This is a genomic window from Streptomyces sp. NPDC005202 (assembly GCF_040608235.1).
In the GTDB taxonomy this organism is placed as follows: Bacteria; Actinomycetota; Actinomycetes; order Streptomycetales; family Streptomycetaceae; genus Streptomyces.
This window is the reverse complement of record NZ_JBEXHW010000005.1, coordinates 165,879-262,678: the sequence shown is the minus strand read 5'-3', so window position 1 is coordinate 262,678 and position 96,800 is coordinate 165,879. Positions and strand designations below refer to the sequence as shown.

90 protein-coding genes and 11 pseudogenes are annotated in these 96,800 nt (G+C 72.3%); 40 read left to right on the top strand and 61 right to left on the bottom strand.

Translation table 11 applies throughout. The annotated features are described in order from the left end of the window. Nucleotides 1–99 precede the first annotated feature (99 nt). The gene (locus ABZV31_RS12590) at nt 100–651 is read right to left on the bottom strand and encodes an RNA polymerase sigma factor (RefSeq protein WP_355891846.1); all 552 of its coding nucleotides are present in this window, start codon (nt 649–651) and stop codon (nt 100–102) included. Between the two features lie 45 nt (nt 652–696). Here ABZV31_RS12590 and ABZV31_RS12585 point away from each other — a divergent pair, with 45 nt between their 5' ends. From ABZV31_RS12585 to ABZV31_RS12570, 4 genes are all read left to right on the top strand, one after another. Then, nucleotides 697–2,064, top strand: coding sequence for a serine/threonine-protein kinase (locus ABZV31_RS12585; protein ID WP_355891843.1), 1,368 nt, complete (start codon nt 697–699; stop codon nt 2,062–2,064). A 131-nt stretch (nt 2,065–2,195) separates the two neighbouring features. Further along, nucleotides 2,196–2,888: a DUF4232 domain-containing protein gene (locus ABZV31_RS12580; RefSeq protein WP_355891840.1), complete on the top strand. Its 693-nt coding sequence runs from the start codon at nt 2,196–2,198 to the stop codon at nt 2,886–2,888. 256 nt (nt 2,889–3,144) lie between these two features. Next, nucleotides 3,145–4,347: an arsenic transporter gene (locus ABZV31_RS12575; protein WP_355891837.1), complete on the top strand. Its 1,203-nt coding sequence runs from the start codon at nt 3,145–3,147 to the stop codon at nt 4,345–4,347. A 19-nt stretch (nt 4,348–4,366) separates the two neighbouring features. Then, nucleotides 4,367–4,855, top strand: coding sequence for a universal stress protein (locus tag ABZV31_RS12570; protein ID WP_355891834.1), 489 nt, complete (start codon nt 4,367–4,369; stop codon nt 4,853–4,855). A gap of 6 nt (nt 4,856–4,861) precedes the next feature. Here ABZV31_RS12570 and ABZV31_RS12565 read toward each other — a convergent pair whose 3' ends face one another. Next, nucleotides 4,862–7,051, bottom strand: coding sequence for a ricin-type beta-trefoil lectin domain protein (locus ABZV31_RS12565; protein ID WP_355891831.1), 2,190 nt, complete (start codon nt 7,049–7,051; stop codon nt 4,862–4,864). Nucleotides 7,052–7,397: 346 nt separating this feature from the next. After that, entirely contained in the window at nt 7,398–8,324 is a 927-nt protein-coding gene (locus ABZV31_RS12560) for a helix-turn-helix domain-containing protein (RefSeq protein WP_355891828.1), read from the bottom strand. A 63-nt stretch (nt 8,325–8,387) separates the two neighbouring features. On the opposite strand from ABZV31_RS12560, the gene ABZV31_RS12555 reads away from it, so the two are divergent. Beyond that, nucleotides 8,388–9,221: a phytanoyl-CoA dioxygenase family protein gene (locus ABZV31_RS12555; RefSeq protein WP_355891826.1), complete on the top strand. Its 834-nt coding sequence runs from the start codon at nt 8,388–8,390 to the stop codon at nt 9,219–9,221. Nucleotides 9,222–9,275: 54 nt separating this feature from the next. Here the strand turns inward: ABZV31_RS12555 and ABZV31_RS12550 are convergent, their stop codons facing one another. From ABZV31_RS12550 to ABZV31_RS12540, 3 genes and pseudogenes are all read right to left on the bottom strand, one after another. Then, nucleotides 9,276–10,244, bottom strand: coding sequence for an aldo/keto reductase (locus tag ABZV31_RS12550; protein WP_355891823.1), 969 nt, complete (start codon nt 10,242–10,244; stop codon nt 9,276–9,278). A 149-nt stretch (nt 10,245–10,393) separates the two neighbouring features. After that, complete coding sequence (locus tag ABZV31_RS12545) at nt 10,394–10,927, bottom strand: flavoprotein (RefSeq protein WP_355891820.1); 534 nt, start codon at nt 10,925–10,927, stop codon at nt 10,394–10,396. Nucleotides 10,928–10,956: 29 nt separating this feature from the next. Further along, nucleotides 10,957–11,389, bottom strand: a pseudogene (locus tag ABZV31_RS12540) (nuclear transport factor 2 family protein). A 61-nt stretch (nt 11,390–11,450) separates the two neighbouring features. Here ABZV31_RS12540 and ABZV31_RS12535 point away from each other — a divergent pair. Further along, nucleotides 11,451–11,870 (top strand): annotated as a pseudogene (locus ABZV31_RS12535) (RNA polymerase subunit sigma-70); the annotation flags it as partial. Here ABZV31_RS12535 and ABZV31_RS12530 read toward each other — a convergent pair. Next, nucleotides 11,845–12,045 (bottom strand): ferredoxin, encoded by a 201-nt coding sequence (locus ABZV31_RS12530; protein ID WP_355891817.1) that lies wholly within the window; start codon nt 12,043–12,045, stop codon nt 11,845–11,847. The pseudogene ABZV31_RS12535 and the gene ABZV31_RS12530 overlap by 26 nt on opposite strands. 12 nt (nt 12,046–12,057) lie before the next feature. Continuing rightward, nucleotides 12,058–13,254 (bottom strand): cytochrome P450, encoded by a 1,197-nt coding sequence (locus tag ABZV31_RS12525; protein WP_355891814.1) that lies wholly within the window; start codon nt 13,252–13,254, stop codon nt 12,058–12,060. A gap of 280 nt (nt 13,255–13,534) precedes the next feature. Here ABZV31_RS12525 and ABZV31_RS12520 point away from each other — a divergent pair, with 280 nt between their 5' ends. Then, nucleotides 13,535–14,167 (top strand): LysE family transporter, encoded by a 633-nt coding sequence (locus tag ABZV31_RS12520; RefSeq protein ID WP_355891811.1) that lies wholly within the window; start codon nt 13,535–13,537, stop codon nt 14,165–14,167. On the opposite strand, the gene ABZV31_RS12515 is transcribed toward ABZV31_RS12520, so the two are convergent. Continuing rightward, complete coding sequence (locus ABZV31_RS12515) at nt 14,127–14,642, bottom strand: nuclear transport factor 2 family protein (protein WP_355891808.1); 516 nt, start codon at nt 14,640–14,642, stop codon at nt 14,127–14,129. The genes ABZV31_RS12520 and ABZV31_RS12515 overlap by 41 nt on opposite strands. Nucleotides 14,643–14,875: 233 nt before the next feature. On the opposite strand from ABZV31_RS12515, the pseudogene ABZV31_RS12510 reads away from it, so the two are divergent. Continuing rightward, nucleotides 14,876–15,326 (top strand): annotated as a pseudogene (locus ABZV31_RS12510) (nitroreductase family deazaflavin-dependent oxidoreductase). A gap of 99 nt (nt 15,327–15,425) precedes the next feature. On the opposite strand, the gene ABZV31_RS12505 reads toward ABZV31_RS12510, so the two are convergent. Both ABZV31_RS12505 and ABZV31_RS12500 read right to left on the bottom strand, forming a co-directional pair. Further along, nucleotides 15,426–16,352 (bottom strand): cation diffusion facilitator family transporter, encoded by a 927-nt coding sequence (locus ABZV31_RS12505; RefSeq protein WP_355891878.1) that lies wholly within the window; start codon nt 16,350–16,352, stop codon nt 15,426–15,428. Nucleotides 16,353–16,607: 255 nt separating this feature from the next. Next, on the bottom strand, nt 16,608–17,828 hold the full coding sequence (locus ABZV31_RS12500) for an IS110 family transposase (protein WP_355891805.1): 1,221 nt from the start codon (nt 17,826–17,828) through the stop codon (nt 16,608–16,610). A 236-nt stretch (nt 17,829–18,064) separates the two neighbouring features. On the opposite strand from ABZV31_RS12500, the gene ABZV31_RS12495 reads away from it, so the two are divergent. Both ABZV31_RS12495 and ABZV31_RS12490 read left to right on the top strand, forming a co-directional pair. Beyond that, nucleotides 18,065–19,084, top strand: coding sequence for a glutathione S-transferase C-terminal domain-containing protein (locus ABZV31_RS12495; protein WP_355891802.1), 1,020 nt, complete (start codon nt 18,065–18,067; stop codon nt 19,082–19,084). 44 nt (nt 19,085–19,128) lie between these two features. Next, nucleotides 19,129–19,428: a DUF4235 domain-containing protein gene (locus ABZV31_RS12490; RefSeq protein ID WP_355891799.1), complete on the top strand. Its 300-nt coding sequence runs from the start codon at nt 19,129–19,131 to the stop codon at nt 19,426–19,428. A 52-nt stretch (nt 19,429–19,480) separates the two neighbouring features. Here the strand turns inward: ABZV31_RS12490 and ABZV31_RS12485 are convergent. Both ABZV31_RS12485 and ABZV31_RS12480 read right to left on the bottom strand, forming a co-directional pair. After that, nucleotides 19,481–19,840, bottom strand: a pseudogene (locus ABZV31_RS12485) (VOC family protein); the annotation flags it as partial. A 78-nt stretch (nt 19,841–19,918) separates the two neighbouring features. Then, nucleotides 19,919–20,383 carry a pyridoxamine 5'-phosphate oxidase family protein gene (locus ABZV31_RS12480; protein WP_355891796.1) on the bottom strand — a complete coding sequence of 155 codons (465 nt, stop codon included), beginning with the start codon at nt 20,381–20,383 and terminating at the stop codon, nt 19,919–19,921. Between the two features lie 202 nt (nt 20,384–20,585). On the opposite strand from ABZV31_RS12480, the gene ABZV31_RS12475 reads away from it, so the two are divergent. Both ABZV31_RS12475 and ABZV31_RS12470 read left to right on the top strand, forming a co-directional pair. Beyond that, nucleotides 20,586–20,948: a DUF1304 domain-containing protein gene (locus ABZV31_RS12475; protein WP_355891793.1), complete on the top strand. Its 363-nt coding sequence runs from the start codon at nt 20,586–20,588 to the stop codon at nt 20,946–20,948. After that, nucleotides 20,945–21,505: a TetR/AcrR family transcriptional regulator gene (locus tag ABZV31_RS12470; RefSeq protein WP_355891791.1), complete on the top strand. Its 561-nt coding sequence runs from the start codon at nt 20,945–20,947 to the stop codon at nt 21,503–21,505. The genes ABZV31_RS12475 and ABZV31_RS12470 overlap by 4 nt, the downstream gene beginning before the upstream one ends. A 23-nt stretch (nt 21,506–21,528) precedes the next feature. Here ABZV31_RS12470 and ABZV31_RS12465 read toward each other — a convergent pair whose 3' ends face one another. Further along, nucleotides 21,529–22,476, bottom strand: a complete 948-nt coding sequence (locus ABZV31_RS12465; RefSeq protein WP_355891788.1) for a helix-turn-helix domain-containing protein — start codon at nt 22,474–22,476, stop codon at nt 21,529–21,531. 71 nt (nt 22,477–22,547) lie between these two features. Between ABZV31_RS12465 and ABZV31_RS12460 the strand changes: the two genes are divergently transcribed. Further along, nucleotides 22,548–23,498 (top strand): NADP-dependent oxidoreductase, encoded by a 951-nt coding sequence (locus ABZV31_RS12460; RefSeq protein WP_355891785.1) that lies wholly within the window; start codon nt 22,548–22,550, stop codon nt 23,496–23,498. Between the two features lie 253 nt (nt 23,499–23,751). Continuing rightward, complete coding sequence (locus ABZV31_RS12455; RefSeq protein ID WP_355891783.1) at nt 23,752–24,132, top strand: anti-sigma factor antagonist; 381 nt, start codon at nt 23,752–23,754, stop codon at nt 24,130–24,132. 43 nt (nt 24,133–24,175) lie between these two features. On the opposite strand, the gene tuf is transcribed toward ABZV31_RS12455, so the two are convergent. Genes tuf through ABZV31_RS12440 form a run of 3 tightly spaced genes read right to left on the bottom strand, consistent with a single transcriptional unit; the run spans nt 24,176 to nt 26,759 of the window. Continuing rightward, on the bottom strand, nt 24,176–25,369 hold the full coding sequence (gene tuf, locus ABZV31_RS12450) for an elongation factor Tu (RefSeq protein WP_355891780.1): 1,194 nt from the start codon (nt 25,367–25,369) through the stop codon (nt 24,176–24,178). 54 nt (nt 25,370–25,423) lie between these two features. Next, the gene (locus tag ABZV31_RS12445) at nt 25,424–26,392 is read right to left on the bottom strand and encodes a ribose-phosphate diphosphokinase (RefSeq protein ID WP_355891777.1); all 969 of its coding nucleotides are present in this window, start codon (nt 26,390–26,392) and stop codon (nt 25,424–25,426) included. A 37-nt stretch (nt 26,393–26,429) separates the two neighbouring features. Further along, nucleotides 26,430–26,759, bottom strand: a complete 330-nt coding sequence (locus tag ABZV31_RS12440; protein WP_355891775.1) for a hypothetical protein — start codon at nt 26,757–26,759, stop codon at nt 26,430–26,432. Between the two features lie 324 nt (nt 26,760–27,083). Here ABZV31_RS12440 and ABZV31_RS12435 point away from each other — a divergent pair, with 324 nt between their 5' ends. Together ABZV31_RS12435 and ABZV31_RS12430 are read left to right on the top strand one after the other, a co-directional pair. Beyond that, on the top strand, nt 27,084–27,746 hold the full coding sequence (locus tag ABZV31_RS12435) for a DUF4230 domain-containing protein (RefSeq protein WP_355891772.1): 663 nt from the start codon (nt 27,084–27,086) through the stop codon (nt 27,744–27,746). Nucleotides 27,747–27,960: 214 nt separating this feature from the next. After that, the gene (locus ABZV31_RS12430) at nt 27,961–28,209 is read left to right on the top strand and encodes a hypothetical protein (protein ID WP_355891769.1); all 249 of its coding nucleotides are present in this window, start codon (nt 27,961–27,963) and stop codon (nt 28,207–28,209) included. Here ABZV31_RS12430 and ABZV31_RS12425 read toward each other — a convergent pair. From ABZV31_RS12425 to ABZV31_RS12390, 8 genes and pseudogenes are all read right to left on the bottom strand, one after another. Then, nucleotides 28,142–28,471, bottom strand: a complete 330-nt coding sequence (locus ABZV31_RS12425) for a hypothetical protein (protein WP_355891766.1) — start codon at nt 28,469–28,471, stop codon at nt 28,142–28,144. The two genes, ABZV31_RS12430 and ABZV31_RS12425, sit on opposite strands and share 68 nt — an antisense overlap. A gap of 52 nt (nt 28,472–28,523) precedes the next feature. Continuing rightward, nucleotides 28,524–29,084, bottom strand: coding sequence for a M48 family metalloprotease (locus tag ABZV31_RS12420; RefSeq protein WP_355891763.1), 561 nt, complete (start codon nt 29,082–29,084; stop codon nt 28,524–28,526). A gap of 536 nt (nt 29,085–29,620) precedes the next feature. Then, nucleotides 29,621–31,384 (bottom strand): annotated as a pseudogene (locus ABZV31_RS12415) (complex I subunit 5 family protein). Then, nucleotides 31,384–31,734 (bottom strand): sodium:proton antiporter, encoded by a 351-nt coding sequence (locus ABZV31_RS12410; RefSeq protein WP_355891875.1) that lies wholly within the window; start codon nt 31,732–31,734, stop codon nt 31,384–31,386. The pseudogene ABZV31_RS12415 and the gene ABZV31_RS12410 overlap by 1 nt, the downstream one beginning before the upstream one ends. A gap of 16 nt (nt 31,735–31,750) precedes the next feature. After that, entirely contained in the window at nt 31,751–32,488 is a 738-nt protein-coding gene (locus ABZV31_RS12405; RefSeq protein WP_355891761.1) for an MnhB domain-containing protein, read from the bottom strand. Beyond that, a complete protein-coding gene (locus tag ABZV31_RS12400) occupies nt 32,485–32,745 on the bottom strand; it encodes a hydrogenase subunit MbhD domain-containing protein (RefSeq protein WP_355891758.1) in 261 nt (86 codons plus the stop codon). The genes ABZV31_RS12405 and ABZV31_RS12400 overlap by 4 nt, the downstream gene beginning before the upstream one ends. Continuing rightward, nucleotides 32,738–33,190: an MrpF/PhaF family protein gene (locus tag ABZV31_RS12395; protein WP_355891755.1), complete on the bottom strand. Its 453-nt coding sequence runs from the start codon at nt 33,188–33,190 to the stop codon at nt 32,738–32,740. Before ABZV31_RS12395 ends, ABZV31_RS12400 begins: the two co-directional genes overlap by 8 nt. Further along, nucleotides 33,187–33,369, bottom strand: coding sequence for a hypothetical protein (locus ABZV31_RS12390; protein ID WP_355891753.1), 183 nt, complete (start codon nt 33,367–33,369; stop codon nt 33,187–33,189). The genes ABZV31_RS12395 and ABZV31_RS12390 overlap by 4 nt, the downstream gene beginning before the upstream one ends. Nucleotides 33,370–33,611: 242 nt before the next feature. Between ABZV31_RS12390 and ABZV31_RS12385 the strand changes: the two genes are divergently transcribed. Further along, nucleotides 33,612–34,160: a VanZ family protein gene (locus ABZV31_RS12385; protein ID WP_355891751.1), complete on the top strand. Its 549-nt coding sequence runs from the start codon at nt 33,612–33,614 to the stop codon at nt 34,158–34,160. 150 nt (nt 34,161–34,310) lie between these two features. Further along, a complete protein-coding gene (locus ABZV31_RS12380) occupies nt 34,311–35,549 on the top strand; it encodes a lectin (protein ID WP_355891749.1) in 1,239 nt (412 codons plus the stop codon). A gap of 6 nt (nt 35,550–35,555) precedes the next feature. On the opposite strand, the gene ABZV31_RS12375 is transcribed toward ABZV31_RS12380, so the two are convergent. Both ABZV31_RS12375 and ABZV31_RS12370 read right to left on the bottom strand, forming a co-directional pair. Then, nucleotides 35,556–35,801, bottom strand: a complete 246-nt coding sequence (locus tag ABZV31_RS12375; protein ID WP_355891746.1) for a hypothetical protein — start codon at nt 35,799–35,801, stop codon at nt 35,556–35,558. A gap of 43 nt (nt 35,802–35,844) precedes the next feature. After that, on the bottom strand, nt 35,845–36,174 hold the full coding sequence (locus ABZV31_RS12370) for a hypothetical protein (protein ID WP_355891743.1): 330 nt from the start codon (nt 36,172–36,174) through the stop codon (nt 35,845–35,847). 445 nt (nt 36,175–36,619) lie between these two features. On the opposite strand from ABZV31_RS12370, the gene ABZV31_RS12365 reads away from it, so the two are divergent. From ABZV31_RS12365 to ABZV31_RS12355, 3 genes and pseudogenes are all read left to right on the top strand, one after another. After that, entirely contained in the window at nt 36,620–37,654 is a 1,035-nt protein-coding gene (locus ABZV31_RS12365; protein WP_355891740.1) for a PHP domain-containing protein, read from the top strand. A 6-nt stretch (nt 37,655–37,660) separates the two neighbouring features. After that, nucleotides 37,661–37,993 (top strand): annotated as a pseudogene (locus tag ABZV31_RS12360) (FUSC family protein); the annotation flags it as partial. 281 nt (nt 37,994–38,274) lie between these two features. After that, the gene (locus tag ABZV31_RS12355) at nt 38,275–39,240 is read left to right on the top strand and encodes an SDR family NAD(P)-dependent oxidoreductase (RefSeq protein WP_355891738.1); all 966 of its coding nucleotides are present in this window, start codon (nt 38,275–38,277) and stop codon (nt 39,238–39,240) included. Here the strand turns inward: ABZV31_RS12355 and ABZV31_RS12350 are convergent. From ABZV31_RS12350 to ABZV31_RS12330, 5 genes and pseudogenes are all read right to left on the bottom strand, one after another. Continuing rightward, nucleotides 39,237–39,894, bottom strand: a pseudogene (locus tag ABZV31_RS12350) (M15 family metallopeptidase). The gene ABZV31_RS12355 and the pseudogene ABZV31_RS12350 sit on opposite strands and share 4 nt — an antisense overlap. 51 nt (nt 39,895–39,945) lie before the next feature. After that, nucleotides 39,946–40,701 carry an alpha/beta hydrolase gene (locus tag ABZV31_RS12345; protein WP_355891735.1) on the bottom strand — a complete coding sequence of 252 codons (756 nt, stop codon included), beginning with the start codon at nt 40,699–40,701 and terminating at the stop codon, nt 39,946–39,948. A 194-nt stretch (nt 40,702–40,895) separates the two neighbouring features. Continuing rightward, nucleotides 40,896–41,468 carry a transcriptional regulator gene (locus ABZV31_RS12340; protein ID WP_355891733.1) on the bottom strand — a complete coding sequence of 191 codons (573 nt, stop codon included), beginning with the start codon at nt 41,466–41,468 and terminating at the stop codon, nt 40,896–40,898. Between the two features lie 19 nt (nt 41,469–41,487). Beyond that, the gene (locus tag ABZV31_RS12335; protein WP_355891730.1) at nt 41,488–43,254 is read right to left on the bottom strand and encodes a helix-turn-helix domain-containing protein; all 1,767 of its coding nucleotides are present in this window, start codon (nt 43,252–43,254) and stop codon (nt 41,488–41,490) included. Next, entirely contained in the window at nt 43,251–43,532 is a 282-nt protein-coding gene (locus tag ABZV31_RS12330) for a helix-turn-helix transcriptional regulator (protein WP_355891727.1), read from the bottom strand. Before ABZV31_RS12330 ends, ABZV31_RS12335 begins: the two co-directional genes overlap by 4 nt. Nucleotides 43,533–43,675: 143 nt before the next feature. Here ABZV31_RS12330 and ABZV31_RS12325 point away from each other — a divergent pair, with 143 nt between their 5' ends. Beyond that, entirely contained in the window at nt 43,676–44,704 is a 1,029-nt protein-coding gene (locus ABZV31_RS12325) for an SDR family oxidoreductase (protein WP_355891724.1), read from the top strand. Nucleotides 44,705–44,764: 60 nt separating this feature from the next. Here ABZV31_RS12325 and nrfD read toward each other — a convergent pair whose 3' ends face one another. From nrfD to ABZV31_RS12290, 7 genes and pseudogenes are all read right to left on the bottom strand, one after another. Beyond that, nucleotides 44,765–45,742, bottom strand: coding sequence for an NrfD/PsrC family molybdoenzyme membrane anchor subunit (gene nrfD, locus ABZV31_RS12320; RefSeq protein WP_355891721.1), 978 nt, complete (start codon nt 45,740–45,742; stop codon nt 44,765–44,767). After that, entirely contained in the window at nt 45,739–46,587 is an 849-nt protein-coding gene (locus ABZV31_RS12315) for a 4Fe-4S dicluster domain-containing protein (RefSeq protein WP_355891718.1), read from the bottom strand. The genes nrfD and ABZV31_RS12315 overlap by 4 nt, the downstream gene beginning before the upstream one ends. Beyond that, a pseudogene (locus ABZV31_RS12310) lies at nt 46,584–48,041 on the bottom strand (molybdopterin dinucleotide binding domain-containing protein); the annotation flags it as partial. The gene ABZV31_RS12315 and the pseudogene ABZV31_RS12310, both read right to left, overlap by 4 nt. A 100-nt stretch (nt 48,042–48,141) precedes the next feature. Beyond that, the gene (locus tag ABZV31_RS12305) at nt 48,142–48,408 is read right to left on the bottom strand and encodes a hypothetical protein (RefSeq protein WP_355891717.1); all 267 of its coding nucleotides are present in this window, start codon (nt 48,406–48,408) and stop codon (nt 48,142–48,144) included. A 120-nt stretch (nt 48,409–48,528) separates the two neighbouring features. Beyond that, nucleotides 48,529–49,260 carry a DUF6624 domain-containing protein gene (locus ABZV31_RS12300; RefSeq protein WP_355891714.1) on the bottom strand — a complete coding sequence of 244 codons (732 nt, stop codon included), beginning with the start codon at nt 49,258–49,260 and terminating at the stop codon, nt 48,529–48,531. A gap of 500 nt (nt 49,261–49,760) precedes the next feature. Next, complete coding sequence (locus ABZV31_RS12295) at nt 49,761–50,288, bottom strand: ATP-binding protein (protein ID WP_355891713.1); 528 nt, start codon at nt 50,286–50,288, stop codon at nt 49,761–49,763. After that, nucleotides 50,285–50,644 (bottom strand): hypothetical protein, encoded by a 360-nt coding sequence (locus ABZV31_RS12290; RefSeq protein ID WP_355891711.1) that lies wholly within the window; start codon nt 50,642–50,644, stop codon nt 50,285–50,287. Before ABZV31_RS12290 ends, ABZV31_RS12295 begins: the two co-directional genes overlap by 4 nt. A gap of 304 nt (nt 50,645–50,948) precedes the next feature. Here ABZV31_RS12290 and ABZV31_RS12285 point away from each other — a divergent pair, with 304 nt between their 5' ends. The 3 genes from ABZV31_RS12285 (at nt 50,949) to ABZV31_RS12275 (ending at nt 52,960) form a co-directional block, all read left to right on the top strand. Continuing rightward, entirely contained in the window at nt 50,949–51,770 is an 822-nt protein-coding gene (locus tag ABZV31_RS12285) for a helix-turn-helix transcriptional regulator (RefSeq protein ID WP_355891708.1), read from the top strand. A 3-nt stretch (nt 51,771–51,773) separates the two neighbouring features. Next, the gene (locus ABZV31_RS12280) at nt 51,774–52,019 is read left to right on the top strand and encodes a DUF397 domain-containing protein (RefSeq protein ID WP_355891705.1); all 246 of its coding nucleotides are present in this window, start codon (nt 51,774–51,776) and stop codon (nt 52,017–52,019) included. Nucleotides 52,020–52,150: 131 nt separating this feature from the next. After that, a complete protein-coding gene (locus tag ABZV31_RS12275) occupies nt 52,151–52,960 on the top strand; it encodes an SAM-dependent methyltransferase (protein WP_355891702.1) in 810 nt (269 codons plus the stop codon). 75 nt (nt 52,961–53,035) lie between these two features. Here ABZV31_RS12275 and ABZV31_RS12270 read toward each other — a convergent pair whose 3' ends face one another. From ABZV31_RS12270 to ABZV31_RS12255, 4 genes and pseudogenes are all read right to left on the bottom strand, one after another. Beyond that, entirely contained in the window at nt 53,036–54,247 is a 1,212-nt protein-coding gene (locus tag ABZV31_RS12270) for a cysteine desulfurase-like protein (RefSeq protein WP_355891700.1), read from the bottom strand. A 242-nt stretch (nt 54,248–54,489) separates the two neighbouring features. Then, nucleotides 54,490–55,776: an ROK family transcriptional regulator gene (locus ABZV31_RS12265; RefSeq protein ID WP_355891697.1), complete on the bottom strand. Its 1,287-nt coding sequence runs from the start codon at nt 55,774–55,776 to the stop codon at nt 54,490–54,492. 89 nt (nt 55,777–55,865) lie between these two features. Further along, a pseudogene (locus ABZV31_RS12260) lies at nt 55,866–56,850 on the bottom strand (aminoglycoside phosphotransferase family protein). 30 nt (nt 56,851–56,880) lie between these two features. Beyond that, nucleotides 56,881–60,062 (bottom strand): annotated as a pseudogene (locus ABZV31_RS12255) (cytochrome P450). Nucleotides 60,063–60,929: 867 nt separating this feature from the next. On the opposite strand from ABZV31_RS12255, the gene ABZV31_RS12250 reads away from it, so the two are divergent. Further along, the gene (locus tag ABZV31_RS12250; RefSeq protein ID WP_355891695.1) at nt 60,930–61,565 is read left to right on the top strand and encodes a PAS domain-containing protein; all 636 of its coding nucleotides are present in this window, start codon (nt 60,930–60,932) and stop codon (nt 61,563–61,565) included. Here ABZV31_RS12250 and ABZV31_RS12245 read toward each other — a convergent pair. Beyond that, nucleotides 61,505–62,443, bottom strand: a complete 939-nt coding sequence (locus ABZV31_RS12245; protein ID WP_355891692.1) for a DUF3626 domain-containing protein — start codon at nt 62,441–62,443, stop codon at nt 61,505–61,507. The genes ABZV31_RS12250 and ABZV31_RS12245 overlap by 61 nt on opposite strands. A gap of 79 nt (nt 62,444–62,522) precedes the next feature. On the opposite strand from ABZV31_RS12245, the gene ABZV31_RS12240 reads away from it, so the two are divergent. The 5 genes from ABZV31_RS12240 to ABZV31_RS12220 all read left to right on the top strand — a co-directional run bounded on the left by ABZV31_RS12240 (nt 62,523) and on the right by ABZV31_RS12220 (nt 67,330). Further along, nucleotides 62,523–63,017 (top strand): FBP domain-containing protein, encoded by a 495-nt coding sequence (locus ABZV31_RS12240; RefSeq protein WP_355891690.1) that lies wholly within the window; start codon nt 62,523–62,525, stop codon nt 63,015–63,017. A gap of 72 nt (nt 63,018–63,089) precedes the next feature. Next, complete coding sequence (locus ABZV31_RS12235) at nt 63,090–63,269, top strand: hypothetical protein (RefSeq protein ID WP_355891687.1); 180 nt, start codon at nt 63,090–63,092, stop codon at nt 63,267–63,269. A gap of 328 nt (nt 63,270–63,597) precedes the next feature. Next, nucleotides 63,598–64,851, top strand: a complete 1,254-nt coding sequence (locus tag ABZV31_RS12230; protein ID WP_355891684.1) for an aromatic acid exporter family protein — start codon at nt 63,598–63,600, stop codon at nt 64,849–64,851. Between the two features lie 96 nt (nt 64,852–64,947). Next, on the top strand, nt 64,948–65,997 hold the full coding sequence (locus ABZV31_RS12225; protein WP_355891682.1) for a hypothetical protein: 1,050 nt from the start codon (nt 64,948–64,950) through the stop codon (nt 65,995–65,997). A gap of 112 nt (nt 65,998–66,109) precedes the next feature. Next, nucleotides 66,110–67,330: a lactonase family protein gene (locus ABZV31_RS12220; RefSeq protein ID WP_355891679.1), complete on the top strand. Its 1,221-nt coding sequence runs from the start codon at nt 66,110–66,112 to the stop codon at nt 67,328–67,330. On the opposite strand, the gene ABZV31_RS12215 is transcribed toward ABZV31_RS12220, so the two are convergent. Then, nucleotides 67,298–68,023, bottom strand: coding sequence for a DUF2470 domain-containing protein (locus tag ABZV31_RS12215; RefSeq protein WP_355891677.1), 726 nt, complete (start codon nt 68,021–68,023; stop codon nt 67,298–67,300). The genes ABZV31_RS12220 and ABZV31_RS12215 overlap by 33 nt on opposite strands. Nucleotides 68,024–68,264: 241 nt before the next feature. Next, on the bottom strand, nt 68,265–68,873 hold the full coding sequence (locus ABZV31_RS12210; protein WP_355891675.1) for a TetR/AcrR family transcriptional regulator: 609 nt from the start codon (nt 68,871–68,873) through the stop codon (nt 68,265–68,267). Between the two features lie 123 nt (nt 68,874–68,996). Here ABZV31_RS12210 and ABZV31_RS12205 point away from each other — a divergent pair, with 123 nt between their 5' ends. Continuing rightward, nucleotides 68,997–70,517, top strand: coding sequence for a cytochrome P450 (locus ABZV31_RS12205; RefSeq protein ID WP_355891673.1), 1,521 nt, complete (start codon nt 68,997–68,999; stop codon nt 70,515–70,517). On the opposite strand, the gene ABZV31_RS12200 is transcribed toward ABZV31_RS12205, so the two are convergent. Continuing rightward, a complete protein-coding gene (locus ABZV31_RS12200) occupies nt 70,479–71,309 on the bottom strand; it encodes a pentapeptide repeat-containing protein (protein WP_355891670.1) in 831 nt (276 codons plus the stop codon). The genes ABZV31_RS12205 and ABZV31_RS12200 overlap by 39 nt on opposite strands. A 63-nt stretch (nt 71,310–71,372) precedes the next feature. Here ABZV31_RS12200 and ABZV31_RS12195 point away from each other — a divergent pair, with 63 nt between their 5' ends. Then, nucleotides 71,373–71,477 (top strand): DUF5999 family protein, encoded by a 105-nt coding sequence (locus tag ABZV31_RS12195; RefSeq protein WP_355891873.1) that lies wholly within the window; start codon nt 71,373–71,375, stop codon nt 71,475–71,477. A 1-nt stretch (nt 71,478) separates the two neighbouring features. Here the strand turns inward: ABZV31_RS12195 and sigJ are convergent, their stop codons facing one another. From sigJ to ABZV31_RS12145, 10 genes and pseudogenes are all read right to left on the bottom strand, one after another. After that, nucleotides 71,479–72,372, bottom strand: a complete 894-nt coding sequence (gene sigJ, locus ABZV31_RS12190) for an RNA polymerase sigma factor SigJ (protein ID WP_355891667.1) — start codon at nt 72,370–72,372, stop codon at nt 71,479–71,481. Nucleotides 72,373–72,462: 90 nt separating this feature from the next. After that, on the bottom strand, nt 72,463–73,206 hold the full coding sequence (locus tag ABZV31_RS12185) for a PIG-L deacetylase family protein (protein ID WP_355891665.1): 744 nt from the start codon (nt 73,204–73,206) through the stop codon (nt 72,463–72,465). Between the two features lie 28 nt (nt 73,207–73,234). Beyond that, a complete protein-coding gene (locus ABZV31_RS12180; RefSeq protein WP_355891663.1) occupies nt 73,235–74,536 on the bottom strand; it encodes an alpha/beta fold hydrolase in 1,302 nt (433 codons plus the stop codon). Nucleotides 74,537–74,645: 109 nt separating this feature from the next. Continuing rightward, on the bottom strand, nt 74,646–75,671 hold the full coding sequence (locus ABZV31_RS12175) for a LacI family DNA-binding transcriptional regulator (protein WP_355891660.1): 1,026 nt from the start codon (nt 75,669–75,671) through the stop codon (nt 74,646–74,648). Between the two features lie 123 nt (nt 75,672–75,794). Further along, a pseudogene (locus tag ABZV31_RS12170) lies at nt 75,795–76,363 on the bottom strand (BNR-4 repeat-containing protein); the annotation flags it as partial. Nucleotides 76,364–76,378: 15 nt separating this feature from the next. Then, nucleotides 76,379–76,699, bottom strand: coding sequence for an L-rhamnose mutarotase (locus ABZV31_RS12165; protein WP_355891657.1), 321 nt, complete (start codon nt 76,697–76,699; stop codon nt 76,379–76,381). A gap of 18 nt (nt 76,700–76,717) precedes the next feature. Beyond that, nucleotides 76,718–77,800 carry a rhamnose ABC transporter substrate-binding protein gene (rhaS, locus tag ABZV31_RS12160; protein WP_355891654.1) on the bottom strand — a complete coding sequence of 361 codons (1,083 nt, stop codon included), beginning with the start codon at nt 77,798–77,800 and terminating at the stop codon, nt 76,718–76,720. Between the two features lie 36 nt (nt 77,801–77,836). Then, nucleotides 77,837–78,850, bottom strand: coding sequence for an ABC transporter permease (locus ABZV31_RS12155; RefSeq protein ID WP_355891651.1), 1,014 nt, complete (start codon nt 78,848–78,850; stop codon nt 77,837–77,839). After that, on the bottom strand, nt 78,843–79,916 hold the full coding sequence (locus ABZV31_RS12150; RefSeq protein WP_355891648.1) for an ABC transporter permease: 1,074 nt from the start codon (nt 79,914–79,916) through the stop codon (nt 78,843–78,845). The genes ABZV31_RS12155 and ABZV31_RS12150 overlap by 8 nt, the downstream gene beginning before the upstream one ends. A 55-nt stretch (nt 79,917–79,971) precedes the next feature. Further along, nucleotides 79,972–81,489, bottom strand: coding sequence for a sugar ABC transporter ATP-binding protein (locus tag ABZV31_RS12145; protein ID WP_355891645.1), 1,518 nt, complete (start codon nt 81,487–81,489; stop codon nt 79,972–79,974). A gap of 265 nt (nt 81,490–81,754) precedes the next feature. On the opposite strand from ABZV31_RS12145, the gene rhaI reads away from it, so the two are divergent. The 6 genes from rhaI (at nt 81,755) to ABZV31_RS12115 (ending at nt 89,636) form a co-directional block, all read left to right on the top strand. Next, nucleotides 81,755–82,915 (top strand): L-rhamnose isomerase, encoded by a 1,161-nt coding sequence (rhaI, locus tag ABZV31_RS12140; protein ID WP_355891642.1) that lies wholly within the window; start codon nt 81,755–81,757, stop codon nt 82,913–82,915. A gap of 189 nt (nt 82,916–83,104) precedes the next feature. After that, nucleotides 83,105–85,144 carry a bifunctional aldolase/short-chain dehydrogenase gene (locus ABZV31_RS12135; protein ID WP_355891639.1) on the top strand — a complete coding sequence of 680 codons (2,040 nt, stop codon included), beginning with the start codon at nt 83,105–83,107 and terminating at the stop codon, nt 85,142–85,144. An 8-nt stretch (nt 85,145–85,152) separates the two neighbouring features. Continuing rightward, the gene (locus ABZV31_RS12130; RefSeq protein WP_355891870.1) at nt 85,153–86,589 is read left to right on the top strand and encodes a rhamnulokinase family protein; all 1,437 of its coding nucleotides are present in this window, start codon (nt 85,153–85,155) and stop codon (nt 86,587–86,589) included. 106 nt (nt 86,590–86,695) lie between these two features. After that, on the top strand, nt 86,696–87,451 hold the full coding sequence (locus tag ABZV31_RS12125) for a (Fe-S)-binding protein (protein WP_355891636.1): 756 nt from the start codon (nt 86,696–86,698) through the stop codon (nt 87,449–87,451). Further along, on the top strand, nt 87,448–88,971 hold the full coding sequence (locus tag ABZV31_RS12120; RefSeq protein WP_355891635.1) for a LutB/LldF family L-lactate oxidation iron-sulfur protein: 1,524 nt from the start codon (nt 87,448–87,450) through the stop codon (nt 88,969–88,971). The genes ABZV31_RS12125 and ABZV31_RS12120 overlap by 4 nt, the downstream gene beginning before the upstream one ends. Next, the gene (locus ABZV31_RS12115; RefSeq protein ID WP_355891632.1) at nt 88,968–89,636 is read left to right on the top strand and encodes a lactate utilization protein C; all 669 of its coding nucleotides are present in this window, start codon (nt 88,968–88,970) and stop codon (nt 89,634–89,636) included. The genes ABZV31_RS12120 and ABZV31_RS12115 overlap by 4 nt, the downstream gene beginning before the upstream one ends. 96 nt (nt 89,637–89,732) lie before the next feature. Here ABZV31_RS12115 and ABZV31_RS12110 read toward each other — a convergent pair whose 3' ends face one another. Then, complete coding sequence (locus ABZV31_RS12110; protein WP_355891629.1) at nt 89,733–92,840, bottom strand: family 78 glycoside hydrolase catalytic domain; 3,108 nt, start codon at nt 92,838–92,840, stop codon at nt 89,733–89,735. A gap of 238 nt (nt 92,841–93,078) precedes the next feature. Here ABZV31_RS12110 and ABZV31_RS12105 point away from each other — a divergent pair, with 238 nt between their 5' ends. Continuing rightward, nucleotides 93,079–94,233 (top strand): betaine/proline/choline family ABC transporter ATP-binding protein, encoded by a 1,155-nt coding sequence (locus ABZV31_RS12105; RefSeq protein ID WP_355891626.1) that lies wholly within the window; start codon nt 93,079–93,081, stop codon nt 94,231–94,233. A 35-nt stretch (nt 94,234–94,268) separates the two neighbouring features. On the opposite strand, the gene ABZV31_RS12100 is transcribed toward ABZV31_RS12105, so the two are convergent. Genes ABZV31_RS12100 through ABZV31_RS12090 form a run of 3 tightly spaced genes read right to left on the bottom strand, consistent with a single transcriptional unit; the run spans nt 94,269 to nt 96,591 of the window. Then, the gene (locus ABZV31_RS12100; protein WP_355891867.1) at nt 94,269–95,195 is read right to left on the bottom strand and encodes an ABC transporter substrate-binding protein; all 927 of its coding nucleotides are present in this window, start codon (nt 95,193–95,195) and stop codon (nt 94,269–94,271) included. 47 nt (nt 95,196–95,242) lie between these two features. Next, nucleotides 95,243–95,914, bottom strand: coding sequence for an ABC transporter permease subunit (locus ABZV31_RS12095; protein WP_355891623.1), 672 nt, complete (start codon nt 95,912–95,914; stop codon nt 95,243–95,245). Then, on the bottom strand, nt 95,911–96,591 hold the full coding sequence (locus ABZV31_RS12090) for an ABC transporter permease (RefSeq protein WP_355891620.1): 681 nt from the start codon (nt 96,589–96,591) through the stop codon (nt 95,911–95,913). Before ABZV31_RS12090 ends, ABZV31_RS12095 begins: the two co-directional genes overlap by 4 nt. Nucleotides 96,592–96,800: the final 209 nt, after the last annotated feature.

Here is a 96,800-nt window from a genome sequence, read left to right as displayed (position 1 = left end):
GGCGGCAGAGGACTGAAAGCCACACCCGGACCCCCTGGGTGAGCCAACCCTACGAATGGCTCGCTCATCCCGATCAACAAGGTAGGGAGGACTGAGCCGTCAGGAGGCGTCGGCCAGCCAGGGCCTGACCTGCCGGCGCGCCTCGTGCAGGCGAGACTTGAGGGTGCCCAGCGGAATGCCGAGCCGCTCGGCGACCTCGGCGTAGTCCAGCTGGCAGATGTCCCGGTACACCAGCGGCGCCACCAGGTGGGGATGCTCCCGCTCCAGCCGGTCCAGCGCCTCGAGGAGGTCGACGCGCGATCCCGCGATGACGCTGGTGGTGCGCGGGTCGACGGCTTGCGAGGGCTCGATCGCGGCGGGCTGCTCGGCCGCGCGGCGCTTGAGTTCGCGGTACTTCTGGCGGGAGCAGTTGGCGACGACCGTGTGGAGCCAGGTGCTGAAGCGGCTGCGGCCCTCGAAGGTGGAGATCTTCCGCGCGATCTGCAGCAGCACGTCCTGCGCCGCCTCCTCCGCGTCCTCACGGCACGGCAGGAAGCGCCCACAGCGCCGGACGATCTCGGGCCGGACCTCCTGGAGCAGCTCCTCCAGCGCCGCCCCGTCGCCGGCGGCGGCGCGCCGGGCGAGGTCTTCGGTCAGCGCCGCGTTCAGCACGGGAGGTCTCCCTCGGAGTCGATCTCTGGCAGGCATGATAGTCGTATGGACCCCCTCGAGCGGATCGGCCGGTACCGCCTCGAACGGCGCCTGGGCACCGGTGCCTTCGGCACGGTGTGGCTCGCCCACGACGACGTGCTCGAGGCCTCGGTGGCCGTCAAGGTCCTCGCCGAGAACTGGTCCCACCGCCTCGACGTCCGGGAGCGGTTCCTGTCCGAGGCGCGGCTGCTGCGCAAGGCCGGATCCGATCGGGTGGTGCAGGTCTACGACATCGGTGAACTCCCCGACGGCAGGCCCTACTTCGTCATGGAGTACGCCGACGCCGGCACCCTCGCCGATCTGCTCGCCGCAGGTCCGCTGCCCGTGCCCGAGGCGCTGCGGCTGACCGCGCTGGCCGCCCGTGCCGCCCACGCCCTGCACGAGGCGGGCATCGTGCACCGGGACGTCAAGCCGACCAACGTACTGCTGCGCACCGCGCCGGACGGCACCCGGCGGGTGCTGCTCGCAGACCTCGGGCTCGCCAAGAGCCTGGCGCAGGCGTCGGGGCTCACCCTGGCCGCCGGGTCGGCCGGGTACCGTCCGCCCGAGCAGGCCGAGCCCGGTGCGGGCATCGACGCGCGCGCCGACGTCTACAGCCTGGGCGCGGTCGGCTACCAGCTCGTCACCGGCGCGGTCCCCGCCGCGTCCGGGAAGGTCGTACGGCCGGACCGGCTGCGTCCGGACCTGGATCCCGGCGTCCAGCGGGCCCTGATGCGCGCGCTGGAACCGGACCGCGAGCGGCGCTGGCCCACGGCGCAGGCGTTCGCGGAGAAACTGGAACGGCTGGTCGCGTCGCAGCCGCCCGCCGCCCGCCCCCGTAGGCGCGGCAGGGCCGTCGCCCTGACCGCAGCCGTGGCCGCGGTCGCCGCCGCGGGAGCGGGCATCGCCCTGGTGAACCGGCCGTCCACGACGCCCGACGTCCGGGTCGAGGACGCGACCGGCCGGGTCGTGGTCCAGGTGCCCGGCGGCTGGGGGCGCCAACTGCGCGACTCCGGCTGGAATCCCACGGCACTGGGGCTGCCCGCCGGGCACGAGCCGGGGCTCGCCGTCGCCGACGGCCTGGGGAAGTGGCAGGACCTCGCCGCGGACGTGCGCGGCGTGTTCGTCGGCCTGAGCGAGCACGGCGACGTCACGGCCCGGGTCGGCGCCCTCGCCCACTCGGGCTGCCACTACGACGGCAGCCGCGCCTACGCGAGCACGGACTGGCACGGCCGGACCCGCGCCTGGAGCGACTGCCCCGGCGGGGGCCGGCTCACGGAGACCGCGCTCGTCCCGGCCGACGGCGCACCACAGCCCCAGGTGTACGTGCAGATCCGTCAGCACGACGGCGGTGACGCCACCGATCGCATACTGCGCTCCCTGCGGGTCACCTGACCACGTACGGGAAGAATCGCAGGCGAAGCGCGAACCTTTCGCCCGGCCCGCGCATCGGACACTCATGACGGCGCACGAGGCGCCGGACGCACGCGCCGACCGCGTGCGGTGAACCTCCAGGAGTGTGGAACATGGCGCACACGTCCCAGTCCCTCCACCGGGCGGCCCTGCTCGCGAGCGCGGTCGCCGTGCTGGGCCTGCTGACCGCCTGCGGCAACGACAACGGCACGAGGAGCACTCCGCAGAAGGTGTCGGGCACGGCCGCGCCCGCGACCGGTGACACGACGCCCAGCGCGCCCGGCAAGAGCGCCGCACCCAGCGGCAGCGCCGCGCCGGGCAGGACGGCCACGGGCTCCTCCCCGGGCACGACCGGCACCCGCACCGGCACCAGCACCACCGCCACGAGCACCCGCTGCCACACCTCCGAGCTGAAGGCGTCGGTGGGCCGCAACAACCCGGGCGCCGGGCAGGAGAACTTCCCGGTCGTCCTCACGAACACGTCCGGCCGCACCTGCACCGTGCGCGGCTACCCCGGCGCGGCCTTCGTGGACGCCTCCGGCAGGCAACTCGGCCCCGACCCGAAGCGCTCCTCCGGCGCGCCGACGTCGGTCACGCTGAAGCCGGGCCGGAGCGCCTGGGCGGGTCTGACCTTCTCCAACCCCGAGGTCAGCGGGGCGAGGACGGCCACGCCCGCCGCGCTGATCGTCACGCCGCCGGACGAGCGCGACCACCTCACGGTGAAGTGGACGGCCGGCCAGGTCCCCGTGGGCGGCAACGCCTCCTCGGTGTTCCTCACGGTCCTCAGGCTCGGCACCGGCGCCTGACTCCCCCTCCCTCCCTCAACCGTGAACTCCGCTGCCTCCCCCGGCAGCGGGGCTCGTGACGGGACCGCTGAGCGCTGTCCGCCTGCTCGGCCGGCCGCAGGTCCGAGGCGGCGACAGCACGGCCGGCGGCAAGGGCACCTCGTAGATCTCTGTCGCTTGTTTGCTTTGATGGGCACGCACCACTTGATCGCGTCCGGAGGTCCGAGCCCTCAACGCCCCGCTGGCCGAGACCCTGTCCGTCGTCCTGCTCGTCGCCGTGCTCGCCTGGGCCGTCATCCGCCCCTTCGGATGGCCCGAGGCGGTCATGGCCGTCCCGGCCGCCGGGATCGCGATCGCCACCGGCGCGATCTCCCTGGACCACGCACGGGCCGAGGCGGAGCGGCTGGGGCCGGTGGTCGGGTTCCTGGCCGCGGTGCTGGTGCTCGCCCACTTCTGCGACGTCGAGGGGCTGTTCCAGGCGTGCGGCGCGTGGATGGCCCGCTGGGCGGCGGGCCGCCCGGTGCGGCTGCTGACTGCGGTGTTCGCACTGGCGTCGGCGATCACCGCCGTCCTCAGCCTGGACGCCACGATCGTGCTGCTGACGCCGGTCGTGTTCGCCACCGCCGCACGGACGGGCGTCCGGCCCAAGCCGCACGTCTACGCGTGCACGCATCTGTCCAACACGGCGTCGCTGCTGCTGCCGGTCTCCAATCTCACCAACCTGCTGGCGTTGGCGGCGAGCGGGCTGAGCTTCACCCGGTTCGCCGGGCTGATGGCGTTGCCGTGGCTGGTCGCGATCGGAGCCGAGTACGTGGTCTTCCGCCGCTTCTTCGCCCGCGACCTGGCGGCCGCGGCCCCCTCGTCCCGCACCGCCGAGCCGCCGGAGCTGCCGCTGTTCGCCCTGGTCACCGTGGCCTGCACGCTTGCCGGGTTCGTGGTGGCCTCCACGCTCGGCATCGAACCGGTGTGGGCCGCTCCGGCCGGGGCGCTCGTGCTCGCCGGGCGCGTCCTGGCGCGGCGGCAGGACACCCCGCTGACGGTGGTGCGGGCCGCCGCGCCGGCCTTCCTGGCGTTCGTGCTCGCCCTCGGCATCGTCGTCCGTGCGGTGGTCGACAACGGGCTCGCCGACGCACTCGGACACGTCCTGCCCGGCGGCACGGGGCTGCCGGCGCTGCTCGGCATCGCCGCACTGGCCGCCGTCCTGGCCAACCTGATCAACAACCTGCCGGCGGTGCTGGTCCTGCTCCCGCTGACCGCTCCGGCCGGGCCCGGTGCCGTCCTGGCCGTGCTGCTCGGGGTGAACATCGGCCCGAACCTCACCTACGTCGGGTCGCTGGCGACGCTGCTGTGGCGGCGGATCGTGCACCAGCACGAACACGGCGTGGACCTCAAGGAGTTCACCCGGCTGGGTCTGCTGGCCGTGCCGTCGTCCCTTGTCCCCGCCGTGGTGGCACTGTGGGTGTCGCTGCAGGTTCTGTGAGGCTGAGGGAGGCCGACCGATGCGCGTGATCGCCTGGCTCGACGAGGGCACCTGGCCCGCCTGCGTGGACGCCGTGCGCACCCATGCGCCCCACGCGTCCGACGTGGTGTTGCTGCACGTGAGCGGGCCGGACGTGCCCGGTGTGGCGCACGGCGCGTTCGCCGGGCTGCTCGGCCGCGGGCACCCCGAGCGCGACCCGGGCGACCGGTTGACGGACCTCGGGGGTACGTCGGCGGCCGAGTTGCTGGAGGCGGCCGCCGAGCGACTGGGGCGGCCGTGCCGCCGGATGGAGCGGACCGGGCGCGTCGAACGCGAGGTGGTGGCGGCCGCCGAGGGCGCCGATCTGCTGGTGCTGGCCCGCGACGGCGACCGCGACCGGCTCGGCCCGCGCAGCCTGGGACCGGCCGTGCGGTTCGCCGTCGACCACGCGCCCTGCCCGGTGCTGCTGGTGTGGCCGGAGGCGGCGCCGGACCTGACGATACTGCCTCCGCCGCCGCCTGACCGCTGACGTCGCTCAGCGGTCGCCGTATCCGGGCCCGTAGCCGGGCCCGTAGCCGGGCCCGTAGCCGTACCCGGGTCCGTAGCTGTCTCCGTATCCGTATCCGTATCCGTTGCCCCAGCCGTTCTGCCCGTTCCACGAGCAGGGGTAGCCGTAGGGGGAACAGGCGCCGGTGGGATACGGGTTGGTGGGTGCCGGCTGCCGGGTCGACCGCGGCGCAGTGGCGGACGGTGCCGGCGTGGCCGCCGGCTTCGTCGACCTCGACGGCAGCGGGGTGGACGCGGCCGGCGGGTGCGTCGAGGGGCTGCTGTTCGCGTCCCAGTTGACCATTTCCATCTGGAGGTCGGGCTGGGAGGTGTCGATCACCCAGCGCTGGGTGTCGCTGTTCGCGCGGGTCTTGAGCACGAGGGCGCCCTCGCCGTCGGTGGCGGCGGGAGTCAGGGCCAGGTCCTGGTCGAAGCGCGGAACGAGGGTACCCTGAAGGGTGAAGTCGTAGCGGACGTTCTTGGCGCCCGGACGGGACGCTCCCGTGCACGGGGCCAGCCGGACCGAGTAGCCGAGGTGGGAGTCCAGGCACAGGTCGGGGGCGGCGGCGTTGCGCAGCAGTCCGTCGGTCTCGTACGCCCATTGCTGGCTCGGCGTCGAGGAACAGGTCGTCAGCTCGGTCTCCGCGCCCTTGACGGCCTTCTTGCCGACGACGCCGACGCACAGCCCGGACGCGACGTTGTGCAGCCGTCCCCGCAGGGTGCCCCGCCCTGCCTTACCGGCTCCGGTCCAGGAGGGCCCGGAGGTCGAGGGGCCGGCGGCGGAGCCGGATGCGTCGGTGGCCTGTCCGCCGGTGCCCGGGGCGGTGCCGTCGCCGGAGCCGAGCACGGTCCACAGGACGAGCGGTAGGACGACCAGTCCGCTCACGGTCGCCACGGCGACGGCGACATTGCGGCGGCGGGCGGCACGCCGGGCCGCCTTGTGGGCCGACCGGCGCCGGGCGGTGCGAGGGCCGGGCGCCGGGGACGGCGCGAAGGGTTCGTCTCCGGCGGCCGGGGCGAGCGGGGCGGAGGCGAAGGAGTCACCACCGGTGGGTGTACCGGGCGGGGTGGCTGTGAACGTCTCACCACCAAGGCGCATACTCGGCGAGGGGGTTCTGAACGCCTCACCACCAACCGGCCCATCGGGCAGGACGGATGCGAAGGCCTCACCACCGACCGGCCCATCGGGCAGGGCGGCTGTGAACGCCTCACCACCGACGGGCGCACCTGGCACGGCGGGCGCAAAGGCCTCACCACCGACGGGTGCCGCCGACGCGAAGGCCTCGTCGCCGCTCATGCGGGCGGCGGCCGGGACCGGCTCCGCCTCCGTCGGCGCGGTCTCCTCGACGCCGCCCATGCAGAACTCCCGATAGGCCCGCGCACCCCACCCGAGCACCCCTTCGGCCAGCGCGGTGCCGAGTTCCGCGTTGAACTGGCCCAACTGGTCGGCGGTGTAGCGGCAGTGCGTGCACCCGGCAAGGTGCTGCTTCAGGTCCGGGTCGAGATCGACGCCGCCGCGCCGGCAGGTCACGTCCAGCAGCCGGAGGTAGCGCAGGCACTCCTGTTCGGGGGCGAGTTCGCGGTGGACCTGGAGGCACTCCTCGCGCAGCCGCTCCCGGGCCCGCCCGAGTTCGACGCGCGCGTCCTCCTCGTCCAGGCCCAGCAGACCGGCCGGGGTGGCGAGGGGTTCGGCCTCGACCTCGGCGTGCCACAGCAGGGCGCGGGCCGTCTGGGGCAGCCGCTGGAACGCGCGGGAGAGCAGGCGCCGGCCGGTCGGCGGCAGGAGGCGTGCGGCGATCCGGTCTCCGTCCCCGGTCGCGGACCTGAGATCCGGGTGGAGCATCTCCTGCCGGTGGTCGGTGCCCCATTCGGCCGCGATGCGGCGCACGGTGACCAGCAACTGGGGCCGCCACGCGGCCGTCGGCCCGGACTGCCGCAGCAACTCCCCGAACAGGCGGGTGAACGCCGCGGTGGTGAGCATGCCCGCGGCGCGCGGGCCGTCGGTGCACAGCCGTGCATAGGCGAAGGCCGCTTCCCAGTGCCGGTCCAGCAGTTCGCCGACGGGCCGGAGAGCGGGCGTGGCACCCGTCCATTTCCTGAGTTCGGCGCTCAACTGCTCGTCCGTCGCGTCGAACGGGCGAGGGGGCTTGGGGGAATTCGACAGGCCTGGGTCATTCACGGCTGCATTCCTCCAGACGCACCGCAGAATCAGTCCATACCAAGGGGTAGGCTTCGGCATCTCGATCGTCCGCCTGCGGCAGCTCTTGTGAAGCGTGGGGGCGTACGGGAGCGGCCTCGTGCATGCAGAAGCAAACCCATTGTCTGCACGCCGACAAGGCACACCTTTGCACAGGTCAGCGGGACGGAACAAGAGATTGCCCGGTTCTGTGCAGGGCACCTTCATCACCGGACAATTGACGCTTTGTCAGTAGGAGGCGTCAAAGGGATTGCGGCCGGATCGACACGGCAATTGCTGAGGTGGACTCGAGCAGTCCCGTACCTTTTCAGGCGCAGCCCGTACCTTTTCAGGCCTCGGACCATCTGTCGCCGTGCGCAGCGCGGTAGGCGCCGGGCGGCAACCCGTAACGCTCGCGGAACACCCGGTTGAAGTGGAACGGGCTCACGAATCCCGAGGCCGCCGACACCCGCTCGACGGACAGGTCGGTGCCCTCCAGCAGCCGGGCGGCGTGCCGCAGCCGTGCCTCGCGCAGGGCCCGCATCGGCGACTGGCCGAGCTGCTCGGTGAACAGGTGCGCGAACCGTGACGGGGACAGCGCGACGCTCCCGGCGAGCGAGCGGACGGTGTGCGGGGCGCCCGGATCGGCGGCGATCAGCTCAGCGGCCCGGCGCACACGCGGGTCGGCTCCCGGCGGTGGCACCGTCCCGCGCGCGCCCGCGGTCGCCAGCAGCACGACCTCCTCCAGGGAGCACAGCGCCAGTTCCCGCGCCGCGGTGCCGTGGGCCGCGGCGACGCGGTCGTCCGGGGCCGCCTCGGCGGGCGGTGCGCCGGTCCCCGTCCAGCGGGCGTCGGCGCGCATCCGGCAAAAGGCCGCCTCGATACGGCCGTGCAGGACGGCCGGGACCGGGGAGACGGCGTACAGCCCGTCGTCGACGGCGTGGGGCCGCAGCCAGGCCGGCCAGGTGGGCCGGGCCTGGCAGTGCGCCCACCAGAACCGCCAGTGCCGGGCGCGCGGCGCGACGGCGTAGCCGTGTCGCACCCCCGGCGAGAGGACCACCAGATCGCCCGGCCCCGCCTGCACCTCTGCCACGCCCTGCCGCAGCCGGCCCGTTCCCCCCGTGGTCCAGGTGAAAAGCCAACTGTCCGCACCATGCGGGCGGTTGACGCCGTAGCCCGGCGTCTGGTCGAAGTGGCCGACCACCACCAGGCCGGGCGGCGGGGACGGATCGCCGGAGGCAGCGGTCTCGGGCAATCCCCCAGCACTCACGGACATCCTCCCGGCGGGCGCGTCGCCCTAGCGTGACGAACGGAGGACACCCGACCGAGGAGTGGACGCATGACAGCCACGGACATCGGCGCCTCTGGCGCTCCCATCCTGCCCGGGACCGGGTTGCGGCAGTTCGAGGAGGAGGGTTTCACGGTCGTACGCGGGCTGTTCCGGGGCGACGAGACCGACCGGCTGTGCACCCGGTTCGCGGCACTGCACGCGGCCGGCCCGGTGCCCGGGCACTTCGAGCCGCGCCGGGCCGACGACGGCTGTCCCGGCGATCCGCTGCACGTCCACCCGCGGGTGATGCACCCGCACGAGATCGACGAACTGGCGCTGAACGTCCTGCTGGACCCGCGGCTGCGCGGCGTGCTGGAGGTACTGCTCGGCGAGGAGGTGCTGGCCGCGCAGAGCATGTTCTACTTCAAGCCGCCGGGGGCTCGGGGGCAGGCGCTGCACCAGGACAACTTCTATCTGCGGGTGGAGCCGGGCACGTGCGTGGCGGCGTGGATCGCCTGCGACGTCATCGACCGGGACAACGGCGGTCTGGAGGTCGTTCCGGGGACGCACCGGATGGACCTGTTCTGCCCGGAGGAGGCGGACGCCGCGTTGTCGTTCGCCCGCGAGTACGTCCCGCCGCCGCCCGGCCTGACGGCGGTACCGGTGGACATGGCGCCGGGGGACGTCCTGTTCTTCAACGGCAGCCTGGTGCACGGCTCGGGGCCCAACCGCACCACCGACCGCTTCCGCCGCTCGTTCATCGGACACTATGTCGGCCGGTCGACCGAGCGCATCGGCGGCTACTACCGCACCCTGTCGATGAGCGGCGAGCGCGTCCCGCTGCCGGAGAGCGAGGGCGCGGGGCCGTGCGGCACGGAGTTCGCAGCGCACGGACCCCACTGAAGCGGGCCGGGCGAGGGGGCGCGGCGGTCGTCGCCGGCCGGCCCTCGGGCGGGCTCAGTGGCCGCTGACGGCGTGCGGGGTGTAGGGCTCCTCCAGTTCCGCGATCTCCTTGTCGCTCAGCTCCAGGTCGACGGCGGCCACCGCGTCCTCGAGGTGCTGCGGCCTGGACGCGCCGACGATCGGCGCGACCACCGTGTCCTGGTGCAGCAGCCAGGCGAGGGCGACCCGGGCGCGCGGGACGCCGCGGTCGTTCGCGATGCGGGTGACCGCCTCGACGACGGTGCGGTCGCTCTCCGGGTACAGGCGGCTGCCGAACTCGTCGCGGGCGCTGCGTTCGGTGGTCGTGCCCCAGTCCCGGGTGAGGCGGCCGCGGGCGAGCGGGCTCCAGGGCAGCACGCCGACGCCCTGGTCCTTGCACAGGGGCAGCATCTCCCGCTCCTCCTCGCGGTAGAGGAGGTTGTAGTGGTTCTGCATGGAGACGAAGCGGGTCCAGCCGTGCAGCTGCGCGGTGTACTGGGCCTTGGAGAACTGCCAGGCGTACATCGAACTCGCCCCGATGTAGCGCACCTTGCCCGCCTTCACCAGGTCGTGCAGCGCCTCCATGGTCTCCTCGATCGGCGTGTCGGGGTCCCAGCGGTGGATCTGGTAGAGGTCGACGTAGTCGGTGCCGAGGCGGCGCAGGCTGTGGTCGATCTCGGTCATGATCGCCTTGCGGGACAGCCCGCCGCCGTTGGGCCCGGGCCGCATCCGGCCGCACACCTTCGAGGCGAGCACGATCTCGTCCCGCCGGGCGAAGTCGCGCAGCGCCCGGCCGACGATCTCCTCGCTGGTGCCGTCCGAGTAGACGTTGGCCGTGTCGAAGAAGGTGATCCCCGCCTCCAGGGCCTGCCGGATCAACGGGCGCGACGCCTCCTCGTCGAGGGTCCACTCGTGCACGCCGCGGTCGGGCACGCCGTAGGTCATGCAGCCCAGACAGATCCGCGACACGTCCAGGCCCGTCGAACCGAGCTTCACGTACTGCATCGTTGCTGCTCCTGCCTTCGGGGGTGCTACCAGGGGAGAGCGTATGCCGCCCCTCCCCCAACCTCCGCCTCATCGGCCCCTCTTGACGGCAGGCATCGGACCGCGGCCGCCGGACCGGGTGTACGGCAGACCCTGATACAGGTCGAGCCTCAATGCCGGTCGAGCAGGTCCAGTGCCCGTTCCCAGCCGAACTCCGGCCGGCTGCCGTCCTCCGCGGTCTCGCCGGAGTACGGCTCCCCGAACCGGACGCCCATCCCACTCAGCCGTACCAGGCTGCTCCGGTACGCGGGGTGGGCGGTCAGCGCGTCGGCCACGCACGGCAGAGCGGCGACCGGGACACCGAGGCCGCAGGCCTCGCACAGGGTGGCCAGGGCGAGGGTGTCGGCGATGCCCGCCGCCCACTTGTTGATGGTGTTGAAGGTGGCCGGCGCGACGACCACGGCGTCGGGCGGCGGGAAGGGGCGCGGGTCGCCGGGGCTGCGCCAGGCGGAGCGTATGGGGCGGCCCGTTTGCGCCTCGACCGCGGCGGTGTCAAAGAAGCCGCCCATGGCGACCGGAGTGGCGATGACGCCGACCTCCCAGTCCCGCTCCTGCGCCGCAGTGATCAGCTTGCTGACGTCGACGGCGATGCCGGCGCCGCATACGACGACATAGAGGAAGGGTTTTCCGGCCTGTTCAGTCACCCGGGAACCTTACTGAACACCCGGATGCCTCACCGCAGCGGGAAGGACTGGCCGCGCTCGGCCTCGGGGCGCGGTCCGAAGATGCGGCGCTCCTTCTCCTCGATCGGCACGTCGTTGATGCTCGCCTCGCGCCGGGTCATCAGGCCGTGCTCGTCGAACTCCCACAACTCATTGCCGTACGACCGCCACCACTGGCCCTCGGCGTCGTGGGACTCGCACTGGAACCGCACCGCGATGTTGCGCAGCGCGTACTCCTGCTCGCGCTCCCAACTTGGCGGTGAGGAACTCGACGATCTCGGCGCGGCCGGTGAGGAAGGTGTCCCGGTTGCGCCAGACGGAGTCCTCGGAGTAGGCGAGTGCGACCCTGTGCGGGTCGCGGGTGTTCCAGGCGTCCTCGGCGGCCTGGACCTTCTGCGCGGCGGTCTCAGGGGTGAACGGCGGCAGCGGCGGGCGGTCGGCCAGCTCAGGCGGCGGCGAGCGCCGTGACCGCCGCGCGTGCCGGGGCCGGCGACGCGGCCGCCAGGTGCCCGGCGCCGAGCTGGAGGGGCACCGGCAGGTCGTCGAGGCGTTCCTGGCCGCCGCGCGGGGCGGTGACCTCGGCGCGCTGCTGGGCGTGCTCGCCCCCGACGTCGTGCGCCGGGCCGACCCCGCCGCCCTGCCGGCCGGGGTGCCGGCGAAGCTGCGGGGGGCTCGGGCGGTGGCGGAGGGGACGGTGCTGCTGCGGCACCGTGCCCGGTTCGCCGTGCCGGCCCTCGTCGACGGCCGCGTCGGTGTCGTGGTCGCCCCGCTCGGACGGCTGCTGTTCGTCCTCGACGTCGCCGTCGAGGGCGGGCGGATCGCCTCCTACGACGTGATCGCCGCCCCGGAGCGGCTGCGCCGGGTGCGGCTGGCCGTGCTCGACCTGCCGGGGGCAGGTCTCACCCCGCCGCTTCGGACACCGTGATGGCGCCGACGGGGCAGGCACGGGCGGCTTCCCGGACCATCGGGTCGCCGACGCCGTCCTCGCGGCCGGGCAGCAGGGTGCTGAAGCCGTCGTCGTCCTGGGTGAACACGCCCGGCGCGGCCAGGGCGCACTGACCGGCGCCGATGCACAGGTCCTTGTCGATGTCGATGCGCATGACGCCAGCCTCTTACCAGGTCACGGGGAGTTCCAGCATCCCCTGGATCGTGTCGCCGGGTTTGAAGGGGATCTCGTCCGCCGGTGCGGCGAGGCAAAGCGTGGGCAGCCGCTCGAAGAGGGTGCTCAGCGCGATCTCCAGCTCGGCGCGGGCGAGGTTCTGGCCGAGGCACTGGTGGATGCCGAAGCCGAAGGCGACGTGGTGGCGGGCCGGGCGGTGCCACTCCAGGGTGTCCGGGGCGGGATAGACGTCCTCGTCGCGGTTGATGACCGAGGTGGAGAACACCACGCCGTCGCCGGCCCGGATCGTCGTCCCGGCCACCTCGATGTCCTCGCTGGCCTGCCGCAGCAGCCCGTCGGCGATGGACAGCATCCGCATCAGCTCCTCGACCGCGGCGGGCAGCAGCGAGGGGTCGGCGCGCAGCTCGGCCAGTCGCTCGGGGTACTGGAGCAGCGTGTAGGTGCCGAGCGAGATCATGTTGGCGGTGGTCTCGTGGCCCGCGACCAGCAGGATGAGCGTCAGGGCGATCAGCTCGGCGCGGTCGAGCGTGCCCTCGCGCAACTGCTGCTGGACCAGCTCGTCCAGCAGGCCGTCTCCGGGCTCCTTCTGCTTGCGGTCGATCAACTCGCCCAGGTACGCGTCGAGCCGGTCCCGCGCGTCCTCGGTGTCGGCGGCCGTCGGGCCGCGCAGCAGGCGCCGTGACTGTGCCTCGAAGAACTCGTGGTCGGCGTAGGGAACGCCGAGCAGCGCGCAGATCACCGTGGAGGGCACGGGCAGTGCGAAGGCGCTCACCAGCTCGGCGGGCGGCCCCTGGGCGGTCATCGCGTCCAGCAGGTCGTCGACGATCCGCTGGATCCGCGGCCTGAGTGCGGTGGCGCGCTTGAGGGTGAAGCTGGGGATCATCATCCGCCGCTGGGTGCGGTGCTTGGGGTCGTCGACGCCGAGAAGCGCGGTCGTCCGGTTCCGGACGGCGGCGAAGCGGGGCGTGGGCGCGGGGAAGCCGGGGCGGGTGCGGTCGGTGGACAGGCGGGGGTCGGCCAGCAGGTCCCGGGCGAGGGAGTGCCCGGTGACGAGCCAGACCGGGCGGCCGTCGTAGAGGGTGATGCGGGCGAGCGGCCGGGTGGCGCGCAGCGGGTCGTAGCCGGTGGGCGGGTGGTAGGGGCAGGTGCGGTCTTGAGGGAAGGCGACGGGTTCCGACAGTTCCGTCATGGAAGACCTCGCAGACGAAGGGTGCGTCGTGCCGATCTTCATTAGATGCCCGAGGCATCTAATGGTGCGACGCGAAGTTCGGCCAGATCGGCGACCTGCGGGATCTGGCTGGGAAGCGCTTCTTCCGCATCGTAATCCGATTGCCTCCGTGGGGCCGCACGGCGCAGGATCCGGCCATGCCCACGATCGACGTGTTCCTGCCGCTGATGTCCGCCGCCGTCTTCCCGGCGCGGCTCCAGCAGCAGCCCGGCCGCTCCTGGAGGCCCGGTCCGGTGCGGTCGTGACCGCCGCCCTCGTCGCGGGGCTGCTCGCGGGCTACGGCATCGCCGTGCCCGTCGGCGCTGTCGCGACCTACCTGGTCTCCCTCACCGCCCGAACCTCCCCGCGGACCGGTCTCTGCGCCGCGCTCGGCGTCGCGACCGCCGACGGCCTCTACGCCCTCCTGGCCACCCTCGGGGGCTCCGCCCTGGCCGCCGCGCTGCGGCCGGTGCTGCTGCCACTGCGCTGGGTGTCGGCCCTTGTGCTGGCCACGCTGGCCCTGCGGGGCGCGGTCACCGCCCTGCGGCAGTACCGCGAGCACCGGCTCGCCATCCGGCCCGACCCGGCCCCGCCGAGCCCGGCCCGGGCGTATCTGGGTCTGCTCGGGATCACCCTGCTCAACCCCACCACCGTGATCTACTTCGCGGCACTGGTGCTCGGCACCCGCACCGCAGGCGCCGTACCGCCCCTGGCACAGGGGGTGTTCGTCCTGGCGGCCTTCGCCGCGTCCGCGAGCTGGCAGCTGCTGCTCGCCGGGAGCGGCGCGCTGCTCGCCCGGGCCCTGACGGGCCACCGGGGCCGGCTGGTCACGACCCTGGTGTCGAGCGGGGTGATCATGGCGTTGGCGGTACGGATGGTGGTGTCGCCGTCATGAGGCGGGTTCGGTCACTCGAGCCGTCCGGGCCGCCCTCGCCGGGTGCGAAGGCACGGGCGACGGCGAGGCTGTCCTCGTACACGTGATGGCGTACGACCAGGCCGTCCCGGACGGTGAGGTGCAGCGCGAACCTGGCGCGATTGGGCCGTCCGGTGGGCGCCGCGACCTGCCGGATCTCGCCGAGGACCACGGCGTCCTCGCCGTCGACGAGAATCCGCTCGATCTGTGTGGCCGCCCGCTCCGGGACGTGGTGGGCGGCCAGTTCGCGGAAGTGGGCGGCGGCGTCGGCGCGGGTGCTGCGGTGCCGGATCCACGGGGTGGCGCTCCGGCCGTGTTCCTCCTCGGGCCAGCTCAGCCGCCAGTCGCCGGGTTCGGCGTACAGCTCGGCGATCCGCTCGGGCTTGCCCGCGCCGATGCGGCGCAGCAGTTCCTCGACCACGGCGCGGGTCGTCGTCTCGGTAGTCGTGCGGTTCATGGGGCGGCCCTCCCGGTCGGTCGGCTCGACGTCGTGCGCTGATGACGACTGTGCCGCAGGGGCCCGCGTCGGCGCGATGACGTGCGGGGTAGTGGCCGCGCGATGACGTGCGGGGTAATGGCGGCGCGCATCAGGGCTGGCCGAAGAGGACGCGGTAGGGATGAATCGAGCGGGCACCGACGTTGAACGGCGGTGCGAGATCAGTCAGAGGACGTGACGAGAGGACGGATGCCATGCATCTTGAGGGCGAGTACCAACCCAGCCCGGCCCAGTGGGTGCGCGAGCAGGTGGAGTTGTACGAGAGCTCCGGCGGCACCCAGGGGAACGACGCTGATGGACACGGGCATGCCCGTCGTCGTGCTGACCACGCGGGGCGCGAGGAGTGGCAAGATCCGCAAGACTCCGCTGATGCGCGTGGAGCATGACGGGCGCTACGCCGTGGTGGCCTCGCAGGGCGGCGCGCCCCAGCATCCGTTCTGGTACTTCAACCTCAAGGCCGATCCCCGGGTCGAGCTGCAGGACGGGCCGGTGAAGCAGGACATGACGGCCCGTGAGGTCACCGGCGCGGAGAAGGCCGAGTGGTGGAAGCGTGCCGTCGCCGCCTATCCCCCGTACGCCGACTACCAGAAGAAGACCTCGCGGGAGATCCCGGTCTTCGTCCTGGAGCCGGCCGACGGGCACTGATCCGCGCGCGGTATCCGCTTCCGGTCGTTCTCTGGACGGGCCGGAAAAAAATTCCGGTCCGGGGATGCATGAAACGGCGGCGGCCCGGGCACCCGAGCCTCAGGCCCCGCCGCGTTCCCCCGTCGCGGCGGGGCTTTCTCGTGCCTCCTGGGCCCGGCGGTCGGTCACGTCGAGGAAGATCTGGTCCGCCTCGGGGAGGGTGTGGGCGATGGAGCGTTTGATGCGCACGGCGACCTCCTCGACCCGCTCGCTGTCCAGGCCGGGCACCAGGTCGATGCGGGCGGCCACCAGGACGGAGTCGAGGCCCATCTTCATGGTGAACAGCGCCTCCACGCTGTCGATCTCGGGCTGCGCCTGCAGCAGGCTCCTGATCCTGCTGCTCAGCTCCGGGTCGGCGGCCTCCCCGATCAACTGGTCGCGCGCGTCGCGGCCCAGCCGGTAGGCGACGTAGACGAGCAGCACGCCGATCGCCATGGAGGCGGATGCCTCCCACACGACCTGACCGGTGGCCATGTGCAGCGCCATGCCGACGAGGGCGAGCGTGACACCGACCACCGCGGTGCCGTCCTCGGCGACGACCGTGCGCAGGGCCGGGTCGCGCAGGCTGCCCTTGCCGCCGCCCTGCCGGTGCACCTGGTGCAGCGCCCGCAGCAATGAGACTCCCTCGGCAACGAGGGCGACACCGAGCACGATCAGGCCCGCGACATAGCCGCTGAACTTCTCCTCGGTGCCGCTTCGCAGCGCCTCGATGCCCTGGAAGAAGGAGAAACAGCCGCCCATCACGAAGATCCCGACGGCGGCGAGGAGCGACCAGAAGAACCGCTCCTTGCCGTAGCCGAAGGGATGCTGCCGGTCGGCGGGGCGGCGGCTGCGGCGCAGCGCGGCCAGCAGGAAGACCTCGTTGAGGCTGTCGGCGACGGAGTGGGCCGCCTCCGACAGCAGGGCCGGGGAGTGCGCGACGAGGCCGCCGACTGCCTTGGCGACCGCGATGACCAGGTTGGCCGCGAGCGCCACCAGCACGGTGATGCGTGTCCTGCGGTCCGATGTCCGCTCTTCCGTCCCGTCCGTCCCTTCCGCCGTCCGGCCGGTCCCGTGGTCCGTCCCGTGGTCCGTCCCGTGGTCCGTCGTGTGGTCCGTCGTGTGCTCCGTGGGTGTCCCGCTCACGTTCGCCGAATGCCCCGGCCGGGACGGATCACACCGTGCCGTCGGCGGAATTCGGGGAACGCGTTCACCAGGGCACCCATACAGCAGGGAGGACGCATGAGTTCCCTGAGTCAACCCCTATGCCGCTTCGGCCTTCGTGGCGGGCTTCTTCGCCTTGCGGCCGGCTTGGTGGATGGCCGGGTCGTAGCAGGTTCCGTCGCGCCAGCAGGCCCAGATCACCCGCAGCCAGGCGCGGGCGAGGATGCGTATCGCGTGCGGATGCCGCTTCCTGGCGGCGCGGGCGTCGTTGTAGATCTTCGCGGCCCATTCGCTGGAGTGGCGGCTGTTGTCCGCGAAGCGCGTGATGGCCAGACGGGCTCTGCGGTTGGCCGCGTAGCGGAAGACGACGGTGCGGGACTTGCCCGAGGCGCGGGTGACCGGGACGACGCCGGCCTCGGCGATGAGCTGTTCGGCGGAGGTGGCGCGCTCCAGCATCGGGCCGATCTCGCCGATGATCTGGGCGAGGTTGATGGTGCCGATCCGCGGCATGCTCGCCAGCAGCGGCACGTAGGGGTGTTCCTCGACCGCGGCGGCGATCGCCCCGTCGAGCTGGCTGATCGTGGCGTTCAGTGCACGGACCAGCGCGGTCTGGGCGCGTACCAGGTCGGCGACGGTCTCGTGGCCGAGGCGGGAGGCGGCCTTGGGGGCGGCACGCAGCCGCTCGATCAGCTCATGGGCCGGGCGGCGCCCGCAGTAGGAGTGCCGCTTGCAGAAGGCGCGCATCTTCGCCGGGGTCAGCTTGGCGGCGGCCTGCGGGGTCGGGTAGCGCTCCAGGAAGGCCAGGGCGATCGCGGAGTCCAGGTTCGCGAACACGGCCTTGGCGCCGGGCCAGTGCGCGTCCAGCAGCGCGGCGAGCTGGTTGACCGCCGCGGTGCGGGCCTCGACGTGGTCGTCCCGGGTCCGGGTGAGGGCCTGCAGCTCGAGGGTGGCCTGGTCGGTGGGTGCCAGCACGCGCAGCGTGTGGCCATCGGTGCGCAGGTAGTCGGCGAGCTTGAAGCTGTCGCCGGCGTCGGTCTTGGCCTTGGATGCGCCCCAGCGCGGGCGCATCGCGTGGAAGGCGTTGGGGTGCACCGGCACCACCGGATGCCCGGCGGCCGGCAGCCGGTCGACCACCAGGCCACGGCTGGTCTCGATCGCCACCGGCAGATCGGCCGGATCGCCGTGCCGCTGCAGCCTGGCCAGGGCGTTGGCGAGGCCCTCTTCGGTGTGGGCCAGCTCCCACCGGTCGGCCCGGGCCCCGTCGCCGTCCATGACGGTCACGTCGTGCGTCTCACGTGCCCAGTCCCAGCCAACGAACACGTGCGTTGTACTCCCAGCTCGCAGAAGGAGCACCACTCGGTGGAGGTCGTCTGCCGGAAGCTCATCAATCGGCCCTCGACGGGGCGTGTTCCTGAAGCCGATCAGACGGCCTCGGCCCGGCGGGGCCGGCGTAACTCATGCCGGCTATCGCTTGGCGCGCGCCGCAGGCCGTGCACCCACCGGGACCGAGAGGTCACAACCCTACCCGTGAGGGCTGCAGAAGGGATGGTCCTCTAATGAGCGACGGGCGCGAGGGCAACAGCGCCTACGGCCACAAGGCCTTCAAGCGGTCCAGAAGCCACTTCGCGGACCGGATCACGGCGGACGGCCGGGACGGCCGGCCGGTGGAGGCCGGACGCTACCGTCTGGTGGCCGCCCGTGCCTGTCCCTGGGCGAGCCGGGCGGTGATCTCCCGGCGGCTGCTCGGCCTGGAGGACGCCCTGTCGCTCGCCGTCGTCGACCCGGTCCAGGACGACCGCAGCTGGCGTTTCACGCTCGACCCCGACGGCCGCGATCCCGTCCTCGGCATCCGCTTCCTGAGCGAGGCCTACGACAACCGGGAGAGCGACTACCCGGGCGGCGTGAGCGTGCCCGCGATCGTCGACGTGCCCAGCGGCAAGCTGGTCACCAACGACTACCAGCAGATCACGCTCGACTTCGCCACCGAATGGACCGCCCTGCACCGGCCCGGGGCACCCGACCTGTACCCGCGGGCGCTGCGCGACGAGATCGACGCGGTGATGGCGGACGTCTACGAGGACGTCAACAACGGCGTGTACCGGGCGGGGTTCGCCACGCGTCAGGAGGAGTACGAGGACGCGTGCGCGGGCGTCTTCCGGCGGCTGGACCTGCTCACCGAGCGCCTGGCCCGGCAGCGCTACCTCGTCGGCGACACGATCACCGAGGCGGACATCCGGCTGTTCACCACCCTGGTCCGTTTCGACGCCGTCTACCACGGCCACTTCAAGTGCAATCGCTGGAAGCTGGCAGAGAACCCGGTGCTGTGGGCGTACGCCCGCGACCTGTACCAGACGCCCGGCTTCGGTGACACGGTCGACTTCGACCACATCAAGCGGCACTACTACCAGGTGCACACCGGCATCAACCCGACCCGTATCGTGCCCGTCGGGCCGGACCTGTCCGGCTGGCTGACACCGCATCACCGCGAGGAGCTCGGCGGCCGGCCCTTCGGCGACGGGACACCGCCCGGACCCGTACGCGCCGGCGAGGAGGTCCCTGCGCAGGGCCGACCCTGAACGCTCCCCTCTCCCCCATTCGGCTACGCACAAAGGAGTTCCAGGTGGCCAAGAAGAAGCACAAGCTCCCGCTCGCCTACCAGCCGGTCGGATTCGTGCTGGGCTGGGCCGGCGGGGCGCTGGCCGGAATGGCGTTCCGCGCGACGTGGAAGGCCATCCGGAACGAGGACGACGCCCCCGACGCCCTCGACGAGGACCGCCGCTGGGGCGAGATCCTGCTGGCCGCGGCGGTCCAGGGCGCCATCTTCGCCGTCGTGCGCAGCGCCGTGGACCGCGCGGGCGCCAAGGCCATGGAGCGCTGCACCGGGGTGTGGCCGGCCAAGGCCAGGGGCGGCCGGGACTGACGGAGCCGCAGCCCCGTCTCAGCCCTGCTTCGGCCCCCGTCGACCGGGTGCGGCGGAGCGTGAAGGAGTGCCCGGCCGGGTCGGAACAACTGCGCTCCTCGTACGGGCCGGGCGCGTCCTTCGCCTCCAGCGGGCGCCCGCCCAGCTCGACGACCCGGCGCTCCGCCGCGTCCAGGTCCTCCACCAGGAAGTCCAGGTGCACCTGCAGGGAGTTCTCGGGACGCGGCCAGCTCGGCGGGGTCGCGTTCAGGTCGCGCCGGAACGCCAGCCGGATCCCGTCGACGCCCCTGATATCCACCAGGTTGGCGGTCGCCTCCGTCTCCTCGGCCTGAAGCAGTTCCTTGTAGAACGCGGCGAGCTTCTCGGGCTCGGCGCAGTCGAGCACCACGACGCCCGCGGTCACCAGTGGCATGTCTCCTCCGAAGGGTCCGGCGACGGGGCGTTCGTGCTTCGCCGCCCTCTGCCTTCCGGATATCCCGGGCCCGCGGATTTAGTCGGCCACCAGCCACCGCCCGTCGCGCATCAGCTCCCGCCCCTCCAGCTCGTTCGCCTCGCGCCAGGCCTGGACGCGCTGCGGATGGATGCGGAAGTACAGGTAGGGCGTGGCGAGTTGGCGGGGATCGAAGCCGGTCTTGCCTGCGAAGACCTCGGCGTCCTCCTCGGGCAGGTCGATGGGCGGCACGGCCTCGGCGGTGCCCTCCACGAGCACCACGTCCCGGGTCGGTCCCACGCCGAGGCGTACCTTGCCGGTCGCCTGCAGGTTGCGGCCGGTGGGGCTGGCCGCCGGGGTGGCCAGCAGCAGGGTGGAGCCGTCCCACAGGAACGACAGCGGCACCAGGTAAGGGGCCCCGCCGGCGGCGTCGGCCGTCGCCACCCAGGCGTCGACGTCGTGCTCCAAGCGGTGCAGGGTGTCCAGCTTGCGCTGCTTCCCGGGACGTACGGGGGGTGCGGTCATCGTCGAACAGCCTCCTGACGAGTCGTCGGTCACGGACATGACGGCCGGACGTCCCTCAGTGTGACCGTCAGGTGTCGCGCCGCGCCCGGATCTCCGCCAGGCGTGGCGCGGCCGCGGCGCCTCACTCCGTCAGCAGCGCCATCTTGGACAGGTGTCCAGCTATAGTGGACGCCTGTCCAAGAACTGAGGGGGTCGTCCGAGCATGGAAACGGTCGCGAACGTCCTGGTCGGCCTGGTAGCGGCCCTGCACGGGTACATCCTGGTGATGGAGATGTTCCTGTGGCAGAGGAAGCCGGGCCGGTCGCTCCACGGCTTCGACCGGGAAATGGCGCGGGCGACCGCGCCGATGGCCGCCAACCAGGGGCTCTACAACGGCTTCCTCGCCGCAGGCCTGGTGTGGGGTCTGATCGCCGCGGACCCGACCGGCTTCCGCGCCCAGGTGTTCTTCCTGTCGTGCGTCGTGGTCGCCGGAGTCTTCGGCGCGGTCACCGCCAACCGCCGCATCCTGGTCGCCCAGGCCCTGCCGGGCGCACTGGCCCTGGCCGCCGTCCTGATCGCCCGGTGACCCGGACCACCCCCGAGCCGCGGACCGCGCGCACCCGGGCGCGGCTGCGCCAAGCCCTGCTCGACGCCTGTGCCGAGCGGCCTCTGGCGGAGGTGAGCGTCGCCGCGCTGGTACGCCGGGCAGGGATCGGCCGGGCAACGTTCTACGTGCACTACGCCGACCTGGAGGCGCTGGCCGTCGACGCCTGCGCAGACGTCGTACGCGACGCCGTGGACGCCCTGCACGCCTGGCGCGGCCGGCCCGACCCGGTGCACGCGCCACCCGCCCTGCGGGCCTTCTTCGCCGGACTCGCTCCCCATGCCACCCTGTACCGCACCCTTTTGACCCCGGGCGGCGGCGGCCCCCTCGGCCGGGTCCTGCACCGTGACCTGCGGGCCCGCAGCCTGGCCGAGCGCGAACTCGCGGGCGCGGCCGACGCCCCGCTGGTCGCCTCGGCCGTCGCCGCCACCTTCGCCGGGGTCCTCGCCGACTGGCTGCACGGCCTCATCGACGCGAGGTCCGACGAAGTGGCCGACCAGGTCTGGCAGTTGCTGGTCGCCCTGCACGCGAGCCGGTGAGTGCCCCGCGGCCGCCCGTGAGACTAGCGCACCGCCTGGAACGTGCGCCGGTACGCCTGCGGTGAGACCCCGATCGCCGCGTGCAGATGCTGGCGCAGGGAGGCGCCGGTCGCGAAGCCGACCTGGCCCGCGATCTGGTCGACCGTCAGATCACTGGACTCCAGGAGGTGGCGGGCCCGGACGACGCGCTGCTGAATGAGCCAGCGGCCGGGGCTGAGGCCCACCTCGTCGTTGAAGCGGCGGGCGAAGGTGCGCAGGCTCATCCGGGCGTGGGCGGCGAGGTCGGCCAGTGTGAGCGGCTGTCCGAGACGTTCCAGGGCCCAGGCGCGGGTCGCGGCAGTGCTCGCGGCGCCCTGTTCGGGCACGGGCTGCTCGATGTACTGGGCCTGGCCGCCGTCCCGGAACGGTGGGATTACGCAGCGGCGGGCGACGGTATTGGCCAGTTCGCTGCCGTGGTCCTTGCGGACGAGGTGCAGGCAGACGTCCACGCCCGAGGCGGCGCCGGCCGAGGTCAGCACGCGGTCGTCGTCGACGAAGAGCACGTCCGGGTCGAGGGCGACGCGCGGGAACATGCGCCGGAACAGGTCGGCCAACTGCCAGTGCGTGGTGGCCTTCCGGCCGTCGAGGAGCCCGGCCGCGGCCAGGACGAAGGCGCCGGTGCAGATGGAGACGATCCGCGCCTTTGGGCGGATCAGGGCGAGCGCGGCGGTGACCTCGTCCGGCAGCTCGGCGGTGACGCGGGCCGGCGTGATGGGCGCGATCACCACGGTGTCGGCGGTGGCGAGGGCCTCGGGGCCGTGCTCGACGGTGACGGAGAAGTCCGCGTTGGTGCGCACCGGACGCCCGTCGACGGTGCAGGTCAACACCTCGTACCGGCCATCGGCCGCGCCGAGGATGCGGCTGGGGATGCCCAGTTCGAAGGGATAGACGCCGTCGAGGGCCAGGACCACGACCCGTTCCGCTTGCCGCATGGCACGATCCTATCGAAGGTTGGCAATCATGCCATTTCCCCGGCGGGCGGGCCCGGGCAGGCTGGGACACCATGAGCGATGTGAACACGATGCGTGCGATCAGTCAGGACGTCCTCGGCAGTCCCGAGGTCCTCAAGGAAGTGGAACTGGAGCGGCCCGCGCCGCGGCCCAACGAGGTGCTGGTGCGGGTGCGCGCCGCCGGGGTGAACCCGACCGACTGGAAGCACCGCGCCACCGGGGGCTTCCTGGGCAGGCCGCCGTTCGTACTGGGCTGGGACGTCTCGGGCGTGGTCGAGGCGACGGGGATCGGCGTTGCCCTCTTCAAGCCCGGGGACGAGGTCTTCGGCATGCTGCCCTACCCGTTCGGCCACGGCTCGCACGCCGAGTACGTCACCGCCCCGGCCCGCGCCTTCGCGCTGAAGCCCGCCGGGACCGACCACACCCAGGCGGGCGCGCTGCCGCTGGTGTCCCTGACCGCGTGGCAGGCGCTGGTGGAGCGGGCGGAGCTCAAGGCGGGGCAGCGGGTGCTGATCCACGCGGCGGCCGGCGGCGTCGGCCATGTGGCGGTGCAGATCGCCAAGGCGCGCGGCGCGTACGTCATCGGCACCGCGAGCGCGGGCAAGCACGACTTCCTGCGCGAGATCGGCGTGGACGAGGCCATCGACTACCGCACGACCGACTTCGCGGAGGGCGTGCGGGACGTCGACGTCGTGCTGGACACGATCGGCGGCGACACCTCCGTCCGCTCGCTGCGGGTGCTGCGCCCGGGCGGGCTCGTGGTCTCGATCCTTGCGGTCGGCTCCGACGAGTTCTACGAGGAGGCCGAGCGGCTCGGCGTCCGCGCGATCAGGATGCTCGTCGACGCCGACCACTACGGCATGAAGGCGATCGCGGAGCTCGTCGGGGCGGGCAGGCTGCGCGCCACGATCGCCGGGACCTTCCCGCTGGCCGAGGCCGCCAAGGCGCACGAGCTCGGCGACACCGGCCGCACCACGGGCAAGCTGGTCCTGCTGGTCGACTGACGCCGCCCAGGAGGTGAGCAGGGGCGTTGCGCAGCAGGCGACTACGGGCGTCGCTCACGCACTGTCGTAGCCCTGACGGCAGGTCACCTGCGTGTCCCGCAGGTCACAGGAAGACTCGGCCCGCAATTCGAAGACATATGTCAATCGAACATGCTGCAATTCACTCCATCGGGGGTAACTTGCAGGGCGGGGAAGGGTTTTACGCTGATCCACGACCCCGCCGCATGAGGAGCCGGTTGGAGGCGATGTCGTCGTGCAGCAGGAACCTGCGCCACTCACCCGGCATCTGCGCATCCGCCGGGACCGAGGGCACACGGTGCTGGAGTTTCGCGGGGAGATCGACATCGCCGCGGCCACGGAGATCGTGCCGTATCTGGACCGGGTGACGGGCCGGCCCGGCGCCCGGGTCGTGCTCGACCTGAGCCGGGTCGACTTCTTCGACTGCTCCGGGCTGCGCCTGCTGTACCGGGCCCGGAGCCGGGTGCTCGACCGGGGCGGAGAGCTGCACGTGGTGTGCACGCACCCGCTGACCCTGCGCATCCTCAAGGTCACCGGTCTGGCCCGGCTGCTCCGCCCGCAGCCGACGCTGGACGCGGCCCTGGGCCAGCCCGAGGCCACGTCCGGCACCTTATGACCTTCCTTTCGGCTCTTCCCGCAGCTCGACCTTCCGGCCTCCGTCACTTGAGGATCTTGGTGACCTGGCCGGCGCCGACCGTCCGGCCGCCCTCGCGGATGGCGAACTTCAGCCCCTCCTCCATGGCGACCGGCTGAATCAACTCGACCCGCATCGTCGTGTTGTCGCCCGGCATCACCATCTCGGTGCCCGGCGGCAGGGTCACCACGCCCGTCACGTCCGTCGTGCGGAAGTAGAACTGCGGGCGGTAGTTCTCGAAGAACGGCGTGTGCCGGCCACCCTCGTCCTTGGACAGGATGTACGCCCGCGCCTCGAAGTCCTTGTGCGGGGTGACCGAGCCGGGCTTGATGACGACCTGCCCGCGCTCGACCTCCTCCCGCTTCACGCCCCGCAGCAGCAGACCGACGTTCTCGCCCGCGCGGCCCTCGTCGAGGAGCTTGCGGAACATCTCGATGCCCGTGACCGTGGTCTTCGTCTTCTGCTCGTGGATGCCGATGATCTCGACCTCGCTGTTGACCTTCAGCGTGCCGCGCTCGATCCGGCCGGTGACCACGGTGCCGCGTCCGGTGATGGTGAAGACGTCCTCGATCGGCATCAGGAACGGCCGGTCCACGTCGCGCTGCGGCTCGGGCACGAACTCGTCCACGGCGGCGAGGAGTTCGAGCACGGACCGGGTCCACTGCGGGTCGCCCTCGAGGGCCCTGAGCGCGGAGACCTTGACGACGGGGACGTCGTCGCCGGGGAACTCGTACTCGGTGAGGAGCTCGCGCACCTCCAGCTCGACCAGTTCCAGGATCTCCTCGTCGTCGACCATGTCCGTCTTGTTGAGGGCGACGACGATGTACGGCACCCCCACCTGCCGGGCCAGCAGCACGTGCTCCTTGGTCTGCGGCATCGGCCCGTCCGTGGCCGCGACGACCAGGATCGCGCCGTCCATCTGGGCAGCACCGGTGATCATGTTCTTGATGTAGTCGGCGTGGCCGGGGCAGTCGACGTGGGCGTAGTGCCGGTGCTCGGTCTGGTACTCGACGTGGGCGATGGAGATGGTGATGCCGCGCTGCCGTTCCTCCGGCGCCTTGTCGATCTGGTCGAACGGGGTGAACGGGTTCAGGTCGGGGAACCTGTCGTGGAGCACCTTCGTGATGGCCGCCGTGAGGGTCGTCTTGCCGTGGTCGATGTGACCGATGGTGCCGATGTTCACGTGCGGTTTGGTGCGCTCGAACTTCGCCTTCGCCACTGCGGGCCCTCCTGATCGCCTCGGTGAGGCCGAGCGTTGCTCCTCACGTCATGTCTATTCGCTCGGCGGCGCGTCGAACAGGGCGCTGACGGACTCACCGTTGTGAATGCGGCGTACGGCCTCGGCGAGCGCCGGGGCGATGGACAGGATCCGCAGCTTGGACTTGTACTCCTCGTGGTCCTCCACCGGCACCGGCACCGGCACGGTGTTGGTGCACACGATCTCCAGTACGTCGGGCTGCTGCGACAGCCGTTTGAGGGCGCCGGCCGCGAACAGGCCGTGCGTGCAGGCGATGCGGATCGAGCGCGGCCCCGACTCCCGCAGCCGGTCGAGGAGTTCGAGGACGGTGCTGCCCTTGGCGATCTCGTCGTCCAGCACGATGACGTCCCGCCCGGCCACGTCACCGATGACGGTGCTGATGGTCACCCGGTCGTCGGCGAACCGCTGCTTCGCCCCCGCGGCCACCTGGGCGTCGATCATGCGCGCGAACGCGGCCGCCTCCTTGGCGTTGCCGAGGTCCGGCGAGACCACGGTGGTGCGTGTCAGGTCGTACTGCTGGAAGTGCGCGGCCAGCTCGCGCAGCGCGTGCAGGTGGTCGACGGGCACCGAGAAGAAGCCGTGCACCTGCGGCGCGTGCAGCGTCATGGCGAGGACGCGGCTCGTGCCCGCCGTGATCAGCAGGTCCGCCACCAGCCGTCCGCCGAGGGAGATGCGCGGGGCGTCCTTCTTGTCGGAGCGGGCGTAGGAGTAGTGCGGCATGACGACGGTGATGCGGCCGGCGGAGGCGCCGCGGGCCGCGTCGCACATCAGCAGCAGCTCGACGAGGTGCTCCTGCACCGGTTTGACCAGCGGCTGGATCAGGAAGACGTCCCGCTCCCGGCAGTTCGCCTGAAGCTGCACCTCCAGGCAGTCGTTGGCGAACCGGCTGACCCGGGTGGGGCTGAGCGGCACGCCCAGATGCGCGCAGACCTCCGCCGCCAGCTCGGGGTGGGCGCTACCGCTGAACACGGCGATGTCTCGCACGATCCGCTCCTCGCGTGATCATTCACAGCTGCCGGGCTCATGCTACTGACCTCGGGAAACCCCGTGGCAGCACGCCGCCGGGGACGCGCCATGACGGCGGACTCGTCGGGCCGCCCGCCTCGGAGAAGAGCCTCGGCGGCGTGGTCACGGCCCCATGCGAGCCCGGGAACGTGCCCCGGTCGGTCCCCGGAACCTCCACCCCGCCCCCCGTCAGGCGCACCCCGCAGGCCGCGCCCACCGGTTCGGCCCCCACGTACGCGGAGTCCTCGGTGATCCAGAACAGGCCGACGGGCCGGGGCGGTCCGGGCTCCGGGACCGTCATGCGGCGCATGGGGCACAGGGGGCGGGAGGTGCTGTCTGCGGTCATCCGGGGGCTCCTGCCGCGCCGGCGGGAGGCCGCCTTGCACGCCAGTGCGCCCCACGTGCCTCCGTCAGGGGAGTCGATCGGCCAACGCGGCGGTCTGGCAAGGGGTTTGGCGGGCATGCGCAGAAGGAGGAAGGAGGACCGTCGAATGACTACTTCCATCAGGCGACTGCCCCGTCGCATGCCCGGCTGCCTGCCGCGCCGGCGGGAGGCCGCCTTGCACGCCAGGCGCCCCACGTGCCTCCGTCAGGGGAGTCGATCGGCCAACGCGGCGGTCTGGCAAGGGGTTTGGCGGGCATGCGCAGAAGGAGGAAGGAGGACCGTCGAATGACTACTTCCATCAGGCGACTGCCCCGTCGCATGCCCGGCTGGGCGAAGGTGGTGAGTGCCCTCGTGGTGGTGCTCGTCGTGCTGTTCGCCGGGATCCGGCTGGCCGTGCTGCCGGGCATCAAGGATTTGTTCGGCACCGAGACGCACGACCGTTCGGGCCCCGCGCTGCTGAAGTCCATCCAGGACCTCAGCCGCTACGACGCCGCCTCCGGCAACTTCCAGGTCGTCGTGGACCTGGAGAAGAACGCCAAGTACCTGCCCGCAGCGATCCGCGGCACCCGCACCCTGTACGTCGGGGCGGGCACCGTCGACGCCTACGTCGACCTCGGCAAGGTCGGCGACAAGGACGTGCAGGTCAACGGCGACCGCACGTCGGCCACGCTCCGGCTGCCGCACGCGCAGCTCGGCAAGCCGGCCCTCGACCCCGACCACTCGTACACCGTCTCCAAGCAGCGCGGTCTGCTGAACCGCCTCGGCGACCTGTTCTCCGACAACCCCAACAGCGAGCACGCCGTGCAGCAGCTCGCGGTGAAGCACATCGCCGACGCAGCGAAGGGCAGCGGACTGACCACGCGCGCCGAGTCCAACACCACCGGCATGCTCGAAGGCCTGCTGCGCTCCCTCGGTTTCAAGGAGGTGCACGTTTCGTACAGCTCGTGAGCGGTGACCGCGGCTTGCGCCCAGTCTCCGCGAGCCGGCCTCGGTGACGCCACCACTCATGACACAGTACGCAAATGGATATCAGCATCACAGTTGACTCCGACCAGGGCGAAGCGGACCTTCGGTCGTTGCAGCAGTGGCTGCTTCACGAGTCCGGTCTGCGGCAGGTCCGCTTCACCCGCCCCGCCCCGCGCCCGTTCTCCGGCCCGGCGAGATGGGGGCGGTCGGCGAGATCCTGCCGGCCTCCTTCGGCACGGGAGGTGGCGGGGCGGTCCTGGCGAACTCCGTCTCGGTGTGGCTGCAGAACCGCGTGAGCCAGGTGACGGTACGCATCGAAGGTCCGGGCGGCAGCGTCGAGGTGGAGGCTCAGAACGTCAGGGATCCCGCCGCCCTGATCACCCGGATCCGGGAGGCACGGCCCGACGCGGACCGCGGCGGCCCTCCCCCTGACGGCGCGTCATGAAGCATGCCGCCGACTCGCTCTCCTCCAAGGCCGTGCTGATCGGCAACAGCACGTACTGCTTGCCGAAGATCCCGACCCCGGCCCGAACCAGCGTGCCCGTCGGCTGTGGAATGAGCTCGATCTTCAGCGCGGTGCGCAGGCCGACCGCCTTCTTGAACATGCCGCCCTTGGTGATGCTGACCTCGTGCCCGCCGTCCGGACCCACGACGCTGACGGTCTCGTAGGCCCGCTCCTGGAAGTGGGTGGCGAGATCGGCGGCCACCGGCGCGAGGTCGGGAACCGTGACGCGATGAGCCTCTCGCTGTGGAACGCGCTCATGAGGTCGCCCCCGTGGTGGTCTTGAGGCCCTTTCCGCAGCCCTGGCAGAACAGCCAGTCGGCCCTCACCGGCCCACCGCAGCCGCCGCATGCCTCCGGGTGCGTACCGTCGACGGGGTCGGCACCGGAGCCCCGCGCGAGCGCGAGGACCTGCCGCAGCGTCTCCGACTCCGCCCACCGCTGGATCTCCCGCAGCCGCAGGGCCGAATTCGGATGGGTGGCGCTGCTGTCCGGCTGGCGCAGCAGGAAGCGATCCAGCTTCCCCTCGTTCATGGCCGCGTCGAACTCGTCGGCCTGTGCCGCGAAGGCCTGGTGGCTGATCTGCTCCTTCGGCAGCCACTTGGGTATGCCGTGCAGGTGGAAGAGGGCCCGCTGGAGTTCCTCGGGACCGCCCATGATGGCCACCGCGGCGCGGTCGGCGGTGCGTTCGCTCTTGCGGTACCAGTCCAGCAGCGCCGCCTTCAGCGGTTCCGAGAGCAGGGCGGCCACCATGCCGGCCTTGCCGCTCAGGGCCGCCATGCCGCTGAACACCGCGAGCGCCATCTGCCGGTACAGCACGTGCGTTGTGGATCACGACGCAGGTCCTGGAGTGCCCGAACGTCAGCACGTTGGCCGGGCCGGGCATCAGATACAGCTCGGGCTCCTCGATACCGAAGGCCCCGCAGATCGGCGGGAGCAGCTTGTAGACGTCCGGGACCTGATGAGGGCTCAGCCGGATCGCGTTGGACAGCAGCCAGGCGCGGTCCCGCCGGTCCGCGATCATGCTGCGGTACTTCTTCGCCGCGGCCTGGAGCCCCGGAATCCTCTCCAGTTGCTGCCGGGCCGCCAGATCAAGGGGATGGAGATCAAGGGGATGGAGAATGTGATGGGTTTGAAGGACGCGGACGTCACGGCTCCCCCTCGTGGTGCAGACCTTTGAAAGGCCGACACCCCGCGAGTCCCCCCGCTGTGCCCGGCCTGTCCGCATCGTGGCGTAGCGCGGCACTTGGCCGGACCCGCTTCGTGAACTACGCCTTCCCGGCTCCCGGATCAGCCCGTGTCCGCTGGGCGCGTACGGCAATGGGCTGACTGGAACTCACTGCGCGCGGCTCGGCTCAGGCGCCGAGGACACCCGGCAGGGCCAGCGCGCCGAGCAGCGCCGTACCCACCAGCATCCAGGCCACGTAGTCGCCGACGTGGCCGGACTGCAGGCGCCGGAGCGGCCGTGCCCAGTCGGGTGCGGACAGCAGCTTCGGGCGGGTGACGGCCACGGCGGCGAGCCCGACCGCCAGAAGGGACGACACCAGGCCCAGGAGAACCCCGGTCGGGGTCCATTCCACGGAGGTGACGACTCCCCCGGACCCGGATTCGTTGACGGCGTGCGCCACCAGGTCGACGAAGCCGGGGGTCACGCCGACGGCGAGCGCCGCGGCGAGCAGCACCGCGGGGACCGTTCTCATGGTGTCGGGGACGCGGGTCAGCCGCTGCCGGGTTTCCGGCTGCTCCCCGGAGCCGGTCGTCTCGATCTCCCGGTGCTCCTCGGGTCGGGGGCCGAGCCCGAGGAAGACCCGGGCGGTCACCCGCAGCACGGCTCCCCCGGTGACGGCCGACGCGGCGACGTACAGCACGGTGAGCGGTCCGCCCACCGCCTCCTCCGTGATGGCCTTCCCCAACGCCGTGCCGAAGGGCGGCAGTCCGGCCAGCCCCAGCGCCCCGGCGGCGAACATGACGGCGACGCCGCGCAGCCATCGGGCCCTGCCGTGCAGGACGAGTTCGTCGACGGAGCCGTAGCGGTCCAGCAGGATGCCGGCGCAGGCGAACAGGGCCGCCTTCACGCCGGCGTGCCCGAGGACGTAGAGGGCGATCCCGTCGTCGGCCTCGAGCTTCAGGACTCCGATGCCGACCAGGAACAGTCCCGTGTGGGCGATCGTCGAGTAGGCGAGCAGTCGCTTGATGTGCCGCTGGTACCAGCACATGACCGCGCCGACCGCCGCCGTCAGCGCGCCGAGCACCACCAGGGCCCGCGTCACGTCAGCCGCCGGGATGCCGCCCGGCCCGGAGAAGACCGTGCCGTACACGCGCCAGACGCCGTACACACGCCGAGTTCGACCATGACGCCGGACAACAGCATGCACACGGGCGTGGGCGCGACGGCGTGCGCGTCCGGCAGCCAGAACTGGAAGGGCACCGCGGCGGACTTCACCAGCAGACCGGTGAGGACGAGGACGAAGCCGGCGAGCACGAGCGCGTCGGGCCCGCCGTGCTCGTCCAGCCCGCGCCCGATCTTCGCCATGGCCAGCTCGCCGGTGCGGGCATACAGCATGCCGATGCCCATGAGCAGGGCGTACGCGCCCAGCGAGTTGATCACGCCGAAGTTCAGGGCGCCCTGCACGGCCTTGGCCTCGTCGATGCGGTAGCCGGTCAGTGCGTAGGCGACGACACTCATCAGCTCGAAGAACACGAACGCGTTGAACAAGTCCCCCGCGCTCGCGAAGCCGCACATGCCCCCCCTGGAAGAGCAGCATCAGCGCGGGGAAGGAGCCCGCGTGGCCGCGGGGCGGCTCGTCGAAGTAGTACCAGGAGTACGCCAGCGCGGCCAGCGTCAGCAGCGAGGCGAGCGCGGCCATGCCGAGCCCCGCGCCGTCCCCGACCAGGATGATCCCGACGCTCTCGCCGTCCTTGGGGAACCAGCCGCCGACCCACTCGACCAGCGGCGGCGAGGAGTCGAGCAGCAGGACGATCGCCAGGGCGGCCGTCCCTCCGGAGACCAGGCAGCCGACGGTCTCGGCGACGACGCGGGGCACGCGGCGGCCCCCGGCGACCAGCAGGGCGGCCCCGAGCAGCGGGACGGCGACGAGCAGCGGCAGCAGATGGTGCATCAGCCGCGCAGCTCCCTCAGCTCGTCGGGGTCGACGGTGCCGTGCCGCTTGGCGACCTGCATCACCAGCGCGAGCAGCAGCGCGGTGACCGTGGCGCCGACGACCACGTCGGTGAGGGCGAGGGCCTGCACCACGGGGTCGACCACGGGCCGCGAGCCGGGCTTGATGTCGGAGAAGACGGGCGCGGTGGCGCCGTCGCGGTAGCCGACGGCCAGCAGCAGGACGTAGGTGGCGGACTGGCACACGGCCAGGCAGCCGACGGCGTGGATCAGGTTCCGGCTGGTGGCGAGGCCGTAGCAACCGGTCAGGAAGACCCACACCGCGACCAGGTACGGAAGGATGTGCAGCACGGCGGTCACGGCCTTCTCACTTCCCGCTCTCCTCCTCGATCTCGACGGCCTGGTCCAGGAAGCGGGCGAGCAGTACGACCACCGCGCAGGCGACCTCCATGCCGATGGCCGCGTTCAGCAGGGGCACGGTGCCGCCGGAGGACAGCGTGTTGAACGTGCCGTACGGCAGCAGCGTGTTGGCGAGGAAGGCGGTGCCCGCCAGGACGCCCGCGAGGCCCAGCACCAAGGCGCAGGCGGAGAGCGCGTCGCCGACCTCGTACAGGCCGACCGGCCGGATGCGTCCCAGGGCGCGGTAGTCGGCGCCGAGGTACAGCAGGTGCAGCGCGGTCGCGGCAACGACGCCGCCCTGGAAGCCGCCGCCCGGGCTGAGCTGCCCGTGGGCGACGACGTAGAGGCCGGTGAGCAGGGCGACGGGCAGCACGATCAGGGCGTAACGGCGTACGGGCAGCACGACGTCGGCGGGTTCGGGCGGAGCGCGGTGCTCGTCGCGGGCCTGCCGCAGCAGGACGACACAGCCGAGGACGGCCGCGAAGAGGATGGTCATCTCGCCGAGCGTGTCGAAGGCACGCTGGTCGAAGTTGACGGAGGAGACGGTGTTGGCGATCTGCCGCGAAAGCGACGCGCGCACCGCACGAGCGCCGTAGGGATGCCACGAGCCGCCGAACGCGGGAAGGTGCAGGCAGGCGGCGACGAGCAGGGCAGCGAGCCCCGCGCCGCCCGCGGCCACGAGCCACAGTCGCACGCGCGGGCTCATCGTTTGCCGTCCTTGGTCCGGGGGCGCCTGCGGACCTTGCGGACCGACAGCATGATCAGCAGCGGCGTCAGGGCCGCGCCCACCGCCAGCTGCGACAGCCCGACGTCGGGCGCCTGCAGGACGGTGAACAGCACGGCGAGGGCGACGCCGAGGACGGCCAGGACGAGGGCCTGGCGCACGGGGTCGCGATTGGCGACGGCCGCGGTCGCGGAGGCGGCCACGAGCAGCAGCGCGACGACGATGACCGCGTCAGCCAAGGCGGACCGCCTGGAATCCGCCGGACAGCGCCCGGGAGGCGATGACGTTCCCGCCGATCAGCAGCGCCCCGACGACCAGGAGCTTCACCATGGCCCGGCTCGGTCCGGTGGCCGCGCACAGCACCAGCACCACCACCGCGCCGAGGCCGGCGGCGGCCCAGGTCAGGCCCCAGGCGCGCGGCGGGTCGCCGGCGAGTTCGTCGGCGAGCGGCCGCGCGAAGACCAGGGTGCCGACCGGACCGAGGATCGCGAGGAGCAGGGCGAGATCGACGTAGGAGGGGCGGCTGTAGCCCTGTGAGAGCAGCAGCAGGCCGGGACAGGCCACAGCGGTGGACAGGTTCTGGGCGACGACCCGGCGCCGCAGCGGCCCGCCGGCGACGCCCCACAGGGCCGCCCCCAGTCCCCCGGCCAGCACGACCGTCGCCGCGAGGATCCAGCCGTTCACCGCCAGGTCACCGCCCTTCGTGCGGCCCGTGCGGCGAGCGCCCCGACGCCCGCGGCGCCCGCGCCCACCGCCAGTTCAAGGGTGTCGGCCGCGCTGATGAAGACCAGCCACAGCAGGGTGAGCACGGCCCACCAGGCCAGGACCTCGCCCACGGCGAGGAGCGCCGTCCGCCGGTTCACACGCCACCTCCGCAGGCCCTCGCTGATGTGCGACGGATGTCCCGTTCGCCGCTTCCCGGCATCCAAGCACCGCCCCGGCTGAGGAGGTCGGCGGCGCGCGGGGTCCCAGCCCGGATGCCCCGTCGACGGGAAAAGAAACCGGGTGCGTACGACGCCAGGAACAGGGCATCGGCATCGGCATCGTGGCCCGGTTCGCGGGTAACCGACGTGTTACGCAGGGAAGTTAAGGACTGGAGGACCGTATGGCCCGTGTCGTGCCCCGTCCGCGTACCGCTTTTCGCCTGCGCACGACCAGGGCCGAGCGCGCACCGCAGCCGGCACCCGGCGAACGCCGGCCACTCCCCTGGCCGCTCCGGCTGCTGGCGATGCTGTGCGCCTTCGCCTTCATGGTGGCGTTCGCCGTCGTACTGGCCCGGCTGACCCTGGAGCCGTCGCCGGCCTCGGCATCGCTGGCGCACACCAATCTGCATCCGGGCCGCTCGTTGCGGGCCTATCTGGACGAGCCGGGGCTGCGCGACGCGCTCAGGCAGATCGGCGGGAACCTGCTGCTCGGTGTCCCGTTCGGCGTGCTGGTGCCGGTCGTCGCACCACGGGCGCGCGGACTGCTGCGCGTCCTCCTGCTGACCGCGATCGTGATGCTGCTCGTGGAGTTCGCCCAGGGCGCCCTGATCACCGGGAGGGCCTTCGACATCGACGACGTCATCCTCAACACCACGGGGACGCTGGTCGGTTACCTGCTCCTGGGGCGGCGGCTCGGCCGGGCCGTGCACGCGCGCAAGCGACGCGAGTGACGCGAGTGACGCGAGCGACCGTCAGAACTGGTCCGTACCAAGGTATTGACTGCCCTTTATCTCACTTCTTAAATCAAGAGGCAACGCACTCCAACCCCCCACCTCAGTCGGCGCGTCCCTGTTCCGGGCCGCCGTACGGAAGGGAGAGCCGTGGCCTCTCCACGCCTGCTCCGCAGATGTCTCCTCGCCGCCCTGTCCGCCGTGCTGGCCGGCTCCGCCGCGATCGGCCCCGCGCGGGCGGACACGACGGATGTCTCCGCCGACACCGTGACGTTCTCCGACACCTTCGACGGGCCCGCGGGCGCGGCCGTCGACTCCTCCAAGTGGCAGACGGAGACCGGCGACAACGTCAACAACCACGAGCGGCAGTACTACACATCGGGCAACAAGAACGCCGCCCTGGACGGCCAGGGCCATCTGGTGATCACCGCCCGGCGCGAAAACCCGGCCAACTACCAGTGCTGGTACGGAACCTGCCAGTACACCTCGGCCCGGCTGAACACGGCCGGGAGGTTCGCCGCGCAGTACGGGCACGTCGAGGCCCGGATGAAGATCCCGCGCGGGCAGGGCATGTGGCCCGCGTTCTGGATGCTCGGCAACGACATCGGACAGGTGGGCTGGCCCGACTCGGGCGAGATCGACGTCATGGAGAACGTCGGCTTCGAGCCCTCGACCGTCCACGGCACCATCCACGGCCCCGGCTACTCCGGCTCGGGCGGCATCGGCGCGGCCTACTCGCTGCCGGGCGGCCAGGCCTTCGCGGACGCCTTCCACACCTTCGCCGTCGACTGGGCTCCCGACTCGATCACCTGGTCGGTGGACGGGAACGTCTACCAGCGCCGCACGCCCGCCGACCTGGGCGGGAAGACGTGGGTGTTCAACAAGCCGTTCTTCCTGATCCTGAACCTGGCGGTGGGCGGCTACTGGCCCGGCGACCCGGACGGCTCCACCGTCTTCCCGCAGCAGCTGGTGGTGGACTCGGTGTCGGTGACGACGAGCAACACACCCGCCGGGGGCGCGATCCGGGGGCTGGCCGACAAGTGCATGGACGTGGCCGGCGCGAACTCCGCCAACGGCGCCCCGGTGCAGCTCTACGACTGCAACGGCACCACCGCCCAGCAGTGGACGGTCGCCTCGGACGGCACGCTCCGCGCGCTCGGCAAGTGCCTCGACGTCACCGACAACGGCACCGCGGACGGCTCGACGGTCCAGCTGTGGGACTGCACCGGCGGCCCGAACCAGAAGTGGGCCGTCTCCTCGGCGCACGACATCGTGAACCCGCAGGCGAACAAGTGCCTGGACGTCACCGGGAACAACGCGGCCAACGGCACCCGGCTGCAGATCTGGACCTGCACGGGCGGTGCCAACCAGAAGTGGACGGTCGGCTGAGCGAGCCTAGTGCGGCCTCCAGGTGAACTTGTCGCCGCCGACCCAGCGGACCACGTCAGGGTCGTCGAGGTCGTGGACGACGATGCCGTACGCGGCGGCGGCTTCGAGGACGTCCGTGATGGTCTTCGCCTCGCCGACCACCTGACCGTCGATCTCCACGATGCGGAACGGCGGCGTGCCCGGTCCGCCCGGCTGTACCCGGTGCACCATGATCCGCGGGTGGGAAATATGGGGGCTCCCGACTTCGGTCATGCCACCAAGCGTAAATCGCAACCCGCGTCGACGGCTCCCCGCTTCACCCTTCCAGCAGCTCGAGCACCGCCGCCTCGACGGCCCCTTGCACGGCCGGACACCCGAAGTCCCCGTGTTCCCCCAGCCGGGTGAGCACGGGGCGATCGCGGACCGCCCGGGCGATCTGCGGGCGCCGGGCCGCGGGCGTCGCCCGGGCCTCCTTCGTGGTGACGGCGACCGCCACGGCGGCGAGCACCGTGGCGTGCCAGGTGCGGAAGTCCTTGGCGGTGATGTCGGTCCCGGACAGCCGGCGCAGCGCCTCGTTCAGGTCGTCGCTGTGCAGGTCGTGCCAGGCGCCCCGCTCCCGGAAGACGCAGACAGAGCCGCTCCGCACCGCGCGGGCGCCGCAGCAGGGCGCGGACGACGGCGTGCGCCTGCTCGTCCACCAGCGCCCGTACCCTCTCGATGCCGCCCTTGGCCGGGTAGCTGAACGATCTCGCCGCGCCCGCACGTGACGTGCTCGCGCAGCATCGTCGTCAGGCCGTAGGTCTCGCTCTCCTTGGTGTGCCGATAGCTGCCGACGCGGCGGTCGCAGGCGCTGGTGGGCAGTCTCACGGGGGCCCGCTCAGGGACGCCGCCAGTCGTGGCCGGTCAGGTGCGAACCGGCGCTCACGGACGAGGCATCGCGGTACCCGGGGGCGTACCGGGCAAACGGGCGGGTCCGCGGCCGGGACGGAGTACCCGTCGTGCGGCCGGTGGCATTCCCGGCGTGCGGCCCCGCCGGGGTCTTGCTCGTGCGGCCCCGTTGGGGCTGGGGAACTCTGGTGGTGGAGGTGGCGATGGACCCCGTCGAGGCACTGGACCGGATCGCCTTCCTGCTGGAGCGGTCCCTGGCGCCGACGTACCTGCGCGCCTTCCGCACCGCGGCCCGGGTGCTGGCCGAGCTGCCCGCGGAGGAGGTGGCCGAGCGGGCCACGGCGGGGACGCTGGAGTCGCTCAAGGGCGTCGGCCCGAAGACGGCGCAGGTGGTGCGCGAGGCGCTGGCCGGGAAGGTGCCCGGCTATCTGCAGAAGCTCGAGGGCGAGGCCGAGGGCCCGCTCACGCAGGGCGGCGAACGGCTGCGGGCGCTGCTGCGCGGCGACTGCCACCTGCACTCCGACTGGTCCGACGGCGGCAGCCCCATCGAGGAGATGGGGCGGACGGCGGCGCGCCTCGGGCACGAGTGGGCGGTCCTCACGGACCACTCGCCGCGGCTGACGGTGGCACGCGGCCTCACGGCCGAGCGGCTGCGCGAGCAGCTTCAGGTGGTGGCGGAGCTGAACGGGACGTGGGCTCCCTTCCGGCTGCTGACCGGCATCGAGTGCGACATCCTCGACGACGGCTCGCTCGACCAGGAGCCGGAGCTGCTGGAGCAGCTGGACGTCGTGGTGGTGTCGGTGCACTCCAAGCTGCGGATGGACGCCCGCTCGATGACCCGCCGCATGGTGGCCGCCGTACGCAATCCGCACTCCGACATCCTCGGGCACTGCACCGGACGGCTGCTGACCGGGCGCGGGCGGCCGGAGTCGGAGTTCGACGCGGACGAGGTGTTCGCCGCCTGCGCCGAGTCCGGCACGGCCCTGGAGATCAACAGCCGTCCGGAGCGGCTGGACCCGCCGCGGCGCCTGCTGCGCCGGGCGGTCGAGGCGGGCGTGCTGTTCTCCGTGGACACCGACGCGCACGCGCCCGGCCAGCTGGACTGGCAGATCCACGGGTGCGCGCGGGCCGAGGAGTGCGGGGTGCCCCCCGAGCGCGTGGTGACCACGTGGTCCATGGACGAGCTGCTGGCCTGGACCCGGGAGCGGCGTACACCGTCCGGGGTGGCGGGCGCCTGACGTGGTGTCCGGGCGCTCACCCGGACCCTCACGGTCGCCGCCGACGACGACCGCACGCCCGCGCCGCCCGACCCGCCGGTGCTGCACACCTACGCGCATCTGCTGGACCTGATCGCGGACGCCTGCCACGCGGAGAGCCGCCGCCTGCTCGACGGTCAGGCCACCCAGTTTCCGGACGGCCGGGCCGAGGCGACGCGGCGGGAACTGCACCGGCGGCTGCAGGCCGGCCTGCGCGAGCACGCGAGGCGGGAGGCGGCCCGGACGGCGGTGCTCGGGTCGCTGCTGCTGCAGGCGGAGAACCTGTGGGCGGAGGCCGTTCCGGGCGCCTTACGGGAGTGATGCAGATCACCGCAGAACATGGCAGACAGCGGAACACCAGCCGGTAGTTCCCCGCTAAACCAACCGTGGGTGCGGATGGGACAGTGTCCCCGGGCCTCACCTATTGCCCACATGGACGATCGTTCGGCTGAAGCCCTGTGGAGCCCTTCGCCGAGAGGCGACCGCCATGCGTGCCCACACCTTGACCGCCCCGACCGTGATCCCCCCGTCCGGTCGGGGCTTTTTTCGCGCCACCGGCTTCGCTTGACTTCGAGAGCACTCCAATTCGTAGCGTGCCGGACATGAGCACTACGGCACAGCACAAGATCGGTTCGGGTTTTGGCGCGACGAGCACCGCCGACGACGTCCTCGAGGGCATCGACCTCACCGGCAGGCTCGCCCTCGTCACCGGTGGCTACTCGGGCCTCGGCCTGGAGATCACGCGAGCGCTCACCAAGGCGGGCGCCCGGGTCGTCGTCCCCGCCCGCCGCCCGGCCACCGCCCGGGAGGCGCTGACCGGCGTGGATGGCGTCGAGGTGGACGAGCTCGACCTCGGCGACCTCGAGAGCGTCCGCGCCTTCGCCGAGCGATTCCTGGCGTCCGGCCGCACGGTGGACTTCGTCATCAACAGCGCCGCCGTCATGGCCTGCCCGGAGACGCGGGTCGGGCCCGGCTGGGAGGCCCAGTTCGCGACGAACCACCTCGGGCACTTCGCCCTCGTCAACCGCCTGTGGCCGGCGATCGAGCCGGGCGGCGCCCGCGTCGTCTCGGTCTCCTCCCGCGGCCACCACTTCTCCGGCATCCGCTGGGACGACATCCACTGGCGGCAGGGCTACGACAAGTGGGAGGCCTACGGCCAGGCCAAGACCGCGAACGCCCTGTTCGCCGTCCACCTCGACAGGCTCGCCCGGAACGCCGGCGTCCGGGCCTTCTCCCTCCACCCCGGCGGCATCCTCACCCCTCTCCAACGGCACCTGCCCAAGGAGGAGATGGTCGAGCGCGGCTGGATCGACGAGAGCGGCAACCCCCTGAACCCCGAGGGCTTCAAGACCCCGCAGCAGGGCGCGGCCACCCAGGTCTGGGCGGCCACCTCGCCCCAGCTGGACGGCCTGGGCGGCGTCTACCTGGAGGACTGCGACATCGCCGGGCCCGCTCCCGCGGACGGCGAACGGGTCGGCGTGAAGGACTGGGCGACCGACCCGGACCAGGCGGCCCGCCTGTGGGAGCTGTCGGCCCAGCTGACGGGCGTGAACGCGTTCGCGGCCTAGGACTCGTCCGGTTCCCTGGGGCCGTACAGGGCAGCGGGCGCGTCGGTCGTCAGGGCCCAGTAGCGGTCTCCGTACGACCAGTGCCACCACTCGGTGGGGTAGTTGACCAGCCCGGCCGCGGTCAGCGCCCGGCCCAGCACCTCGCGGTGGGCCCGGGCCTCGTCCGAGATGTTCTCCGCCCCGGTGCAGCAGGCGCCGTCGCTCTCCTCGGGACTGGCGTTGATCGCGGTGCCCAGGTCGAGTTCGCGGCCGTCGGCGTCCGCGAGCGTCAGGTCGACGGCGGCGCCCGCGGTGTGCGGGGCGATCTCGGGCGGGGAGACGTAGCGGCTGGCTGCCGAGCGGATCCGGTCGGCGGGCCACTGCGGGTGCGCGGTATGCAGTTCGTCCGCGTAGCGCTCGAAAGTAGAACCGCTGGAGGGCCGGTGGCCGGTACCCCTCCACGAAGAGCAGGCGCAGGCCGTCGGGCAGCAGGGCCTGCGCTGCGAGGATGCGGTCGAGGACGCCCCGGCGCAGATGGACTTCGGCGCCGTGGGAGTCCTTGTGCTTGCGGTCGTCGACCAGCAGCACGTCTCGTACGTCGAGGAGGGGCTCCCCGCACTCCGCCACGGGAACGGCGGCGACCCGGGCGTCGGACATCAGGATGATCTCGCTCATGCTCGTGATCATCTCGCGGTCGTGCGAACCGGCGGTGCCGGATCCCGGGGTTCAGCCTGCGGCCGTGAAGTCCCGCAGGTCGGCGACGAGTTGCCCGGCGTGCGTGACGAACAGACCATGGCCCGCGTTCTCGTAGATCTTCAGCGTGCCGTCGGGCAGCAGCCGAGCCGCGCGGCGGCCGGTCACGTCCAGGGGTGCCGAGGTGTCGTGGGTGCCGTGCACGACGAGCACCGGCAGGTCGAGCTTGGGCAGCTCGGGGGCGACGTTCACCGTGACGACCATGTCCTGCACGGCGTTCGCCGCGCGGGCCGTGGAGACCAAGCAGCGGTCGACGAGATGGCGCACGTACGCCGGTGACATGTCGTTTCCGGGCCGGTCGAGCGCGAAGAAGGAGTGGGCCGAGTCCGCGAAGAACGCGGTCCTGTCCCGCCGGAGCACCTCGTTGGCGGCCCGCATGCCGGCCGGGTCCATGCCGTCGGGGTTGTCGGCCGAGCGACAAACGCCCGGCGCGATGCCCCCGACGAGGGCGACCCGGGCCACCCGCCCGGCGCCGTGCCGCGTCAGGCAGCGCACGATCTCGGCGCTGCCCACCGAGTGGCCGATCAGGGTGACGTCGCGCAGGTCCAGGTGGTCGAGCAGCCCGTGCAGGTCGTCGGCGAGAGTGTCGAGGTCGTAGCCGCTCCAGACGTCCTCGGACCGCCCGTGCCCCCGCCGGTCGAGGCCGACGCAGCGGTAGCCCTCCTCCGCCAGGGGCAGCATCTGGAATTCCCACATCTCCGAGCCCAGGAACGCGCTGTTGACGAACACGGCGACGGGGCCGGAGGCGGGACCGTAGTCGAGTAGTGCAGTCGTGTGGGGTCGACGGGGCTGGTGAAGTACGGCATCGAGGACCTCCCGGAAACCAGGGTGCGGGGCGAGTGGGTACGCCCTCGATGGTTCCGCGCGGGGCGGGGAGGGTCGATTACCTCCGGCGTCATGCCCGGCTTCGCCGCAGGTGCAGGTCAGGCGGCGAAGCCGATATTGGTGACGTACTCGTATTGGCCCCACTGCGAGCCGAGATCGACGATCTGGTCGGTCCATGCGTCGTCCAGGGCCCGCTCGTCCCCGGCCGCCCAGGCCTCGACGATGGCCTCCCAGTGCCGGATGTTCAGCGTGCGGTACTCGATCACCCGCTGGCGGGGGCGGTCGACCTGGGACTGGTTGAGCGGGTGCAGCTCGACGCGGGTGCCGCGGCCCTCGCGGTTGAGGCGGCCGAGGAGGTAGCGGGCGACGTTGTGGCGGCGGACCGTCCAGTAGGCCGTCTCGATCCTCTCCAGGTTCCGCTTCGACGGGGACCGCCGGCCCTCCAGCCATGCCCTGAGCGTGCGGTCGGTGACGGTGAGGCCCGCCTCCCGGGCGGCGGCGCGGGAGTGCTCGGTCCGCGTGAGGTAGTGCAGGCGGGCCAGCATGCCGCGCCGGGCGGTGACCGGGGTGGCGATGCCCCCGGCCAGCGCGTCCAGCTGCCGGGCCACGGCCGCGCTGCCCTTGATGCCGCGGGCTCCGTACTTGCCGAACTCGATGGTGCGCTGCGGCACTTCGGGCTGCCTCCCTCACTCAGTCGTCGTGCTCGCCCGTGGCGGCGGGATCGATGTCCTCGCCGACGGTGTAAGTGTCCTTGATCTTCACCTCGGAAACCCCGCGGCCCTCCGGGAAGACACGCCGCCAGTCCCCGATCACGTGCAGCTCGTCGGTGCCCATCGCGCGCACGAGCGTGAGGCCCTCGTCGTAGGCCTTGTACGCCTTCATCCAGAGGTTGGCGAAGGCCTGGGAGCGGATCAGGTGCATCCAGTCGGGGCGGTACAGCTCCCGGTTGTAGTTCGACTCCCCCATCGTGGAGACGAACTTGGAGTACATCGCCTTCACGTACTCCAGGGTCACCTCGTCGTCCTCGGCGATCGCCCGGTCACGGGCGTCCTTGAGCGCGACGCGGAACTTCTCCAGCAGGCTTTCGGTCGCGCCCGAAGTGAACGACTCGTGGATCTCCGGCGGGTCGCACAGCCCGTACTTCGGCCCGGACAGGCGCAGCAGCAGCCGCAGGGTCGGCTCCGTGACCCACAGCGGGCCGGGCTCGTCCCGGTTGCCGATCGGGTTGGGCAGGTAGGCGTCGTGCTCCCAGGCGGGCGGCGTGATCAGGTGGACGCCGGCGCGGCGTCGGTCGTGGGCGAAGCCGGTGGAGTGCTCCAGCTGGCCGATCGGGAGGTGGGTCTTGAGCGCGGACAGATAGGCGCCGTTGATGTCTAGCGCGGTCACCTCGTGCCGGCCGGGCGGCAGTTCGCGGCGGGCCCACTTGGGGCGGGCCTCCCAGATCTGGTCCGAGCCGCGCGCGCTCTGCTTGCGCAGGATGTCCGGGATCCAGGGGTGCGCGACGATGTCGTACCGGCCGCCCTTGCGCGTCTCGTCCAGCAGCGCCATCGCGTCCGGGATCGCACGCTTGACCAGCGCCGCGGTGGCCGCCTCGACGTCGCCCTCGTACGTGGCGAGCGCGGCGGCGACCGCCTGGCCGATCAGGTCGGGGGTGTCGGACGCGGCTTGCATGCGGCGGCCGACGGGGACGATCCGGGTCGGCCGGCCGGGGCGGATCGGCGCGCCGGGCTTTGCCGTGTGCGGGGGCTGTCGGGGGCCCGCCGGTCGCTCGGGCTGTCCGCGTTCCGCCGTCCTGTCGGGCCGCTCGGGTTCCGCCGCGTACGCGTGACGTCCGCGCTCCACGGTGTGCGGAGGCTGCCCGGGGTCCGCCATGGGCGCGGACCGTCCGGTGCCCGCCCGGCGCGCAGGCGCCGGTGTGCCACACTCGGCCGGGTCCAAGTGCTGGGCGAATCCGGCGACTTGGTGGTGCGCGGGGGCGCCGCACAGCACGCAGGGCCGAGGCGTCGGGAGTGCCTCGACCTCGTCGGAACCGTCGGCCTGCGCCGAGGGGGCGGTGACCGCCACGTCCTCGGCGCGGTCCAGAACCGGGACCGGCCCCTCGTCCGCCGCGTCACTCGGAGCCGGTGTCGCCCCCTCGTCCGCCGCGTCACTCGGAGCCGGTGTCGCCCCCTCGGCCACGCCGGCCGCGGCACCGGCGACCGTCTCCTCGACCCGGGCCTCCAGCTTGGTCCGCGCCCCCTCGAGGAAGTACGCGTACTTCTCGCGCACCTCCCCGCTCGGATCGCGGCCGGACTCCCAGCCGCCGACCGTGGAGGGGCTGACGCCGAGGGCGCGGGCCACCTGGGCGCGGGAGAGGTTCAGGCCCTCGCGCAGGCCGCGGCGCACGTCGGGCGGTGGGAGCGCGACCTCCTGGCGGGCTCCGGCCAACAGCGCGTCGATCGCTTCGAAGTCCTTCATCGGGTCACCGTCCCGCCCCCGCCGCGCCGGCGTCGCCACGCGGGCAGGGATTCGTACGCGCGGGTCGGCCCGGCCAGCAGGTCGAGCACGTCGATGCCGAAGTGCGCGGCCAGCGCGTCGCAGTCGGCCAGGCTCCACGCGGCGCTGCCGGACTGACGGCGGCTCACCTGGGCCTGGCTCACGCCGAGGGCCAGGGCGAGGTCCGCCTGCGACTCGCCGGTCGCGTGCATCAGGGCGGCGACCGACGACCGCACCCGTTCTCCCAAGGACAGTCCCACGCGTCCACCATACCGGGTCCATGCGTCACCCGTATGAGACTTGCCGAATACGCATGCCCCCAGGTATGTGGAGCGGCCGCGTGCATCGGCGGAGACCGGGTACTCGGTGTGCGCAGTGTCAGCGCCGCCGAGAGGAGCCGAAGGTGAGTAACGCGTCGGGCAGCAGGATCGTCGTCACGGGAGCCACCGGCAACGTCGGTACGAGTGTCGTGCGCCTTCTCTCGGAGGATCCGGAGATCGGGTCGGTACGGGGGCTGGCCCGCCGGATTCCCCAGTGGTCGCCGCCGAAGACGGAGTGGTCGGCGGTCGACATCGCGTCCGAACAGGCCGGTCTGGCCGAGGAGTTCGAGGGCGCCGACGCCGTGGTCCATCTCGCGTGGGCGTTCCAGCCGACGCACGATCCGGCGGTGACCTGGCGCACCAACGTGCTGGGCAGCATCCGCGTCTTCGAGGCGGTGGCCGCCGCGCGGGTGCCGGTGCTCGTCCACGCGTCGTCGGTCGGCGCGTACTCGCCGGGACCGAAGGACCACGCGGTGGACGAGTCGTGGCCGACCCACGGGTGGCCGGACGCCGCGTACTGCCGGGAGAAGGCCTATCTGGAGCGGGCCCTGGACACCTTCGAGCGCGATCACCCGGACGTGAGGGTGGTCCGGATGCGTCCTGCCTTCCTCTTCAAGCGGGAGTCGGCGAGCGAGCAGCGCCGTATTTTCGGCGGCCGCTTCCTGCCGGGTCCGCTGGCCCGGCCCGAGCTGCTGCCGTTCCTGCCGGACGTCCCGGGCCTGCGGGTGCAGGCCCTGCACACGGACGACGCCGCCAGGGCCTACGAGCTGGCGCTGCGCCACGAGGTACGGGGTGCCTTCAACCTGGCCGCCGAGCCGCCGATCGACGCCCAGGTGCTGAGCGAGCTGCTCGGCGCCCGCCCCGTACGCCTGCCCCGCACCGCGGCCCGCTCGGCGATCGCCGCCGCCTGGGGCCTGCACCTGCTTCCCGCCTCCCCGCACCTGTTCGACGCGGTCCTCCGCCTCCCTCTGATGGACTGCACCCGCGCCCGCACCGAACTGGGCTGGCAACCGGACCGCACGGCGACGGAGGTACTGCAGGAGTTCCTGCAGGGCCTGCAGGGCGGCGCGGGCGAGGACACCGAGCCCATGAAGGGTCGCAAGGTCGGCTGAAGGGGCGCTGAAGGGGCGCTGAAGGGGCGCAAGGAACAGAACAACCTCACCGGCTCCGGCTCAAACCGTCCGCCGCTCACCGTCCGGACGCTCCCGCTGCGGCACCACCGTGTACGCCGGGTCCTCGGCCGAGGCGATTCCCGCCGCGAAGACCCCGAAGCGGGTGCACGCCGAGCCGGCGAGGAGGGCGAGACCGGAGGCGACTGCCGCGGCTCGGCGGTCGCCGAGCAGGACCGCGCCCAGGGCGCCGCCGACGGTCAGGGCCCGGGCCGCCTTCAGCAGAGCGCCCGCCCGGCCCTCGCGCCAGGTCTCGGCGACCATGCCGAGGGGGTCTTCCGCCACCTGGCCGGCCGCCATGTCGGCGAGAGCGGCGAGGGCGGCGGCGTAGCGGGCCGGGGTGTTCTCCCGGGACGGCCCCAGGGCGAGCGCCATGCCGGACGCTGCGGCCGTGGCGGAGACCGCGAACAGGTAGGGCAGTTCGCGGTGGGCTCCGTGCCAGGCCGGTACGGCGGTGTCGGCCGCGAGGACCCCGGTGTACGTCGCGACGGCCGGGCCCAGCAGCGCGGCAACCCCGGTCGCAGCCGCCCCGGCCCGCGGCAACCGCCCGGTCACCGCGCTCGCGGCGGCGACTCCCGCCGCGGGCCCGTACGCCGACAGCAGCCACGAGCCCACGCTCATCGGCGAGATCGGCTTGAACACGCGGAGCATGTTGGCGAAGCGGCCCGGGCGGCCCAGGTCGTGGATCAGCGCGGCCGCCGACAGTGAGACGGCCGTGAGGGAGGAGATCTTCAGGACCGTCGCCGTGGTGGTGCGACCAGTCAGGTGCGCCCCGGCCGCCAGCACCGATCCGGCGCCCGCCAGTCCGCCGAGGAAGAAGTACCCGGCGATGTCGGGCGCCGCCCAGGACGGCGCCTTGATGACGGGCCGGACGTAGTACGACCGGAACTCGGCCTTCGGGACCATCGCCCGCTCACCGCGGCCGCCCTTGCGCCCGCGCCGCTCGGCCGTCGGGTTCTCGGGCCTCTCGGTCCCGGTCATCGCCGCCCCCTTCCCGCGAGCGCAAAGGACAGTGCGGCGCCGCCCAGCAGCGACACGGCCGCCGCTGCCGCGTGCTTCCACATCGCCGGCAGGTCGCGGGTGGTGACGACGGGGTCCGGCGGCAGCCCGTACACCTCGGGCTCGTCGAGCAGCAGGAAGAACGCGCCGTCGCCGCCCACACCGTCGTCCGGGTCGTGCCCGTACAGCCGCGCGTCGGTGACGCCAGCCTCGTGCAGTTGCTCCACGCGCAGCGCGGCCCGCTCGCGCAGCTCGTTCAGCGGGCCGAACTGGATGGAGTCCGTCGGGCAGGCCTTGGCGCAGGCCGGTTCCTGGTCGGCGCCGAGCCGGTCGTAGCACAGGGTGCACTTGAACGCCCGCCCGTCGTTCGGGCGTTGCTCGATGACGCCGTAGGGGCAGGCCGGCACGCAGTAGCCGCAGCCGTTGCAGACGTCCTCCTGGACGACGACCGTGCCGAACTCGGTGCGGAACAGCGCCCCGGTGGGGCACACGTCCAGGCAGGCGGCGTGGGTGCAGTGCTTGCACACGTCGGAGGACATCAGCCAGCGCATCTCGCCGCCGTCCACCGTCGTCTCCTGCGCCGTCGCGCCGCCCTCGATCAGCGGGAGTTGGGTACGGCCGTCCGGCCGGGGCTGTTCGATGAAGGCCACGTGCCGCCAGGTGGACGCGCCGAGCGCCTCGGTGTTGTCGTAGGACATGCCGGTCAGGGACAGCCCGTCCTCCGGGATGGCGTTCCACTCCTTGCACGCCACCTCGCACGCCTTGCAGCCGATGCAGACGGAGGTGTCGGTGAAGAAGCCGACCCGCTGCTGAGTCTCCTCGCTCATTTCCTGGCCTCCGTCCCGGTCGTCCCGGTGATTCCGGCGCGCCTGCGGTAGGCGGCGACCAGCTTCGGCAGGTCCGGCCCGCGCGGCCGACGGCCCGGGCGGATGTCGGCGGTCAGCGCCTTGTCCTCCTGGATGTGGGCGTTGGGGCCGAGGGTGATGGCCATCAGTTCGTTGGCCGCGTCGCCGGGGGACACTCCGTTGGGTCCCCAGTGGAAGGGCAGGCCGATCTGGTGGAGTGTGCGGCCCTGCACCTTGAGGGGGGCGGATCCGGTCGGTCACCAGCACGCGGGCCTCGACCGCGTTGCGCGCGGTGACGATGGTGGCCCAGCCGCCGTGCTGCAGGCCGCGCTCGGCGGCCAGGGCGGGCGAGACCTCGCAGAAGAACTCCGGCTGCAGCTCGGACAGGTACTCCGACCAGCGGCTCATGCCGCCCGCGGTGAAGTGCTCGGTCAGCCGGTGCGTGGTGACGACGTACGGGAGACGTCGGCGCCCGGCTCGTCGCCGCTGGGGCGGTAGCGGTTGCCCTCGCGGGGCAGCAGCTGCCGGACGGGGTTGCGCGGGGTCGAGGGGTAGGTCAAGGGGTACAGGACGTTGGGGAACGGCGAGTCCTGGGGCTGGTAGTGGGTGGGCATCGGCCCGTCCTCCAGGCCGGCCGGCGTGTACAGCCAGCCCTTGCCGTCGGCCTGCATGATGAACGGGTCGTCGCCGCGCAGCGCGTCGTGGCCCTCGGCGTCCTCGTCGGGTACGTGGTCGGGGGCCCGGTCGGGTACGAAGTCGGGCACGTCGTGGCCCGTCCACTTGCCGCCCTCCGCGTCCCACCAGACGTACTTCTTGCGCTCGCTCCAGGGCGTGCCGTCGGGGGCGGCGGCGGCGCGGCTGTAGAGGATGCGCCGGTTGGCGGGCCAGGCCCAGGCCCACTCGGCGGCGACCCAGTCCTGCTCCCAGTGCGGTTTCTTGCGGGCGGCCTGGTTGACGCCGTCCGCGTACACCCCGCAGTAGATCCAGCAGCCGCAGCGCGTCGTGCCGTCGTCCTTCAGCTCCGTGTAGGCGCTCAGCGGGCCGCCGTCGGGGCCGTGGCCGCTGATCTCGGCGAGCACGGCGTCGGCGACGGGCTCCTGAAGCGGTCCGGTGACCGGGTAGTCCCAGGCGAGGTCGAGGATCGGGCGGTCCATGGGATCGGTCGAACCGGCCAGCTTCTCCTTGATGCGGCGGCCCAGGTGGTACATGAACCACAGGTCGCTGCGCGCGTCGCCCTCGGGTTCGACGGCCGCGTAGTGCCACTGCACCCAGCAGTTGGTGTTGGTGAACGAGCCGGACTTCTCGGTGTGCGAGGCGGCCGGGAAGAAGAACACCTCGGTGCCGATGTCCTCCGTCCGCAGCTCTCCGCTCTCGATCTCCGGCCCGTCCTTCCACCAGGTCGCCGACTCGATGAGGGAGAAGTCGCGGACGACCAGGCGGCACTGCCCCGGCCGATGCGGTCGCTGCCGGTGAGCTGACGATAGACGGGCCAGGCGCGGACGCGGTCGGCCATACCCATGGCGGCTCCCTGAGGGGTCAGGCGGAGGGCTCGTCCGGTACGGGGTGCTCGGGGTTCACGGAACCCGAGTGCGGGGCAACACCCCGCCGTCCGGTGCCCGCCTCGTCGGTGTCCGGGACGTCGGTGGCCGGCTCGGCGGACTCCGCTTCCTCGTCGGTCTCGCCCCGCTCGCGGACGGGAGCGGCCTCCCAGGGGTCATCACCGGCGTGGGCCTGCTGGTCCGGCATGTCCCGGGGGACAGGCGCGCCGTTCTCGCCGGGTGCTTCCTGGCGGTGGTCGGACACGACGTACTCCCTTCGCGTCGTCGGGTGAGACGCGAGTACCTCCGCGGTCACCTGCGAAACCTGCCGTGTCGCGAAGGCGGCCTGGTGCGGCGCCGGATGCCTCGGCCGACGCCGGGCGCCTCAGGCGTGGAGGCGCAGCGCCCGCATCTGTTCCTCGAGCGGGCCCAGGCCGACGTCCCGGCGGCGCTCGTCGAGGTTCTGCGGCCGGCGCACCGGATACGGGCGCAGCGTCACGGGATTGACCCGCGTCCCGTAGAACTGCGGCTCGCCCAGCTCCACGGCGCAGTGGTCGGCGATGTAGGCGAGATGCACCGCGGGGCAGCGGCCGTCCGCCGTGGCCTGGGCGATCAGATCGCGGCAGCGCAGCCGGAAGCCGAGGTCCGGGGCGTGCAGCAGGATCATCAGCGCCGCCGTCGACGCGGCCGCGCCGACCACGTCGGCGGCCGGCCAGCCGTGCCGGCGGACGATCGCCGCGAGGGCCTCGGCGTTGTCCCGGTGGCACTCGACGACACGGCGCCGACGCTCCGGCGTGGGACCGGCCCCCGTCTGTCGCATCAGCTCCCGGTCCTCATCGGCCCTGCGCACCAACTCGGCCGCCAACGCGGAGGCAAGCGCCGGGGACAGCGGCATCTCGGCGTGCCCAGTCGGTGCCGCGTCCACCGGGTGCCCAGCTGGTGCCGCGTCCACCGGGTGCCCAGTCGCTGCCGCGTCCACCGGGTGCCCGGTCGGTGCCGCGTCCACCGGGTGCCCGGTCGCTGCCGCATCCGCCGCGTGCCCGGTCGCTGCCGCGTCCACCGGGTGCCCGGTCGCTGCCGCGTCCACCGCGTGCCCACTCGCTGCCGCGTCCACCACACGCCCGGTCGCTGCTGCATCCGCCGCGTGCCCACTCGCTGCCGCGTCCACCGCACGCCCGGTCGCTGCTGCATCCGCCGCGTGCCCACTCGCTGCCACGTCCACCACGTGCCCACTCGCTGCCACATCCACCGCGTGGGCGTCCGGTGGGGAACCCGCCGCCGGAACCGCATCCGCCCCATGCCCCGCCGATGCCCCATCCACCGGGTGCACCGCCGGCGCAGAACCCCCCGCCGGGGGCGCGTCCCCCCGGCGCCCCGCCGACGCCGCATCAGCCCTGCGCGCCGCCGGAATCGGGACCGCCGCGCGCTCCCCCGGTGCTGCACCCGCCGTGTGCCTCGTCGATGTTGCGGCCGTGCCCGGCTCTGCCGCCGCTCCTGCGCTCGCGTCCAGGCGCGGCCGGCCGGCGCCTTTGGCCGGGGTGTCCCCGTCCTGGCGCGGCATCGCAGAGCCCGCAGCCGCGTTGTCCGCGCCCTTGCCGAGGCGCTCCGCCCCGCCCCTCACGGCGCCGCCCCCCGTCCTTGCAGCGTGAACCACACTCTCTTGCCCGGGCTGCCGGGCTCGGGCGGTGCCATGCCCCAGTCGTCGGCCAGCGCGGCCACGATGGCCAGTCCGCGCCCGGACTCGGCCACCGCGTCCGCCGCACGCGGCCGCGGCAGCTCGGGCGAGCGGTCGGCGACCGTCACACACAGGGTGCGCCCGCTCCACTCGATGGTGACGGTGATCGTGTCGCGCGGGTCGGTGCTCGCGTGTTTGACCGCGTTGGCGAACAGCTCGTCCGTCGCCAGGACGGCAGTGTCCAGCTGATCGGCCGACAGGGCCAGCTCGGCGAGGTGCTCGGCGACCAGGCGCCGCACGGCCGCCGCACGGGAGGGGTCGGCGGGCACGGTGGAGCGGAGGCGGAGAGACTCGTTCACGGCGACCTCGGCGGGCCCGGCCAGGCCGGCCGGCACTCCGCCGGCCATTCCGTCCCCGGCATCTGCCTGTGAGGGCAACGGCCCGCGGCGCTGGGCCCTGGATGCCGTCATCGGTCCTCCTTGGAGTGCAGCGCGTCCGAGGGGCGGCTCGTTGGCTGCCCCACGGGGCGCTGTCGGCCGGTGGGGAGGCCGAGGTCCGCCGGTAACACGGCGCGGCCGAGCCGCTCGGACAGCACGGCGGCGATCAACTCCGTTGTGGCGCCGCATGGTTGCCGGGGCCCCTGGAGCCGACGGGTGACGGAGACCAGGTCGTGGTTGGTGTCCACACCCTGTCGGCGGCCCAGTTCGTTGCCCCGGCGGGGGAGGGAGACGTAGTAGGAGCAGCCCGCGTCCTTCAGGGCGGCTGCCGGCGCCTTGTTGCCCCCGGTGGTGCCCTCGTCCGGGCGCCTTGACTGTCCGTCGGTCACGGTGGCCATCCAGGTCTCGCCTCGCGGTCGGGTGCGGCCCGGGGCTGCACCTGTTGGAACATCAGTTCCCGTACTGCCCAGCACAGTTGGCCGTCGTCGCTGGCCTCACGTGCGGCAGCTCCCTCGATCACTATGGTCTGCGACACACTCAGCTCGCAACCTGCGTTCTGATAATTTCAGAACGAGTCGCATCACCCTGTCTGTGTCGTCCTCCGCGTGGCACACTGCACACTGTGACGGCCGTTCCGGGAGGTTGGGCGTGAGCGAGAACCGCTCTGGCGGCAGTGCACCCACCGTCCTGCGGATGGTTCTCGGTAAACGGCTGCGGCAGCTGCGGGAGCAGGCCGGAGTGTCCTTCGAGGACGCGGCACGGGCCATCGAGGTGACCCCTTTGACGGTCCGCCGGATCGAGAAGGCCGAGGTCGGGCTGCGCATCCCGTACGTCAAGGAGCTGCTGCGCACCTACGGGGTCCCGGCGGCGGAGATCGAGGACTTCCTCACCCTGGCCAGGGAGGCCAACCAGCCCGGGTGGTGGTACAAGTACCGCGACGTGCTGCCCGAGTGGTTCAGCGCCTACGTGAGCCTGGAGAGCGAAGCCAGCGTCATCCGCCTCTACGAACCCCACTACGTTCCCGGCCTGTTGCAGACGCACGACTACGCCACCGCGCTCATGCGCGTCGGTTTCCCCAACGAGTCGAAGGAGGAGATAGCCCGTCGCGTGGCCCTGCGCCTCAAGCGCCAGGACCTGATCGTCAAGCCGGACGCCCCGGCCGTCTGGGCCATCCTGGACGAGACGGTGCTGCGCCGCCCCGTCGGCGGCGTCGAGGTGATGCGGGCCCAGATGGACCGGCTCATCGAGGTCCTGGACATGCCGAAGGTCCGGATCCAGGTCATGCGCTTCTTTGTGGGAGCCCACCCGGGCGCCTACGGCCCCTTCCACCACTTCCGCTTCGGGTTCTCCGAACTGCCCGACGTCGTCTACACCGAGAACCTCGCCGGCTCGGTCTACTACGACCGGCCCGAGGACGTCGTCACCTATCTCGAAATACTGGACCGGATGTCCGTGCAGGCGGAACCGGTCGCACGAACCAGGGACATCCTGGCTGAACTGCGTAAGGAGTTGTGACCTATGGGATCCAGGGGCCCCGTCTACAACGGCATGCCCGCCGTCGACCTGGGAACCGAGGGCTGGGAGAAGCCCTGGAGCGGCCCCAACGGCGGCTCCTGCGTGGAGGCCAAGCGCCTGCCCGACGGCAGCGTCGCCTTCCGCCAGTCCACGGACCCCGAAGGGCCCGCGCTGGTCTACACCCGAGCCGAGATGATCACTTTCCTCGAGGGCGCCAAGGCCGGCATGGCGGACTTCCTGGTCGCCTGAGCCGGGACAGCGCCGCCCCGCCCGAGCACCCGCCACACGCGGCCTCCTGCTCAGCGCCAACTCGGGCCGCACGAGTGGACGTTGACGATAAGTTAGAGACAGACCGCGTGACGCACGGCAGGAGATCTCCCATGACAGACGGCCAGCCCACCCCCGACCAGGACGCGTTGTCCAAGATCGACACCACGGTGCCGCATTCGGCCCGCATCTGGAACTACTGGATGGGCGGGAAGGACAACTACGAGATCGACCGGATCGCGGGCGACGCCTACCGCGAGGTCGCGCCCAACATCGAGACGATGGCTCGCGCCTCCCGCCAGTACCTGATCCGCGCCGTGACCCTGGTGGCCGGCGACCTCGGCATCCGCCAGTTCCTCGACATCGGCACCGGACTGCCGACCTACGACAACACCCACCAGGTCGCCCAGCGCATCGCCCCCGAGTCGCGCATCGTCTACGTCGACAACGACCCGCTGGTGCTCCGCCACGCCCAGGCCCTGCTCACCAGCACCCCGGAGGGCGTCACCGAGTACATCGACGCGGACCTGCACGAGCCCGAGACGATCATCGAGAGGGCGAAGAAGATCCTGGACTTCGACCGGCCGGTCGCCCTGATGCTCATGGGCATCCTCGGCCACGTCCAGGACTACGAGGAGGCCAAGTCGATCGTCCGCCGCCTCCAGGCCGCCCTGCCCTCCGGCAGCTACTTCGTCCACTACGACAGCACCGACACCGACCAGGCACTCAAGGAGGCCCAGCAGGGCTACGACGACACCGGCGCCGTGCCGTACGTGCTGCGCAGCCCGGAGCAGCTCGCCGCCTACTACGAGGGCCTGGAACTGCTCGAGCCCGGCATCGTGTCCTGCCCGCTGTGGCGTCCCGAGCCCGGCACCACGCCCGAGCCCACGGACATCCACGGCGGCGTGGCCCGCAAGCCCTGACGTCCCGGTGCCGGGGCAGGCGTCCCCTGCCCCGGCCCACTGCCACGGCCCACTGCCCCGGCCCACCGCTCCGGCCTACGGCGCCGTCCGCAGGAAGTCCGCCAGCCCCTCGAGGAGCCGGTCGACGTCCTCCTCCGTGGTGTACGGGGCCAGGCCGACACGCAGGCCTCCGGCGTCCCCCAGTCCGAGGCGGCGGGAGGCCTCCACGGCGTAGAAGGAGCCGGACGGCGCGGCGATCGCGCGCTCGGCCAGGTGGCGGTAGGCGTCGACGGTGCTGCGGCCGTCGATGGTCAGCAGCAGCGTGGGAGTGCGCCGGGCCGCCCGCGAGTACACGGTGATCTCCGGGAAGCCGGCCAGCCCCGCCTCGATGCGACGCCGCAGGGCGTCCTCGTAGTGCTCGAGCGCGGTCAGCGAGGCGAGCAGCCGCTCCCGCCGGGTGCCGCGCGCGTCCGGGTCCAGCCGGGCGAGGAAGTCCACGGCGGCGCGGGTGCCGGCCAGCAGTTCGTAAGGCAGGGTGCCCAGTTCGAAGCGCTCGGGGACCGCGTCGGGCGAGGGCAGCAGCTTGTCCGGATGCAGGGTCTCCAGGAGGTCGGGGCGGCTCGCCAGGACGCCGAGGTGCGGCCCGAGGAACTTGTACGGGGAGCAGACGAAGAAGTCCGCGCCGAGTCGTGCGAGGTCGACCGGGACGTGTGCGGTGTAGTGCACGCCGTCGACGTAGAGGAGGGCGCCCCGGTCGTGGGCCAGGGCGGCGATCGCGGGCACGTCCGGGAGAGTGCCGATCAGGTTGGAGGCGGCGGTGACCGCGACCAGCCGGGTGCGGTCGGACAGCTGGGCGCGGATGTCCTCCGGGGTCAGTTCGCCGGTGGCCGGGTCGAAGTCGGCCCAGCGCACGACGGCTCCGACGGCCTGCGCGGCCTGGACCCAGGGCCGGATGTTGGCGTCGTGGTCCAGTCGCGTCACGACGACCTCGTCGCCCGGCGACCAGGTCTTGGCAAGGGTGCGGGAGAAGTCGTACGTCAGCTGGGTGGCGCTGCGGCCGAAGACGATGCCCGACGGCTCGGCGCCGAGCAGGTCCGCCATGGCCTGCCGGGCGGCGACGACGCAGGCTTCGGCATTGCGCTCGCCCGCCGTGCCGGACCCCCGGTTGGACAGCGGGCCGGCCAGGGCCTCGGCGATGGCGTCGATGACGGACTGCGGTGTCTGGCTGCCGCCGGGCCCGTCGAAGTGGGCCCAGCCCGCCTTCAGGGCGGGGAACTGCGCGCGGACGCCGGCGATGTCGTGGCTCACGGAAGGCTCCTTCGAACGGCCCGGTACGGGGTGGCGTCACCCATGATCCCGCGCCGCGGGACACCGGGGCCCGGCCTTCGAACCAGCCGACGCCCGGCGACCCAGGGAACATCCTGACGCCCGGCGCTCCCGGGAAACCCTGCCACCCGGCGCCCCCGGGAAACCCCAACACCCGGCGACCCCACGAAACCCCGGCACCCCGACCCCCGCGAAGCCCCGACACCCCACACCCCCGCGAAGCCCTACGGCTTCCGCTCCTCCAACGCCGCCTGCCAGGCGGGGAGGTGGGCCTCCGGTGCGGGCTCCGCGCGACGGCCGCCGCGGGCGAAGAAGTCGGCGAGCGGCAGGATCGCGGCGCCGACGGTGACCGCGTCCGGGCCGAGCCGGCCCAGGTCGATGGTCACCTTCTCCGCGGGGTGGCGCAGCGCGTACGCCGTCGCGTGACGGCGTACGGCGGGCAGGAACCGCGAGCCGAGCTGGAGGCCGGCCCAGCCGCCGATGAGGATCCGCTCGGGCTGGAAGAGGTTGATCAGGTCGGACAGGCCGGCGCCCAGGTACTCGGCGGTCTCCTCCAGGACGGCGAGTGCCACGGGGTCGGCCGCGGTGCCCTTCGGTGGATAGGCGGCGGCCAGCATCGCGGTCAGCGCGGTTTCCTCGTCGGTGTCCTGCGGCGGGCGCCCGCCCTCCTCGCGCCAGCGGGCCAGCAGCGACTCGGCGCCCGCGTACGCCTCCAGGCAGCCGAGCGCGCCGCACCGGCAGCGGCGTCCCCGCACCCGTACCGTCAGATGCCCCCACTCGACGGCCCGGCCGCGCTCCACCTCGGGTGTGACCAGGCAGGCGCCGACACCGGAGCCGAAGAGCACCACGACCGCGTTGCCGGCGCCGCGCCCGGCGCCGAACCACATCTCTGCCTGCCCCAGCGTCTTGGCGCCGTTGTCGATGAAGTACGGCACGTCGTCGGGGAGTTGGGAACCGGCGCGCAGCAGGGCCTCCAGGGGCACCGCGTCCCAGCCGATGGTCTGCCCGTGCACCACGGCGCCGCGGTCCGGGGTGCGCTCGACGATGCCGGGGACGCCGATCCCGACGCCGAGGAGCCGCTCCGGCGCCAGGCCGGCGGTGGCGAGGACCTCGGCGATCGCGTCCCGGATGTGCCCGGTGACGACCTCGACGTCGTAGCGCTGCGGCTCCAGGGGCTGCTGGGTGCGCGCCAGTTCGGTGAGGGTGAGGTCGAACAGCTCGACCCGCACCCGGGTCTCGCCGACGTCCACGCCGATCATGTGGCCGCTGCTCGGGGTGACGCGCAGCAGGGTGCGGGGTCGGCCGCCGTCGGAGTCGACGCTGCCGGCCTCCTCCACCAGGCCGTCGGCGATCAGGTCGGCGACGACGTTGCTGACCGAGCCGGAGCTCAGGCCGGTCGCCGGGCCGAGTTCGAAGCGGCTGAGGGGGCCGTCGAAGTAGAGCCGTTGCAGCACGGCCGTGCGGTTGCCCCGCCTGAGATCGCGCACCGTGCGCCCGTTCCGCCCCGCCATGTGGCTCCCTTCGAACCCTGCCCGACCTGCAACATACCGCCGGGAGCGGTGTCGGCGCGACTTCTTCGAGGCTTAGTACACGCAATAAATTAAGATGTGACCACCAGGTCGGCGATCTCATCCAGCGCGGCGACCAGCTCCGGGGCGACCCGCTCCTGCACCCCGTGGTCGTGCTCCTCCCCCCACCGCCCGCGGGACCGTCCCGGTGAGCATGATCAAGTAGAGGTAGCTGCGGTAGAGGGCGAGGCGGAGCCGGGCCGCCCGGTGGAACTCCGCCCGGCCGCCGGCCGCCCGGTAGCCCGCGAGGAACGCCCGGTCCTTCCTGATGTCCCCGAGCAGCGCCAGGGAGACGAAGTCGGCCAGGGGGTCGCCCCAGAACATGCGCTCGCCGTCGATGAGCCCGCCGATGCGGACCCGGCCCGTCGAGCGGTCGACCAGGATGTTGCCCGGCCACAGGTCGAAGTGGACCAGACAGGGGACGGCGACCTCGTCCAGGGCGTCGTACGCGGCCCGCGCCGTGCGGGCCACCTCGTCGGCGGGGCGGGGCAGCCGGGCGCGGTAGCGGCGGGCGTCGTCCAGGACGGCGGCGTACATGGCGGTGAACGCGGTCCGCCAGTCGGGGGCGAGCGGGCCGAGGGCGCCGGAGGGGTAACCGAAACCGGGGCCGGTCACACGGTGGAGCCGGGCCACCTGGCGGCCCGGCTCCGTGCGCAGCCCGGTCGCTTCGGTGCCCGTGACCGAAGTGTCCCAGGGGTCGCCCGGGCAGGCCGTCATCAGCAGGTGGCGTACGGTCATGTCGCCGCCGACGGCCACGACGCGCGGCGCCGGTACGCCGGCCTGCGCGGCCCCGCGGTGGAACTCCGCCTCGGAGACGAGGAGTTCACCCTCGTAGCGCAGGCCCGGGAGGGTCGGCGCGGGCGGGATCTTCAGCACGTTGCGGCTGCCGTCGGTGAGGCGGAGTTCCTCGACGGCGTTGTACGTGCCGCCGCCGAGCGGGCGGAGGTGGGCGAGGCGGTCGGGTGCGATGCCCGCGGCCCGTAGGACGTGCCGGGCCCGTTCCCAGGAGTCCGTCACCGTGCGCCCACCCCTCCCCTTGGGGGGCCGTCAGCCCGCCGCGTACACGTCCTCGACGTACCGCCCGGCCGCGATCAGCCCGTTGAGCCACTGCTCGGCCGCCGCGTCATCGACGCCGGGCGTGTACTCCCGGTACAGGGTACGGAACGCCTCGCGCACGCCGGGCGCCATGCGCGAGCCGTCGCCGCAGACGTACACCCGGGCACCGGCGTTCAGCAGCTCCCAGACCTCGCCGGCCTCGGCGGCGATGCGGTGCTGGACGAAGGTGACCCCACCCTCGGGGGCGGCGCTGAAGGCGGGGCGCAGCGCGACGGCTCCGGCGGCCTCGGCGGCGCGGAGCTCATCGGCGTGCAGGAAGTCGGCGTCGGGTGCGTCGCAGCCGAAGTAGCAGAGGGCCGGGGCGAGTTCGGCGCCCGCCGCGAGGGCCGCCGTGCGGTCGGCCACGGCGCCGCGGAACGGGGCGAGGCCCGTGCCCGCCGCGACCATGACGACCGGCGCCGAGCCGTCGATCCGGAAGGCCTCCCGGCAGGGCTGGACGCGAGCGTAGACCGTGTCGCCGGGCGCGACCGAGGCCAGGTATCCGGATCCGGTGCCCCGGTGGACGCCCTTCCCGGAGCGTGCGGGCGCTTCCAGCAGGGACACCATGAGGTCGGCGTGGCGCGGGTCGACGACCGGCGAGGAGGAGATCGAGTAGTGGCGGGGGCGCAGCGGGGTGAGCAGATCGAGCAGTTGCGGCCAGTCCAGGGCGCCGCGCAGCGCCGGGTGGTCCTCGACGACCTCGACGAGAGTGCGCGGGTCGTCGGTCAGGGCGACGAGGGCCGTCCGCTCGGGCGGGCACGGGTTGGCGGCGGCGAGGGCGGCCAGCTGGGCGGTCGTCGGGCGCTCCTGCAACTCGACATGGTGCGTGAGCAGTTGGCGCACCGTCAGCGGCCGGTCCACGGCGAGGCCGTCGCTGCGCGGGCGGGTGGCCCGGATGTCCAGCACGCTGTCGAGGTCGACGCCGAACGCGGCGGCGGCGCGTTCGACGAGGGCGGGGGCGTTGGCGGGCAGGACGGTGAGGTGGTCGGCGGTGCGGTAGGTGACGCCGTCCGGCAGCGCGACGCGGACGAAACGCTTTCTGCGGGGGTGTCCGGGCGCGGTGAGGTCGTGGGCCTCGGTGACCGTCATGGGGACGAGACCGTGCCGCTCGGCGAGGGCGTCCAGCGGGCCTCCGGTCAGGGTGCGGACTGCGTACGCCGTCGTGGGCTCGGCCGGGGCGCCGGTGGCGCCCGTGGTGCCGGGGTCGCCGTGGTGCTCCAGCAGGGCGGCGCGCAGCCGGCTCGTGAAGTCGCGTACCGCGCCGGTCAAGTCGCCCGAGGCGTCGGCGGCCACGCGGTCCGTCAGACGGGTGGCGCCCAGCTCGGCGAGCCGCTCGTCGATGCGGGTCGGGACGTGCTGGTAGGTGGCCGCCCAGTTGCGGTCGCCGACGCCGAGCACGGCGTAGGTGACGTCGGAGACGTCCGGGGCGCCCTCAAGCCAGGCGGCGAAGGCGGTGGCGTCGTCGGTGGGGCGGCCGTTGTAGGAGGCGGCGGTGATGACCACGGGCCGGTCGGTGGGCAGGCCGTTGGCGTACGCGTCGAGCGGGGCGACCTGCGTGTCGCAGCCGATCGCGGCGGCCTCGTCGGCGAGTCCGGCGGCGAACTCGCGGCAGGTGCCGTAGTTGCTGCCGTGCAGGAAGAGCACGCCGGTGCCGGGCCGGACGCGGGCGGGCAGGGTGCGCGTGCGGCCTTCCGCGGTGCCTGGGTCTCGACGGCTCCCGGCAGGGGCGTGTGCACGCGGTCGGCCGCGGTGCGCGGGGTCGGCGTGAGGGTGAAGCCCTCGGGTTTCAGGGTGAGGGTCTCCTTCACCGTGAGCCGGTAGTCGGCGTGGTCGTGCAACCGGTAACGGTGGACCAGCATGGCCAGCAGCATGGTGGCCTCGTGCAGGGCGAACTGGCGGCCTATGCAGGCGCGTTCGCCGGTGCCGAACGGCTTGAACGCGTGCACGGGGCGCGCCGCCTCCGCCTCGGGCGTGAAGCGGGACGGGTCGAACAGCTCGGGGTTGTCGCCCCAGACGGGCTGCCGGTGCAGCATCGGAGCGAGCACGGTCACCGCCTGTCCGGCGCGCAGCGGGATGCGCCCGCCGAGCAGCGTGTCCTCAAGGGCGTGCCGGCTGAACGCGGCGGCCGTCGGCCACAGCCGCAGCGCCTCGTTGAGGACCTGGCGGGTGTAGGTGAGCCGGCCGACCTCGTCGTACGTCGGCTCCGGGTCGGCGGTGTCGCCCCACAGGGCGTCCACCTCGCGGCGCACGAGTTGCAGCGCGGTCGGGTGCTTGGCGAGGTAGTACAGCGCGAAGGACATCGCGCCGGAGGTCGTCTCGTGGCCGGCGATCAGGAAGGTGATGACCTGGTTGCGGATGTTGGCCGTGTCCAGCGTGGTGCCGTCGCCGGGGTGCTCGGCGGTCAGCATGAGGCCGAGCAGGTCCTCGGCCGTGCTCTGGTCGGTGCCGGTGCGGGAGGCGATGACGTCGTCGACGACCCCGGCGAGGTAGGCGGCGTCCGCGCGGAAGGCCGCGTCGGCCGCCGAGTAGTCCTTGCCGGGCGTGCGGGCGAGCCTGGTCATGCTCCATTCCAGGCAGCGGACCATCGACTCGACGCAGGGGTGGGGTTCGTCCCGCTCGAAGGACCCGAAGTCGTAGCCGAACCCTGCCAGGCCGATCGTGTCCAGGGTCATGCGGGTCATGTCGTCGGGCACGTTCACCGGCCGCCCGGCGCGGGCGGCGCGGTCCCACGCCGCGATGAGCCGGCGGGCCACTTTCAGCATCACCGGGTGGTAGGTGCGCATCGAGCCGAGCGCGAAGGCGGGCATCAGGATGTCGTGCGCCTTGGCCCAGTTGGGCTCGTCGTTGTACGCGGTGAACAGCCCGTCGGCGGCGAACTCCCGCACGTTCTCCAGGGCGGGCCCCACGTGCTTGGCGAACCGCCGCTCGTCGGCGAGGTCGGTCACGAGGTCGAGGTCCCCGACGAACAGCGTGTCCCGCCCGTGCAGCCGCCGCACGAGCACCGGACCGTGCGTGCGCATCAGGTCCATGGCCTGCTGGATCGGGGTGCGACCGGGGCCGGTGGCGGAGATGTCGACGACGGGGACGTCGGGGAGGGTGTCTGCGGCCGGGGGGTGCAGTGCGGTGGCGGGCATGGCGCGACAACTGCCTTTCGCGGTACGGACGGACTGGGCTCCAGCGTGATCGAGGGACGCCGCCCCGCCGGGCCACCGCACTACATGATCGTGCAGTCGAAAACGTCCGGGAGGACTTGCGTTTCGAGCGGTTTCCCGCCGGGCTGTTTCCTCGCGGTCGTCCTGGCCCCAGTGGTCATCCGGGGCAGCGGGTGGACCCGGCCCGCCGGTCTCTCCGCGGGAGGCGTCGGCCTTGCCCACGGATTCCTGGAACGTGGCCATGAGGTCACCGGCAGCCGTTGTCCCGAGCCGGTCGCCCCGTTCGGTGCCACGCGGGTATGGCTCGTCGCGCAGGTGGTACGGGTGTGGAGTGAGCGATGCGCGAGAAGGGCGGCCCGGCGCACAGGAGGAGCAGGACGAGAGCAGGCTGGTCGTTGGTCTTGGTCGAGGGCCGGCTCCACCATCCGGTCAACATCGGCAACTACCTGAAGATCGCTTGGGCGGTCACGTCCCTTGCCACGCTGGGCGGCGGCGGGCTCTGGAGAGTGACCTTGCGGTGCGGGAAGCGGCGTACGGATACCGCCCGAGCGAGCGGACCGGTACGGCCGACGAGGCAGCGCAGCCGAGCGAGGCGCAAGCGGACACGTGAAGGACGACGCACGGCCGACCGGTCGGCCAGGGGTCCGGCCGGAACCAGGGGGTGACCGCGCCGGGGACCCGGACCGCGCACTCGACGCAGGGCCGCGAGAATGTGTGGTGGATCGGCTCCGGCTGATCTTGGAGGCTGGGCCGTGACCTGGACGAACAGCCTTGATTGCACTCCATGAGGGTGGAGTGCAAGTCAGCCTGCCGCCTTGCGCGGCGGGCTCGGTGTGGCAGGAGGCGCGGGTGGAAGCGGCTCGGCAGGAGGCCGTGCTGTGGCGCAACCGTGCGCTGACGCTCTTCGACCGGGTCGCGGTGCCGGTCGCGGTGTGTGATGTGCATGGCGTCGTCGTGCTGGCCAATCCGGCGATGGCCGCGGAGTGCGGGACGACGCCGGGGCGGCTGCGCGGCCGGGACGTGCTGGAGTTGTTCACCCCGCAGGAGTCGACGCAGGTGGACCGGATCGCGCAGGCGCTGCGGCTCCGGCACCGGTCGCGGTACCAGGTGTCGGTGCGCTGGCGGCCGCCGGGCGGGCCGGAGCGGTACGGGGAGCTGATGGCGGATCCGGTGAGCGACACCGTGGAGGACACGCCCGCGCTGCTGGTCATGCTGCGTGTCCTCGGCGAACGCGAGCCGCTGGCAGAGGAACCGGCGCGGGTCGCGCCGATGGAGGCACGCATCCTGGCGCTGCTGGCCGGGGGCGCCACCACGGCGCAGGCCGCCCGCAAGACGGGCCTCACCGCGGACGGCGTGACCTATCACCTGCGGCGCCTGTCGGCGCGCTGGGGCGCGGCCAACCGTACGGAACTGGTGGCCCGCGCCTATGCGCTGGGGGTGCTGACTCCGGGGGTGTGGCCGCCGACGCCGGCCGCCGGGGAGTAGGCCGCGGGCCCCTCGGGTGAGTGCGCCGTGCCGGCGCCCTCGGGTGCGCCGAAGCGGGCGAGGGTGTGCCACACCATCTTCAGGTCCTGCGGCGCGTAGCGGCCGGTGCGCGCGGCGTCCCCGATGATCCGCGGGTCGATACGGCCGTCCTCGGCGATCTCCGCGCCGAGGTCGGCGTACTCCTGGCCGCGGTAGTCGGCGTGGCGGCGCAGCTCGGTCACGGTGATCCGGTAGCCGGGCTGCCACTCGACGGGGCACGGCAGCCGGCGGGCCGCGGTCTCGACGGCCATGCCGCGGTAGCTCGCGTCGAGGACGAGTGCCTCCACGTCGCGGGTGAGGTCGACGCCGCCGTGGACGTGGGCCTCGATGTAGTCGTTGAGGGCGTCCTGTTCGTCGGCCTCGGCCAGGGCGACGAGGGACATCCCGGCGGCGGTCCCGAAGTTGGCGGGCTCGGCGGCGCTGTCGGGGTAGCAGAAGGTGGCGCGGGCGAGTACCGCCGGTGTGAGCCGAAGGTGCGAGCAGCCGAACCTCGGGGCGGCGCCCACCACTTGATGCCGGAAGTTGAGCGCGCCGTACACGGGGCGCTCGGCCGCCGGTACGCCGTCGTACGCCCTGCCGAAGATGCGGCTCTCCCAGCGCCAGCGGTCGCCTCCGGGGTGCGCGGTGAGCCCCCCGTTGCTGGTGCCGGTGACGAACTGCGAGTGGTACGCGCCGTCCCGGGCCAGCGCCTGAAGGATGGGCAGGCCGCCGGACGGGCGGTCGGGGTGGAAGTTCAGGGTGACGCGCAGGTCCGGGCCGACGGCCGGGCCGGAGGAGAGCGCCGCGACATGGCGCAGCGCCGCCCGCGCCGGCGGCGAGCACACGTCCCCGAAATCCATTGGATCCCTTTCGCAGAGCCTGTCTACCCTAGCCGTCAGCCTAATACCCCTAGGTTTCGACGATCCCCAGGAGGCTCTTATGAGATCTCTCACCGAGCAGGACATCCGCAACTCATTTATCAACTGCTCGAAGGGAGAGGCGAAACGGCTGGCGCTCCCCCGCGATCTCGACCAACGCCCCTGGGACGACCTGGACTTCCTCGGCTGGCGGGACCCCGGCGCCCCCGACCGCAGCTATCTCGTCACCGAGCGGAACGGCCGGCCGGTCGGCGTGACCCTGCGCTTCCCCTCCTCGCAGCGCGGCTTTCTGCACCGCAGCATGTGCTCGCTGTGTCTGACGGCGCATCGGGGCGGCGGCGTGTCCCTGATGACGGCACGCAAGGCGGGCGCGGCGGGCCGCGAGGGCAACTCGGTCGGCGTGTACATGTGCACCGACCTCGCCTGCTCCCTGTACGTACGGGGCAAGAAGGTCCCCGACTCCGGGGCCCGCTTCGAGGAGAGCCTCACGCTGGAGGAGCAGATCGCCCGGACGACCGGCAATCTGGCCGCCTTCCTCGACAAGCTGTACGCCTGAACGACGACCCGGGCGCCGGCCTCGGCCCTGCTGTTCCTGGACGACTCCCAGGCTCGCCGCCGCTGGTGCTCGATGGACCGCTGCGGCAACCTCGCGAAGATCGCGGACTACCGGTCGCCGCAGCCGGGCCGCCTCCACGAGGTGAGGGTGGATGAGGACGTCGTGGCTGCGGGCGAGCGCGATGCCGTACGGGCCGTCCGGGCAGTCGGCGCCGATGAAATCGGGAAGGTGGTCAGCGACGGCGGCGGGTAGGTGTACCGTCCGGCCGCCGGGCTGCTCCGTCTTGTCGTCACCGTGCCAGGCCTTGGCGCGCAGGTGGCCGGTACGGCGTGGCGGGCCGGTTGCCGCGCCCACCCGAACGGCGCGCGCCACCGACGCCGCGCTCACCGGAGTCGTCCTGGCCTCACCGAGGCCCAGCCCCGGTCGGCGGTGGCGAGGGCCCGGGGCGTCCGGAGGACGTGACGCTGGGCCGCGCGCCGGAACCCGGCCGTCACGTCCCGCGACGCAGGCGCCCTTGCGGACGGTTACCGTCCTCAACAAGGACGTTCGATGCGCCTGGGGAAGGGGAACAGCGCAAGAGATGCAGGATGTACGTGAGTGGACGTCGTCCCTCGTGCGGTTCGTGAAGCGCCGCCGGGACCCCGTGGTCGTACAGGCGCTGCGGTCAACGGCCGCGGCGACGATCGCGTACGTCATCGCGCTGCGGCTCAGCCCGGAGCCCGCGCCGCTGACCGCTCCCCTGACCGCGCTCCTCGTCGTCCAGGTCACCCTCTACGCCACGCTGACCACCGGCATCCGCCGGGTGAACTCGGTGGTGGCCGGCGTGCTCGTCGCCATCGCCTTCTCCCTCCTCGTGGGACTGACCTGGTGGAGCCTGGCGCTGCTGATCCTGGCCGCGTTGTACGTCGGGCACCTGGTACGGGTCGACGAGTTCGTGCCCGAAGTGGCGATCAGCGCGATGCTGGTGCTCGGGGTCACCACCGTCGGCAGCACGGCATGGTCACGGATCGTGGAGACGCTGATCGGCGCGGGCGTCGGGTTCGCCTGCAATCTGCTGCTCGCTCCCCCGGTGTGGACCGAACACGCGGGCGAGTCGATCGAGGACCTGGCACGCCGGATGCGCCAGTTGATGCTGCGCATGGGCGAGGAGGCGGCCGGCCGCACCCCGGTGGAGCGTGCGACCGCGCGGCTGTACGAGGCGCGCCGCCTCGACCACGACATCGCCGACGTGGACGCCGCCCTGCGGCAGGCCGAGGACAGCCTCAGGCTCAACCCGCGCGTCCGTGAGGGCCTGCTGCACCGGGTGGTGCTGCGCACCGGACTGGACACGCTGGAGATCTGCACGGTCGTGCTGCGGGTGCTCGCCCGCACCTTCACCGACCTCGCCAAGCAGCGGGACCCCGAACCGCTGTTCTCACCGCAGACGGGCGCCGTCGTCGAGCAGCTGCTGTCCGAGATCGCCGACGCCGTGGTCAGCTACGCGGTACTGGTCACCAGCGACGTCAGCGCCAGCGCCGAGTCGGCTGAGTCCCGGCTCCCCGCCGAGCTGCGGCAGGCCTCGGCCACCCGCGACAAGCTGGCCCAGCTGTTGCTGGAGGATGTCCAGCGGGACACGCGCCACTGGCATCTGCGCGGCGCCGTGCTGACCGAGGTCAACCGCATCCTCGACGAGATGGACATCGAGCACCGTTCGCGCCGGCTCCTGGAGGAGCTGGACCGCCACACCCGTGAGCAGCACGAGCGCATTTCGCGCCTGACCCGGTTCCGGGACCATCTGGGGGTGCCGGTGCGGCTGCGCCGGAACCGCGAGGACGCCGCGCGTCGTTCTCTGTGACGGAGTCACCGGGCGAATACCCCGTGACGAGGTCACCGGGCGGAGCGCGCGCCGCTCGTCCGGGGGCGCACCCATACGACGGAGGGGAGCGTGCGCATGACCGACACGACCGTACGGATCGACGGGAACACACTGCGTCTGCCGGGCGGTGTTGCGGTGCGGTTCGTGCGCACCCTGCGGCTGCCGGAGACGGGGACCCATCCGCTGCCCCCGGGACTCGGCGAGTTCCCCGTCCGGCGAGTGGCGGACCATCCCGACACGGTGCCCGAGCAGTGGCGGGCCCGCGGCGGGGTGATGCTGCCGGTGTATCTGCGCGAGGCCATGTGGCTGAGCTTCGCGGGCACGACGGAGCCGGCCGCCCTGCAGGTCGGCGTGGGCAAGGTGTGCGCGGTGTCGGGCAAACCGTGGAGCAACCGGCTCTCCCGTGATCCGCAGAACTACGTGGTGCTGCCGCGCCAGCCCTGGCTCGACGGCATCAACTCCGGCAAGGGCACGGTCCGCCAGTTCGTCGCCGTGCCGCTGGGCCTCGGGGCGACGGTCGAGGGCCAGGTCACGGGCGAGGAGGTGTGGGGCGGCGTCCAGTTGCAGTCGTTCCCGCTGAGGGACGAGGAGCTGGCCAGGTGGCGTGAGGAGGAGCGGCGGCGGGCGGAGCGGCGGGCGACGAACCGGTCGGTCAGGAGTGTCGGTGCCGCCTTCCCCATGGCGGCTCCGCCCGCGCCCGGTGCGGCCCCGGCCGCCGCGCCGGCGGGCCGGCCCCGGGCCGCCGCGGCCATGGGGCTCGGCGTCGGCGGCTCGATGCGCCAGGAGGTGTACCAGGACGACCGGCCGCTGAGCGCCTGGGCCCCGGAGCCCGCCGGGCGGGTGTTCGTGCATTTGGTGACGCCGCCGGAGTGGCGCCGCATCACCGGTGAGGCGCCTCCGCCGTCGCCCGTGGACCGCGCGGCGTACACAAAGGCGGGTCTGCCCTGGTACGACTATGACGACCAGGACGCCGAGGACCTCGCCCCCACCGGCACCCTGTCGGCGGTGAAGCCGGTCGGGGACTGGATGGGCGACGACCACGAGCCGTGGCAGGAACCGTCGTCGCACCAGGTCAAGCCCCTCAAGAATGCTCCGGGCGCGCCGGTTGAGGACGGGGACTGGTAGACACGACCGATCGTTGCATCATATGCAATGCATGTTGCCGCACTTGCACTTGAGACGTGGTCCACGCCAAGGTGGCAGTCACGACCGGCAATCGACGACCTGAGGTGCGGGCATGGACAGGGGTGCGGAAACGTCGCGCGGCGGCTGGAGCAGGCGCCGGCTCGTCGGGGCCCTGACGGGAGCCGCCGCGATGGCCGCGGTTCCGGCGCCGGCGGCGCCCAGGCGTCAGCCCGTGGCCGACACCCCGGCCGCCCCCGAGGCGTCCACGGGCACGAGCAGCGGGCGGCCGACGGGGAAGCCGTCCGGCCCCCGCCCGCTGTACCTCGGCACCTACACCTCCGTCGAGGGCGGCGGCACCGGCATCGGTCTGGCCGTGTACGACCCCGCGACGGGAGCCGTCACCGGCCGGGGCACCCTCACCGGCCTCGGCGACCCGTCGTATCTCGCGCTGCACCCGAACAGCCGCACGCTCTACGCGGTCGACGAGCGCCAGAACGGGGCCGTGACCGCGGTACGGGTGGCCGACCGGAAGGTGCTCGGCACGCGGAGCACCGGCGGCGCGGGCCCCTGTCACCTCTCCGTACACCCCACCGGCCGCTGGCTGCTCAGCGCGAACTACCAGTCCGGGAGCGTGGCCGTGCACCCGATCGACGCCTCCGGCGCGCTCGGCGAACGCACGGACCTGGTGACGCACTCCAGCCCGCCCCCCGGCCCGGGCCAACAGGGCCCGCACGCCCACCAGTTCCTCACCAGCCCGGACGGCGGGCACGTCCTCGCGGTCGACCTCGGCACCGACACCGTCTACACGTACCGCCTGGACACGCGCACCGGCACGCTCACCGAGGTCGCCCAGGCGCACACGAGGCCCGGCGCCGGACCCCGCCACCTCACCTTCCACCCCGGCGGCCGCTACGCCTACCTGGCCAACGAGGTCGACAACACCGTCGCGGTGTGCACCTACGACCCGCCGACCGGCCGGCTGACCATCGGCGACCCGCAGTCCACGGGCTCGGGCGAAGGCACGAACTACCCGGCGCAGATCCTGGTGACGGCCGACGGCGCGTACGCCTATCTCGCCAACCGGGGCCACAACAGCCTCGCACGCTACGCCGTCGAGGCCGGCGGGGCCCGGCTGAGGCTCCTCGGCACGGTGCCGGTCGCCGGCGACTTCCCGCGCCAGATCGCCTTCTCGCCGGACGGCGGGCTGCTGTTCGCGGCGAACCAGAAGTCGAGCACGGTCAGCGTCTTCCACGTGGACGCTGCGAGCGGCGCGCTGCGGCTTGCGGGTGAGCCGTTTTCCTCACCCGTCGCCGTCTGTGCGCTGCCACTGTAGGGCGCGCGGGCAGGATGCGGCGCTCGCCTGGGCGAGCAGCACGTGCATGCGCTCGGTGAGCTGGGCGACGTCGTCGGCGGGCGCGTGGAACGGCAGGCGTACGTCGCCGTGGGTGCGGGCGCGCTCGATGCGCAGGGTCAGTCCGTGCCGGTCGACGCCGAGCGGCTGGACGCGCACCGCGCCGTGCAGACTGTCGGGCCCCACCAGGCGGGTCAGCCGCTGCACCGCGTCGGCGTGGGCGTCGGCGAGATGGGTGAGCAGCCGGGCCTCCGCCGCGGCGAGCGGGTCGGGTGCGGCGGCGGCGAACTCGTCGAGGTCGACCACGACGGCGCCGGACGGCTGACGCAGCACCACGCGCGAGGGATGGAAGACCAGGTGCTCCGTCTCGGGGACGAACCAGCCGGCGAGCCACAGCCGGGCACGGATCCGGTGGCGCACGGGGACGGGCGCGACGTCGGCGAACTCCAGCACGGCGGACGGCTCGCCGCGCGGGGTGCAGATCGCGGCCGTGAGCAGGGCGCTGTCCTCGGGCACGTGCAGGAGCACCCGGCCGTCCTCGCCCACGGTGTGCGCAACGACGAACTCCTCCCGGCCGCCCTCCGCGGTCACCGCGCAGGACCATGCGGCAGCGAGCACCGACCGCGCCCGCTCCGCCGCCCCGGGCACGGCCGTCCACGTGTGGCTGTCACCCATCCCCAAACCTCCTTAGGTAAGCCTTGCCTAACCTATCGACATCGGGGTGCACGCCAACCAGGGCCAGGCAAGAAGCGAGGCACCGAAGGGGCGCGAGGAGGCAGCGGAGGGCGCGGGGACCGGGGAACCGCCCGGGACCCGATCGGACGCCCAAGGGCGCGCACACAGGGCGCGGCACCCCTCACAACCCGCACGCAGGGCGCGGCACCTCTCAGAACCCGCACGCAGGGCGCGGCACCTCTCAGGACGCAAGGACGCCCAGCAGGGCCCGCGCGCACAGATCACGCACCTGTTCACGCGTCAGGTCCGAGCCCCGCAGCCACTCCAGGCAGACGGCGGTGGTGAAGGCCAGCCAGCCGCGGACGGCCAGTTCCAGGTCGGGACGTCGCTCGGCGAGCGGGCCGAATTCGGGATCCGCGGCAAGGGCCGCCAGGATCTGCCGCTCCTGGGCTGCCAGGGCGCGTTGGTAGACGCGGCGCACGACCTGGTCGCCCGCCGCGTCGGCGCGATGGAAGGCGCGGTAGCCGTGCGCGTGGGCCCGGACGTACTCCAGGTATGTGTCGAGGCCCGCCGTGAGCTGCTCGCGCACCGGCACCCCGGGCACGGCCGCGGTCATCCGCAGCATCCGCTCACTCTCGCGCTCGACGACCGCCGCAAAGAAGTCCCGCTTGGTCGGGAAGTAGTGGTAGAGCAGTCCCCGGGAGACGCCGGCGATCTCGGCGACCCGCTCGATCCACACGTCGTCGTAGGGGCTCTCCGAGAACAGCCGCGCCCCGACCGACAGCAGCTGCTCCCTGCGCTCCTTCGTGCTCAGCCGGCGGCGCGTGCGCTCCCCCTGGTTCGCGGCCATGTCCGCACTCTACTTGACGTCGGTTCAACAACCCGACCAGACTGGATCACGCTATTGAATCCACGTACAACACGCGGGTGCGCCGCATGCTCAACGGTCCGCTGGATCAAGGGAGATCGCGTCATGGCGGAGACAACGACCGGGGACGGGCTGCCGAAGGGATTCCGCGGCGCGGAGCTGGGCTGGCCCGAGCTGCACCGCATCCCGCATCCGCCGTACCGGCTGCCCCTGCTCGGCGACGTGTTGGGGGTCGACCGGCGTACGCCGGTGCAGGACTCGATGCGCTACGCCCGCCAACTCGGCCCGATCTTCCGGCGCAAGGCGTTCGGCAAGGAGTTCGTGTTCGTGTGGGGAGCCCGGCCGGCCGCCGACCTGGCGGACGAGGCGCGCTTCGCCAAGCACGTCGGCCTCGGGATAGCCAACCTGCGGCCCCTCTCCGGAGACGGACTGTTCACGGCGTACAACCACGAGCCCAACTGGCAACTGGCACACGACATCCTGGCCCCCGGCTTCAGCCGCGAGGCCATGGCGGGCTACCACCCGATGATGCTGGCCGTGGCCGAGCGGCTCATCGACCACTGGGACCGCGCGGTCGCCGCGGGCCGCACGGTGGACGTCCCCGGTGACATGACCAAGCTGACCCTGGAGACGATCGCGCGCACCGGCTTCGGGCACGACTTCGACTCCTTCGAACGCGCCCGTCCGCACCCCTTCGTCACCGCGATGGTCGGCGCACTCACCTACGCGCAGCGGCTCAACACCGTGCCCTCGCCCCTGGCCCCGCTGGTGCTGCGGGGCGCGAGCCGCCGCAACGCCGCCGCCCGCGCCTACCTCGACCACACGGTCGACGACCTCGTACGCGCCCGCCGCTCGGCGAGCGGGGACGGGGACCTGCTCGACCGGATGCTGGAGACGGCCCACCCTCGGACCAGGGAGCGACTGTCCCCCGAGAACGTGCGCCGCCAGGTGATCACCTTCCTGGTCGCGGGCCACGAGACCACCTCGGGAGCGCTGTCCTTCGCCCTGTACTACCTCTCCCGGCACCCGGAGGTCGCGGCCCGCGCCCGCGCCGAGGTGGACCGGGTCTGGGGCGACACGGCGGCGCCCGGTTACGAGCAGGTCGCCAAGCTGCGCTACGTGCGCCGGGTGCTCGACGAGTCGCTGCGGCTGTGGCCGACCGCGCCCGCCTTCGCCCGGGAGGCCCGGCAGGACACGGTGCTGGCCGGTGAGCATCCGATGCGCAGGGGTGCCTGGGCCCTGGTGCTGACGCCCATGCTGCACCGGGATCCCGAGGTGTGGGGTGCGGACGCGGAGCGGTTCGACCCGGACCGCTTCGACGCACAGGCCGTACGGGCCCGTCCCCCGTACGTCTTCAAGCCCTTTGGCACCGGGGCCCGCGCGTGCATCGGCCGCCAGTTCGCACTGCACGAGGCGACGCTGGTCCTCGGCCTGCTGCTGCGCCGCTACGACCTGAGGTCCGACCCGGGCTGCCGGCTGAAGGTGGCCGAGCGGCTGACGCTGATGCCGGAGGGGCTGCGGCTGCGCCTGGAGCGGCGGACCGCCCCCGCTCCCCCGGCACCGGTGCCGGTCCGGGACGGCGCCGCCTCAGACTTGCGCTGTCCAGTGCACGGGGCGGGTGACTGACGTCGGCAGCCGGGTGCCGGCACTGCCCCGGGCCCCGTTGACCTGCGGCTGCGTCAGGAAGAACGCGCCGGTCAGGTCGGCGTCCGTGAGGTCGGCGTCCCGCAGGTCGGCGCCGATGAAGTCCGCGCCGCGCAGATCGGCGCCGGTGAGGTCGGCCGCGATCAGGTAGGCGCCACGCAGACAGGCTCCGCGCAGATCGGCGCCCTTGAGGCGGGCGCCGATCAGATCCGCACCCCGCCGGTCCTTCTTCTTCCCCCGCACACCGGCCCGCGCGAGCTCGCTGGTGCGCAGCAGGAGCACGTTCACCTCCTGCCGGTGTGCTCCGACGTCCAGCGCGGCGAGCTTTTCGGGCGACTGGAGGGTCAGCTGCTCGGTCTTCTCCCGGGCCCGGCGAAGCTCGGCGTGGACCGGGCGGGCGGCGGGCAGGGTGAGCGCCTCGGCCAGGTACCAGAGCAGTTCGTGCAACTGCCGGACCACGGGGAACACCTCGACCATGCGCCGGGCGTGCTCCGCGGAGCCCCTACGCCAGTCCTGTCCGCCGAAGGTGACCTGCGAGACCTTCTGGCCCGCGCCGAAGCAGTCGTAGACCGTGCAGCCGGTGAAGCCCTGCTGCCGGAGCTGCGGATGGATGCCGCACCGGTGGTCGCCCTGCAGGTTCGGGCAGGGCTTGCCGGCGGGCTTGTCGAGCGCGAAGTCCGCGGAGGCGGCGAAGGGCAGGGCGACGCAGCACAATCCGAAGCAGCGCGCGCAGTCGCCGCGCAGGTCGAGCCGGTCGGCGGTCTGGTCTGGCATGACGTCCAGCCTACCGACCTGCGGGGATGTCCGCGTCCATCGGCGGCGTGACGAGCGCCGTGTATCCGCCGCTGCACGATCGTCTTCAACGACGCCGGTGAACTCCTGCCCGACGGACGGGTCGTGAACCCGCACCGCACGCTCGGCCCGCCGGCCGTGGCCGCCTGAGTCAGCCGCCGAGGTCCGGCAGGTCCACGCGTGCGAGCCGCTCGGGGTCGGCCAGGATGTACATGCCGGTGATCCGGCCGTCGGCGATGGTGACGCCCATGACCGACAGCGGCCGCCCCTCGGGCGCGTTGACGACGCCGACCGTGCCGTTGACCAGCACCAGCTGCGCGTACTGGGCGAACTGGGCGAACGTGAGCGCCTGTTCGGCCACCGGCTTCGCCCCGCGGACCGCCTTGGAGGCGGCCGCGCCCCGGACGAGCGCACCGGAGTCGGCGCGCAGCACCACGTCCGGGTGGAGCAGGGTGAGGAGGGCCTCGAAGTCACCGGCGCGGGAGGCGGCCAGGAAGGCCTCGAGCACCTCGCGCTGCCGGCCGAGGTCGGGGTCCGCCGCCGGGGTGGCGCCCTGCACCCGGCGCCGGGCCCGGCTGGCCAGCTGCCGGGTCGCGGCAGCACTGCACTCCACGATCGGCGCGATGTCGTCGAACGGCACGGCGAACATGTCGTGCAGCACGAACGCGATCCGCTCGGCCGGCTCCAGCGTCTGAAGGACCACGAGGAGTGCGAGGCCGACCGAGTCGGCCTGGAGCACCTCCTGCTCCGGGTCGGTCTCCGGCAGGGGCCGGATCACCGGGTCGGGGACGAAGGTCTCATCGATCGGCTCCTCGCGGCGGGCGGTGCGCGAGCGCAGCATGTCGAGGCAGATCCGGCCGACGACGGTGGTCAGCCAGCCGCCGAGGTTCTGGATGGCGCCCGCGTCGGTGCGGCTGAGTTTGAGCCACGCCTCCTGCACGGCGTCCTCCGCCTCGGGCAGCGAGCCGAGCATCCGGTAGGCCACCGCGCGCAGCTGCCCGCGGTGCTCCTCGAATCGGTCGGCCAGCCGGTCCGTGTCGTTCATACCGTCCCCGTTCGGTCTGCGCAGGTGTGCGAAAGCCGTGCCGATCAAAGCACGCCGGCCCCTTCGGGGCAGCTTCCCCTCCAAGCCGCGTCAGCGGCTGAACAGTTCGAAGGCCACGGCGGGTGTGCCGCCGAAGCGCTCCCCCGTGGCCTTCGCAGTCGCCGTCAGGAAGCCCCGTGCGTACGTCTCCGGGTCCTCGTCGGTCAACGCCTCGATGTAGGTGCGGTGTTCGAGGAGCGAGCGCGCCGCCCGTTCCAGGCCCGGCGTGGCGTCCACCGCGTGGGTGGGCGTGGCGGAGCCGGCGACGGCGACCCAGCGCACCCCGTTCCAGGGCTCCAGACCCTGCTCGGCCAGTTCCGGGAAGATCCACCGGTTGTCGGCGTCCGCCGCCGCGTCGAGGGTGGCGCGGCCCACGGCCACGTGGTCCGGGGTGTTCCAGGCGACCCCGCCCCAGGTGTCACGGTGGTTGAGGGTGATCACCAGCTCGGGCCGGTGGCGGCGGATCGCGGCCGCGATGTCGCGGCGCAGGGCGGTGCCGTACTCGATGACGCCGTCCCGGTGGCCGAGGAACTCCACCTCCGACACGCCGACGACGGCGGCACCGGCCCGCTGCTCCTGCTCCCGCAGCGGGCCGCACTGGGCGGGCTCCAGCGTGTCGATGCCCGCCTCGCCGCGGGTCGCGAGGACGTAGGCGACCTCCCGGCCGCCGTCGGTCCAGGCGGCGATGGCCGCCGAGCACCCGTACTCGAGGTCGTCCGGGTGCGCCACCACAGCGAGGGCGCGCCGCCAGTCGTCGGGCATGGGCTTCAGCGGGGTGCTGGTCGGCTCCGTCATGGGCGCAGACTAGCCTGCGCCACCGGCCTCACACCTCGTCACGGGTGAGCGCGAGCAGCCGGTCCAGGACACGGGGGCCGCCGGCCCGAACGCCGTCGTGCTCGAACTCGTCGGTGACCCAGGTGCGCAGGCCGCGGATCGCGCGGGCGGTTTCGAGGGCGTGGGCGGTGTCGACGTACATGTCGTCGTGGTAGACGGCCGCGGCGACCGGGACCTCGTTGGCCGCGAGGCGGGCGGGGTCGTACAGGGGCTGCCAGTCGGTGCGGGCGGCGAGCAGCTCGGCGGTCTCGCGCAGGGGGCGCAGCGCCGGGTCGCAGTCGAACATCCAGGGGTGCACGGACTCGCCGGTGAACAGCAGCGGTCCGTCCCCCGCGAGGGCCTTGGCGGCGTCGAACTGCGGGAACTCGGCGCGGACCCGTTCGGCCGCCCAGGCCGTCGGGCGGGCGTCCTGGCCGTAGATCGCCTCGTGGACGAGGGCGTACAGCGGGTGGCCGGCGTACGACAGCAGGCCCTGGACCTCTTCCTGAAACGCGTCGGACAGGGCGGGGCCCTGCGCGGTGCGGACGAAGGCGTGCTCCAGGAGGTAGTGGAGGCGGTGGCTGCCCTCGCTGCGGCCGAGCAGGATGCCGAGGGACTGGAAGGCCTCGACGGTGAGGCGGTAGCCGTTCGGCAGGACGACGTCGTGGGTCAGGAGGTGGTCGGCGATGCGGCGGGCGCGTTCGACGTCCTGCGGGTAGCGGGCGTAGTGCGCGGTGGCCTTGCGCTCGATGCGCAGGTAGGCGGCCCGGTACACGTCGTCGGCGTGGGCGTGCAGCGAAGGCAGGCCACCGGTGATCACGGCGGCGGCCAGGCCTTCGGGGTGCGTGGACAGGTAGGTGACCGTGCAGAAGCCGCCGAAGCTCTGGCCGAGGACGGTCCAGGGGGCGCCGCCGGTCACCTCGCGGCGGATGGCCTCGCAGTCGCGGACGATCGAGTCGGCGCGGAAGTGCGTGAGGTAGTCGGCCTGCTCGGCGGGGCCGCCGCGCACCGGGAGCGTCTGGCGGTTGGCGGGCGTGGAATGGCCGGTGCCGCGCTGGTCCAGCAGCAGCACCCGGTACTCCTTCAGGGCGCGGCCGAGCCAGGCCTGCCTTCCGACGAAACGGTTCGCCCCGAAGCCGGGACCGCCCTGGAGGTAGACCAGCCACGGCAGGTCCTGCTGCACCTTGTCGCTCGCGACGACCTCACGGGCGAAGAGCTCGATCGTCTCCCCCGCCGGGTCGTCGTGGTCGAGGGGCACGGTGAAGTGGCGGTCGGTGAGGACGACGCCGGGCTGGCGGTAGCTGACGGTCAACAGATCTCCCGGGACGGAGGGGGCAGAGGGTTTGCGGGCCGTGTCCCAGTTCAGCACATGTTTGTCCGTCGTCCGACCCCGGAATCATGAAATGTTGCTGAACCGGGGATCAGCGGGCGGGAAGACTGGAGCTGCGCACCACCAGCTCCGGCTGGAGCACCACCCGCCGGTGCTCGTGCGCCGTCGGCGCCCCTTGCGCCTCCGTCTCCTCCAGCAGCAGCTCCGCGGCCAGGGCGCCCATGGTGACGGCGGGCTGGCGGACCGAGGTGAGCGGGACGGCCGCGGCGGCCGCGAACTCGATGTCGTCGTAGCCGACGATGGCGAGGTCGTCGGGGACGCCGACCCCGGCCGCGTACATGGCCTGCAGGACGCCGAGGGCGAGCAGGTCGTTGGCGCAGAACACGGCGGTGGGACGGTCGGCGAGGCCGAGGAGTCGGGCGCCGGCGTCCCGGCCGGCGGCCACGTCGAGCCGTTCGGTGGGCAGCTCGCGCAGGGCGTCGGGGCCGAGGCCCGCCTCGGCGAGCGCGTTGAGGGCGCCGGTGCGGCGGTCCCTGACCTGGTTGAGGCCGGGCGGGCCGCTGACGTACGCGATGGAGCGGTGCCCTGCGTCGACCAGGTGTCGCACGGCCAGGGCGCCGCCCGTCACGTCGTCCACGGAGACCGAGCACTCGGTGGTGCCCTCGGCGACCCGGTCGACCAGCACGAAGGGGATGCCGTGGCGGCGGAACGCCGCGATGTTGCGTCCGGTCGCGTCGGCCGGGGTGAGCAGGACGCCCCGCACCCGCTGCTCGGCGAAGAGCGACAGGTACTCGGCCTCCTCGCTCGGGCTCTGGGCGCTGTTGCAGACCATCACACCCAGCCCGGCCTCGCGCGCCGCCCGCTCGGCGCCACGGGCCACGTCCACGAAGAACGGGTTGCCCATGTCGAGGACGAGCAGCCCCATGATCCGGCTACGGCCCGCGCGCAGCTGGCGCGCGGACTCGCTGCGGACATAGCCGAGCCGGTCGATCGCGGACAGCACCCGGGCCCGGGTCTCGATGGCGACGGTCTCCGGACGGTTGATGACGTTCGAGACCGTGCCCACCGAGACTCCAGCGGCGCGAGCGACGTCCTTGATACCCACCGACTGGGCCATCGGGCGGAGACCTCCAGGGAGACGAGGGGCGGCGGGAGGGGCTTCACATTACCGTCATGGCGCCGCACACCAGACCGGTCAGGCGGGCAGGGCGAAATCGACGACGTGGAGCGGCGAGGGAGCGCCGACGCGGTAGCCGAGTTGCAGCTTGCCTTCCGGCGTGGAGACGAACTGCGGGTAGGTGAACTGCGAGGTGAGCGCGAGCCCGTCGAGGGTCGTCCGTACGGCCCCGAAGACCGAGGAGGTCCAGGCCGTGGACGCCGGGTTGTCGAGGAGTCCGGCGACCGACTTGACGTAGAAGAAGCCGTCGCTGTGCGAGTCCATATTGAGGTGCAGACGGCCGTCGACCACGGACACGCCCATGGAGATGACGTTGTGGGAGTCGTCGTTCTTGAGCTGGTGGGCGAGGGTGACCGTCGACCAGCTGGACGAGCCGAGGGCGCGGCGGGCGACCACGGCGTTGCGGCTTGCGGTGTACCAGGCGGCGTACTGGTGGCCCTTGTACGTCAGCAGGCCGTTCTTCTGGAAGGAGTTGTTGTTGACCAGGCCGTCGTAGGAGACGAAGTAGACGGCCTGGGCATCGAGTCGGCTGGTGCCCTTCTTGGTGACCGAGGGGCCCGGCGGCGTGGCCGCCCGCGGGGGGCCGCCACGGCCCCCGGCAGGGCGGTCGCCGGCACGGTGCGTCTTCTCATGAACGCAGCTCCGGGTCAGGCGAGGTGGAAGACTTCGGTGAGAGGCTTCATCGCTTCGTCGGGCCGGGCGCCGTCCAGCGACTCGAAGAACGGCGCCATCTCCGCCTGCCAACGGGCGTTGACGTCGGTGGCCTCCATGCCGGCCAGGGCGGCCTGGAAGTCCTCGGTCTCCAGATAGCCGACGAGCAGGCCGTCGTCGCGCAGGAAGAGCGAGTAGTTGTGCCAGCCGGTGGCCTTGAGCGCCTCGAGCATCTCCGGCCACACGGCGGCGTGGCGTTCGCGGTACTCGGCGATGCGGTCCTTGCGGACCTTGAGCAGGAAGCACACGCGCTGCATCGACAGCCCTTTCGGCGGCTAGAAGTTGAACTGGTCGATGTTCTTGGCGTCGAAGACGGTCGGCTTGCCGAGGCTGATCACGCCGTCCTTGCCGATGGTGAAGCTCCCCATGTCACCGGCCTTGAAGGACTCGCCCTCCGTGCCGGTGATCTGCCCGGAGGCCAGGGCGACGGCGGTGCGGGCGGCCAGTTCGCCGAGCTTGGCCGGGTCCCACAGCTCGAAGGCGTCGACGGTGCCGTTCTTGACGTACTTGCGCATGTCGTTGGGCGTGCCGAGGCCGGTCAGCTTGACCTTGCCCTTGTACTTGGAGCCGGACAGGTACTGGGCGGCGGCCTTGATGCCGACGGTGGTCGGGGAGATGATCCCCTTCAGGTTCGGGTGCTCCTGGAGGAGACCCTGGGTCTGCTGGAAGGACTGCTGGGCGTCGTCGTTGCCGTATGCGATCTTGACGAGCTTGATGTTCTTGTACTTGGGGTCCTTCAGCTCGTCCTTCATGTAGCCGATCCAGGTGTTCTGGTTCGTCGCGGTCTGCGCGGCGGACAGGATCGCGATCTCGCCCTTGTAGCCGATCTGCTGGGCGAGCAGCTGCACCTCGGTGCGGCCGAGGTCCTCGGCACTGGCCTGCGACACGAAGGCGTTGCGGCACTCGGAGTTGGTGTCGGAGTCGTAGGTGACGACCTTGATGCCGTTCTTCATGGCCTGCTTCAGCGCGGTGCACAGGGCGCCCGGGTCCTGCGCGGAGACGGCCATGGCGTTGACCTGCTGCTGGGTGAGCGTGTTGACGTAGCTCACCTGGCCGGAGGTGTCGGTGGCGTTGTTCGGGCCGACCTCCTTGTACTTCTCGCCCAGTTCCTTGAGGGCCTTCTCGCCGCCCTTGTCGGCGGTGGTGAAGTAGGGGTTGTTGACCTGCTTGGGCAGGAAGCCGACGGTCAGGCCCTTCTTCAGGGCGGCGTTCGGGTTCGCCTTGCCGGCCGAGGCGGCCGGGCCGCCGTCGCTCTTGACGTCGTTCTTGGTGGTGCCGCCGCAGGCGGTGGCGGCGAGGGCGAGGGAGGTGACGGCGGCGAGGGCCGCACAGGTGCGGCGGATCGACGACTTGCGCATGGCGGAGGTCCTTTACGAGGGAGAGCGAGGGTGCGGTTACGAGGTCGCAGTGGGCGTCTTGGCGACGGGCCCCGTGGCGGCGGCCCGGCGGCCCGCCCTCGCGACGGAGATCTGCCGTACGACCCTGGGGCCGAGCACGGAGACGACGAGCAGCACGCCGGTGACGACGATCTGCGACTGGGCGGAGACGTTGAGCAGGCTCATCACGTTCTGCAGCGCGCCGAGCAGGAAGACGCCCGCGATCGCGCCGCCGAGCGTGCCCTTGCCGCCGTCGAAGTCGATGCCGCCGAGCAGCACCGCGGCGACGACGGACAGTTCGAGTCCGGTGGCGTTGTCGTAGCGGGCGCTGGCGTAGTGCAGCGCCCAGAAGACGCCGGTGAGGGAGGCCATGAAGCCGGTGGCGACGAACAGGAGGAGCTTGGCCCGCTTGACCCGGATCCCGGCGAAGCGGGCGGCCTCCTCGCTCGCGCCGATCGCGAACAGCGACCGTCCGAACGGGGTCGCGTGCAGCACGACCACGGCGATCGCGAGCAGCACCAGGAACGGCAGGAACGCCTGCGGCAGGAAGGTGTTCCCGACGCGTCCGGCCGCGAAGTCCAGGTACTGGGTGGGGAAGTCGGTCACCGCGTCCGAGCCGAGCACGATCTGCGCGATGCCCCGGTACGCGGCGAGGGTGCCGATGGTGACGGCGAGGGAGGGCAGGCCGAGCCGGGTGACCAGCAGGCCGTTGACCAGCCCGCAGACCACGCCGAGGACCAGGCACAGCGGGATGATCGTCTCGATCGCCATGCCCTCGTTCCACAGCTTGCCCAGCACCGCGCCGGACAGCCCGGCTGTGGAAGCGACGGACAGGTCGATCTCGCCGGCGACGACGAGCAGGGTCATCGGCAGGGCGATCAGTGCGATCGGCAGGGTGTTGCCGATGAGGAACGACAGGTTGAGGGCATTGCCGAAGCCGTCGACGAAGGAGAACGACAGCAGCAACAGCACGATCAGGAGGGCGCCGACGACCGTGTCCCAGCGGACCGCGCGCGTCAGTGACTCAGGCATGGCGGGCGTTCCCCTTCTGGGTGACCGTCTTCTTCACAGCCGACTTCTTCTTCAGGGCCGTGGCCACGCGCAGCGCGACGATCCGGTCGACCGCGATGGCGAGCAGGAGCAGGACGCCGTTGATGGCGAGCACCCACACGGAGCTGACGCCGAGGGCGGGCAGCACGCTGTTGATCGAGGTCAGCAGCAGCGCGCCGAGCGCGGCGCCGTAGACGCTGCCGGAGCCGCCGGTGAAGACGACGCCGCCGACCACCACTGCGCTGACGACGGTCAGTTCGTAGCCGGTGCCGGTGCCGGAGTCGACGTTGCCGAAGCGGGCCAGGTACATCGCGCCGGCGAGCCCGGCGAGGCCGCCGCAGAAGGTGTACGCGGCCAGGATCCGCTTGCGAACGGGGATGCCGGCCAGGCGCGCGGCCTCGGGGTTGGAGCCGAGGGCGTACAGCTCGCGTCCGCTGCCGAAGTGCTTGAGGTAGTACGCCGTCGCCACGAGCACGGCGAGGGCGATCAGGGCCAGCCAGGGCACCGCGGCCAGGCCGCCGGAGCCGAAGTCGACGAAGCCGCCGGGCAGGTCGGCCGCCGTGATCTGGCGTGAGCCGACCCAGATGGAGTCGACGCCGCGGATGATGTAGAGCGTGCCGAGGGTGACGACCAGGGCGGGCACCTGGCCGAGGCTGACCAGCAGACCGTTGAGCAGGCCGAGGCCGACACCGAGGAGGACGGCCAGCACGATCGCCACGACGGGGTTTCCGCCGCCGTGGAGGTAGGTGCCGGCGGCGAAGGCGGTGATGCCGAGGGTGGAGCCGGCCGACAGGTCGACGTTGCGGGTGATGACGACCAGCGACTGGCCGGTGGCGACGAGGACGAGGATCGTCGCGTTCAGCAGCAGGTCCTTGATGCCCTGCTCGGACAGGAACTCGCTGTTGCCGGCCTGGGTGACCGCGATCATCGCCAGGAAGACGACCAGGATGGCGAGTTCGCGCATCTTGAAGACGCGGTCGACCAGCCGGGTGCCGCTCGACTTGGGTACCTCGGCGGCGGGCGCGGGGGTGGGTGCGGTGACCGTCATGCGGCGGCCCTCCAGGAGACGATCGGCGTCATACGGCAGGCCCTGTCGACGGGGGTCATGCGGCGACCCTCCCGGTGGCTGCGGCCATCACGGATTCCTCGGTGGCATCGGAGCGCGGGATCTCGGCGGTGAGGCGGCCCTCGTGCATGACGAGCACGCGGTCGGCCATGCCGAGGATCTCGGGCAGGTCGGAGGAGATCATCAGGATCGCCACCCCGTCGGCGGCCAGCTCGCCGAGCAGCCGGTGCACTTCGGCCTTGGTGCCGACGTCGATGCCACGGGTGGGCTCGTCGACGATCAGCACCTTGGGGCCGGTGGCGAGCCACTTGGCGAGGACGACCTTCTGCTGGTTGCCGCCGGACAGGGTGGAGACGGCGTCGGCGATCCGGGCGTACTTGACCTGGAGCTTGACGGCCCAGTCGAGGGAGCGGCTGCGTTCGGCTCCCCGGTCCATCAGCCCGGCCTTCACGGTTGTACGCAGCCCGGTCAGGCCGATGTTCCGCTCGATGGACATGTCCATCACCAGGCCCTGGGCGCGCCGGTCCTCGGGCACGAGGGCGAGCCCGGCGGCCATGGCGACGGACGGCGCGCCGTTGGTCAGCGGCCGGCCGTCCACCTCGACCTCGCCGGCGTCCCACCGGTCGATGCCGAAGACGGCGCGCGCCACCTCGGTGCGGCCGGCGCCGACGAGCCCGGCGAGACCGACGATCTCACCGCGCCGCACGTCGAACGACACGTCGGTGAAGACACCCTCGCGGGTCAACCGCCGTACGCTCAGGGCAACTTCGCCGGGCTCGACGTCCTGCTTCGGGTACAGCTCGTCGAGGTCGCGCCCGACCATGCGCCGTACGAGGTCGTCCTCGGTCATGCCGTCCAGCGGCTCGCTGGCGATCCAGGATCCGTCGCGCAGAGTGGTGACCCTTTGGCAGATCTGGAAGATCTCTTCAAGCCGGTGCGAGATGAACAGCACGGCGGCGCCCTGTTCGCGCAGGGTGCGGACGACGCCGAAGAGGCGCGCGACCTCGCTGCCGGTGAGGGCGGCGGTCGGCTCGTCCATGATCAGGACGCGGGCGTCGAAGGAGAGCGCCTTGGCGATCTCGACGATCTGCTGGTCGGCGATGGACAGGCCGCGGGCGGGCCGGTCGGGGTCGAGATCGACGCCGAGGCGCTTCATCAGGGCTTCGGTCGCCGCGTGGGTGGCCCTGTGGTCGATGCGGCCGAGGGCGCGCCGGGCTTGGCGGCCCATGAAGATGTTCTCGGCGATCGACAGATCCGGGAAGAGCGTGGGCTCCTGGTAGATCACGGCGATTCCGGCGTCGCGGGCGTCGCCGGGACCGTGGAAGACGACGGGCTCACCGTCGAGCAGCACCTGGCCGGCGTCCGGCCGGTGCACCCCGGCGAGCGTCTTGATGAGGGTCGACTTGCCCGCGCCGTTCTCCCCGGCGAGGGCGTGCACCTCGCCGGGGTACAGCTCCAGGGACACGTCCCGCAGGGCGCGCACCGCCCCGAAGGACTTGGAGACGCCCTGCAGCGCCAGCACAGGGGCCGGACCCGTGTCGGACGGGTGGGTCATGGGGGCTCCTCGACGACGCCGGCGGGGGCGGCCCCCCACAGCGCCGTGAAAGGTTTCAACTTGGTTGCCGGGACGTTAGGCACGCGAGCCATGTCACGTCAATGGGTCCGTGTCGAAAAAGTTTCGATAGCCGAAGGTCACAGCCGAGTCACGGAAAACGCGGTGGGTCGGAGTGCTTGACACCCCTGCGGGCGGCTCATAGCTTGCGGCTCTGAATCGTTTCACAGATTCAGCCCTTCCGAACCGATGTCACAGGAGCCCTGCAGTGACCGAGCTCGCCGCGGTGAAGGCCGCTCTCAAGACCCAGGCAGTCGAGACGCCGTCGTGGGCGTACGCAAACTCGGGGACGCGGTTCAAGGTGTTCGCGCAGCCCGGCGTTCCGCGCACGCCGCAGGAGAAGCTGGACGATGCCGCGCAGGTGCACGCGGTCACCGGTGTCGCCCCGACGGTCGCCCTGCACATTCCGTGGGACAAGGTCGACGACTACGCGGCGCTGGCGAAGCACGCCGAGGAGCGCGGCCTGAAGCTGGGCGCCATCAACTCGAACACCTTCCAGGACGACGACTACAAGCTGGGCAGCATCTGCCACCCGGACGCGGCGGTGCGGCGCAAAGCCCTTGATCATTTGCTCGAGTGCGTCGACATCATGGACGCCACGGGGTCGCGGGACCTGAAGCTGTGGTTCGCCGACGGTACGAACTACCCCGGTCAGGACGACGTGCGGGAGCGGCAGGACCGGCTCGCCGAGGGGCTGGCCGAGGTGTACGAGCGGCTGGGCGAGGGGCAGCGGATGCTGCTCGAGTACAAGCTCTTCGAGCCGGCCTTCTACACGACGGACGTTCCGGACTGGGGGACGGCGTACGCGCACTGCCTCCGGCTCGGGCCCAAGGCGCAGGTGGTTGTGGACACCGGGCACCATGCGCCGGGGACGAACATCGAGTTCATCGTGGCGACGCTGCTGCGGGAGGGGAAGCTCGGCGGGTTCGACTTCAACTCGCGGTTCTACGCGGACGACGACCTGATGGTCGGGGCCGCGGATCCGTTCCAGCTGTTCCGGATCATGTATGAGGTGGTGCGTGGGGGCGGGTTCACGCCCGAGGTCGCGTTCATGCTCGACCAGTGCCACAACATCGAGCCGAAGATCCCGGCGATCATCCGGTCGGTGATGAACGTGCAGGAGGCGACGGCGAAGGCGCTGCTCGTCGACCGGGAGGCGTTGGCTGCGGCGCAGCGGGCGGGGGACGTACTCGGTGCGAACGCCGTGCTGATGGATGCATACAACACGGATGTGCGGCCGTTGCTGGCTGAGGTGCGGGCGGAGATGGGGCTGGACCCCGACCCTCTTGCGGCGTACCGCCGGTCCGGGTGGGCGGAGAAGATCGTGGCGGAGCGGGTCGGGGGTCAGCAGGCGGGGTGGGGGGCGTGATGGCCGAGCCGCGTCTGCCGGGCACGGCCCCGTGCGGTCCGCGGGCCGTCGTGGGCTGGTCGCGCAGTTCCCCGCGCCCCGACGGCGCTGCCCCGAGCCCTTGACGGCGCTGCCCCGAGCCCCTTCCACGCCCCTGACGGCGCTGCCCCGAGCCCCTTCCACCCCCTTCACGTGAGGACTGATCACACCATGGCACCCCACCCCGAAGCCGCCGCCCTCCTCGCCCGGTCCCATCGGCTCGGCTCCGACCCCCGCAACACCAACTACGCCGGCGGCAACGCGTCCGCAAAGGGCACCGACACCGATCCCGTGACCGGTGGCGATGTCGAGCTCATGTGGGTCAAGGGATCCGGGGGCGATCTCGGGACGCTCACCGAGTCGGGCCTGGCCGTGCTGCGGCTGGACCGGCTGCGGGCCCTCGTCGGCGTCTACCCCGGTGTCGAGCGCGAGGACGAGATGGTCGCCGCGTTCGACTACTGCCTGCACGGCAAGGGCGGCGCGGCGCCGTCCATCGACACGGCGATGCACGGCCTGGTGGACGCCCCGCACGTGGACCACCTGCACCCCGACTCCGGGATCGCACTCGCGTGTGCCGCCGACGGGGAGAAGCTCACCGCGGAGTGCTTCGGCGACAGCGTGGTGTGGGTGCCGTGGCGGCGGCCCGGGTTCCAGCTCGGGCTGGACATCGCCGCAATCAAGGAGGCCAACCCGCAGGCCATCGGGTGCATCCTCGGCGGGCACGGGATCACCGCGTGGGGGAACACGTCCGAGGAGTGCGAGCGCAACTCGCTGCACATCATCCGCACCGCCGAGGCCTTCCTCGCCGAGCGTGGCAAGCCCGAGCCCTTCGGACCGGTCGTCGAGGGGTACGAGGCACTGCCCGAGGCCGAGCGGCGGGAGCGGGCCGCGGCCCTGGCGCCGTACGTCCGTGCCGTCGCTTCGCAGGACAAGCCGCAGGTGGGGCACTTCACCGACTCCGATGTGGTCCTCGACTTCCTGGCGCGGGCCGAGCATCCGCGGCTCGCCGCGCTCGGCACCTCCTGCCCCGACCACTTCCTGCGGACGAAGGTCCGGCCGCTCGTCCTCGACCTGCCGCCGACGGCTCCGCTGGAGGAGACGGTCGCCCGGCTGAAGGAGCTGCACGCCGCGTACCGCGAGGAGTACGCCGCCTACTACGAGCGGCACGCCCTGCCCGACTCCCCCGCCATGCGCGGCGCCGACCCGGCGATCGTGCTGGTGCCCGGCGTGGGCATGTTCAGCTTCGGCAAGGACAAGCAGACGGCGCGGGTGGCGGGCGAGTTCTACGTCAACGCGATCAATGTGATGCGGGGCGCTGAAGCGGTGTCCACGTACGCGCCGATCGAGGAGTCGGAGAAGTTCCGTATCGAGTACTGGGCGCTGGAGGAGGCCAAGCTCCAGCGGATGCCCAAACCCAAGCCCCTGGCCACGCGGGTGGCGCTGGTGACGGGGGCGGGCAGCGGGATCGGGCGGGCGATCGCGCACCGGCTGGCGGCCGAGGGTGCGTGCGTGGTGGTCGCCGACATCGACGCGGACGGCGCGGCGACCGTCGCCGAGGAGCTCGGCGGGCCCGACAGGGCCGTCGCCGTCACCGTGGACGTCACCTCGGAGGAACAGATCGCCGAGGCGTTCAAGGCGGCCGTGCTGGCCTTCGGCGGGGTCGACCTGGTGGTCAACAACGCCGGGATCTCCCTCTCCAAACCGCTGCTGGAGACGACGGCGAAGGACTGGGACCTCCAGCACGCCATCATGGCGCGCGGCTCCTTCCTCGTCTCGCGCGAGGCGGCCCGGGTGATGATCGCGCAGGGGCTGGGCGGCGACATCGTCTACATCGCCTCCAAGAACGCCGTCTTTGCCGGACCCAACAACATCGCCTACTCGGCGACCAAGGCCGACCAGGCCCACCAGGTACGGCTGCTGGCAGCCGAGTTGGGCGAGCACGGCATCCGCGTCAACGGGGTCAACCCGGACGGGGTGGTGCGCGGCTCCGGGATCTTCGCGGGCGGCTGGGGCGCGCAGCGGGCCGCCGTGTACGGGGTGCCGGAGGAGAAGCTCGGCGAGTTCTACGCCCAGCGGACCCTCCTCAAGCGGGAGGTGCTGCCGGAGCACGTCGCGAACGCCGTCTTCGCGCTCACCGGCGGCGACCTGACGCACACCACCGGGCTGCACGTCCCCGTCGACGCCGGCGTCGCGGCCGCGTTCCTGCGGTGAGCGCCGAGGTGAAGGCGTACGCCGCGGTCGATCTCGGCGCGTCCAGCGGGCGGGTCATGGTCGGCCACGTCGGCACCGACTTCCTGGAGCTGGCCGAGGCGCACCGCTTCCCCAACCGGCCCGTGCGGGTGCCCGAGGGGCTGCGCTGGGACGTGCTCGGTCTGTACGCCGGCGTGCTGGACGGGCTGAGGGAGGCCGGGCAGGTCGACTCCGTCGGCATCGACAGCTGGGCCGTGGACTACGGCCTGCTCGACGCGGACGGCGCCCTGCTCGGCAACCCGGTGCACTACCGCGACTCCCGCACCGAGGGGATCGCGGAGAAGGTGTGGGCGACGGTGCCCGCCGAGCAGCTGTATGCGGCGACCGGGATCCAGTACGCACCCTTCAACACCCTGTACCAGCTGACGGCGGCCCGCTCGACCGCCCAACTCGCTGCGGCCAGGCGGCTGTTGCTCGTTCCCGACCTGCTGACGTACTGGCTCACGGGCGAGGAGGGCACGGAGCTCACCAACGCCTCCACCACCCAGCTCGTCGACCCCCGCACCCGCGACTGGTCGTACGACGTCGCGGCCCGACTGGGCATCGACCTGAGCCTGTTCGCACCGCTGCGGCAGCCGGGCGACCCTGCGGGCGTGCTGCGGCCGGAGGTGCTGGAGGAGACCGGGCTGACCGGGCCGGTGCCGGTGACGACGGTCGGCTCGCACGACACCGCGTCCGCGGTGGCCGCCGTGCCCGCCGTGGGCAAGCGGTTCGCGTACATCTGCACCGGCACCTGGTCCCTGGCGGGCCTGGAGCTGGACGCTCCCGTGCTCACCGAGGCGAGCCGCGCCGCCAACTTCACCAACGAGCTGGGGCTCGACGGCACGGTCCGCTATCTGCGCAACATCATGGGGCTGTGGCTGCTGCAGGAGTGCGTACGCGCCTGGGGCGAGCCGGACCTGGGCGGGCTGCTGCGGGAGGCGGCCGAGGTGCCGGCGCTGCGGTCGGTCGTGGACGCGGGCGACGCGGTGTTCCTGCCCCCGGGCCGGATGCCGGAGCGGATCGCGGCGGCCTGCCGGGCCTCGGGGCAGCCGGTGCCGGGCTCCCCCGCCGAGACCACGCGCTGCATCCTCGACTCCCTCGCCCTCGCCCACCGCCGGGCCGTCGAGGACGCCCAGCGGCTCGCCGACCACCCGGTCGACGTCGTGCACGTCGTCGGCGGCGGCACCCGCAATGCCCTGCTGTGCCAGCTGACCGCGGACGCCTGCGGACTGCCGGTGGTGGCCGGCCCCACGGAGGCGGCGGCCCTCGGCAACGTCCTGGTCCAGGCGCGGGGGCACGGGCTGGTCGGCGACCGGGCGGAGATGCGGCACCTGCTCGCCCGTACGCAGCCGTTGACACGGTACGAGCCGCGGGGCGACACGGCGGCCTGGCGGGCCGCCGAGGCTCGGCTCGCCACGCCCTGAGCCGGGGTCTCCCCTGAGGCGTCCTGGCTGATGGGTCCCCCACTACGCTGAACGCATGTGGGGGTGCCCCCAGCACTCATCCGATGACCGAACACAAGGAGCCGCGATGCGTGTCGCCCTGTTCCTGACCTGCGTCAACGACACGCTCTATCCGGGCACCGGACGCGCCGTGGTGAAACTGCTGACCAGGCTGGGCGTCGAGGTGGACTTCCCGATGGCCCAGACGTGCTGCGGGCAGGCGCACTACAACACCGGGTACCGGCATGAGGCCGAGCCCCTCGCCCGGCATTTCTCGGATGTCTTCCGGGACTACGAGGCGATCGTGACGCCGTCCGGGTCGTGCGGGGCGATGGTGCGGGAGCTGTATCCGCGGATGGGCGAGCGGGCGCGCGCCGAGGGGCGCGGCGCCACGCTCGCGGCCACCCTGGCGCCCGTGGTGCCGAAGACGTACGAGCTCACGGAGTTCCTGGTGGACGTGCTGGGGGTGACGGACGTCGGCGCGTACTACCCGCACAAGGTGACGTACCACCCGACCTGCCACGGGCTGCGGAGCCTGGGGCTCGGTGACCGTCCCCGGCGGCTGCTGCAGGCCGTGAAGGGACTGGAGCTGGTGGAGCTGCCCGGGGCCGAGGAGTGCTGCGGGTTCGGCGGCACCTTCGCGGTGAAGAACCCCGATGTCTCGGCGGCGATGGGTGCGGACAAGGTGCGCAACGCCGAGTCGACCGGCGCGGAGGTGCTGTGCGCGGCCGACAACTCCTGCCTGATGCACATCGGCGGGACCATGGCCCGCCTGCGCACGGGCATGCGGCCGGTGCACATCGCGGAGATCCTGGCGAGCACGGAGGAGGAGCCGGCGGCATGAGCGGGACGTTCGTAGGAATGCCGGCCTTTCCCGAGGCCGCCCGTGAAGCGGTGCACAACCGGACCCTGCGCGGCAATCTGCGCCACGCCACCCACACGATCCGCGCCAAGCGGGCGAAGGCCGTCGCGGAGGTCTCCGACTGGGCGGCGCTGCGGGAGGCGGGCCGGCAGATCAAGGACCACACGCTCCGTCACCTCGATCGTTACCTCGTGCAGTTGGAGGAGTCGGTCACGGCGGCGGGCGGGACCGTCCACTGGGCGGCCGACGCGAACGAGGCCAACCGGATCGTGGCCGACCTGGTCCGGCAGACCGGGGAGACGGAGGTCGTCAAGGTCAAGTCGATGGCCACGCAGGAGATCGGACTCAACGAGGCCCTGGAGGCGCAGGGCATCCGGGCGTACGAGACCGATCTCGCCGAGCTGATCGTGCAGTTGGGCAAGGACCGGCCCTCGCACATCCTGGTGCCCGCCATCCACCGCAACCGCGGCGAGATCCGGGACATCTTCCGCTCCGAGATGAGGAAGTGGGGCCGTCCGGCCCCCGACGGGCTCACGGACACGCCCGCCGAACTCGCCGAGGCGGCCCGCCTGCACCTGCGGGAGAAGTTCCTGCGCGCCAAGGTCGGCATCTCCGGCGCCAACTTCATGGTCGCCGAGACCGGCACGCTGGTCGTCGTGGAGTCCGAGGGCAACGGCCGGATGTGCCTCACCCTGCCCGAGACGCTGATCTCGGTCGTCGGCATCGAGAAGATCGTGCCGACCTGGCGGGATCTGGAGGTGTTCCTGCAGACGCTCCCCCGCTCCTCGACCGCCGAGCGCATGAACCCGTACACGTCCATGTGGACCGGTACGACGGACTCCGAGACGGCTGACGGGCCCCGCACGTTCCATCTGGTGCTGCTGGACAACGGCCGCACCGACACGCTCGCCGACGAGGTCGGCCGCCAGGCCCTGCGCTGCATCCGCTGCTCGGCGTGCCTCAACGTGTGCCCGGTGTACGAGCGGGCCGGCGGCCACGCCTACGGTTCGGTCTACCCGGGCCCGATCGGCGCGATCCTCAGCCCCCAACTCCGCGGCACCGCAAGCGAGATCGACGCCTCACTGCCGTACGCGTCCTCGCTGTGCGGCGCCTGCTACGAGGTGTGCCCGGTGGCCATCGACATCCCCGAGGTGCTGGTGCACTTGCGCGAACGGGTCGCGGAGGGCGGTCAGGTGACGCGGCAGGGCAACAAGGTCGTGTTGCGGCCCGCGAAGGGCCACGCCGCCGAGCGGGCGGCCATGCGCGCGGCGCGCTGGGCGTTCACCCACCCCGGGGCCCTGCGCACCGGCCAGCGACTTGCCTCCCGCACCCGCCGCTTCCATCCGCGGACCCTGCCGGGCCCCGGCCGGGCGTGGAGCGACACCCGGGACCTGCCGCCCGTGCCCGCGGAACCCTTCCGCGACTGGTGGCAGCGCACGCACGGCGATGGAAGCACCCCCTGCCCGGGCGGAGCCGCGAGCTCGGGGAAGGACGCGAAGTGAGCAGCAGGGACCGGATCCTGGGCCGCGTGCGGCGCGCGCTGGCTGACGTACCACAGGACGACACGCCGTACGAGCAGGCCGTTTCCCGGGACTATCTGGAGCAACACGGCGAGCGGAGTGTCGAGCAGACGGTTGATCTGCTGGCCGAGAACCTGGCGGACTACCGGGCGATCGTGCACCGCTGCGAGGTCGACGGGCTGCCCGCGGTGATCGCCCGCCTGCTCGGCGACCGTGGGTCGAGGGCCGTCCTCGTCCCGGCGGGGCTGGAGGAAGGCTGGCTGGCGGCTTCGGAGGTGACCAGGATCGCGGACGACGCGCAGAGCACACCGCACGATCTGGACCGGGTCGACAGCGTGGTCACGGGGTGCGCGGTGGCCGTCGCCGAGACCGGCACGATCGTCCTCGACGGCGGCCCGGACCAGGGCCGCCGTCGCATCACCCTGATCCCCGACCACCACATCTGCGTCGTCCGTGTCCCCGACCAGGTCGTCGCGTCCGTCCCCCAGGCCCTCGCCCGCCTCGACCCGACCCGCCCGCTGACCTGGATCTCCGGGCCTTCCGCGACCAGTGACATCGAGCTCGACCGGGTGGAAGGGGTGCACGGGCCGCGCACCCTGGAGGTGGTGCTGGTGGGAGATCGGCGAGCCGGGGACGTCGAGGCGTAGCCCCGGCCGGACCAGCAGCAGGCGCTTTGCGGGGCGGCGGTGTTGGGGCCTTCCTTCCTTGGGTGGGTGTGAAACCGCGGGCGCCGCTCCCTCGGGTCAGCCGAGCGCCGAGGTCACCTGGTAGCGGCCCGAGGGAAGCCGGTAGGAAACCGTGTCGCCTTCGAAGCCGAGGAAGTCGACGCCGGGCACCCGGGCCAGCGGAGTCCTGTCCTCACGCACGCTCGACGCGTCGGCGGTGGGAATGCGCAGCGTCGCGGTGCTGTTCGCCGGGACCGTCGCCCGGTAGGTGAGGGTGCGGCCGCGTACCGTCCACTCGCTGACGATCTCGCCGTAGGGGGAGCGGTGCGCGCCGGACACGTGGGTGATCCGGCCTGTGGGATCGAGGTGCGGCTGCAGGAAGAAGTGGCGGAAGCCGGGGTTGGCCGGGTCCTTGGCGATGCCGGCCATGCCTTCGTACATCCACTCCATGATCGCGCCGTAGGAGTAGTGGTTGAAGGAGTTCATCTCGACCGGTCCGAAGCCGTCCTGCTCGGAGTACGAGTTCCAGCGCTCCCAGACCGTGGTGGCTCCGTTGTTCACCGAGAACAGCCAGGACGGCATGGCGTCCTGGTGGAGCAGTCGGTACGCGAGGTCCGCGCGGCCCTCGTCGGTGAGGACCGGGGCGAGGACGTTCACGCCGAGGAAGCCGACGGAGAGCGTGTTCTCGGCGTACTGCACGCGGGCGCTGTCGGGGTGGGCCGCCTTGTAGGCGGCGTCGTTGCCGATGTTCTCGGCAAGCAGCGCGAGGAGTTGGCGGCGCTGGGCCTGTGTGTCGTAGAGGCCGAGCTTGAGCACCCACAGCAGGGCGGTCTGGCTGTTGTCCTCGGGGTCCGGGCCCATGATCGGTTTCCCGCCCAGGCTGGAGCGGACGGTGAGCCTGCCGCCTTCGGTGCTCAGGTACTTGGCCATGAACGCCCGCTTGATGCTGTCGAAGAGCCTGTCGTAGGCATCGGCCTCCGCGCTCCGCCCGGTCGCCCGTGCCATCTGGGCCATCAGCCGGACGCTGTAGCCGTAGTAGACATCGCTCATGAACTGGGTGCCGGTGCTCTGCGGCGCCAGCCAGTCGGCGAAGAGGGCGCCCTGGCCGGCGTGGGTGTCCCCCGTCTTCCCGCGGATCCAGTCCAGGTAGCGGGTCATGGCGTCCCAGCTGCGGTCGACGACGGTCCGGTCCCCGCTCATCTGCCAGACCGTCCAGGGGACGATCACCCCGCAGTCCGCCCAACCGCTCACCGGGGCCGCGGCGTTGTACCGGTTTCCGGGCGCGACCGCGGGGAACTGGGCGCCGTCGAGACCGTAGGTCCGCTGCGACTCGATCAGGATGTCCTCGAAGTGGCTGAGGAAGGCCACCGCGTCGACGTTGTACAGGCCCGTGTTGGAGAACAGCTGCGTGTCTCCGGTCCAGCCGAGGCGTTCGTCGCGCTGCGGGCAGTCGGTGGGGATCCACAGGTAGTTGCCGCGCTGGCCCCAGTGCACGTTGCTGATCAGCTGGTTGATCCGGTCGTCGTCGGTGGTGACCGTGCCGGTCTCGTGGAGGGCGGCGGTGGCGACCTTGCCGGTCAGGCCCGTGAGGGTGACCGGGCCGCCGGTGGCGGTGACGGAGACGTACCGGAAGCCGTAGAAGGTGAGGGAGTCCTGGTGGGTCTCGCCGTGCGGGTCTCCCTTGAGGGTGTACGTGCTGGTCGCCTTGGCGGTGCGCAGGTTGGCGCGGTAGACCGAGCCCCCGGGGCCGTCGGCGCCCTTGCTCGCGTCGTTGAGCATCTCGCCGAACCTGAAGGTGACTTCGGCGCCGGCGGGGCCGCGCAGGGTGTAGCGGGGGACGCCGACCATGTTCTGGCCCAGGTCGAAGACCGCCGTGTCACCGTCGGCGAGGGTCACGGACGCGGTGGCGGCCCTGGCCGGGTCGGTGACCGTGCGGGAGTCGTCGACGACGATGTGGCCCTTGCCGTTAGGGCTGGTCTCCTGGCCTGCGACCCCGGTGTAGACGGTGAGGGAGCGCGGCTTGCGGTCCCACTCCGGGGTCAACCGGGCGCTCTCACCCGGGTAGGCGACGAGCTTCGCGTCGGGGAAACGGGTGGCGTGGGCGTGTTCCTCCACGTCCGCCCAGGCGGAGTCGTCGAAGCCGTTCGTCGTCCAGCCGGGAAGTTCCCTGCGGGCATCGTAGGTCTGGCCGTCGTAGATGTCGTCGGCGCGGTACGGGCCGGTGTCCGTCGCCTTCCAGCCGGAGCCCGTGGTCACGACGCTCTGCGTCGAGCCGTCGGCGTACCGGAGCAGCAGTTTGGCCTTGAGGGCGAGCGGGTTGCCGTCCTTGGAGTGGTAGACGCTGCCGTCGGAGACGCGGCCGTTGTACCAGCCGTTGCCCAGCACCGCGGCGAGCGTGACCTGCCGCTTGCCCGCGACCGGATCGGTGACGTCGTAGGTGAAGTAGCTGACGGTGGTGTCGTAGTTCATCCAACCCGGGGTGAGGAGTTCGGGGGTGGTGCCGTTGCCGTGCGGTACAGCGACCCGGCGGCCGTTGACGTACGCCTCGTACACGCCGAGCGCCGACACGTACAGCCGGGCCTCGCGCACCCGCCCCCGGAGCGCGGTTTGGCAGCGCAGCAGCGGGGCCCCGGGCGTGTTCGGCTTCTTGCCGGCCATGGTGATCCAGCGGGCGCCGTCCCAGCCGGTCACGCCGTCGGTGCTCAGCAGGCCGGTCTCGAAGGAGGCGACCGGGGCGTCGGGGACGGCGCGGCCGTGCTCGTCCCAGACGCGAACCGCCCAGAAGTAGCGGGTCGAGGGGGTCAGTGCGCGGCCCGCGTGGCGCACGGCGACCGAGTCCGCCGAGGCGACGCGGCCGCTGTCCCACACGTCGGCCCGGCCGCCGTGCAGCCGGCCGGCGGAGGTGGCGACCAGGATGCGGTACGCGCTCTGGCGCCGTCCGCGGGCCGAGGAGGCCATGCGCCAGCCGAACCTGGGGCGGGCCGCGTCCACGCCGAGCGGGTTCGTCCTGTGTTCGACCGTCAGTCCCTCCACGCAGGTGCGGTCCGAGGCCGGTGCGTCCGCCCAGGCCTGACCTCCCCCGCCGACTCCTCCCGCCATGGCCACCGGTAAAGCGCCCAGCGCGGTGGCCAGCACCGTCCTGCGGCGCACTGTTCTGCCCGTCGTGCCGTCGACTCCGTCATTCATGCCGCTGTCCCTTCGGCTGCTCGGAGTTGTATCGATTCAGTCCGCTCGGCGGATGAAGTTAGTGGCGGATGTGAAACGTGTCTACGTCTTTAACAGCACGAATACTCGCCAGAATCCAAAAGGACATCTCGGGCTTGCGAGTGGATTGAAACCGTTCAAAAACGGAAGACGCGATTCACCAGTCTTTGGGGGACGCCGCCCGTGAGCAGGACGGGACCCGCGCCGTTAGCGTGAGGGCATGATCCGGTTCGAGCAGGTCACCAAGCGGTATCCGGACGGTACGACGGCGGTGGACGGTCTGACCTTCGAGGTGTCCGAGGGGGAGCTGGTCACGCTCGTCGGCCCCTCCGGCTGCGGCAAGACGACCACCATGTTGATGGTCAACCGGCTCATCGAGCCGACCTCCGGGCGGATCTCCGTGGACGGCGAGGACATCGCGAACGTCGACCCGGTGCGGCTGCGCCGCCGGATCGGTTACGTCATCCAGCAGGTGGGCCTGTTCCCGCACCGCACGGTCCTCGACAACACGGCCACCGTGCCGGCCCTGGTCGGCTGGAAGAAGGCCAGGGCGCGGGCGCGGGCCGCCGAGCTGCTCGATCTGGTGGGGCTGGACCCGGCGACGTACGGTCCGCGCTACCCGCACCAGTTGTCCGGCGGGCAGCAGCAGCGGGTCGGCGTGGCGCGGGCGCTGGCCGCGGATCCTCCGGTGCTGCTGATGGACGAGCCGTTCGGGGCGGTCGACCCGGTGGTGCGCGAGCAGTTGCAGGACGAGTTCCTGCGGATGCAGGCCGCCGTGCGCAAGACGGTCCTGCTGGTCACGCACGACATCGAGGAGGCGGTGCGGCTCGGCGACCGCATCGCCGTGTACGGGCAGGGGCGCATCGCGCAGTTCGACACGCCCGGGGCGGTGCTCGGCAGCCCGGCAACGCCGTACGTCGCCGGGTTCGTGGGCGCCGACCGCGGTCTGAAACGGCTGTCGGTCACCACGATCGAGCCCGACGACCTGGAACAGCCTCCGGTCGCCCGCCTGGACGAGTCAGCCGAGCGCGCCGCCGGGCGGCTGCGTGCGGAAGGCACCCGCTGGGCCGTCGTGCTCGACGCGTCCGGCGATCTGCACGGCTGGGTCGGGCTCGACGCCCTGGCCGCAGGAGGCCCGGTCGGCGACCTGGCCCACCGGATGAGCGCGTGGGTGCCGGTGGGCGCACCCCTGAAGCAGGCGTTCGGCGTGATGCTCCAGCACGACGCCGGGTGGGTCGCGGTGCTGGACGGCTCCCGCTTCCTCGGCGTGCTGACGCCGGCGAAGCTGCACGAGGCGCTGCGACGGTCGGTGGACGCGGACGCGCGCGGTGTGTCACGCGGTCAGGTGCGGTTCGACTCGGTGGCGGACGCCTGACGGGAGCAGAGCCGCACCCTTCGGGACGGCGCATGTCACTTCAGCAGCCCCTTGTCCTTCAGGTAGGTCCGAGCCACGTCCTCCGGCAGGCGGCGCCAGCTGTCCACCTGCTCGTTCATGGACGCCAGGTCGGCCGTTGTCAGTACGTCGTTGAGCTTGCCGAGGGTCTTCGTGACCCCCTCGCCGCCCGCCCGGGCCCGGTTGACGACCGGGACGACGTAGTCGGCGTTCTGCAGGTGTTTGTCGTCGGCGAGGAGGACGAGGCCGAAGTCGTCGAGGGTGGCGTCCGTCGTGGTGGTCAGCACCATCTGGTCCCGGCCGCTCTGCACGGCCCGCTTCGCCTGGGTCGTGCCGACGCCCTTGGGGTCGACGCCGGTGACGTCGATGCCGTAGACCTTCTTCAAGCCCGGTTCGCAGTACGGCCGTTGCACGCATTCGTCACCGGCCGCGAGCCGTACCTCCAGGCCCGAGGCGCCCAGGTCGCTGAGGGTCTTCAGGCCGTGCTGCCGCGCGTACGTCCTGCTCACCGCGAAGGCGTTCTGGTCGACGGCCCTGCCGGGGTCCAGGACGGTCAGTCCGCGGGGCGTGGCCAGCCGGCGCAGCGCGCTCATCGTGGCGCCGAGGTCGGGTGAGCCGACCGGGGGCGCGTCGGCCCCCTTGGTCTTGGCGTTCAGCCAGTCGGCGAAGGTGGCCGCGTACTCGGCCACGATGTCGATCTGGCCGGACTCCAGGGCGGGTTCGTACAGTTCGCGGTTGGCGACAGTGATCAGCGACGTCTTGTAGCCGGCCTGGTCCAGCAGCAGCGCGTACATGTGGGCGAGCAGGTCGCTCTCGGTGAATCCGGCGGATCCGACGGTCAGGTGCCGGCTGTCGCCGGGCGGTGCGGTGACCTGGCCGCGGTGCTCCAGGGAGGGGCCGGTGGAGCAGGCGGTGAGCAGGAGCAGGACCGCCCCCGGGGCCACCCGTCGCCGTCGTCCGCCGAGCCGCCCGGGGACGGCGACACGCCGTCTCACCTGGAGCCTCTCGCCCACACCGGCGCCAGCCGTTCGGCGATCTCGAAGACGCCCTCGACGATCAGTGCGAACACGGCGACGAGGACGGCACCCGCCACCACCTGCGGGGTGCTCGCCAGGTTGAAGCCCGCCGTGATGATGCGCCCCAGCCCTCCCCCGCCCGCCAGCGCGGCGATCGTGGCGGTCGCGACGAGCTGGACGGCGGCGATCCGCACCCCGTTCAGGATCATCGGGAGCGAAAGGGGCAGTTCCACGTTAAACATCATCTGCCGGCCGGTCATCCCCATCCCCCGCGCCGCCTGCACGATGCTCCGGTCCACCTCGCGGATGCCGACGTACGCGTTGGTGAGCAGCGGCGGTACGGCGAACAGCACCAGCGCCACGACCGTCGGGCCCTCGACCCACCTGCCGAGAGGCGTCAGGAGCAGCAGCACGAGGACGGCGAAGGTGGGCACCGCCCTGCCGACGTTGGAGATGTTGACGGCGAGTGCGCCGCCCTTGCCGAGGTGGCCGAGAACGAGTGCGACCGGCAGGGCGATCAGGCAGCTGACGGCCAGGCAGACGACCGTCAGCACCAGGTGCTGCAGGAGACGGTGTCCGATGCCGTTGTCGCCCGCCCAGTGCGCGGGGTCCGTGAGCCAGTCCCAGGCGTCGGTCAGGGTCTTCATCCGCGGGCCGCCCGCATCCAGGGGGTGATCAGGCGCTGCACGCCCAGCAGGAACAGGTCCGCGGCGACCGCGATCAGCACGCACAGTACGGACGCGGTCAGGACCTGTGCCTTGAAGTAGGTGTTCATGCCCGCGTAGATGAGGTTGCCGAGCCCGCCGAAGCCGACGATCGCGCCCACCGTCACCAGGGAGACCGCCGAGACCGTCGCGATGCGCAGTCCGGCCATCGCGGCGGGCAGGGCGAGCGGCATCTCGACGGTGAGCAGCAGGCGGACCGGGCCGTAGCCCATGCCCCGCGCCGCCTGCCGGGTCTCCTCGGGAACGGCGCGCAGGCCCGTGAGGATGTTGCGCACCAGCACGGTGAGCGAGTACAGGACGAGCCCGGCGACAACCGGGGTCGCCGAGAGGCCGTACACCGGTAGGAGCAGGGAGAACATCGCCAGCGACGGGATCGTGTAGAGGATCGTCGTGACGGCCAGGACAGGACCGGCCGCCCAGCCCCAGCGGCGGGCCAGCACCGCCAGCGGGACGGCGACGAGCAGAGCGATGAGCACCGCGAGCCCGGTCAGCTTCAGGTGCTGGAGCACCGCGTCCAGGAGGATCTGGCGACGCGTGCTCAGGTACGCACCGCAGATCCAGTCGTTGCGCGCGAGGCAGTCGTCCGGGGGCGCGGTCACGCGTCCATTCCATCGGGTGGGCCACAGGGGCGGCTCGTTCTGGTGACCCGTCCGGGGTGTCGCCGCCTACACCCGCCGATACGGGTTCTGCGCCCCATGCCCTTTGGCCCCGGCCTCCGTGCCCTGGCAGCGTGAGGGGCGTCGGTCGCCGGGGCGGTCGCTTGGGCGGCGGCCCCTGCGCCATATGTCAGGGGCGGTCACTGGGGCGC

What these genes read in the sequence shown, in the direction of transcription:
- ABZV31_RS12585 (WP_355891843.1), top strand. Translation starts at nt 697, where the DNA reads ATGGACCCCCTCGAGCGGATCGGCCGGTACCGCCTCGAACGGCGCCTG.
- ABZV31_RS12580 (WP_355891840.1), top strand. Translation starts at nt 2,196, where the DNA reads ATGGCGCACACGTCCCAGTCCCTCCACCGGGCGGCCCTGCTCGCGAGC.
- ABZV31_RS12570 (WP_355891834.1), top strand. Translation starts at nt 4,367, where the DNA reads ATGCGCGTGATCGCCTGGCTCGACGAGGGCACCTGGCCCGCCTGCGTG.
- ABZV31_RS12560 (WP_355891828.1), bottom strand. Translation starts at nt 8,324, where the DNA reads ATGTCCGTGAGTGCTGGGGGATTGCCCGAGACCGCTGCCTCCGGCGAT.
- ABZV31_RS12555 (WP_355891826.1), top strand. Translation starts at nt 8,388, where the DNA reads ATGACAGCCACGGACATCGGCGCCTCTGGCGCTCCCATCCTGCCCGGG.
- ABZV31_RS12550 (WP_355891823.1), bottom strand. Translation starts at nt 10,244, where the DNA reads ATGCAGTACGTGAAGCTCGGTTCGACGGGCCTGGACGTGTCGCGGATC.
- ABZV31_RS12530 (WP_355891817.1), bottom strand. Translation starts at nt 12,045, where the DNA reads ATGCGCATCGACATCGACAAGGACCTGTGCATCGGCGCCGGTCAGTGC.
- ABZV31_RS12525 (WP_355891814.1), bottom strand. Translation starts at nt 13,254, where the DNA reads ATGACGGAACTGTCGGAACCCGTCGCCTTCCCTCAAGACCGCACCTGC.
- ABZV31_RS12515 (WP_355891808.1), bottom strand. Translation starts at nt 14,642, where the DNA reads ATGAACCGCACGACTACCGAGACGACGACCCGCGCCGTGGTCGAGGAA.
- ABZV31_RS12495 (WP_355891802.1), top strand. Translation starts at nt 18,065, where the DNA reads ATGAGCGACGGGCGCGAGGGCAACAGCGCCTACGGCCACAAGGCCTTC.
- ABZV31_RS12480 (WP_355891796.1), bottom strand. Translation starts at nt 20,383, where the DNA reads ATGACCGCACCCCCCGTACGTCCCGGGAAGCAGCGCAAGCTGGACACC.
- ABZV31_RS12475 (WP_355891793.1), top strand. Translation starts at nt 20,586, where the DNA reads ATGGAAACGGTCGCGAACGTCCTGGTCGGCCTGGTAGCGGCCCTGCAC.
- ABZV31_RS12465 (WP_355891788.1), bottom strand. Translation starts at nt 22,476, where the DNA reads ATGCGGCAAGCGGAACGGGTCGTGGTCCTGGCCCTCGACGGCGTCTAT.
- ABZV31_RS12460 (WP_355891785.1), top strand. Translation starts at nt 22,548, where the DNA reads ATGAGCGATGTGAACACGATGCGTGCGATCAGTCAGGACGTCCTCGGC.
- ABZV31_RS12440 (WP_355891775.1), bottom strand. Translation starts at nt 26,759, where the DNA reads ATGACCGCAGACAGCACCTCCCGCCCCCTGTGCCCCATGCGCCGCATG.
- ABZV31_RS12435 (WP_355891772.1), top strand. Translation starts at nt 27,084, where the DNA reads ATGACTACTTCCATCAGGCGACTGCCCCGTCGCATGCCCGGCTGGGCG.
- ABZV31_RS12430 (WP_355891769.1), top strand. Translation starts at nt 27,961, where the DNA reads ATGGGGGCGGTCGGCGAGATCCTGCCGGCCTCCTTCGGCACGGGAGGT.
- ABZV31_RS12405 (WP_355891761.1), bottom strand. Translation starts at nt 32,488, where the DNA reads ATGAGCCCGCGCGTGCGACTGTGGCTCGTGGCCGCGGGCGGCGCGGGG.
- ABZV31_RS12385 (WP_355891751.1), top strand. Translation starts at nt 33,612, where the DNA reads ATGGCCCGTGTCGTGCCCCGTCCGCGTACCGCTTTTCGCCTGCGCACG.
- ABZV31_RS12375 (WP_355891746.1), bottom strand. Translation starts at nt 35,801, where the DNA reads ATGACCGAAGTCGGGAGCCCCCATATTTCCCACCCGCGGATCATGGTG.
- ABZV31_RS12365 (WP_355891740.1), top strand. Translation starts at nt 36,620, where the DNA reads ATGGACCCCGTCGAGGCACTGGACCGGATCGCCTTCCTGCTGGAGCGG.
- ABZV31_RS12355 (WP_355891738.1), top strand. Translation starts at nt 38,275, where the DNA reads ATGAGCACTACGGCACAGCACAAGATCGGTTCGGGTTTTGGCGCGACG.
- ABZV31_RS12335 (WP_355891730.1), bottom strand. Translation starts at nt 43,254, where the DNA reads ATGAAGGACTTCGAAGCGATCGACGCGCTGTTGGCCGGAGCCCGCCAG.
- nrfD (WP_355891721.1), bottom strand. Translation starts at nt 45,742, where the DNA reads ATGACCGGGACCGAGAGGCCCGAGAACCCGACGGCCGAGCGGCGCGGG.
- ABZV31_RS12315 (WP_355891718.1), bottom strand. Translation starts at nt 46,587, where the DNA reads ATGAGCGAGGAGACTCAGCAGCGGGTCGGCTTCTTCACCGACACCTCC.
- ABZV31_RS12295 (WP_355891713.1), bottom strand. Translation starts at nt 50,288, where the DNA reads ATGACGGCATCCAGGGCCCAGCGCCGCGGGCCGTTGCCCTCACAGGCA.
- ABZV31_RS12285 (WP_355891708.1), top strand. Translation starts at nt 50,949, where the DNA reads ATGGTTCTCGGTAAACGGCTGCGGCAGCTGCGGGAGCAGGCCGGAGTG.
- ABZV31_RS12280 (WP_355891705.1), top strand. Translation starts at nt 51,774, where the DNA reads ATGGGATCCAGGGGCCCCGTCTACAACGGCATGCCCGCCGTCGACCTG.
- ABZV31_RS12275 (WP_355891702.1), top strand. Translation starts at nt 52,151, where the DNA reads ATGACAGACGGCCAGCCCACCCCCGACCAGGACGCGTTGTCCAAGATC.
- ABZV31_RS12265 (WP_355891697.1), bottom strand. Translation starts at nt 55,776, where the DNA reads ATGGCGGGGCGGAACGGGCGCACGGTGCGCGATCTCAGGCGGGGCAAC.
- ABZV31_RS12245 (WP_355891692.1), bottom strand. Translation starts at nt 62,443, where the DNA reads ATGGATTTCGGGGACGTGTGCTCGCCGCCGGCGCGGGCGGCGCTGCGC.
- ABZV31_RS12240 (WP_355891690.1), top strand. Translation starts at nt 62,523, where the DNA reads ATGAGATCTCTCACCGAGCAGGACATCCGCAACTCATTTATCAACTGC.
- ABZV31_RS12235 (WP_355891687.1), top strand. Translation starts at nt 63,090, where the DNA reads ATGGACCGCTGCGGCAACCTCGCGAAGATCGCGGACTACCGGTCGCCG.
- ABZV31_RS12230 (WP_355891684.1), top strand. Translation starts at nt 63,598, where the DNA reads ATGCAGGATGTACGTGAGTGGACGTCGTCCCTCGTGCGGTTCGTGAAG.
- ABZV31_RS12225 (WP_355891682.1), top strand. Translation starts at nt 64,948, where the DNA reads ATGACCGACACGACCGTACGGATCGACGGGAACACACTGCGTCTGCCG.
- ABZV31_RS12220 (WP_355891679.1), top strand. Translation starts at nt 66,110, where the DNA reads ATGGACAGGGGTGCGGAAACGTCGCGCGGCGGCTGGAGCAGGCGCCGG.
- ABZV31_RS12215 (WP_355891677.1), bottom strand. Translation starts at nt 68,023, where the DNA reads ATGGGTGACAGCCACACGTGGACGGCCGTGCCCGGGGCGGCGGAGCGG.
- ABZV31_RS12210 (WP_355891675.1), bottom strand. Translation starts at nt 68,873, where the DNA reads ATGGCCGCGAACCAGGGGGAGCGCACGCGCCGCCGGCTGAGCACGAAG.
- ABZV31_RS12205 (WP_355891673.1), top strand. Translation starts at nt 68,997, where the DNA reads ATGGCGGAGACAACGACCGGGGACGGGCTGCCGAAGGGATTCCGCGGC.
- ABZV31_RS12200 (WP_355891670.1), bottom strand. Translation starts at nt 71,309, where the DNA reads ATGCCAGACCAGACCGCCGACCGGCTCGACCTGCGCGGCGACTGCGCG.
- sigJ (WP_355891667.1), bottom strand. Translation starts at nt 72,372, where the DNA reads ATGAACGACACGGACCGGCTGGCCGACCGATTCGAGGAGCACCGCGGG.
- ABZV31_RS12185 (WP_355891665.1), bottom strand. Translation starts at nt 73,206, where the DNA reads ATGACGGAGCCGACCAGCACCCCGCTGAAGCCCATGCCCGACGACTGG.
- ABZV31_RS12175 (WP_355891660.1), bottom strand. Translation starts at nt 75,671, where the DNA reads ATGGCCCAGTCGGTGGGTATCAAGGACGTCGCTCGCGCCGCTGGAGTC.
- ABZV31_RS12165 (WP_355891657.1), bottom strand. Translation starts at nt 76,699, where the DNA reads ATGCAGCGCGTGTGCTTCCTGCTCAAGGTCCGCAAGGACCGCATCGCC.
- rhaS (WP_355891654.1), bottom strand. Translation starts at nt 77,800, where the DNA reads ATGCGCAAGTCGTCGATCCGCCGCACCTGTGCGGCCCTCGCCGCCGTC.
- ABZV31_RS12155 (WP_355891651.1), bottom strand. Translation starts at nt 78,850, where the DNA reads ATGCCTGAGTCACTGACGCGCGCGGTCCGCTGGGACACGGTCGTCGGC.
- ABZV31_RS12150 (WP_355891648.1), bottom strand. Translation starts at nt 79,916, where the DNA reads ATGACGGTCACCGCACCCACCCCCGCGCCCGCCGCCGAGGTACCCAAG.
- ABZV31_RS12145 (WP_355891645.1), bottom strand. Translation starts at nt 81,489, where the DNA reads ATGACCCACCCGTCCGACACGGGTCCGGCCCCTGTGCTGGCGCTGCAG.
- ABZV31_RS12135 (WP_355891639.1), top strand. Translation starts at nt 83,105, where the DNA reads ATGGCACCCCACCCCGAAGCCGCCGCCCTCCTCGCCCGGTCCCATCGG.
- ABZV31_RS12125 (WP_355891636.1), top strand. Translation starts at nt 86,696, where the DNA reads ATGCGTGTCGCCCTGTTCCTGACCTGCGTCAACGACACGCTCTATCCG.
- ABZV31_RS12120 (WP_355891635.1), top strand. Translation starts at nt 87,448, where the DNA reads ATGAGCGGGACGTTCGTAGGAATGCCGGCCTTTCCCGAGGCCGCCCGT.
- ABZV31_RS12110 (WP_355891629.1), bottom strand. Translation starts at nt 92,840, where the DNA reads ATGAATGACGGAGTCGACGGCACGACGGGCAGAACAGTGCGCCGCAGG.
- ABZV31_RS12105 (WP_355891626.1), top strand. Translation starts at nt 93,079, where the DNA reads ATGATCCGGTTCGAGCAGGTCACCAAGCGGTATCCGGACGGTACGACG.
- ABZV31_RS12095 (WP_355891623.1), bottom strand. Translation starts at nt 95,914, where the DNA reads ATGAAGACCCTGACCGACGCCTGGGACTGGCTCACGGACCCCGCGCAC.